Annotated in this window: 99 protein-coding genes, 8 tRNA genes and 3 pseudogenes; 72 read left to right on the top strand and 38 right to left on the bottom strand. The window is 40.4% G+C overall.

Annotated elements, in window-relative coordinates; all coding sequences use genetic code 11:
• Positions 1-109 precede the first annotated feature (109 nt).
• Positions 110-418 (top strand): hypothetical protein, encoded by a 309-nt coding sequence (locus tag FTV04_RS06780; protein WP_180089101.1) that lies wholly within the window; start codon positions 110-112, stop codon positions 416-418.
• A gap of 168 nt (positions 419-586) precedes the next feature.
• Here FTV04_RS06780 and metG read toward each other — a convergent pair whose 3' ends face one another.
• The gene (metG, locus tag FTV04_RS06785; RefSeq protein ID WP_180089102.1) at positions 587-2,644 is read right to left on the bottom strand and encodes a methionine--tRNA ligase; all 2,058 of its coding nucleotides are present in this window, start codon (positions 2,642-2,644) and stop codon (positions 587-589) included.
• 171 nt (positions 2,645-2,815) lie between these two features.
• Between metG and FTV04_RS06790 the strand changes: the two genes are divergently transcribed.
• Together FTV04_RS06790 and FTV04_RS06795 are read left to right on the top strand one after the other, a co-directional pair.
• Entirely contained in the window at positions 2,816-3,610 is a 795-nt protein-coding gene (locus tag FTV04_RS06790; RefSeq protein WP_180007599.1) for a hypothetical protein, read from the top strand.
• Between the two features lie 242 nt (positions 3,611-3,852).
• Complete coding sequence (locus FTV04_RS06795) at positions 3,853-4,263, top strand: hypothetical protein (RefSeq protein ID WP_180089103.1); 411 nt, start codon at positions 3,853-3,855, stop codon at positions 4,261-4,263.
• Positions 4,264-4,312: 49 nt separating this feature from the next.
• Here FTV04_RS06795 and FTV04_RS06800 read toward each other — a convergent pair whose 3' ends face one another.
• Positions 4,313-4,636: a hypothetical protein gene (locus tag FTV04_RS06800; protein ID WP_180039686.1), complete on the bottom strand. Its 324-nt coding sequence runs from the start codon at positions 4,634-4,636 to the stop codon at positions 4,313-4,315.
• 346 nt (positions 4,637-4,982) lie between these two features.
• Between FTV04_RS06800 and apbC the strand changes: the two genes are divergently transcribed.
• Positions 4,983-6,254, top strand: a complete 1,272-nt coding sequence (gene apbC, locus FTV04_RS06805; RefSeq protein WP_180089104.1) for an iron-sulfur cluster carrier protein ApbC — start codon at positions 4,983-4,985, stop codon at positions 6,252-6,254.
• A 501-nt stretch (positions 6,255-6,755) separates the two neighbouring features.
• Here the strand turns inward: apbC and FTV04_RS06810 are convergent.
• The 3 genes from FTV04_RS06810 to FTV04_RS06820 are packed head-to-tail and all read right to left on the bottom strand — an operon-like array spanning position 6,756 to position 10,244.
• Entirely contained in the window at positions 6,756-8,768 is a 2,013-nt protein-coding gene (locus tag FTV04_RS06810; protein WP_180034517.1) for a TRAP transporter permease, read from the bottom strand.
• Complete coding sequence (locus FTV04_RS06815; RefSeq protein ID WP_227591861.1) at positions 8,765-9,259, bottom strand: DUF1850 domain-containing protein; 495 nt, start codon at positions 9,257-9,259, stop codon at positions 8,765-8,767. The genes FTV04_RS06810 and FTV04_RS06815 overlap by 4 nt, the downstream gene beginning before the upstream one ends.
• Complete coding sequence (locus FTV04_RS06820) at positions 9,237-10,244, bottom strand: TAXI family TRAP transporter solute-binding subunit (RefSeq protein WP_168379308.1); 1,008 nt, start codon at positions 10,242-10,244, stop codon at positions 9,237-9,239. The genes FTV04_RS06815 and FTV04_RS06820 overlap by 23 nt, the downstream gene beginning before the upstream one ends.
• A 436-nt stretch (positions 10,245-10,680) precedes the next feature.
• Between FTV04_RS06820 and FTV04_RS06825 the strand changes: the two are divergent.
• From FTV04_RS06825 to FTV04_RS06850, 6 genes and pseudogenes are all read left to right on the top strand, one after another.
• Positions 10,681-11,273: pseudogene (locus FTV04_RS06825) on the top strand (LysE family translocator).
• Between the two features lie 112 nt (positions 11,274-11,385).
• Positions 11,386-11,955 (top strand): dCTP deaminase, encoded by a 570-nt coding sequence (dcd, locus tag FTV04_RS06830; RefSeq protein WP_005008040.1) that lies wholly within the window; start codon positions 11,386-11,388, stop codon positions 11,953-11,955.
• A gap of 245 nt (positions 11,956-12,200) precedes the next feature.
• On the top strand, positions 12,201-14,258 hold the full coding sequence (locus FTV04_RS06835) for a hypothetical protein (protein ID WP_180089105.1): 2,058 nt from the start codon (positions 12,201-12,203) through the stop codon (positions 14,256-14,258).
• A gap of 10 nt (positions 14,259-14,268) precedes the next feature.
• Positions 14,269-14,958 carry a hypothetical protein gene (locus FTV04_RS06840; RefSeq protein ID WP_180089106.1) on the top strand — a complete coding sequence of 230 codons (690 nt, stop codon included), beginning with the start codon at positions 14,269-14,271 and terminating at the stop codon, positions 14,956-14,958.
• Positions 14,959-14,988: 30 nt separating this feature from the next.
• Complete coding sequence (locus FTV04_RS06845; protein ID WP_180089107.1) at positions 14,989-17,169, top strand: DUF6160 family protein; 2,181 nt, start codon at positions 14,989-14,991, stop codon at positions 17,167-17,169.
• 50 nt (positions 17,170-17,219) lie between these two features.
• On the top strand, positions 17,220-18,527 hold the full coding sequence (locus FTV04_RS06850; protein ID WP_180009837.1) for a hypothetical protein: 1,308 nt from the start codon (positions 17,220-17,222) through the stop codon (positions 18,525-18,527).
• Between the two features lie 64 nt (positions 18,528-18,591).
• On the opposite strand, the gene FTV04_RS06855 is transcribed toward FTV04_RS06850, so the two are convergent.
• From FTV04_RS06855 to FTV04_RS06870, 4 genes are all read right to left on the bottom strand, one after another.
• Entirely contained in the window at positions 18,592-20,307 is a 1,716-nt protein-coding gene (locus FTV04_RS06855) for a proline--tRNA ligase (protein ID WP_180089108.1), read from the bottom strand.
• 96 nt (positions 20,308-20,403) lie between these two features.
• Entirely contained in the window at positions 20,404-23,508 is a 3,105-nt protein-coding gene (locus FTV04_RS06860; protein ID WP_180089109.1) for an efflux RND transporter permease subunit, read from the bottom strand.
• Positions 23,509-23,531: 23 nt separating this feature from the next.
• Positions 23,532-24,635 (bottom strand): efflux RND transporter periplasmic adaptor subunit, encoded by a 1,104-nt coding sequence (locus FTV04_RS06865; protein WP_180089110.1) that lies wholly within the window; start codon positions 24,633-24,635, stop codon positions 23,532-23,534.
• Between the two features lie 46 nt (positions 24,636-24,681).
• The gene (locus tag FTV04_RS06870; protein ID WP_373683064.1) at positions 24,682-25,275 is read right to left on the bottom strand and encodes a hypothetical protein; all 594 of its coding nucleotides are present in this window, start codon (positions 25,273-25,275) and stop codon (positions 24,682-24,684) included.
• A 343-nt stretch (positions 25,276-25,618) separates the two neighbouring features.
• Between FTV04_RS06870 and pilG the strand changes: the two genes are divergently transcribed.
• The 6 genes from pilG to FTV04_RS06900 all read left to right on the top strand — a co-directional run bounded on the left by pilG (position 25,619) and on the right by FTV04_RS06900 (position 34,211).
• Positions 25,619-26,002, top strand: a complete 384-nt coding sequence (gene pilG / locus FTV04_RS06875) for a twitching motility response regulator PilG (protein ID WP_078191060.1) — start codon at positions 25,619-25,621, stop codon at positions 26,000-26,002.
• A 29-nt stretch (positions 26,003-26,031) separates the two neighbouring features.
• Positions 26,032-26,400, top strand: a complete 369-nt coding sequence (locus FTV04_RS06880; RefSeq protein WP_078191059.1) for a response regulator — start codon at positions 26,032-26,034, stop codon at positions 26,398-26,400.
• Between the two features lie 6 nt (positions 26,401-26,406).
• Positions 26,407-26,943, top strand: coding sequence for a chemotaxis protein CheW (locus tag FTV04_RS06885; protein ID WP_078191058.1), 537 nt, complete (start codon positions 26,407-26,409; stop codon positions 26,941-26,943).
• 44 nt (positions 26,944-26,987) lie between these two features.
• The gene (locus tag FTV04_RS06890) at positions 26,988-29,063 is read left to right on the top strand and encodes a methyl-accepting chemotaxis protein (protein ID WP_180004985.1); all 2,076 of its coding nucleotides are present in this window, start codon (positions 26,988-26,990) and stop codon (positions 29,061-29,063) included.
• A 162-nt stretch (positions 29,064-29,225) separates the two neighbouring features.
• Entirely contained in the window at positions 29,226-33,740 is a 4,515-nt protein-coding gene (locus FTV04_RS06895) for an Hpt domain-containing protein (RefSeq protein ID WP_180089112.1), read from the top strand.
• A gap of 3 nt (positions 33,741-33,743) precedes the next feature.
• Complete coding sequence (locus tag FTV04_RS06900; protein ID WP_078191055.1) at positions 33,744-34,211, top strand: hypothetical protein; 468 nt, start codon at positions 33,744-33,746, stop codon at positions 34,209-34,211.
• A gap of 69 nt (positions 34,212-34,280) precedes the next feature.
• Here the strand turns inward: FTV04_RS06900 and dapE are convergent, their stop codons facing one another.
• The 3 genes from dapE to FTV04_RS06915 all read right to left on the bottom strand — a co-directional run bounded on the left by dapE (position 34,281) and on the right by FTV04_RS06915 (position 36,703).
• Positions 34,281-35,414, bottom strand: a complete 1,134-nt coding sequence (dapE, locus tag FTV04_RS06905; RefSeq protein ID WP_180089113.1) for a succinyl-diaminopimelate desuccinylase — start codon at positions 35,412-35,414, stop codon at positions 34,281-34,283.
• A gap of 121 nt (positions 35,415-35,535) precedes the next feature.
• Positions 35,536-35,685 (bottom strand): entericidin A/B family lipoprotein, encoded by a 150-nt coding sequence (locus tag FTV04_RS06910; protein ID WP_078191053.1) that lies wholly within the window; start codon positions 35,683-35,685, stop codon positions 35,536-35,538.
• Between the two features lie 154 nt (positions 35,686-35,839).
• A complete protein-coding gene (locus FTV04_RS06915; protein ID WP_180089114.1) occupies positions 35,840-36,703 on the bottom strand; it encodes a DUF1853 family protein in 864 nt (287 codons plus the stop codon).
• An 88-nt stretch (positions 36,704-36,791) separates the two neighbouring features.
• Between FTV04_RS06915 and FTV04_RS06920 the strand changes: the two genes are divergently transcribed.
• The 11 genes from FTV04_RS06920 (at position 36,792) to FTV04_RS06970 (ending at position 39,628) form a co-directional block, all read left to right on the top strand.
• Positions 36,792-37,226: a YbaN family protein gene (locus FTV04_RS06920; RefSeq protein ID WP_180089115.1), complete on the top strand. Its 435-nt coding sequence runs from the start codon at positions 36,792-36,794 to the stop codon at positions 37,224-37,226.
• Complete coding sequence (gene elsL / locus FTV04_RS06925) at positions 37,219-37,713, top strand: cell wall-recycling L,D-carboxypeptidase ElsL (protein WP_180089116.1); 495 nt, start codon at positions 37,219-37,221, stop codon at positions 37,711-37,713. Before FTV04_RS06920 ends, elsL begins: the two co-directional genes overlap by 8 nt.
• Positions 37,714-38,174: 461 nt before the next feature.
• Positions 38,175-38,250: transfer RNA gene (locus FTV04_RS06930), tRNA-Val, on the top strand.
• Between the two features lie 29 nt (positions 38,251-38,279).
• Positions 38,280-38,356, top strand: a tRNA-Asp gene (locus tag FTV04_RS06935).
• 47 nt (positions 38,357-38,403) lie between these two features.
• A tRNA-Asp gene (locus tag FTV04_RS06940) sits at positions 38,404-38,480 on the top strand.
• Positions 38,481-38,501: 21 nt separating this feature from the next.
• Positions 38,502-38,577: transfer RNA gene (locus tag FTV04_RS06945), tRNA-Val, on the top strand.
• Positions 38,578-38,590: 13 nt separating this feature from the next.
• Positions 38,591-38,667, top strand: a tRNA-Asp gene (locus FTV04_RS06950).
• A 31-nt stretch (positions 38,668-38,698) separates the two neighbouring features.
• A tRNA-Val gene (locus FTV04_RS06955) sits at positions 38,699-38,774 on the top strand.
• A 43-nt stretch (positions 38,775-38,817) separates the two neighbouring features.
• Positions 38,818-38,894, top strand: a tRNA-Asp gene (locus FTV04_RS06960).
• A gap of 99 nt (positions 38,895-38,993) precedes the next feature.
• A tRNA-Val gene (locus FTV04_RS06965) sits at positions 38,994-39,069 on the top strand.
• A 97-nt stretch (positions 39,070-39,166) separates the two neighbouring features.
• Positions 39,167-39,628: a DUF2750 domain-containing protein gene (locus FTV04_RS06970; RefSeq protein ID WP_078191441.1), complete on the top strand. Its 462-nt coding sequence runs from the start codon at positions 39,167-39,169 to the stop codon at positions 39,626-39,628.
• 55 nt (positions 39,629-39,683) lie between these two features.
• Here FTV04_RS06970 and FTV04_RS06975 read toward each other — a convergent pair whose 3' ends face one another.
• The 4 genes from FTV04_RS06975 to yccS form a co-directional block, all read right to left on the bottom strand.
• Complete coding sequence (locus FTV04_RS06975; protein WP_180089117.1) at positions 39,684-40,454, bottom strand: YdcF family protein; 771 nt, start codon at positions 40,452-40,454, stop codon at positions 39,684-39,686.
• Between the two features lie 104 nt (positions 40,455-40,558).
• Positions 40,559-43,261, bottom strand: coding sequence for a sulfite reductase flavoprotein subunit alpha (locus tag FTV04_RS06980; RefSeq protein WP_180089118.1), 2,703 nt, complete (start codon positions 43,259-43,261; stop codon positions 40,559-40,561).
• 188 nt (positions 43,262-43,449) lie between these two features.
• Positions 43,450-44,010: a YcxB family protein gene (locus tag FTV04_RS06985; RefSeq protein WP_078191438.1), complete on the bottom strand. Its 561-nt coding sequence runs from the start codon at positions 44,008-44,010 to the stop codon at positions 43,450-43,452.
• 85 nt (positions 44,011-44,095) lie between these two features.
• A complete protein-coding gene (yccS, locus tag FTV04_RS06990) occupies positions 44,096-46,264 on the bottom strand; it encodes a YccS family putative transporter (RefSeq protein ID WP_180089119.1) in 2,169 nt (722 codons plus the stop codon).
• Between the two features lie 135 nt (positions 46,265-46,399).
• Between yccS and FTV04_RS06995 the strand changes: the two genes are divergently transcribed.
• The 10 genes from FTV04_RS06995 to FTV04_RS07040 all read left to right on the top strand — a co-directional run bounded on the left by FTV04_RS06995 (position 46,400) and on the right by FTV04_RS07040 (position 58,398).
• A complete protein-coding gene (locus FTV04_RS06995; RefSeq protein WP_180089120.1) occupies positions 46,400-47,602 on the top strand; it encodes a multidrug effflux MFS transporter in 1,203 nt (400 codons plus the stop codon).
• Positions 47,603-48,244: 642 nt separating this feature from the next.
• The gene (locus tag FTV04_RS07000) at positions 48,245-49,516 is read left to right on the top strand and encodes a DcaP family trimeric outer membrane transporter (protein ID WP_180064924.1); all 1,272 of its coding nucleotides are present in this window, start codon (positions 48,245-48,247) and stop codon (positions 49,514-49,516) included.
• 614 nt (positions 49,517-50,130) lie between these two features.
• Positions 50,131-51,372, top strand: coding sequence for a sodium/glutamate symporter (gene gltS / locus FTV04_RS07005; RefSeq protein ID WP_168379287.1), 1,242 nt, complete (start codon positions 50,131-50,133; stop codon positions 51,370-51,372).
• 59 nt (positions 51,373-51,431) lie between these two features.
• A complete protein-coding gene (locus FTV04_RS07010) occupies positions 51,432-52,907 on the top strand; it encodes a sodium:alanine symporter family protein (protein ID WP_180089121.1) in 1,476 nt (491 codons plus the stop codon).
• Between the two features lie 242 nt (positions 52,908-53,149).
• Positions 53,150-54,142, top strand: coding sequence for a patatin-like phospholipase family protein (locus FTV04_RS07015; RefSeq protein ID WP_180009823.1), 993 nt, complete (start codon positions 53,150-53,152; stop codon positions 54,140-54,142).
• A gap of 386 nt (positions 54,143-54,528) precedes the next feature.
• Positions 54,529-54,705 (top strand): hypothetical protein, encoded by a 177-nt coding sequence (locus FTV04_RS07020; RefSeq protein ID WP_168379284.1) that lies wholly within the window; start codon positions 54,529-54,531, stop codon positions 54,703-54,705.
• Positions 54,706-54,987: 282 nt separating this feature from the next.
• Entirely contained in the window at positions 54,988-55,509 is a 522-nt protein-coding gene (locus FTV04_RS07025) for an acyl-CoA thioesterase (protein ID WP_078191431.1), read from the top strand.
• Positions 55,510-55,706: 197 nt separating this feature from the next.
• Positions 55,707-56,303, top strand: a complete 597-nt coding sequence (locus tag FTV04_RS07030) for a TetR/AcrR family transcriptional regulator (protein WP_180021243.1) — start codon at positions 55,707-55,709, stop codon at positions 56,301-56,303.
• Positions 56,300-57,505, top strand: coding sequence for an MFS transporter (locus tag FTV04_RS07035; RefSeq protein WP_180089122.1), 1,206 nt, complete (start codon positions 56,300-56,302; stop codon positions 57,503-57,505). The genes FTV04_RS07030 and FTV04_RS07035 overlap by 4 nt, the downstream gene beginning before the upstream one ends.
• Positions 57,505-58,398, top strand: a complete 894-nt coding sequence (locus FTV04_RS07040) for a LysR substrate-binding domain-containing protein (protein WP_078191428.1) — start codon at positions 57,505-57,507, stop codon at positions 58,396-58,398. Before FTV04_RS07035 ends, FTV04_RS07040 begins: the two co-directional genes overlap by 1 nt.
• Positions 58,399-58,518: 120 nt before the next feature.
• Here the strand turns inward: FTV04_RS07040 and FTV04_RS07045 are convergent, their stop codons facing one another.
• Positions 58,519-59,427, bottom strand: coding sequence for a DUF4349 domain-containing protein (locus FTV04_RS07045; protein WP_180089123.1), 909 nt, complete (start codon positions 59,425-59,427; stop codon positions 58,519-58,521).
• Between the two features lie 215 nt (positions 59,428-59,642).
• Between FTV04_RS07045 and FTV04_RS07050 the strand changes: the two are divergent.
• Positions 59,643-60,271, top strand: a pseudogene (locus tag FTV04_RS07050) (glutathione S-transferase family protein).
• A gap of 175 nt (positions 60,272-60,446) precedes the next feature.
• Here the strand turns inward: FTV04_RS07050 and FTV04_RS07055 are convergent.
• From FTV04_RS07055 to FTV04_RS07065, 3 genes are all read right to left on the bottom strand, one after another.
• The gene (locus tag FTV04_RS07055) at positions 60,447-61,127 is read right to left on the bottom strand and encodes a hypothetical protein (RefSeq protein WP_168379280.1); all 681 of its coding nucleotides are present in this window, start codon (positions 61,125-61,127) and stop codon (positions 60,447-60,449) included.
• Between the two features lie 121 nt (positions 61,128-61,248).
• The gene (locus tag FTV04_RS07060) at positions 61,249-62,853 is read right to left on the bottom strand and encodes a bifunctional 3-(3-hydroxy-phenyl)propionate/3-hydroxycinnamic acid hydroxylase (RefSeq protein ID WP_180089124.1); all 1,605 of its coding nucleotides are present in this window, start codon (positions 62,851-62,853) and stop codon (positions 61,249-61,251) included.
• Between the two features lie 343 nt (positions 62,854-63,196).
• Complete coding sequence (locus FTV04_RS07065; RefSeq protein ID WP_078191424.1) at positions 63,197-63,418, bottom strand: hypothetical protein; 222 nt, start codon at positions 63,416-63,418, stop codon at positions 63,197-63,199.
• Positions 63,419-63,985: 567 nt separating this feature from the next.
• Between FTV04_RS07065 and FTV04_RS07070 the strand changes: the two genes are divergently transcribed.
• The 5 genes from FTV04_RS07070 to FTV04_RS07090 all read left to right on the top strand — a co-directional run bounded on the left by FTV04_RS07070 (position 63,986) and on the right by FTV04_RS07090 (position 68,736).
• Entirely contained in the window at positions 63,986-64,999 is a 1,014-nt protein-coding gene (locus FTV04_RS07070; protein ID WP_168379278.1) for a GTP-binding protein, read from the top strand.
• A gap of 65 nt (positions 65,000-65,064) precedes the next feature.
• Positions 65,065-65,595 carry a YaeQ family protein gene (locus tag FTV04_RS07075; RefSeq protein ID WP_078191423.1) on the top strand — a complete coding sequence of 177 codons (531 nt, stop codon included), beginning with the start codon at positions 65,065-65,067 and terminating at the stop codon, positions 65,593-65,595.
• Positions 65,596-65,709: 114 nt separating this feature from the next.
• Positions 65,710-66,333 (top strand): MgtC/SapB family protein, encoded by a 624-nt coding sequence (locus tag FTV04_RS07080; protein ID WP_180005309.1) that lies wholly within the window; start codon positions 65,710-65,712, stop codon positions 66,331-66,333.
• Positions 66,334-66,413: 80 nt separating this feature from the next.
• Complete coding sequence (locus FTV04_RS07085) at positions 66,414-66,752, top strand: FKBP-type peptidyl-prolyl cis-trans isomerase (protein WP_180005310.1); 339 nt, start codon at positions 66,414-66,416, stop codon at positions 66,750-66,752.
• A gap of 127 nt (positions 66,753-66,879) precedes the next feature.
• On the top strand, positions 66,880-68,736 hold the full coding sequence (locus FTV04_RS07090; protein ID WP_373688123.1) for a diguanylate cyclase domain-containing protein: 1,857 nt from the start codon (positions 66,880-66,882) through the stop codon (positions 68,734-68,736).
• A gap of 126 nt (positions 68,737-68,862) precedes the next feature.
• Here the strand turns inward: FTV04_RS07090 and FTV04_RS07095 are convergent, their stop codons facing one another.
• A complete protein-coding gene (locus FTV04_RS07095) occupies positions 68,863-69,309 on the bottom strand; it encodes a GNAT family N-acetyltransferase (RefSeq protein WP_180005311.1) in 447 nt (148 codons plus the stop codon).
• A gap of 436 nt (positions 69,310-69,745) precedes the next feature.
• Here FTV04_RS07095 and FTV04_RS07100 point away from each other — a divergent pair, with 436 nt between their 5' ends.
• Positions 69,746-70,234, top strand: coding sequence for a hypothetical protein (locus tag FTV04_RS07100; protein WP_180089125.1), 489 nt, complete (start codon positions 69,746-69,748; stop codon positions 70,232-70,234).
• Here FTV04_RS07100 and FTV04_RS07105 read toward each other — a convergent pair.
• From FTV04_RS07105 to FTV04_RS07115, 3 genes are read right to left on the bottom strand one after another with little or no spacing between them, the layout of a single operon-like run.
• A complete protein-coding gene (locus FTV04_RS07105) occupies positions 70,216-70,779 on the bottom strand; it encodes a TetR/AcrR family transcriptional regulator (RefSeq protein WP_180089126.1) in 564 nt (187 codons plus the stop codon). The genes FTV04_RS07100 and FTV04_RS07105 overlap by 19 nt on opposite strands.
• A gap of 50 nt (positions 70,780-70,829) precedes the next feature.
• The gene (locus FTV04_RS07110) at positions 70,830-71,720 is read right to left on the bottom strand and encodes an alpha/beta fold hydrolase (RefSeq protein WP_180089127.1); all 891 of its coding nucleotides are present in this window, start codon (positions 71,718-71,720) and stop codon (positions 70,830-70,832) included.
• A gap of 54 nt (positions 71,721-71,774) precedes the next feature.
• On the bottom strand, positions 71,775-72,560 hold the full coding sequence (locus tag FTV04_RS07115; protein ID WP_180007551.1) for a crotonase/enoyl-CoA hydratase family protein: 786 nt from the start codon (positions 72,558-72,560) through the stop codon (positions 71,775-71,777).
• Between the two features lie 222 nt (positions 72,561-72,782).
• Between FTV04_RS07115 and pnuC the strand changes: the two genes are divergently transcribed.
• The 4 genes from pnuC to FTV04_RS07135 all read left to right on the top strand — a co-directional run bounded on the left by pnuC (position 72,783) and on the right by FTV04_RS07135 (position 75,003).
• Positions 72,783-73,373, top strand: coding sequence for a nicotinamide riboside transporter PnuC (pnuC, locus tag FTV04_RS07120; RefSeq protein ID WP_180089128.1), 591 nt, complete (start codon positions 72,783-72,785; stop codon positions 73,371-73,373).
• 263 nt (positions 73,374-73,636) lie between these two features.
• Positions 73,637-73,936, top strand: coding sequence for a hypothetical protein (locus FTV04_RS07125; protein ID WP_180089129.1), 300 nt, complete (start codon positions 73,637-73,639; stop codon positions 73,934-73,936).
• A 109-nt stretch (positions 73,937-74,045) separates the two neighbouring features.
• Positions 74,046-74,339 (top strand): hypothetical protein, encoded by a 294-nt coding sequence (locus FTV04_RS07130; protein WP_180089130.1) that lies wholly within the window; start codon positions 74,046-74,048, stop codon positions 74,337-74,339.
• A 166-nt stretch (positions 74,340-74,505) separates the two neighbouring features.
• A complete protein-coding gene (locus FTV04_RS07135) occupies positions 74,506-75,003 on the top strand; it encodes a DUF2505 family protein (protein WP_180005318.1) in 498 nt (165 codons plus the stop codon).
• Positions 75,004-75,056: 53 nt separating this feature from the next.
• Here the strand turns inward: FTV04_RS07135 and FTV04_RS07140 are convergent, their stop codons facing one another.
• Positions 75,057-76,337: an MFS transporter gene (locus FTV04_RS07140; RefSeq protein WP_180055499.1), complete on the bottom strand. Its 1,281-nt coding sequence runs from the start codon at positions 76,335-76,337 to the stop codon at positions 75,057-75,059.
• A 741-nt stretch (positions 76,338-77,078) separates the two neighbouring features.
• Here FTV04_RS07140 and def point away from each other — a divergent pair.
• The 6 genes and pseudogenes from def to FTV04_RS07170 all read left to right on the top strand — a co-directional run bounded on the left by def (position 77,079) and on the right by FTV04_RS07170 (position 82,476).
• Complete coding sequence (gene def / locus FTV04_RS07145) at positions 77,079-77,561, top strand: peptide deformylase (RefSeq protein WP_180089131.1); 483 nt, start codon at positions 77,079-77,081, stop codon at positions 77,559-77,561.
• Between the two features lie 191 nt (positions 77,562-77,752).
• On the top strand, positions 77,753-78,964 hold the full coding sequence (locus FTV04_RS07150; RefSeq protein WP_180089132.1) for a GGDEF domain-containing protein: 1,212 nt from the start codon (positions 77,753-77,755) through the stop codon (positions 78,962-78,964).
• Positions 78,965-78,982: 18 nt separating this feature from the next.
• A complete protein-coding gene (locus FTV04_RS07155) occupies positions 78,983-79,435 on the top strand; it encodes a hypothetical protein (RefSeq protein ID WP_180063234.1) in 453 nt (150 codons plus the stop codon).
• 64 nt (positions 79,436-79,499) lie between these two features.
• Positions 79,500-80,777 (top strand): annotated as a pseudogene (locus tag FTV04_RS07160) (glutaminase).
• 90 nt (positions 80,778-80,867) lie between these two features.
• Positions 80,868-81,908, top strand: coding sequence for a molecular chaperone DnaJ (locus tag FTV04_RS07165; RefSeq protein ID WP_180089133.1), 1,041 nt, complete (start codon positions 80,868-80,870; stop codon positions 81,906-81,908).
• A 196-nt stretch (positions 81,909-82,104) separates the two neighbouring features.
• Positions 82,105-82,476 carry an endonuclease domain-containing protein gene (locus FTV04_RS07170; RefSeq protein WP_180089134.1) on the top strand — a complete coding sequence of 124 codons (372 nt, stop codon included), beginning with the start codon at positions 82,105-82,107 and terminating at the stop codon, positions 82,474-82,476.
• Between the two features lie 170 nt (positions 82,477-82,646).
• Here the strand turns inward: FTV04_RS07170 and FTV04_RS07175 are convergent, their stop codons facing one another.
• From FTV04_RS07175 to FTV04_RS07185, 3 genes are all read right to left on the bottom strand, one after another.
• On the bottom strand, positions 82,647-83,318 hold the full coding sequence (locus FTV04_RS07175; protein ID WP_180089135.1) for an HNH endonuclease: 672 nt from the start codon (positions 83,316-83,318) through the stop codon (positions 82,647-82,649).
• 3 nt (positions 83,319-83,321) lie between these two features.
• Positions 83,322-84,551, bottom strand: a complete 1,230-nt coding sequence (locus tag FTV04_RS07180) for an AAA family ATPase (RefSeq protein WP_180089136.1) — start codon at positions 84,549-84,551, stop codon at positions 83,322-83,324.
• Positions 84,552-84,630: 79 nt separating this feature from the next.
• Positions 84,631-87,525, bottom strand: coding sequence for a valine--tRNA ligase (locus tag FTV04_RS07185; protein WP_179996903.1), 2,895 nt, complete (start codon positions 87,523-87,525; stop codon positions 84,631-84,633).
• Positions 87,526-87,709: 184 nt separating this feature from the next.
• Between FTV04_RS07185 and FTV04_RS07190 the strand changes: the two genes are divergently transcribed.
• The 3 genes from FTV04_RS07190 to FTV04_RS07200 all read left to right on the top strand — a co-directional run bounded on the left by FTV04_RS07190 (position 87,710) and on the right by FTV04_RS07200 (position 90,322).
• On the top strand, positions 87,710-88,381 hold the full coding sequence (locus tag FTV04_RS07190) for a hypothetical protein (protein WP_180089137.1): 672 nt from the start codon (positions 87,710-87,712) through the stop codon (positions 88,379-88,381).
• A 44-nt stretch (positions 88,382-88,425) separates the two neighbouring features.
• Positions 88,426-89,232: an SDR family oxidoreductase gene (locus tag FTV04_RS07195; protein WP_180089138.1), complete on the top strand. Its 807-nt coding sequence runs from the start codon at positions 88,426-88,428 to the stop codon at positions 89,230-89,232.
• 298 nt (positions 89,233-89,530) lie between these two features.
• Positions 89,531-90,322, top strand: coding sequence for a hypothetical protein (locus FTV04_RS07200; protein ID WP_180089139.1), 792 nt, complete (start codon positions 89,531-89,533; stop codon positions 90,320-90,322).
• A gap of 33 nt (positions 90,323-90,355) precedes the next feature.
• On the opposite strand, the gene FTV04_RS07205 is transcribed toward FTV04_RS07200, so the two are convergent.
• The 8 genes from FTV04_RS07205 to sdsA all read right to left on the bottom strand — a co-directional run bounded on the left by FTV04_RS07205 (position 90,356) and on the right by sdsA (position 101,073).
• Complete coding sequence (locus tag FTV04_RS07205) at positions 90,356-90,799, bottom strand: YbjQ family protein (RefSeq protein WP_111885285.1); 444 nt, start codon at positions 90,797-90,799, stop codon at positions 90,356-90,358.
• A gap of 3 nt (positions 90,800-90,802) precedes the next feature.
• On the bottom strand, positions 90,803-91,159 hold the full coding sequence (locus tag FTV04_RS07210) for a YbjQ family protein (protein WP_078192212.1): 357 nt from the start codon (positions 91,157-91,159) through the stop codon (positions 90,803-90,805).
• A 150-nt stretch (positions 91,160-91,309) separates the two neighbouring features.
• Positions 91,310-92,764 (bottom strand): multidrug efflux RND transporter AdeIJK outer membrane channel subunit AdeK, encoded by a 1,455-nt coding sequence (adeK, locus tag FTV04_RS07215; RefSeq protein WP_180021981.1) that lies wholly within the window; start codon positions 92,762-92,764, stop codon positions 91,310-91,312.
• Entirely contained in the window at positions 92,764-95,943 is a 3,180-nt protein-coding gene (locus FTV04_RS07220; protein ID WP_180007567.1) for an efflux RND transporter permease subunit, read from the bottom strand. The genes adeK and FTV04_RS07220 overlap by 1 nt, the downstream gene beginning before the upstream one ends.
• A gap of 12 nt (positions 95,944-95,955) precedes the next feature.
• Positions 95,956-97,221 (bottom strand): efflux RND transporter periplasmic adaptor subunit, encoded by a 1,266-nt coding sequence (locus FTV04_RS07225; RefSeq protein ID WP_180089140.1) that lies wholly within the window; start codon positions 97,219-97,221, stop codon positions 95,956-95,958.
• 42 nt (positions 97,222-97,263) lie between these two features.
• On the bottom strand, positions 97,264-97,860 hold the full coding sequence (locus FTV04_RS07230; RefSeq protein WP_180007568.1) for a phosphatase PAP2 family protein: 597 nt from the start codon (positions 97,858-97,860) through the stop codon (positions 97,264-97,266).
• A 152-nt stretch (positions 97,861-98,012) separates the two neighbouring features.
• On the bottom strand, positions 98,013-100,064 hold the full coding sequence (locus tag FTV04_RS07235; protein ID WP_180007603.1) for a site-specific recombinase: 2,052 nt from the start codon (positions 100,062-100,064) through the stop codon (positions 98,013-98,015).
• Positions 100,065-100,095: 31 nt separating this feature from the next.
• Positions 100,096-101,073, bottom strand: a complete 978-nt coding sequence (sdsA, locus tag FTV04_RS07240) for an All-trans-nonaprenyl-diphosphate synthase (protein ID WP_180089141.1) — start codon at positions 101,071-101,073, stop codon at positions 100,096-100,098.
• A gap of 459 nt (positions 101,074-101,532) precedes the next feature.
• Here sdsA and rplU point away from each other — a divergent pair, with 459 nt between their 5' ends.
• The 12 genes from rplU to FTV04_RS07300 all read left to right on the top strand — a co-directional run bounded on the left by rplU (position 101,533) and on the right by FTV04_RS07300 (position 110,309).
• Positions 101,533-101,844 (top strand): 50S ribosomal protein L21, encoded by a 312-nt coding sequence (rplU, locus tag FTV04_RS07245; RefSeq protein ID WP_078191390.1) that lies wholly within the window; start codon positions 101,533-101,535, stop codon positions 101,842-101,844.
• 19 nt (positions 101,845-101,863) lie between these two features.
• Positions 101,864-102,118: a 50S ribosomal protein L27 gene (gene rpmA, locus FTV04_RS07250; protein WP_067764378.1), complete on the top strand. Its 255-nt coding sequence runs from the start codon at positions 101,864-101,866 to the stop codon at positions 102,116-102,118.
• A 181-nt stretch (positions 102,119-102,299) separates the two neighbouring features.
• A complete protein-coding gene (locus FTV04_RS07255) occupies positions 102,300-102,470 on the top strand; it encodes a hypothetical protein (RefSeq protein WP_180034466.1) in 171 nt (56 codons plus the stop codon).
• Between the two features lie 92 nt (positions 102,471-102,562).
• Positions 102,563-103,123 (top strand): hypothetical protein, encoded by a 561-nt coding sequence (locus FTV04_RS16950; RefSeq protein WP_180007570.1) that lies wholly within the window; start codon positions 102,563-102,565, stop codon positions 103,121-103,123.
• Positions 103,124-103,133: 10 nt separating this feature from the next.
• Positions 103,134-103,676 (top strand): YadA-like family protein, encoded by a 543-nt coding sequence (locus FTV04_RS16990; RefSeq protein WP_180007571.1) that lies wholly within the window; start codon positions 103,134-103,136, stop codon positions 103,674-103,676.
• A 232-nt stretch (positions 103,677-103,908) separates the two neighbouring features.
• Positions 103,909-104,604, top strand: coding sequence for an outer membrane lipoprotein chaperone LolA (gene lolA / locus FTV04_RS07270; RefSeq protein WP_111885313.1), 696 nt, complete (start codon positions 103,909-103,911; stop codon positions 104,602-104,604).
• 161 nt (positions 104,605-104,765) lie between these two features.
• Positions 104,766-105,557 carry an RsiV family protein gene (locus FTV04_RS07275; protein ID WP_180007572.1) on the top strand — a complete coding sequence of 264 codons (792 nt, stop codon included), beginning with the start codon at positions 104,766-104,768 and terminating at the stop codon, positions 105,555-105,557.
• A gap of 117 nt (positions 105,558-105,674) precedes the next feature.
• The gene (gene serS, locus FTV04_RS07280; RefSeq protein ID WP_180007573.1) at positions 105,675-106,946 is read left to right on the top strand and encodes a serine--tRNA ligase; all 1,272 of its coding nucleotides are present in this window, start codon (positions 105,675-105,677) and stop codon (positions 106,944-106,946) included.
• A 73-nt stretch (positions 106,947-107,019) separates the two neighbouring features.
• Positions 107,020-108,414 carry a siroheme synthase CysG gene (cysG, locus tag FTV04_RS07285; RefSeq protein WP_180007574.1) on the top strand — a complete coding sequence of 465 codons (1,395 nt, stop codon included), beginning with the start codon at positions 107,020-107,022 and terminating at the stop codon, positions 108,412-108,414.
• Positions 108,415-108,417: 3 nt separating this feature from the next.
• The gene (locus FTV04_RS07290) at positions 108,418-109,122 is read left to right on the top strand and encodes a hypothetical protein (RefSeq protein WP_180007575.1); all 705 of its coding nucleotides are present in this window, start codon (positions 108,418-108,420) and stop codon (positions 109,120-109,122) included.
• A gap of 38 nt (positions 109,123-109,160) precedes the next feature.
• Positions 109,161-109,640, top strand: coding sequence for a tRNA (cytidine(34)-2'-O)-methyltransferase (locus FTV04_RS07295; RefSeq protein ID WP_111885295.1), 480 nt, complete (start codon positions 109,161-109,163; stop codon positions 109,638-109,640).
• 168 nt (positions 109,641-109,808) lie between these two features.
• Complete coding sequence (locus FTV04_RS07300) at positions 109,809-110,309, top strand: hypothetical protein (protein ID WP_218946185.1); 501 nt, start codon at positions 109,809-109,811, stop codon at positions 110,307-110,309.
• A 111-nt stretch (positions 110,310-110,420) separates the two neighbouring features.
• Here the strand turns inward: FTV04_RS07300 and FTV04_RS07305 are convergent, their stop codons facing one another.
• Positions 110,421-112,010, bottom strand: a complete 1,590-nt coding sequence (locus tag FTV04_RS07305; protein ID WP_180089142.1) for a PT dipeptide repeat lipoprotein — start codon at positions 112,008-112,010, stop codon at positions 110,421-110,423.
• 70 nt (positions 112,011-112,080) lie between these two features.
• A complete protein-coding gene (locus FTV04_RS07310; protein WP_180007577.1) occupies positions 112,081-112,476 on the bottom strand; it encodes a hypothetical protein in 396 nt (131 codons plus the stop codon).
• A 152-nt stretch (positions 112,477-112,628) separates the two neighbouring features.
• Between FTV04_RS07310 and FTV04_RS07315 the strand changes: the two genes are divergently transcribed.
• The 3 genes from FTV04_RS07315 (at position 112,629) to FTV04_RS07325 (ending at position 115,320) form a co-directional block, all read left to right on the top strand.
• Entirely contained in the window at positions 112,629-113,825 is a 1,197-nt protein-coding gene (locus FTV04_RS07315) for a cupin-like domain-containing protein (RefSeq protein ID WP_180007578.1), read from the top strand.
• 66 nt (positions 113,826-113,891) lie between these two features.
• On the top strand, positions 113,892-114,704 hold the full coding sequence (locus tag FTV04_RS07320; protein WP_180007579.1) for a DUF6502 family protein: 813 nt from the start codon (positions 113,892-113,894) through the stop codon (positions 114,702-114,704).
• Positions 114,682-115,320, top strand: coding sequence for a hypothetical protein (locus FTV04_RS07325; RefSeq protein ID WP_180007580.1), 639 nt, complete (start codon positions 114,682-114,684; stop codon positions 115,318-115,320). Before FTV04_RS07320 ends, FTV04_RS07325 begins: the two co-directional genes overlap by 23 nt.
• Positions 115,321-115,343: the final 23 nt, after the last annotated feature.

The following is a 115,343-nucleotide window of genomic DNA, read 5'->3' on the forward strand; positions in this document are numbered from 1 at the left end:
CAAGTAACTTGGACCAGTGTTGATCATTTAGCATTGTTCGAGGCATAGCGAGTGTAAAATTGGGTTTGGCGATTTAATTTTACTATCTCGCTATTTTTTTAATCAACAAATGTCAACAGACCCTAATGAAATCGATTATGAAGAATGTATTCAATCAGCAGTAGCTAGCTATGTTGATGAACAACAACAAAGATATAATTCTATGTTTGCAAGTCCCTTTAAAGAAATTTTTTGTACATGTCCAGAATGTTGGAAAAATACGTATTCTATAGATGAACGCGTCTGCTTTAATTGCGAGCATCACGCAAAACATACGTGCGAAGTATGTGAAGTAAATCTAATCGGCGATGAAATTAGTTTTGGGCATAAATTTTGTAGTGGATGCCGCAATAGATTAGAAAAAATAATGAGTGAATAATTTATATAAACCTCTCCCTAACCCTCTCCTAAAAGGAGAGGGAATATTCCGATATTAATTTAATAATGGATTCTCCCTCTCCCTTTGGGAGAGGGTCGGGGTGAGGGTAATAAAGGCATAAAAAAAGCCCCTACAACGTAGAGGCTTTTTCCAATCTTAATCTAAAAATTAAGACACTTTATCACCAGCTTTAGCACCCGTTTCAGGTGAAATCACCCAAACACCGTCGCCATTACCCGCAGCTAAAACCATCCCGTTTGAAATACCAAAACGCATCTTACGTGGTGCAAGGTTTGCCACCATGACTACTAATTTGCCTTTTAAGTCTTCAGGTTGGTAGAACTCACGAATACCGCTAAACACGTTGCGCGGCTCAGCTTCGCCGACATTTAAAGTCAATTGAAGAAGTTTATCCGAACCTTCAACGTGAGCTGCTTCTAAAACTTCAGCCACACGCAGGTCAACTTTCATAAAGTCTTCAATGCCAATGATTTCAGCTTCGCCGACTTTAGGCTCAGGTTTCTTTTCAGCTTTCTTCTCTTTTTTCTTTTCCGCTTTTGGCGCTTCAGCAGGAGCAGCTAAAGAGTCTTTAGATGCATCGACCATTGCAGCCACTGCTTTTGGATCTACACGCTGCATCAATGGTTGGAATTGAGCAATTTCATGATCCACCAAAATCGTTTTGCCTGAAGCAAAGTCGAAAGATTCAAGTTTTAAGAAGCTCTGAACTTCTGCTGCCAATGTAGGAAGTACTGGTGCAAGGTACACAGCCAATTGACGGAACAAGTTGATGCCGACAGAACATACATCATGTACTTGTTGTTCTTCGCCTTCAATTTTCGCAAGTGCCCAAGGCTTTTTCTCGTCGATGTATTGGTTGGCTTTGTCAGCAAGTGCCATGATTTCACGGATCGCCGCAGAGAACTCACGTGCTTCATATTGAGCTGCGATTGACGCACCTGCATCAATAAAGCTTTGCACCAACTCAGGCTCTGCACAAGTCGCAGAAAGTTTGTTATCAAACTTAGTATTGATGAACTTGGCACAACGGCTTGCGATGTTCACCACTTTACCAACAAGGTCGGAGTTTACTTTCTGAACGAAATCATCAAGGTTCAAGTCAGAATCTTCAACTTTGTCAGAAAGCTTCGACGCGAAGTAGTAACGTAAGTATTCAGGGTTTAAATGCTCAAGATACGTTTCCGCTTTAATGAACGTACCGCGAGATTTAGACATCTTCTGACCATTTACAGTCAAGAAACCGTTGACGAATAAGCTTGTTGGGGTGCGGTAGTTTGCCCCTTCAAGCATTGCAGGCCAGAACAACGCGTGGAAGTAAACGATGTCTTTACCAATGAAGTGATACACCTCATTTTTAGAATCTTTTTTCCAGTAGTCTTCAAAGCTTAGGTCAGGACGTTTAGTCTTGATGTAGTTTTCAAAGCTAGACATATAACCGATTGGTGCATCGACCCAAACGTAGAAGTATTTGTTTGGCGCATCAGGAATTTCAAAACCGAAATAAGGCGCATCACGTGAGATGTCCCAATCAGACAGACCTGCTTCAAACCATTCATCAAGTTTGTTGGCAATTGACACAGGCAGACGGCCTTCGTCTCTTGTCCATTTTTGCAGGTATTCACCAAAGTTTGGCAGTTTAAAGAAGTAGTGATCTGAAGATTTTTCTACAGGTGTCGCACCGCTCAAAGTCGATTTTGGATTGAGTAACTCAGTTGCGTTGTAGGTTGTACCGCACACTTCACATGAGTCGCCGTATTGGTCTTCCGCTTTACATTTCGGGCATGTACCTTTAATGAAACGATCCGACAAGAACATTGCTTTTTCAGGGTCAAACAATTGCGTCACAGGGCGTACAGCAATGTTGTCCGCTTCACGGTTCTTAATGTAAATCTCTGAAGCGCGTGCTTGGTTTTCAGGGCTATTAGTTGAGTCGTAATGGTCAAAGTCAACTCTAAAGCCAGCAAAGTCACGTTCATGTTCTTTTTGCACATTGGCAATTTGCTGTTCAGGCGAAATACCATTGGCTTCCGCACGTAGCATAATCGCTGTGCCGTGAGCATCATCCGCACATACATAAGTCACGTTATGACCCATTGCACGCATGGCACGAACCCAAATATCAGCTTGGATATAACCGAGTAAATGACCCATATGAATTGGGCCATTCGCGTATGGAAGGGCGTTAGTAACTAAAATATTACGCACGGATATGACTCTCTCATTCGTATTTATGCAATGGGCTGTAATTTTACATGAGATAGCCAGTACTTGCACAAGGGAATAGGTGAAATCTTTGCAAAAGTAAAAAAATCTATATTGCTGACACAATTACAGTGATAATAGGGCATAACTGTGATGCCTAAGAGTAACAAGCCCATGTATGAAGATGACTATGAAGACGATCAGCCAATCACTCGTATTCCTCAAAATGAACAGCGTCATAAATTGGGGCATCACATTATCAAAGATGCGCAGCAATATTTAGAACAGATTTCTGCAGATGAGCATGCCTTACTGATTCAAACCCTGCGTCATTTGGCACAAGATGAGCCTTACTTCGATATTTTGGCCGATGAATTAGATCAGCCGGTAGAAATGAAAGTAGCGAATGATGCTTTAAATTTATTGTATTTTTGGCAACTGCTTCATCAACATGAAAATGATGCAGACTTTGATTTTCTGAATGTCATCAATAGCGAGTTTTTCCAAACTGAAATGTTGAAAGCCTTTGATGCTTTGAATATTGGTGAACATAAAGCAGCGCGCCGTCAGGTACTTTTAGATGCGTTTAAACTGTATAAATTAGACATTCATGCAGGCTGTATCCCAGTGTTATATGCACAGCTTGAAGGCATCTTGACAGACGTGCTGATTCAAACGGGTTTCTTAAGTCAAAATGGCACTAAATTTGTCGATGTCTATAAAATTGTACCGGGGCTTAAAGGCAGTGAAATTAAAAGCCTTTGGCACAAATCTAAAATTGCCAATGAGTTAAATCCGTATTTTGCCGAATTGGCGGCCTATCAAATGGATAACAGCTCTACCGTAGCGATGACCCGTCATAATATTTTGCATGGTACCGATGTCGCGCATTTTAATCAGGGACGGAGTTTTATCCTGTTTATTTGGCTGTTTTCCGCAGTGAGCTTTATGAGTACGGTCAGCAAATAAGTTTCATTTCAAGAGATCAATGCATCAGAATGGTGTTGGTCTCTTTGCATTACATCACCCTTTAAAATTAAAAGCTTAGAGTAAAATCGACCATGCATATTTGCATCAAACCATTGTAAAAATAGGCAATCACATGGCGTTTTCCTGTGGTTGATTTGTTTCTAAATGCGTCTATTTCAGGTATCTGCTTCAAATCGCGTTATAACTATTGTTAGACAATAACTGAGAACAGGGTGAGCGATATGACAACAGAAAGCACATTAAATGATTTAAAAAATAAAGCATCAGAACTCGGTGATGATTTACAACTCAAAGCCAAAGAGGCGCAACTTGAAGGCGAAAAAGCACTCGATGGTGCAAAGCATAAAGTTGAAGAGCTCAAGCTTGAGGGTGAAAAAGCCTTAAATGAGGCCAAACATGAACATGCAGAACAGCATGCAGAACAGCATGCAGAAACCAAAGACCGTCTAGAGCAGTTAAAAGCAGAAGCGAGTCATAAATTTGATGAAGCCAAAGTCAAAGCAGCTGAACTTAAACATGAGGCTGTCGAAAAATTTGATGAACTGAAGGTGCAGGCGACAGAGAAATTTGACGAGTTAAAAAAGAAAGCCTCTGACACACTGCATAAGTTTAAAAAAGATGACCAAGCTTAATTGGGTCTAATGAAAAAAGCCGCTCTATCTTGAGCGGCTTTTTTAGGTTTCATTGCTTTAATCCATCTAAATTTTCAGTCTTAATATTTTTGACTTGATCATCGACTACGGTAATCACGTAGCGCATATTGGCAATTTCATAGGTGTAATCTACCGCCAATTTTGCAGGCTGATTTTTCTCTTGCAGCGGATAAGACACCATTTTCATCGGAGAAGCTTGCATACGCGAGCGCATGAGATCGAGGCTATCACCAATCGCCACAGTTTGTCGGTCAGGTGTTTGAATGGCTTCAGTCGCAATTTCTGCATAGGCTGCTGAAGTCAGGAGCATCAAGGCGCATAAAGTCGTTTTATACACAGACTTCTTATACATAGTCTTCCCCATTTTTAAAATTAAAAGTACAAAATGTGCCTTTAGATTGCACATCCATCGCTTTGATTATTCTGTTGAAACGACTGAAATATAAACTGAAATTACGCTGAAAATGTATGGTTGATATGTAATCAATTCAAATTTAAAGGCTTTGGTTTAGCCGCAAAAATCAGTTGCAGGTGCATTTTTAAGCGTCACACGTTAGAAAAATTGTTTGAAAGCTGACTAAATTACTCAACTTTATAAGCTTATAGGGATAAGTCATTCATCTCCCTCTTACTCTGGGGCAGATGAACAGGTAAACTATCGCTATTATCTTTTGATGTTCCTGTTTGGAGACAACATAATGTCGTGGCTTTCTTCTCTAAAATCTGTGTTTTCACCCTCCCAAGAGGTGAAAGAGGAGGAAATCCAACAGGTTTTACAAAACTATGTACTTCCCAATTCGAATAATGCCTTAAAAGACCGTATTACTCAGGTGAATGTGCAAGGTCAGATCTTACAGATCACGATTAATACCTTTCCTTCAGAAGCCGATGACTTGCAAAAAATCCATGATGATTTGGCTGATGCGTTAGAAAAATGCGGTATTAACGAGCTGAATATGCATGTGATTCAACAAAAAACAGGGCATAAATCTGAAGGTGGTTGTGGTCATCATCATGCAGAAGGCGAAATTTGTTCTAGCCAAGAAAAAGCTGAAAGTTCAGCTGCAAAAAGTCAGTTACCTCCAGTTGTGGATGCGTCTGCGAAAACACCTGAAGCACCTGCCGAAGTTGATCCGAATAATCCACCGATTCAAAAAGCGGCTCCACAACAGCGTGATGTACCGAAACATCCACGCATTAAAAATGTCATTTTGGTGTCATCTGGTAAAGGTGGTGTGGGTAAATCGACCACCACTGTGAATTTGGCGCTCGCATTACAACAGCTGGGTTTAAAGGTTGGGGTATTAGATGCAGACATCTATGGTCCAAGTATTCCAACGATGCTCGGCAATGCAGGCCGCACGCCGATGATTGAAGCTGAGCAATTTGTTCCTATTGAAGCATATGGTATGGCTGTGCTTTCAATTGGTCACTTAACTGGGGATCACAATACGCCAGTGGCTTGGCGTGGGCCGAAAGCGACAGGGGCGTTAATGCAGCTCTTTAACCAAACTTTATGGCCTGATCTGGATGTATTGGTCATTGATATGCCACCAGGCACAGGTGATATTCAGTTGACGCTTGCACAGCGTATACCGGTGACAGGTGCTGTGATTGTGACGACACCACAAAACGTTGCATTAATGGATGCGACCAAAGGCATTGAATTGTTTAACCGTGTACACATTCCCGTGATGGGTGTGGTTGAAAATATGTCGACTCACATCTGTTCAAACTGCGGGCATGAAGAGCAAATCTTTGGCACAGGTGGTGGCGACCAACTTTCAGCCCAATACGACATTCCACTCTTAGGTCGTTTACCGTTGAACGTACAAATTCGCGAAAATGCCGATGCAGGGAAACCGTCGGTAATTGCTGGTGATGATGCTGCTGAAAGCTACATGGCGATTGCACAAAAAGTTGCAGATGCATTACCTCAGGCTGAAAAAGATAAAAACCGTATTTTCTAAGGGTGAACTGAAATTTAAGTTGATCGTATTAAAATCTGGCCTCGTGCCAGATTTTTTATAACGTGGTATTGGGAGTGTTTGAAAATTATGAGTACTGAACTTTAGACATTCAACGATGTCTATGAATTACACATCTAAAAAACGATTTGCACAATTTCTTATTTTTCCTGCGATTATAAGCCGTCTGCCAAGGATAAAATTCTTGAGGCATATCAAAGGATGTCGCGTTTGTACTTAGTTTTTACAAAATAGCTTTCACGATATTTCTATTATTTTGGCTAGGATCAATTCTTTGAACGGCAGTAACTGTACAAACGCATTGTGTCTTAGATTTTTTGCCAAATGTCCTCTGTTACAAGGGGCTTAGCATTGAAAAAATATAGAGGAACAAATAATTTTAAATATTATTTGAAGTCATTAAAACCCACCCATCAAATGAGGGTACGCCTTAGTCTAAGAAATTAAAAAGCCCGGTAATTACCGGGCTTTTTAATTGGTTTTTTAGGAGGAAAGAGACGGGTTTGCTTTACGTTTAGCAGTGATAATATTCACCGTAATTGCGATGATGACCATGATAATGCCTACAATATCTGTAATGGTTTCTGGAATAATCATACACAGCGCACCCACACCTAAAAAAATACGCCAGAACCAGTTGAGATAAGTCTTGAAATAACCTTCAACTGCGGAGCCTAAAGCGAGAATTCCTATCACTGAAGTGACAGTAATACTCACTATAGTTGTCCATGCAGGAAAAGCAAATTCTCGAGCATTGACTGCAACATTGGTGGTATCAATCATCAGCATGGCAGGGTTATAAACGAATAAAAATGGAACAATAAAACCAGCAAGAGATAGTTTTAAGGCCTGAAACCCAGTGCGCATTGGATCACCGCCTGCAATTCCTGCGCCCGCAAAGGCGGCAAGGGCAACTGGTGGGGTGATGTTTGCAAATAAACCAAAATAGAACACAAACATATGCGCGACTAATACAGGGATATCAAAGTTTGCGAGTGCTGGTGCTGCCATGGTGGCAGTAATGATATAGGCCGGAATAGATGGAAGCCCCATGCCTAAAATCATCGATGCAATCATGGTTAAAAATAAAGTGAGAAAGAGACTACCTGCACCTAAACTCATAATTGAAGAAGTCATTACTGAACCAAAACTTGTCAGACTTACTACGCCGATAATAATACCAACGACAGCACAAGCAGCCATCACAGATAATGATTGTTTGGCTCCATCAACGAGCGCATCTAAAATATCTTTTACGCCCATTCGTGTTGATTTTCTTAAAGCTGCTACAAAGATGGTCAGGACGATGGTGTAGACAGCAGCATAGCTCACAGGAATATTTTGAAATAAGAAAAAGACCAGTGCCAAAATTGGAATAAGTAAATGTCCACGCTCTTTTAGAACTTCTTTTACTTTTGGTAAATCAGCTTTAGGTACGCCTTTCAGATCATCTTTACCCGCACGGAAATGAACTTGAGCCATGACGCCAAGGTAATACAATAAAGCAGGTAATAAGGCGGCTAGTGCAATTGTGCCATAACTCACGCCAGTTGTTTCGGCCATAATGAAGGCACTCGCACCCATGACTGGTGGCAAAATTTGTCCACCAACGGATGCACTGGCTTCAACGGCACCAGCAAAATTCTTGTGATAACCAATCTTTTTCATCAATGGAATAGTAAATGAGCCTGTACCAACAACATTGGCAACAGCAGTGCCATTAATACTGCCCATAAATCCACTTGAAATTACAGCAACTTTGGCAGGCCCACCTTGTTTATGTCCAGCCAGCGCCATGGCAAGATCATTGAATAATTTCCCCATACCTGATTTTGCAAGAAAAGCACCAAAAAGGATAAATAAGAAAATAAAGGTGACGGATGCACCAATTGCCGAAGAATATAAGCCTTCTGTTTTTAAATACATATGTCCGAAAATGTCGCTGATTGTATAAGGGCGAGTAAGTAATCGATCTGGCATCCAATCAAAGTGACTGATAAATGTATAGGTCAGGAAAATTAAACTTAAAATGGGCAACATCCACCCCATGACCCGGCGAGTTGCTTCTATGACTAATACCACACTCATAATTGCAAACGCGATATCTAAGGTATTTGGAATACCACCTCGAGTGGTCATAATAGATTGATATTCTTTCCATAAATATAAAAAACTGAAGATGGAAAGCAAAGCCAAGAACCAATCGAGAAGTGAAATATGCTGTCGGGAGCTTGTTTGACGAGCTGGATAGAGTAAAAAAATGAGTGCTAGGCCAATAGCGACATGGGCTGCACGCTGTATTAACTCAGGTAAAGGATTAAACGTAATAAATAAATGAAATAATGAATAAAAGATCGCTACAAATGCAACAAAGTAGGTAACAGATTTGCTCATATTGATTCGAGTAACAGATTCCCGATCAAATTTTTCTAATATGGCTTGTTGTTGTTTCTCATCGAGTTGTTCTAATACAACTTTATCTTCTTTGGAATTCATAGGCATTCTCCAATCCACCAAGACTTCCATTTGGGTTGATATTGAACCGAGATGTTGACCAAACTATAGTCTGGGTAACTTTGAAAAATAGACCAAATTTTTTGGTCAGCGAGGATCGTGCCTTGCATATTTCTAGAAATCACCCAGTTGATTTCATCTATATTTTGATTGACCCGCATTCTAATCACACCATTTTTTTGAAACTCAATGGGATAATTTGAGGGTGTACCTGCACCAAATGAAATCAAATCGGTGTGGCGCAGTAAAAACTTATTCTTTTGACGCTGATATTGTTCAGACCAAGCCGTCTTTTCTACTGAATGCTTCCACTGTAAATCAAATTGATCAGTTGAAATTTTGCATATATCAGTTTCAACTCTAACCTGCGTATACAGTGTTGGATAGCTAGCATAGATTAAGAAGAACAATATAAAAAATGCAGTATAAACTGCATTTTTTTGAAGCTTATTATTTTTTAGCCACTTCATCATAGTAGCGTTTCGCGCCTGGATGTAGAGGCGCTACAAGGCCTTGTTGAGCACCTTCAAGCGTGATTTCTGTTGCTGCTTGGTGTGAAGTTGCCAATTGAGGCAAACTGTCAAAGAAAGTTTTTGTTAGTTTGTAGACATCATCATCCGATATATCTGTGCGAACAACTAATGCATTTTTAATTGCGGCAGTTTGAATGTCCGCAGTATTGCCATATGTGCCTTTTGGAATAATCATCGGTAAGAAATAACTTTGATCTTTAGCTATTTCTTTGACTTTATCTGCATTGATTGAAACCAACTGTAGATCAAAGCTTTGTTGAAGTTCCATGAGTGATGAATTTGGAATGCCACTAGTCAGGAATGCTGCATCAAGCTTGCCACCTTTTAAAGCATCAGCGGCTTCAGCATAGCCTAAATAATCAACTTTAATATCTTTATAGGTGATTCCAAAACCATTCAACAGTGTACGTGCATTTACTTCTACACCTGAATTTTGTGCACCTACAGCGATACGTTTACCTTTCAAATCTTCGATATTTTTGATCCCTGATTTTTTAGAGGTTACGATTTGTACGTAGTTGGGATAAAGCGCTGCGACTTGGCTGACATTCTCAACTTTACCATTTGCGAAACTTCCTGTTCCGTTCAGTGCTTCTGTTAAGCTGTCACTCATAACAAATGCCATTTCAACTTTATTCTGTTTCAGAAGGTTTAAGTTTTCGACGGATGCACCTGTAGTTTGAGTCTTAGAATTTACACCAAAGGTTTTGTTATAAATTTCTGCAAGACTTGTCCCAATCACATTGTAAGGTCCTGATGCCCCACCAGTTGCAATGGTTACGAACTTGGTTTGAAGTTTGTCAGATGTAGCAGTTTCTGCGCTTTTTCCTTCCGTGGTATTTTTTGAAGTAGATTGATCATTTGAGCAAGCAGTAATACACGCCAAAGTAACCGAGAGTAACGTGAGTTTTGTCCATTGGTTCATAGAAACGTCCTTTTACACATAAATTTTGAATATTGATTTGATGAGTTTTAATTTTAATTTCCACTACTCAATTGAACATAACTTAATCAATTATTTTTGAAAAGTATTTTTTTTTGATTTTTTAGTCTCCAATAAATAATGGTTATGCGTAAGAATGGCATGGAGCTATATCGTTTATTTTAATAATATTTTGTTACGTGTAAAAACTGTAGGGTATACATGGAATCATGTGAAATTTCTTTTATAAATATAAGTTCAAGATATTTCTTTGAATTGTAAGGTGCTCTGAATGACTGTTCAGCTAAGGTTTTGTTTTTCTATTTAAGTTACTGAATTTATAATTAAATAAGGAGTTTTTTATAAGCATTTCTATTTTTTATTTTGCTAATACGAAACAACTGAATTAATCTTCGCGGATTAAGTTTGAGGTCAAAGTATGATTTCATGGTTTTTTATTGGTCTAGTTATCAGTATTTTGTTAACGCCGGGACCAACCAATACGCTACTCGCATCTTCGGGTATTCAAGTTGGGCTACGTAAATCATTCCGACTCATTCCAGCGGAAGCCTTTGGTTATCTTATTTCGATTAGCCTATGGGGTTTTCTCATTGGTAAAATTTCCGTACATCTGCCTTTACTGCCGACCATTTTAAAACTGTTTAGTGCTGGCTATATTCTATTTTTGGCTATGCGATTATGGCGTACAGCAACTGTTGCTGAAAATTTTAATCAAAAGGGCATTCGTGCACGCGAACTCTTTGTTGCGACGTTATTAAACCCCAAAGCATTATTATTCGCATCTGCGATTTTTCCTGCATTGGCTTGGCAAAATGCGCAGTATTATGTAGCTCACATGCTGATCTTTTTGTTGTTGATCGTTCCTATTGCATTTTTTGGACCTTCCTTGGTTCAGTTTTGGCATCGAATAAAATTAGTTGGCTCAATCAAGCCAATTTACAACGAACAGCATCGCTAGTCTTGGTTAGTTTTTCGATACCACTGAGTTATTCTGCGATTTTAAAACTTTAAATTGATTTGAAAATGACTAAATCCGCTTAGTTCGGCAAAGCTTATTTTCATTAAGTTGGATTTCAGTTAAAGTACCACGCAATAATTGATTTAAGTTTTTGGATAGAGATAAATGGCTATTAAGTCTGATCGTTGGATTCGCGAAATGAGCGAAAAACACGGCATGATTGAACCGTATGCAGAAAACCAAGTCCGTTATGATGAAAATGGCGAAAAGCTTATTTCGTATGGCGTGTCGAGCTATGGTTATGACGTGCGCTGTGCTCGTGAATTTAAAGTCTTTACCAATGTTCATTCAGCAATTGTTGACCCTAAAAACTTTGACGATAAAAGCTTTATTGATATCGAATCAGACGTTTGTATCATTCCGCCAAACTCGTTTGCACTAGCACGTACAGTCGAATATTTCCGTATTCCACGTAATGTGTTAACCGTTTGTTTGGGTAAATCAACCTATGCTCGCTGCGGTATTATTGTCAATGTGACGCCTCTTGAACCAGAGTGGGAAGGTCACGTGACTTTAGAATTTTCGAATACAACCAACTTGCCTGCACGTATTTACGCGGGTGAAGGTGTCGCACAAATGTTGTTCTTTGAATCAGACGAAGTGTGTGAAACCTCTTATAAAGACCGTGGTGGTAAATACCAAGGTCAAACCGGTGTGACTTTACCGAAAGCTTAATCCTTCGGATTTAGTTTAAAAAAAGCGGGCGAATTAGCCCGCTTTTTTGTTGGGTCATTCATCGGAAAATAGACCATTCGGTGGGGAAGTTTTTGCAATTGAGTAATTATTCAGCATAATAAAAAGTTAAGTGACTGGTCTATCACAAGTCTCCATTTAAGGAATAAATGGACAATAACATCAAAGCCAGTTCTCAGGAATAAATATAAGAGAGATGCAGAGCATCTGATAAAAGGAAGGTCGAGATGACTCAATTCACCCAGGCTAAGTTATTCCGCCAGAGTTGCTTAGCAGCCGCAGTCAGCATGTTTGCTGCACCAACTGTTTATGCGCTTCAAGATTTATCAGATGAAGCACTTTCAGCCACAACAGGTGAAGGTGTTGCACTCACTTTAGAAAATTTCAAAATGGTCTTTCAAGGGCCAAATGACCGTTCTACGGCTTCTAGTTATGCGTCTGGTATGGTTGATCCAGGGAAAAACGATACAGGTTTTATTCGGATTATTCCTACTGGTGAAAACTATGAACAATTAGGGCAGCGCGCTTACGATAAAATCTACAAAGCAGCCTATGTTGATGCCTATCAGCAAGGCCGAGTTACAGGCTATAACGGTGTTTATGACTCAACTTTTACAAGTTCAAAAAGCACCTATGAGACCAATAATGCTACACGTATAACCAATGAAACCATCGCAACATATTCAACAGAATATCGTGGCCGATTAGTACAGTCTTATCTTGAATCGCCAACGATGCAGGCATATTACAATCAGCGTTATGCAGATTATAAAGATGGTACTATTATTTCGGGCTTAGAAACTGATGGAACAACAAAGAATACGTTGACAGCAGGTCAGGATAATAAATCTAAAGAATATGCACTGCAAAATACGTATGAGATGATTGAGTTACTATACGGAAGTAATAGTACGGGTAACTTACCGACCTCTTCGACTTTTTATAAAAATTATGTCTCAGGAAAAATTACACGTTCAAATATTATTGATACAACAAAAGATGCTCAGTTAAATGCCAAAGCGGCAGAAACCCTCAATCAGTTGGCAACTGACTATGCCAAGCTTGAAGCTCAAAAGGCAAGCGATGCAGCATTAGCAACGGTGAAAAAAAATGCTGAGATTACAGCCAAACAAATTGCATCTACTGCAACCGTATCGAGCCTCAGATCGAAAGCAGATGTTTTTATTTATGGTTTAGCATTATCCAATAGCAAAGACAAAAATGGAAAAAGTTCATTAGCGACGCGCTATACAGACCAAGGGTTTAATTGGGGTACAGCAGAAAACCCGTGGCTTTTTCATGCAGGAAATCAAGATGTTGAACAATTTGCGAAAGATAATAAGGGGAATGTTGGTTACTTAGCGATTGAGGCACCATTAAAAAAAATTGCAGCAGATGATGCATCCAATAACATCAAACTTGGTTTGTGGATGGATGTATTTTCACGGTCTTTGAATTCAAGCAATGTTGTTGATGCGATTACCGGTGCGCCGACCAGTGGCTTGGATAAAGACTATCGTTTACGTACTCAAATTGTTGCGAATGGTTTGAGCTTCAATGGTTCACAAGTTCGAATTTTTCAAACCCTAAAATCAACCAATACCAATTACAACCAAACCTTGGGTTTAGCCAGTCTAATTCGTATTAACACCAACGATCGTGCTGAATCACTCAGTATTAATGATAGTGATTTGGATGCACGTGGCATACGTATTAGTACAGCTGCACGCTCTGAATTGGATGATGGTACTGCAGCGACACCAGCTATGGATCGGTCTGTCGCTCCGATCTTCCATGAAACGGAAGGTCTATACTTATATAGCCCAAACATCAATTTAGTTTTAGGAAATATGTATCAGCCCTTTATTGTGGGGTCGGAAGGTCGAAATATTATTTTGGAAGTAACACGTATTCCTAACGTGCCTTCAATTTACAGTAAAATTTATACCTACTATACAGATATCGCTGGCAATACCACAGGTACATCAGGCTTAACTGCTGCAGACTTTAAAGGATCAACCTGTAACGTCTATAGTTGTGGCACGGAGTTAAAAGCAAACTCTTCAGATGCGACAGCACTATATCAAGGACGTAATGCAACACACAGTAGCATTGCGATCGGTACAGTAGAGCGCTTGCCTGGTAATCTGTTGAATGCAAAAAGTACGGATACTGCGACAGGTGTAGTTTTTAAAGGTGTCAATGGACAAAGCACGAACTTAGGATCTGTTGCCATAGATGGCGTCTTGATTCAGCACTTAAAAATAAGAACAACAGGGCTGTAGGAGAAATTACATGTATAAAATTTTATGCGCTGTTGTTTGTGCTGCACTGACACAAACTCATGCAGGTTTAGTGTCGATGGATAATAGCGAACTTACTGCTGCAACCGGTCAAGGGGGAGCAGATTTGAGTTGGACGCTTTCATTAAACCATCAATACGCCAATGATATGTCGAAAAACAACATTTCTATCATGGATGCGAATGGTAAAACGACTCAAGCTTTTTATGGATATCAATGTTCATCCAATGAGTTTTGTCGCTTAGCACTTGCACCCAATAATCATGTGGATGCAAATGGTAATAAGAAATGGTTGGTGTTTAAACAGTTTCAAGGAACGTTACAGATCGATCAATTTTCACTAGATGGTGTGACGATTATCAATCGTGAAGGTAATCCGCAAACGGCTATGCAGTTAACATTTTATGATGACAAGCCATTAAAAATCAGGAATTTAGGCTTTTCTACGTTGGCGGTGGAAACAGGTACGACAGGTAAGGAAGGTTATGAGAATACCAGTACTTATACGACCTATACCGAAAAGAAAGCTGATGGAACAACTTCAACTTTAGCTGTGCCTGATTTTGATCGTGGTTCAGAACAAGGATTTATGGGTGTTAATGTGCATGGCAACATGCACATGAGTGGAAAGTTAAACATCTTCAGTTTTAACTGCACTGGAAATGGTGCAGGTCGCTGTTAATCAGCTGTGACTGAATATAAGGATATAGTGATGAAAAAAATAACAACTTTGACGGCACTCGCAACCAGTATTTTACTTGCTCAACACACCTATGCTTTTGAAGCAATGACCGACGAAAGCTTGGGTGCAGTTACTGGCCAAGATGGTATTTCGATTACCCATGAAGTTTCTAGAGTCAAAGTCGATCAATTAAATTGGGTTGACCCAACCGACCAAAATAAGATGAAAATGGGTTTGCACAATGTACAAATAGATGGCGTTGGACAAAGTACCATTAGATCAAAATTAGATTTTGATGTGGGGATGACGGATGCAGGTGTAGGTATGCGTATTGCAGCCAGTGTCAGCCCATTTACGGCTGTTGCACAAAATATTATGCTGCTCTGTCAAGGTACGACGTGCCAAACGCCTGCGCAAAACTTAGGTTCGCTTACGATTGCAACAACTTCACCTTTAAAAGTATTACTTGAAACCAGCAATGGTCTATTTAACCGTAATGATGCGGCTTATATGGAATTTCAATTGCAAAATGCCAGTATTAGTCATGGGATGAATGGACATAGCGTAACGTTAAAGGATTTTAACTTTAACTTTGCGGGTTCAGGTTATATGTATATCGCAGCAGATGAAGGTATTGTCCTCACCACAAAATCAACGGGAAGCAAAGACCATACGATTAACCTTGGACGAGTAAAAGATACATCAGATGTTCATAGTTCACGTAGTGATGCAACAAACCCTGGAGTGAATATTGATCTACGCTATGGTACTGATGGTGGTGCGCAGCGGAATTTAATTCGTATGGGAGCATCGGGTGCTGTCACCAATGCACGAGTTGCCTTAAATGCTAATCAAGACGGAATTAAAGATTTTGGTCTAGCAACGAAAGCTTCAGGATATGAGTCCGTTGGCTCAGGTGGTTTACATTTAGGTGTGCGCGCAGATTTCACTTCAAAGGATGATCCTAGCCTTGTTGCAGGTCAAGCACCGACAACCTTAGAAATTGGCCATACGGGCATAGGTAGTTATGCCATTGAGTTTTCTAACTTAACGTCTTTAGTCGCTGATAAAAATGCCTATATTGATTTTGGCGATATTTATATCAATACCATTCAAGCAAAAAGCCTTGATTTTCTGGTAAATGAGAAATTAAAAGCGACATTAGGTTTAACCAATAATGTTTTAACCCAAAACTTGTCAAATCAAACGGCGGGCGGAAATTTTGCACTAGTGGCGATTCGTGGTATGGATTTTCAGTCCATCGCGCGTACCGCACGATTTATTTCTGATAACTCAATTGCTGCAATTGCAAGTAATGACAATAGTTGGGGGATTGGTATCCCGATTTATAATATGAATGCCAATGTTGCATTATCAGAGAAAAAATACAGTTATAAAAATGCGGCTGAAAAATCAGGTATTGGCTATAACCTTGTAATGAGCACAGATGGTTATGGTGTTGATAAAAAAACAGGAACACCAAGTACAACTTCCATTATTTTGATTGATGGTAAAAAAGGTATTAATGGTCAAGAAGTCAATTATTATGCAGGCTTACGAAACATCAATGCCCTTATTCAATCTGATGGTGTGATTGGTTATGAAAATGATGGCATCTATGTACGTGCAGATAATTTATTGATTGCAGCTAATGCCGAGTTAGCGATTGGTCAACTTCCGGGTTCAACCTATAACTGTGCGACTACAGCTTCTGCCAAATGTGGGACTACAGTACCTTTAGATAATTTCTCTAAACGTGATGATGTGTTGACGAATATTGCGTTTAAACTTGATGGTAAAGGTGAGCTATTTATAGTACCGGGCCTAAATGACAGTGCAGAAAATAATTATTTATCTTTTCGTGGAAGCTTTGAATTTAAAGCATTAACAGATGCTGAAAAGAAAGATCAAAAAGTTATGGGAAGCTATTTAAGTTTGATGAATGAAGATGTAAATGCCAGCGGTGTCGTTTCAGCTTCAAGTATCAATATTAATAAAATGCAGGGCGATCTAGGTTTTGATGCTCGAATTAAAATGAAACAAGATTCGGTAGAGTTTGATAATCAGGTGAAATTCAATCCAACCAATAATATGTCTAAAGCGTTTCGTGCAGAAGTATCGATGTTAACAAATGGCAATATGCAAAAGATGGCGGATATAGCCCTAACCGGTGGAACAATGCGAAGCACCATGGGGATTACTCCACGCTAATAATATTAAATCAATAACAAATAAATAAAATAACGAACAGGGAATTTGTTATGAAAAAGAAGTTAATCAGAGGTTTGATCTTCTCGACATTTGCGATGAGTAGCTTATCTCATGCAATGATGGCTTTAGATGATGAAAGCTTATCAAAAGTTGATGGTCAAGCATTACTCTCCATGGAATATACGCAGGGGTATAATTCTGTGGATGAGAGTGGACAAGCCGTAGACCAATCCAATGTCGGCTTTTATAAGCTTGGTTTAGAAGCTGAAATGGAGCTCAATGCCAATATTAAAAAGCTGCAATTGGGTTGTGGTGGTGCAAATGGCTCAGGTGCTTGTGATATTGATATCGATCATATTTCATTGAGTGGATTGCCTGTAAATAGCAATTATACGTCTGATGAACGTGCGGCAACTTCTGCTTTGTTGACCAATCCTTTTATCGAAATTGCAATTAAAGATCCCAAATCAGCTGCAACTCGTGAAGTGATGGGCTTTCGTCTGAGCGCTGAAAAAATTTCTGGGTTAATGACATTAGGTACAGAAAATAGTAATACACCCAATGGTATCAACACCTTTAGTGGGTATATGAAAACCAAAGCGTCTGCGGGTGTTGCAACAACTGCCGAGCGTGTGATGGACTATGCTTCTACGCAGCAATACATTGAAGGGGCAGTTAAGGGGACATTATTTGGTGCTGAAGTTGATCTACCGCTTCACTACAAATCAGATAATTATTCCTTTAATTTAAAATCAACCACAGCACCTTTTACAATTCCAGCCACTGTCGTGAGCGGGAATAGAATTAAGGATAATATTGCGGTATTAAAAGGCACAGGTACAGTTGATCGTCTAGATTTTAGTGGTCCATTAGAAGCTCAGATCTCTCTACTTGGGTTAAATATTAATTTGAATAAAGACGTAACAGGCTATCTTACTGGACTACAAACCGATATTACGGTAAATCAAAGTTTAGGTTTGATCCATGCACTTTATCTAAATAACCCTGCTTCGTTATCCTTACAAGCTCAAAAAATACTCTGGCCTGGTGCTGCAGTTGCAGCAGAAAGAGGTTGGTGGTTGGCGATGGAAGATGAGGTCGATTTGGGGAGTATTACACCTTCAGATAAAGTGGCGATTACGGATGAAGTGTTGAAACAAACGATCGCTGGAATTAACCATGACTTAAGTACCAATGTTCGTAATTGTGGAGATTTAATCTTTGGTTGTGTTGCAGGTTCGGCTTTAGATGTTAAAGAAATTAAAAACCCGTCATTAATTGATTTCCCATTAAACAATTTAAAACTTTCTGGACAGGAGTTTCGTTCTAACTGCTTCGGCGGGCTGAAATTCTGTTAAGGCTTAAAGTATTTAATATAAAAAAATCCCGCACTTAGCGGGATTTTTTTATATTTAGCGCAAATTATTTTGCAATTTTCGCTAAAAGGTCTTCTTTACTGAGGTTGCTTGATTCTTCATCACGGCGACCTTTGTACTCAAATGTACCAGCATCCAAACCTTTCTCACCAATAACGATACGGTGTGGAATACCTGTTAACTCGATATCAGAGAATTTAACACCTGGACGTTCATTACGATCATCTAGAAGAACATCATAACCAGCAGCAGTTAATTCTGCATACAGTGCTTCAGCTGCTTCTAACGTGCGCGGTGATTTATGCGCATTCATTGGCACAATAGCAACTTCGAAAGGAGCAATTGCAGACGGCCAAATAATCCCTTTGTCATCGAAGTTTTGTTCAATTGCAGAAGCAACAACACGGGTTACACCAATACCATAGCAACCCATAGTCACAACGAGAGGTTTGCCGTCTTCACCTAAGACTTTACAGCCAAGTGCTTCAGAGTATTTTTGACCCAACTGGAAGATATGACCAACTTCGATACCACGTTTAATCAAGATTGTACCTTGACCGTCTGGAGAAGGGTCACCTTCAACAACATTACGAAGGTCATAAACTTCGGTGTATTGTGCATCACGTTCCCAGTTTACACCTACAGCATGTTTATCGACTTGGTTTGCACCAGCAACAAAGTCTGAAAGTACAGACGCTGCACGGTCAACAATAACTGTAATGCCTTTTTCGGTTAAGCCTTGAGGGCCACAGAAACCAGCCGTTAAACCTAAGTCAGCCAATTGTGCTTCAGTTGCAAAGGCCAATGGAGCAGCAATTAATGGGTGTTTTTCAGCTTTAATTTCATTCAGTTCATGGTCGCCACGTAGGAATAAGGCAACCACTGGCGCAGCTTTACCTTCTTCAGCAACACCTTGAACCAACAATGCTTTTACAGATTGAGCAGGGTTTGATTTAAGGAATTCAGAAACATCAGCTATGGTTTTTTGATTTGGTGTATCAATAATTTCAAGTGCTTTAGTCGGAGCAGCACGTTCACCAACTAGTACGGCTTCAGCCATTTCTACGTTAGCAGCATAATCTGACTCTGTAGAGAATGCGATGTCATCTTCACCGCTAGAAGCAAGTACGTGGAATTCATGAGAACCCGAACCACCAATTGAACCTGTATCCGCTTGAACTGGACGGAAATTTAAACCTAAACGCGTGAAAATCTTGCAGTAAGCTGCATACATATTGTCATAGGTTTCTTGTAAAGAGGCTTGGTCAACATGGAAAGAATAGGCATCTTTCATGATGAATTCACGTGAACGCATCACACCAAAACGAGGGCGGATTTCGTCACGGAATTTGGTTTGTACTTGGTAGAAGTTTGCAGGCAATTGCTTATAGCTTTTCAACTCATTGCGAGCAAGATCTGTAATCACTTCTTCATGTGTAGGGCCAAGTACAAAGTCATTGTTATGACGGTCTTTAAAACGTAAAAGTTCTGGACCATATTGTACGAAACGACCTGATTCTTCCCATAAAGATGCAGGTTGAGTGACAGGCATCAGGACTTGAAGTGAACCAGCACGATCCATCTCTTCGCGGATAATCGCTTCAACTTTATTTAATACGCGAACGCCCATCGGCAGCCAAGTGTATAAACCTGAAGCCAATTTACGAATCATCCCGGCACGAAGCATCAGCTGATGTGAAATAACTTCAGCATCGTTTGGGGTTTCTCTTAACGTTGCAAATAAAAAGCGACTCGCGCGCATGGAAACTGTCCTAAAAAATTAAGCGTTAAAGTGGAGAGTATACAATAAAAAATGAGGTGAACATTTTCCAAAGTCACCTCATTTTAGATTTTGTCATTATGACATGATTTTTTTTGCCTGACGTGCAAGGAAGTTTCGGAAATCATCCAAATAAGTAAAAATCACTGGGACTACCACGAGTGTCAGTAGGGTAGAGGTAATCACCCCGCCAATTACAGCGTGTGCCATTGGCGCGCTTTGTTCACCGCCTTCACCCAGACCAAGTGCAAGCGGAACCATACCCATCACCATTGCGCTGGTAGTCATTAAAATGGGGCGTAAACGGGTTTTACCTGCTTCAATAATTGCGTCATAACGATCTACACCATGATCCATAGCTTTTTTAATAAAGTCGATGAGTAGAATTGCGTTCTTAGTTACCAAACCCATGAGCATAATAATCCCGATAATGGAAAAGAGGTTCATGGTTGAATTAAATAAGAATAGGGCCAAGAACACCCCAATCAATGATAGGGGTAATGACGCCATAATGGCTGCAGGGTGAATGAAGCTATTAAATTGTGAACCCAAAACAATATAAATAAACACAATAGAGAGGGTAATTGCCGTCATTGCATAACCAGCAGATTCAGCCATATCTTTATTGGCACCTTGCGTGACAAAACTATAACCCGGTGGCAAGTCGAAATTTTTCTCGATCTCATTGATTTCGGCACCAATATCACCCGCAGGACGACCTGCCGTATTGGCTTCAACCATCACTTCACGTGCTAGATCACGACGGTTAATTTGTGAAGCACCCAATGTTTCTTCAAAGCTAGCCACACTTGCCAATGGAACCAAGATAGGTAAGCCTGTGGCATCGGTTTTTTGTGATGTGATGTACATGCTTTGAATGTCTGTTGGCAGTCGACGCTGATCTTCAGTGAGTCGTAAATTTACATCATAGGTTTCGCCTTTATCATCCTTCCACGTTGTTACATTATCCCCCGCAAGAAGAGGGCGTAATACATTGGCGATTTGATTGACGGATAAACCTAAATCACTGGCTAAAACGCGATTGATATGTACACCTAAGGTCGGTTTAGGTTCTTTGAGTGAGCTTTCTAAGTCGACAATACCGTCGACTTTCGAAATTTCTTTCATGAAGCGGTCAGAAATGCGTTGTAACTCATCTAAGTCTGGTCCTTTAATCGAGATCATAACCGGCTTTTGGCCGCCCGATACTGTTTCATCAGCTGAGGCAATCGAGGTAATGGTAATACCTGCTACATGTTTTAAGCGGGTACGGAATTCATTGTTGAGATCCGTTAATGTTTGACTACGCTCCGTACGTGGTGAAACAGTGACACGAATGCTAGCATGGTTTTTACCCCGATCAGTGGCACTATTAATTGCACCATAAGTGGCTTTGACTTCTGGATGCTGGCGAATGATACGATCGACTTGCTTAAGCTTCGCCTGTGAATATTCAAGGGTTGCATCAACGGGTGTTTCAAATTTGATCCGAATTTCACCTTTGTCTGGTACGGGTACAAATTCAGTTCCGATCAGTTTGGATAAGCCCAATGCACCAAATAATGATGCAACGGCGATTAAAAGGGTAATGAGCCTAAATTTTAAAGCAAGCTTGAGTAATTTTTCATAATGATGGCTTAGGTTGTCGAGCTTGCCCGAAATCCAGTTAAAAAAACGTTTGATTTTACCCGGCTTTTTATTTAGATCTTGGCGCTCTGCCCAGTGAGCAGACAACATGGGGTCAAGGGTGAAACTCACAAACATCGAAATCAGTACAGCGGTACTAACGGTTACACCAAATTGATAGAAGAAACGCCCAATAATACCGCCCATAAATGCCACAGGTAAAAATACCGCGACAATGGTCAAGGTCGTGGCCAATACAGCTAAACCAATTTCTTTCGTGCCGTCGAGTGCGGCGGTGACATGGTCTTTGCCCATATCGGCATGGCGGACAATATTTTCACGAACCACAATGGCATCATCAATGAGTAGACCGATACTCAGCGAGAGAGCCAGTAGGGTCATCATGTTGATGGTAAAACCAAAAATCCAAACAAAGGTGAGGGTGCCCAGTAGCGAAATCGGTAGGGTTAAACCTGTAATAGCTGTCGAACGAAATGAACCGAGAAATAGCAAAACAATGAAGACTGCAAGTACAGCACCTTCAATAATGGTACGTGCCACATCTTTAATGCTGCCACGAATACCTTTAGATGAATCAACCACAATTTCTGCCGTCGTGCCTTGTGGTAATTGCTGTTGAATTTTACTTAAAGTTTTACGGGTATTATCAACCACCTCAATCACATTAGAGTCCGAACTTCGCAGAATGTCGACAGCAACGGCTGTTTTACCATTCAGATAGGCACTCGACTCCATTTCGGCTTGGCTATCTTCTATCTCGGCAATTTGTTTGAGATAAATCGGCGCGCCATTTTTATTGGCAACCACTAAATCTCCGAAAGAATTTGGGTGAATAACTCGAGATTTAATTTCGACCACCAATTCTGAATTCTTTTGTTTTAAGGTTCCTCCCGGAACTTCAATATTTTCAGATTTTAAGGTGTTTATAACTTGATCGATCCCAATCCCGAAACTTTGTAATTTTTGTGGATTTACTTGTATTCGAATTTGTCGCTGCGCATCGCCCAATAAATTGACCGTACCGACACCAGGAACTGTTCTAAGTTGTGGCACAATCCGTTGATTCAGATAGGAACTCAAATCACGTAAAGACATGTCCTTCGATTCAAAAACAATCGACATAATCGCACTGGCAGTAGGGTCGTAGCGTTCTACAATCGGGTCATCAATTTCATCACGAAATTGTGCGGTTACTGGTGCAATTTTATCTCGAATATCTTGTGCAGCTACCGAGGATGAGACATCTAGATTAAATTCGACAATGACCGTGGATAAACCTTCACTGGACTGTGAAATCACTTGCTTGAGGCCAGAAATGGTATTGATCTGATCTTCAAGTTTCTTAGTGATTTCAGATTCGACAGACTCAGGAGAAGCACCTGGATAGTTGGTGTAGACCACAACAAAAGGGAAGTCGACATCAGGAAATTCCTCAACGCCCATACGTTGCCAAGAAGCGAGTCCTAGCACCATCAGACAGAACATCATCATGATGGTGAAAACAGGATATTTCACACTAATTCGGGTTAACCACATAACAACTGTCCTGCCTTATTCTTTTAATTTTGGCTGATACTTACATCTTGTTTGATATCTGAATCATTAAATTTAATTCGGCTGATCAGATCACTATTTTGTAAGCCCTGAACAATCGCGGTGTTATTGCTATAATTCTGATTCAAAATTTGTACAGGCACTTTGGCAATTTTATTTTGACGAATGACCCAGACATAAGGTTGGTCTTTTAGACTTTGAATGGTATCGAGTGGAATTTTTTGGCCTGAAATATTATCGGTACCTAAAATGTAACCTTCGACAAAAGCACCAATACTTAATGATGTAATGGTTTCATTTGGGGCTGCAAAAAATTCAATTTGACGACTAGCCTGATCGGCAATTGGTGAAATCCGACTGATTTGTGCTGTGAGTAAATTGCTATTGCCTTGGATGTTATATTCAATCTTTTGTCCAATTTTCAGCGCTGCTTGCTGATCACTTGGTAATTTGGCTTGAATTTCTAATTGGTCTGGATTGACGATTTCAAAAAGGGTTTGTCCGGCAGCAACCGTTTGTCCCGGTTCAACATCACGCTTGGTAATCACGCCTTGGATAGGGCTATAAATGGTGCCGTCTTGATTGGCTTTACGTGCAATATCGACATTGGCTTGTTGGGCGCGAACATTTTCCATTTGAGCTTGGTAATCGACACGACTTTGTTCAAACTCTACTTTGGAAATAAAGCCTTGATTTAGCAAGCGCTGTTTGCGCTCCATCATCAGTTTGGCTTGATTGGCTTGAGCTTGTGTGGATGCGAGGTTCGCTTGTGATTGAGCAAGACGTGCTGCGTTGTCTTGATTATTTAAATGCACCAACACTTGGCCTTTGCTGACACGTTGTCCGACCTCTGCATTCACATTGGTTGCAGTCGCAGTGACTTGGGCTTGAATACTGCTCTGATTGACTGCCCGAATGGTGCCTGTAAAGGCTGTTTTTGAAATGGCGTTGCCTTGTTCGATCGTCACCAGATCTTGTTGAATCAATTCAATCTTATTTTCTGGTTTTACACTTTGCTGCGGATCTTCTTTTTGACATGCAGCCAAAGTCAGGCTTATGCAAAGCAGGCTAAGCTTTAAAAAAGGGGATGATTGCTGTGCAGATTGCATAATGGTCCTTATATCAGCGGTCTACAAAAGCAATTGAATAACAAGTTTATTCCATCGCTTTTAAACGCGTAATAATTCTGTCGTATTCAGCTTCTGTATTTCGATAGCGAGTTTGTAACGATTGAATGTATTCTTTTTTCGCTACCATATTTTTTTGATTATTATCCAACATTGTTTTTAATTTTGCCGGAACGGTTTCACCTTTTCGAAAATGTTCACGTTCTTGGCGAACAAATAATACACGATCATTTTGTAATTGTTTTAATTGTTCTTGTTCAAACACGATCTGTTTACGTATACCAGTCAGTGCATCACGCTTTTTAATGGCCGCAGTTCGGCTATTGGTATAGGCTTTTTTAAGTTTGATATCTGAAGCTTGCTGACGTGCTTGGGCAGCACGCTGAGGAGCTTGTCTAACGTCCGCTTCAGCATTGTAGGGGCGGTTACGTTTAATCACTTGCATATTTTGATCAAGTGCTTCATAACCATAGCGGATGTGATTTGGTGTCACATTGGTACTGATGTTTGCTATGCCTTTACTGTCATAGTAACGATACCAAGTCGCCTTTTGTGGTTGCTGCGTATTGGTTGGTGCAGCAAATAAAAGCGGGGTATAAGCCAGTAAACATGTCGTCAGAATGACTTTTTTTGAGAAATGTTTAAGGCCAATCAAGTGAATTTTTTTTGTAAACGAACTCAACCTTGTACTCCCCAGTTTAAAGTTGACTAAATTACTTATTTTAAAGTAATAATCTTGCTATAATATGCTTAATTAAGACAATTAAATACTATTCCAAGTTAAAAAAAAATCGTTGGTCATCGGAAAGTGTGAAGCAGTTAATAAAAACAAGAAATCTTGTGTGTTTGCGCAGAAAATGTTCATTGAAAACGCAAGTAAAGATATGTTAAAAATGTTCACAACTTGTAAATAATAATGCTGCTAACTTAATTGTTTGTACATCCTCAATGGGTAGGGTCAATAAATGGACGATAAATTCCAAAATCTAAAAGTCATGGTAATTGATGATTCAAAAACCATTCGTCGTACGGCCGAAACGCTGCTTCAGCGTGAAGGATGTGAAGTAGTCACTGCTGTAGATGGTTTTGAAGCACTTTCAAAAATTGCAGATGCGAATCCAGATATCGTATTTGTCGATATAATGATGCCACGTCTAGATGGCTATCAAACTTGTGCCCTGATTAAAAACTCTCAAAATTATCAAAATATTCCTGTGATTATGCTTTCAAGTAAAGACGGTTTATTTGATCAGGCGAAGGGTCGTGTTGTGGGTTCGGATGAATACTTAACGAAGCCATTCAGTAAAGATGAATTGCTGAATGCAATCCGTAATCACGTTACAGCTTAATTAGATTTTTTATTTTTTGGGGAAAAAGCATGGCACGTATCCTAATCGTTGATGATTCACCAACAGAAACATTCCGTTTTAAAGAAATTTTAGGTAAACACGGTTTTGAAGTGATTGAAGCTTCAAATGGGGCAGATGGTGTGACAATGGCTCAAGCAGAGTTACCTGATTTGGTCTTAATGGATGTGGTAATGCCGGGTGTGAATGGATTCCAAGCAACACGTCAAATTGCACGTGGTGCGACCACCAAACATATCCCGATTGTCATTGTAAGTACCAAAGATCAGGCAACTGACCGTGTTTGGGGTAAACGCCAAGGTGCTTCTGATTATCTAACTAAACCTGTAGACGAAAAACAATTAATTGATGTGATTAAGCAACACCTCAATGCAGGATAAAGCTCTATGGCAGCAAATGGATTTATCGAATTACTTCGAATCGCAAAACGAGGAAACAAAAACTACGTTTCCACTGAAAATGAAGTAAACCGATGGTCAGGCATTGCTTTTGAGATGATGGGGCAATATTACGTTGCTCCTTTAGGTGAAGTAGCTGAAGTGATCTACCCACCAAAATATACGCCAGTTCCCAACACCCAACCTTGGGTGATGGGACTAGCCAATATTCGGGGACGCTTACTTTCTTTGTCTGACCTAGCACAATATATAACCGGTCATCGAAGTAGTTTTTCACCCACTCAAAAAGTTTTATGTATTAGTCATAATGACCATTATGTCGGTTTGGTAGTCGATCAAGTTTTGGGTATTCAACACTTTAATAAGAAAAGTTATTTTTCTAAACATAATGAGTTGGATCGAAATTTACAGGAATATTGTCAGGGGTATTTCCACCAGCATAACCAGCAGTGGAATGTATTTCTCTTCAGTCGTTTACTGCAAAATCCAAAATACATGAACGCATCTATAAAATTTATAAATTAATTGTCGCGCACGAACGAAAGAAGGCGTAATCGGGGAGAAGCTGAATGGGCTTTAAACTTAAAAAGAAAAATACGGGTGAAAGCACCAGTGGTCGTAAAGGCGGTAATGCTTTTCTGGCAAAACTGCAATCACAGACAGATCAATTATCTCGAGTTTTTGGTGATAGTGAAAAATCCAAACCATTTATTTATGGTGCGATTGGTTCATTAGTACTGGCAACGATCATTTTATTATACCTATTCTATAGCGTTCCTCGCGGTAACCAATTAACGCAAAGTTTGGGTGAACTCCGTCTTCTTTCGCAAACAATTTCGCGTCAAGCAACTGAGGCAACTGCTTCAGGTACTGAAGATGCAATGAAAAAATTAATTGCCTCTCAAGATTCGTTCAAAGAAAACTTAGAAACAGTAAAAGATATTCATGCGAATACCGATGCGCTGAAATCTGTAGATACGCAGTGGGCTGAAGTTTCAAAAAGTATTGACTTGATTACTTCGCAACAAAAAATCATTAACAAGTTATATGACACGAACATCGCGATTGGTGAAACCATTCCGGGGATTCAGGCGGAATATAACCTGATGGTCGATCAAATGGCGCGTCAAGACATGCCTTCGAACCAGGTGGTTATTGCGAAAAACCAAGTATTCATTGCGGAACGTATTTTACGTTCGATCAGTTCGGTGCTTTCAGGTTCTGATAGCTCACGTGAGTCTGCGGATGACTTCAGTGCCGATACGGAAACCTTCGGTTTGTACTTAAATGCTCAATTGGACGGTAGTGCAGAGCTCGGTGTACAGCGTATTGAAAGCCCTGAATTACGTGAATCACTTGAAGGTATTAAAGCCGAATATGACGACGTATTAAAATCAGCTTCAGCGACGATTTTGAAAAACTCAACACAAATTGTGAACGTACGTAAAGCATCTTCACAAATTTTTGCTGAGTCAGACAATTTGTTGGGTAATTTAAATCAATTGTCTTCTAACACTGGTCTGAAAACCATTTTACCTGCGGTACTGTTGATTCTTGCATTAACAGCCTTCTTGATCTGTGTATTCAAACTTCTTTCTTTACGTGGTCAATCTGATAAATTCCGTGTAACCCGTCTTCAAGAAGAATATGACCGTAACCAGAACGCGATTTTACGTTTACTCGATGAAATTGCCGATCTTGCAGACGGTGACTTGCGTTCGTATGCGACGGTATCTGAAGACTTTACCGGTGCGATTGCCGACTCGATTAACTTCGCAATCGACCAATTACGTGACCTTGTATCGCGTATTACAGAAACTTCTCAAGAAGTTGCACAGTATACGGCGAATACGCAGGGTATTACCAACCAGCTTGCAGAAGCATCTGAGCATCAGGCGCAAGAGATTGCTGGTGCATCTGCCGCGATTAACGAAATGGCAATGTCGATTGACCAAGTATCTTCGAACGCTGAAGAATCAGCTGTCGTAGCAGAACGTTCAGTACAAATTGCTGCAAACGGTGCAGATGTTGTAAACCGTTCAATTGAAGGTATGGACACGATTCGTGAGCAGATTCAGGAAACTTCAAAACGTATTAAACGTTTGGGTGAGTCTTCTCAAGAGATTGGTAACATTGTCGCATTGATTAACGATATTGCCGACCAAACGAACATCTTGGCATTAAACGCAGCAATTCAGGCATCGATGGCAGGTGAGGCAGGTCGTGGTTTCGCCGTGGTAGCGGATGAGGTACAGCGTCTTGCGGAACGTTCAGCGTCTGCAACCAAACAGATTGAAGGCTTGGTAAAAACCATTCAAACGGATACTAACGAAGCCGTAATTTCAATGGAACAAACGACTTCGGAAGTTGTACGTGGTGCGAACTTGTCTAAGGATGCCGGCGTAGCACTGGATGAAATTCAGTCTGTATCGGGTAACTTGGCGAAACTGATTGCAAACATTTCGGATGCTGCAAAACTTCAGTCTGCTTCAGCAGGTCATATTGCGACAACGATGAACGTTGTACAAGAAATTACCTCGCAAACCACCAGTGCAACATTTGATACTGCACGTTCGGTATCTGAATTGGCGAACATGGCTGAATCATTACGTGAATCTGTATCTGACTTTAAACTCCCAGAGTAAGTCAGGCGCAAACCTGCAGTACCTTAGCTACGGTTAGGGTACTGCACCGATTACAGATAACACATCGATAAGGTGAACTTAACGTCACAGTTAAGTCTTAGGTGATGGTTACAATTAAGTTTGAGCAACCTTCTTGGTGGCAAAACATAAGAAGCCTTAGCTATGAAAGAAATATTAAAAAATTTAGTTGAAACAACTACGCTTCCTGAAGATAGTTATCTTGATCAAGATGCAGAAATTTTAGAGATTTTTGTTGAAGAAATAGAAGAAATCTTTGAAGAGCTGGCGGGTTTATTTACAACTTGGTTGGAAAATCCACAAGATAAAGACACTTTAACGACGATTCGTCGTCATTTCCATACCCTGAAAGGTTCAGGTCGTATGGTCGGGGCAAAATCGGCGGGTGAAACTGCATGGGCAGTGGAAGATACGCTGAATCGTGTTATTGCAGGTTCAGTACAGTTAACGCCAACCGTTCAAAAGTTTGCACAAACAGTTTTAAATGTTTATCAATATAAGCTCTATCCACGGTTTAAAAATGTTGCCGAATTGGATGTTGACTTACGTCCATTGGTTTTAATGGGGCAACAATTACAACAAAATATTAGCCTTGAGCCTGCACTCGAAGAATTATTAAAACTGGCAGATCAATTAAAATCTGAAGATGCTGTCACTGGTTTAGAGCTGACTGAAGTTGAAACTACAGAACATGTGGAAGTAGTTGAAAGCACGATCGATGCAGTGGCCGAATCAGAAACAACTCTTGAGCAAGTGGATGCAGATGCATCACTGGTCGAAGAGACTGTGAGCATTTTTATTGAAGAAGCTGAAGAACATCTACAAACGATTGATCAGTTCCTCCAATCTGATGATAGTAAATCACAAGACTATAATGGCTTGATTCGCGCGCTACACACCTTACGTGGTAGTTCGTCGATGGCACAAATCGAAGAGATTTTTGAAGCCAGTTCAAAAGTTGAAAATTTATTCAAAACCTTATTGCAAGACGAAATCGTATCGAGCTCGAAAGAAACTGCTTTATTGATTCAATATGCTGAATTTGTTCGTGATTATTTACACGTGCTGCGTTCAGGAGATAAGGCAAATCTTGCATCTATTTATGAAACCTTCAAAGCCGCTTGGGATGATTATGGTTTTGCTAGCCAAGATCAATTGGCGCCTGAAGATAATCCACAAGGTTTGGTTTCTAAACTAATCGAATTAAATATTGATCAGTTATTGGATGCTGAATTTGAGTTTGATAAACGTGCCCTTGCTGAATTCCCAGACTATATTCAACAGCTCAGTCAACAAGCTTTAGAGTTGATTGAACATACGGATAATCGTGCGTCTGTTGGAATCCATGATTTCACAACTCAACTGCGTGCAGCATATCAGTCTTTAGTTGAAAAGCGTGAATTACTCCATGCTGATTATGGCTATGAGTTATTTGCGCAAGCACATCAAGAGTTTATTCACTTATTTGACACTTTAGCTGCGGGTCAGCGTGTGGTGTTAAGTGAAGAGGTTCAGCGTTTCTTAAATGAGCTGACTGCATTTGTTCAACAAGACATTGAAGCAGTTGCAGCGACGACAACACCAGAAGCCCATGTAGTTGCTGAACCTGTTGCCACTGTAGAAGATAAAGCCGCTGTTCCAAATACAACAGCAGTAGACTTTGCACAATTAAGTCAGCGTATTCAACTTGATCATCAACAGATGCAAGCGGCGGATGCGAATAATGACTTTGATGAAGATCTTTTAGGGATCTTTATTGAAGAGGCAGAAGAATTATTGGTGGGGATTGATCAAGACCTCAGTACTTGGACACGTGATCAGACCAATACTTCAGCTTTGAATAATTTAATGCGTTATTTGCATACCCTAAAAGGTGGTGCAAATATGATTGCCGCATCTCATGTGGGTTTAATTTCGCATGAATTAGAATCGATTTATGAGCGCATTATTCGTCAGCAAATTTCGATTACGCCTGCGTTAATTCAAATTATTCGTTTAGTGCAGGATGATATTTCAGATCGTATTCAAACCATTCGTGACCAAGGGATCGACTACCCAGCGAATAATGTGATCGATATTCTCAAGAATATTCAGTCAATTGTGGCAGGAGAGCGTTCAGAAGCTGTTGCATTGGCTTCGGCCCCTATTTCTGCTGAAACTGAACAAACAGCAGTAGAACCAGATGTATCGGTGTCAGAGCCGATGGATGTTGCTGAAGACACTGCAGAAGCAGTGGTTGAAGCTCAAACGACTGCTCACACTGAGTCTGCTGTTGAACATCTTGAACATGCGGTTGCTGAACATGTTGAGCATCCAGATGACGATCTACGTTCTGTCATGGAAGAAACCTTCCTTGAAGAGTCTGAGGAAATTCTTGAACAAGCCGTTCAATTATTAAATCAATGGACTGAACAACGTAGTGACCGTAACGTATTGCTTCAATTACAACGTGCTGCCCACAGTATTAAGGGTGGTGCGCGTATGGTTGAAAATGAACCTGTTGCTGCAATTGCGTATCAACTTGAGACGACATTTGAGCATTTCGCTGTTCATCATTTCAACTCAAATGTATATGACGGCTTGCTCAAAACGACGTTAGCATGGTTAAAAGAAGCGATCTTCAACCACGACTATAGTAATTTTGACAGCATTAAATTGAGCTTAGAGTCTATTCAATATGTGGATGTTACGGTTCAATTACCAAACCGTGTTGCAGAATTAGAACAAGGTATTGTTAGCAAAGGCTTTGAATTTATTCAAGGTGATGGTGTTGAACCGCCATCGATGTTGGGTGAGTGGTCAGAAGCCAATTCGTCTGATAACAGTAATGAGATGATTCGTATCTCGGCTGATCTCGTCGAGAAGATGATTGACTTGTCAGGCGAAAACTCGATTAACCGTTCGCGTATTGAGATGGACTTAGGTCAGCTAGGCAATACATTGAATGAAATGGAGTTGGCGATTAAGCGACTTGCTGACCAGTTACGTCGAATGGATGGTGAGCTTGAGTCACAAATTATTGCCAAACATGGTTCTGAAAATTCACGCTATGCGGATTTCGACCCATTGGAGATGGACCAATATTCATCGATTAACCAATTGTCAAAATCTTTAGCTGAATCTGCGTCGGATTTGGTCGACTTCAAGAGCACCTTGGCAGAAAAAATCCGTGATGCGGAAGGTCTGTTATTACAACAATCACGTATTCAGTCAGAAATTCAAGAAAGTCTGATGCGTACCCGTTTGGTGCCATTTGATCGTTTGTTACCACGTTTACAACGTATTGTGCGTCAAACCTCTTCGACCTTGAACCGTCCTGCAGAATTGATTGTTCAAAATACAGAAGGTGAATTGGACCGTACGATCTTAGAGCGTTTGGTGACACCATTTGAACATATGCTGCGTAATGCGGTCGACCATGGTTTAGAAGATCCTGCTGACCGTTTGGCTTTGAAAAAGCCAGAAGTGGGTAGCATTGTCTTGAATATTAGTCGTCAGGGTACTGATGTACTGGTGTCTTTCAGTGATGATGGTAAAGGGATTGATGAAACCAAAATTAAAGACAAAGCCTTAAAACTTGGTTTAATCAAAGCGGATCAGTTCCTCGATAAACAAGAAATCTTGCAATTGATCTTCCATCCAGGTTTCTCAACGGCACAAGCGGTAACGCAAATTTCGGGTCGTGGTGTTGGTCTGGATGTGGTGCAAAGTGAAATTAAAGCCTTGGGTGGTCATGTTTCCGTTGAGTCTGAGTTAGGTAAAGGGACGACCTTTACCATTCGTGTACCAACCACAGTAGCGGTCAGCGATGCCTTGATGGTGAAAGCGGGCGATCAGCAATATGCGATTTCATTAGCGCAAATTGAACGTATTGTCCGTATTGCACCTACGGCACTTGAAACTTACTTCAATAGTAAGGATGACGTGTTTAAAATTGACAACACCAATTACAAACTACGTTATCTATCAGAGTTTGTGGGTAATCAGCCAATTCCACGTTTAAATAATGTCGGCCATTCATTGCCTGTATTGCTAATAAAAGGCAACAGTGGTCAAACCATTGCTTTATTGGTAGATCAGCTGGTGGGTTCACGTTCTCAAATCGTGGTGAAACCAATTGGTCAACAATTTACCAGTGTGGCCGCGATTGCAGGTGCCACGATTCTAGGTGATGGTCATGTATGTTTGATTTTGGATGGGCAAAATATTGCACGTCAAATTCAAACTACGCAGCGTGTTAAACATTCAGCTGAACAGCGTGATTTGGGCCGTCAAGCCAATGCGCGTCGTTTAGTGATGATTGTCGATGACTCGGTAACTGTACGTAAGGTGACTTCGCGCTTACTTGAACGTCAGGGTTATGACATCGTGACTGCGAAAGATGGTGTGGATGCAATTGAGCAGCTTGAAAATGTCCGTCCAGACTTGATGTTACTCGATATTGAAATGCCACGTATGGATGGTTTCGAAGTGACAAACTTAGTCCGTCACCATGACATTCACCGTGACTTGCCAATCATTATGATTACATCGCGTACTGGTGAAAAACATCGTGAGCGTGCATTTAGCTTAGGTGTGACTCACTATATGGGTAAACCATTCCAAGAAGCTGAATTGCTTGCCAATATTGAAGCTTTAATTGCAGAAAAGCAGGGGTAATCTATGAGCCAAAATACTGTTTCTCAGGTTGTCAGCGATAAAATTGATCAGCAGGAACTGCAACATCTCATTACGGTTTCTACCGGTTTTATCGATGCGTATATCATTGATTGTCATGGTAAAGAGCCAATGTTGTTGCCACAAAATATTGTGCTTTCAGCGCTCGATAGTGCAACCAAGGTTCCTTTTGTTGAATGGCATGAATTGAAATTGCCAGTTTTCTCGGTCAATGATCCTGCCAAAAATCAGGGCGTGGCTTTGGTGATTGAAGGCGATGATGTTGGACAGCGTTTTGCACTGATGTGTAATGAAATGCCGAAAACCATTCGTCTGCGTATTTCTGAAGTGGTTGATGAAGAAAAAGCCGTGAAAGATGCCAATATTTTCCAATATGTACGCATGGCCGATCAGGTATTTCATATTCCAAATTTAGCCAATATTCAAAACAGCATCGGGCTTCAAGCGGCTTAATATTTGCAAAAACGAGATATAAAAAAAGGAACTCAATGGAGTTCCTTTTTTTGACTATGCAGGGAATACTTAAGCCAATAGGTTTTCTAAAATCTTTTCGTAAATTTCAGAAAGTGGCTCCAATTCTTCCACATTGACGTGTTCATTGATTTGGTGAATCGTGGCATTTAAAACACCCAATTCAAGCACCTGCGCACCTGTAGGTGCAATGAATCGACCATCAGAAGTACCACCACTGGTCGAAAGTTCTGTTTCAGTCCCTGTAACTTCTCGAATGGCATCACGTGCGGCATTCACTAACTCACCTACAGGGGTTAGGAATGGCAAACCAGATAAGGTCCAAGAGATGTCATATTCAACGCCATGACGATCTAGAATTTCCAAGGTACGTGCTTTGAGTTCATCTGCCGTTACTTCAGTTGAATAACGGAAGTTAAACAGTAGATTCATCGTGCCCGGAACAACGTTGGTTGCACCTGTACCGGCATTGATATTGGAAATTTGGAACGACGTTGCAGGGAAGTATTCGTTGCCATTGTCCCACACGGTATCGCAAAGCTCGGCCAATGCTTTTGAAGCTGTATGGATTGGGTTGATTGCTAGATGTGGGTAAGCAACGTGACCTTGTTTACCTTTAACGGTTAAATTGGCATTTAGCGAACCACGACGACCATTTTTAACAATATCGCCAAGTGTGTTGGTGCTTGAAGGTTCACCCACCAAACACCACGTCATTTTTTCATTACGCGCTTCTAAAGTTTCAACAACTTTGACTGTCCCATTGATCGAAGGACCTTCTTCGTCAGAAGTAATGAGAAAGGCAATAGAACCTTTATGGTTTGGATGTTTCGCAACAAAACGTTCGGAAGCAACAACCATAGCTGCCAACGCGGTTTTCATATCTGCGCTGCCACGACCATATAGTTTTCCGTCGCGAATTTCAGGAAGAAATGGGTCAGAACCCCATGCATCCAAGTTACCCGTAGGTACTACATCCGTATGACCTGCAAAGCAAAATACTGGTGCTTCAGTCCCTTTACGTGCCCAAAGATTATCTACATCATCAAAACGCATATTTTCAATGTTAAAGCCAATTTTGGCTAAACGATCCGCCATAATGTTCTGGCAGGTATGGTCAATCGGTGTCACCGACGGTTGGCGAAGTAGTTCTAGGCTGAGATCAAGAGTTGCTGTTGAGGTCATGCTAAATACAGAAGTCAAAAATGTCGCAATATAATAGGCGAATCAACAAGCGAAGGGAAATTTAGACGTAAAAAACCCTATTAAAAAAATAGGGCTCTTTTATAAATTCTTGGGAAAGAAATTAATTGCGGCGAATTTCTTCCGAAGTTTTCTCAGCAGTATTGGTTACAGCATCTCCAGCTTTAGATACGTCTTTACCAACACCTTTTACTGTATTACAACCTGTCAGTACGAAAGCAACCATAAGTGATGCAGCTAAAATTTTTTTCATTGAATGTAATCTCCATTATGAAAGAATAATTTTTAGAAGACTAAATTATTCTGTTGTGAGATTTAGATTAAAAAATAGCCGTATCAAACAGTAGGTGGTTTTTACGGTGGTTGAGTAAATAAATGTAAATTTCTACTAAATGGTGCATTGAGTCTTAAATTGTTTGCGGCAAAACCAAGCGTGGCTGTCTATACATATAATAGCTTTCATCACTGTCTTTTTTATATAAACCATCTGTCCACCAATGTGCGGTTGCACTCGTCGGTTGCTGCTGCACGCAGATCCATTCATGTCGTTGTAGGCGATAATAGCCTTGACTCGTAGATGGAATGACATGTCCCCATTGACCTATTCTACGCGCAGGATTGACCCAGTTTGGCAATGCGTTGGTACGCTGAATAGGTAAATATAATTGGCCCTTTAAAACGCAATAGCGCTGTTGAATCTGCTGCCCAAGTGCTTCATCAAATTGGAATTGTTTTTGGGTAAAATGATTAAGCTTACGAGCCAAAGTATCACTACGATTTAAGCCATACCAATAGGGTAATTGAAAATCGCGCTCGGCTAGATAATATTTTAAAGCCACTTCCCAATGTTCAACTTTACCACTTTCGGTATTTTTTAAAACAAAATCCAGTTCACCAACTGTACGAGGGCCGTCAATTTTTTGAATGCTATGTCCGAGTAACTGGTATGGATGGTATGGGTGATCGAGCAGCCAAAACCATATAAACATTTCGAAACGTAAACCAAGGCGAGTACTTTTTAATTTTTGTAAAAATTCTACTAATTCACTTGGGTGTTGTTCGAGTTGTTTTAAACGGGAAAGATAGGCTTCAAAATATTTATGCCAAAGCTCGTTTGGATGAAAATGAAAGGGATAGCGGATTTCGAGTTCATTGGGAATTTGCTGCAGAATATTTGGGCTAGCAATACAGAAAGCCAATTGGCGAACTAAGGGCTGTTTAAATTGCAACCATGGCTCAAAATAAGACGACATTGTCGGGGCTACAGCCATATTGAAACCTTTTGAATAATGCAGAATAACAACGGATATTTGTTAAAAACATCTTATACTACCTGAATTGAAAGTTCAGGGTAGCGGTATGAAGACGTTGTTTTGGCGAAGCTTAGTGGTTGTCTTTGTCATTTTAGGCTTTATAGGGGCTTTATTGCCGGGAATGCCCACGACAGTCTTCTTAATATTAGCGGCATGGGCGGCTTCAAAAGGTTGGCCTCAAATGGATGCGTGGTTGTTGAATCATCCTAAATATGGGCCAACCTTGCGTGCTTGGCGCGAAAATGGCACCGTCCCCCGCAAAGCAAAATGGTTCGCATCAATCATGATGTTGGTGAGTGGTCTGATTATGCTTTTTACTTCTGCACCGATTGCCGTCAAGATATTCACTGACTTAACCATGTTGATCGTTGGCATTTGGTTATGGACACGACCTGAGCCAAATCAGATGCGGACTATTGAACAATCGAAGCAGACACAACCAGTAGATAAAGATAAGCAGAAAGAGCAAGAGCATGTCTGAATATACCCAAGATCAAGCTGATATCCTGATTAACTTGAAAGATCAAACCTTAACTTTGCCGAAGCTGAATAAGTTTTACCTCATTTCATCGGGTAAAAATGGCATTGGTGAGCAGGAAAATAGTGGTAAGACGCCACGAGGCTGGCATCAAGTGGCTGAAAAGTTTGGTGGACAACAACCTCAAAATGCTGTTTTTAAAGCACGTCAGTGGACCGGAGAGGTTTACGACGAGCAACTTGCCGCATTACATCCTGAGCGGGATTGGATTTTATCTCGAATATTGTGGCTCAGTGGTTTGGAACCCGGCTTTAATGTGGGTGAGGGCTGTGATACTTATCAGCGTTATATTTATATTCATGGCACACCAGATACTGAACCAATGGGTATACCTATGTCACATGGTTGTATTCGCATGCGAAACAGCGATGTTGTAGAACTTTATCAATTGATTCCATTAAATGCGCTGGTTTACATCACTGAACATTGAACACGTCGTTAAAAGCACAAGCCATGAAAACCGAAGTTCATGGCATCAAAACAAAGATTTGAAAAATTAAAGTGAGTTTGAAAGGCGTTTTTTTGTCAGGACTTTTGTCAGGACTAATGCTCGCAAACCAACAGAAAGTCGTGTTTGAATGTATTTTGTACACTAGGGTGTTTTAGAATGCAGTGTGTGTGGTGAATTAATCGTCGGTTCGCTGAATGATTAGTTATGAGTCCACGCGAAAAACTGTTTTTATGTGAATGATGCAGAATATAAGTCATATTTTTAGTAATAAATTTACAGGTTTATAGCTAAAAAATGTTCAAAAATACTGATTTTTCCGCAATATAACTTATTTTTTAATCACTCAAACAGAAAAAGTGGAAAAGAGTTAGAAAAGCGTTTGACAGACCGTGAGGATTCTCTATAATGCACCTCATCAAACGATGAACATGTTTTGAAAAGGGCGCTTAGCTCAGTTGGTAGAGCGTCTGCCTTACAAGCAGAATGTCGGCGGTTCGATCCCGTCAGCGCCCACCAAACCTTTTCAGCGTTAAGATATTTAGAGTGCAGCGGTAGTTCAGTTGGTTAGAATACCGGCCTGTCACGCCGGGGGTCGCGGGTTCGAGTCCCGTCCGCTGCGCCACTTTAAATCTTAATTCGTTTGAACCACAATAGCGACATTGTGTAAGTGCAGCGGTAGTTCAGTTGGTTAGAATACCGGCCTGTCACGCCGGGGGTCGCGGGTTCGAGTCCCGTCCGCTGCGCCATTTACATGATAGACCTTTTGAGGGCGCTTAGCTCAGTTGGTAGAGCGTCTGCCTTACAAGCAGAATGTCGGCGGTTCGATCCCGTCAGCGCCCACCATATTTTTTGCGATGCAGCGGTAGTTCAGTTGGTTAGAATACCGGCCTGTCACGCCGGGGGTCGCGGGTTCGAGTCCCGTCCGCTGCGCCATTTCAAAGAATATAATTGTTGTACCCTTTAAGGGCGCTTAGCTCAGTTGGTAGAGCGTCTGCCTTACAAGCAGAATGTCGGCGGTTCGATCCCGTCAGCGCCCACCATATCTTTATGATATTGGTTGTGTTTCGAAAGAAACTACGTGATGCAGCGGTAGTTCAGTTGGTTAGAATACCGGCCTGTCACGCCGGGGGTCGCGGGTTCGAGTCCCGTCCGCTGCGCCATTTATCTTAAAAATCTCTGTTCAAGAGAATGCCTTTAGAAAAAATCTTCGATTTTTCTCTTGCGCTCAGACAAAGCTTCGCTTTGTTACTCTTCGCTCAGGGCGCTTAGCTCAGTTGGTAGAGCGTCTGCCTTACAAGCAGAATGTCGGCGGTTCGATCCCGTCAGCGCCCACCATATTCTTCTATAGAAACTTCTTTCTCCAAAAGCTTGCCTAAATTTTCTGATTTACATAGAATCCGCTCTATAATAATTTTAATATTGTATGTGATCTATGAGAAATCCATATCAGCGCAAGGCAGCGTCTAAAACTCAAACTACAAATTACAATCCTCAAGAAACCTATAAGCAATTTATTGAAAATATGGTCGCTCAAGGTGGCGTGATTGCGTTATATCAAGATGGTTGGGCACTTTGTGCGACACCTACAGGTCAACGTTCCTTCGCCATTTGGCAAAATCGTGGCTTAGCGCGTTTATTAATTAAAGACAATTGGTCCAATTATGAAATTCAGGAAATTTCATTAAAAGACTTTATCGAAAAAGTCATTCCGTTTTTACGTAGCGAGAGCACTACAGTATCTTTAGATTTGACCCCAGAAGGGCAAAATATTTTGGTTGCACCTGAAAAGATGCTGTTAGATATTAAAAATTATTTATATCAAGTCTACCAGCAGCGCCCAGAAATTTTTGAAAACCTTAAAATTCCTTTGCCACGTAGCATTCGTTTAAATTAATGGTTTATTTACAACATAAAAAAGCCCTTGTTTACTGATTAAACAAGGGCTTTTTTTAATATTCGTTAAGTACAAAACCGCTCAAAAAGGCAAAATATTCACGTAGCCAAGAGTTGTAGCGGATGTACAGCGGTGTAGGCGCTGCAATGGTATACACCTGTGTATAGCCTAGCTTTTGTGCAATTGCTTTTGCACGTGGGAGATGAAAATCACTACTGGCAATCGCAATGGGGGCATCAAGCGAAATCTGATGTCGTTTTAAAATCATTTTACTGTTGATCAGGTTGAGTTCTGTACTGGTACTTTTACTTTCTTCATATATGCCTGCCGCTGAAATGTCATAGTGTTGAAGTAAATAGCGTTTCATGACGGAAGATTCGGTCATTTTTTCATTAAAGCCTAAACCACCGGTCATGATCACAATAGTATTGGGTTGTTGCAAGGCATACGGTGCTGCGGCATCGAGACGCGCCTTTAAGGTCGGAGAGGGTTGACCATTTTCAATACCACTACCCAAAACGATGATGGCTTGGACGGAAGTAAATGGCTTGGATTGCTGGCTATTGAAGTGTAAATACGCAAAAAACAGTAAAAGGCTCAATAGCCAAAGCCAAAACAACCACCATGTAGCACGCCAGAGCCTTTTGAGTTTAGGGTATTGATCTAAAATATTGTGGATTTGGGTTGAAAATAGTCCGGATAAAATAAAAATACACCCAATGACTAAGGGTAAAAGGATGCCTAAATGAATTTTATCTAATGTAAGTAACCAAATGGCATCTACGCAGAGCAGCAAGCCTACACAAAGCAGTAGTATTCTTTTCATGCAAAAAATTAAAGCAGTATTCGTATTTGGCCTAAGTATAGCGTGAAAAAAACCAGACACGAGGTCTGGTTTTTAGTTGGGACTATTTATGAGTAAACATCTTATTAGTAAACATCACGACGGTAACGCCCAGCTTGACGCAGTTCAGCAACAACATCTTCACCTAGTATATCAATCAATGCGTGGTCAACGTCCGTTGCCATACCATTGATACTACCACAGACGTAAATCACGGCACCTTGTTCTACCCATGATTTTAATAAGGCCGCTTGATCACGTAGCTCATGATGCACATAGCGTTTCTCCGTTTGATCACGAGAGAAGGTGAGGTCTATGCGTTGAACTAAACCGGTGTTTTGCCATGCTTCAATGACGTCTTGATAAAAGAAATCATGTGCGCGTTGGCGCTCACCAAAAATCAGCCAGTTTTGCGTATAGTCTTGACGAACTCGTGTATGTAACAGGCTGAGTAAACCAGCAATACCTGTACCGTTACCAATACAAATCACAGGACGATTATCTGCAATCAGGTGGAATGATTCATTGGTGCGAATACGCAGTTGTAGTGTGCTATTGATCGCAGCATGTTGTGTTAACCACCCTGAGCCTAAGCCGAGCTCACCATCCGCATTGGATTGCTGACGCACCACTAAGCGTAATACTTGCTGACTTGGAATACTGGCAATCGAGTATTCACGAGTTGGAAGCGGTGGAAGCTGTTCAAGCAAATGATCAAGGTTGGCAAATGGTTCAACATCCGTATTTAGGTTACGATCCCATAATGCATCTTCAATACGTTGCTGAGTAGAATCAACCACTTGCTGACTTTGTATTTGGTACTTTTGCATGAAGTTTGCAATACGTTCAGCACTATTACCTGGTTGAATCTCTGCAATATCACCCGCTTGCCAATTGGCTTCATGTTGCGGTTTTAACTCAATATTAAATGCAGGTGCACCTAAACTGTTCGGGTTGAGTAAATCACGTTTGGTCAATGTCCATGCATCAAAAGTTTTTTCAATTTGCATGTGCTGAAGTTCAAGTTTAGTCGCTTTGGCTAAAGCGCTATTCCATGCTTGAATGGCTTGGGTGTCGCCATTATTGACTTCAATCGTGTTAAACAGGGGCTTCGCAGCATTACTCTGCATCCAACGATGAATCGCATGACCAAAGCTACAGAAAGTATCCGGATATTCTTCTGAACCTAAAGCTAATACGGCAAACTGAACATGACTCAAATCGAGGCCTTGTGCCATCAGTTTACGTTCAAAGCTTGAAGCAAGGTCAGGTGCTTCCCCAGTGCCATAGGTACTTGCAACAAATAAAACCTGAGCGGCTTGCGTTAAGTCATCTGCTGAAAGTTGCTGAACAGCTTTCACTGTGACAGGCTGACGAGCCTCTTGTAAGCTTGTTGCTGTACGCCATGCCAATTGTTCAGACTGACCTGTTTGTGATGCATAGCAAATTAACCAAGGCTGTGCATTTGGGTCGATGGTAACTGGTGCTAAGCTTTGACGGGCTTGCTGTGTCAGTTTTTTCTGTTTACGACGTTTGAGATAGAGCATCCATCCTGTGACAAAGAACAGCGGCATCATGAGGGATGCAATAACCACAAAGAACTGATAAATCGGTCCGAAGAAACTACCGCGATGTACAGGCAACATGCTGGTCATGATTTTTTCATTTAGCTTTTTATCTTCGTATAACTCGATATCGGTAAGAGCATCCGTTTTGTAGTTATAAGTCGCTTTGTTGCGCGCACGCTCATGTTGAGGGACGGCATCCACAAAGTTAATTTCTAATTCACCATTGGCTTTTTTCGGAATATTAAAAGTGACACTTGAGTATTCACGACCAATATTTTGATTAAAGCCATTCCAACTTTGCGTAAGGGCAATATTCACTTGTTCTGGTTTTAGACCACGTTTTTCTCCGTGACCTTCAGCACCATGTTTATTTTCTTGAGCGCCGTGTTCAGAGGGACTCGACGTTGCAGGATTTCTTTCAGAACGTGCTTGGTGTTCGCCATGAGTTTGTTTTGCCTCAGTGGCTTGTTTTTCACCACCTTGCTTTGCACCCGCTTGTTCAGCAGGTTGTCCATTCGGTTTTGGACCTTCTTGTAACTGGGGCTGTGGACGTTCAACGCCCATGACTTTAAACATGCCATTACGCCACCAATCATAAGACCAGTACAGACCTGTACATGCCAAAATGAGATAAAAAACAATCACCCATGTGCCGATGACTGCATGTAAATCCCATAGGAAATTACGTCCTTTGAGTTTCGGTTTTACTGCAAGCCATTGTTTTACAGAATGTCTTTTTGGCCAACGCAGATACAAACCACTCAATACAAAATAAATCAGCATCAGTGTACATGCGCCGGTAATTTGTTTACCTACAGGGCCAACAGTTAAATTACGGTGTAGTTGCTGTACAAACTGGAAGAATTTTTGACCTTTGATTTCAGGTAAAACTTCGGCTGTATAGGGGTTAACCATCATGTTATAGCCACGACGAGCACCTTCTTTGACAATATTCACGGTACTTGAGGCGGTAGCATCTGAGGCAATAGAGATGCTGTTAATTTTCATGTCAGGATCAGACTGACTAAAGTGCTGATAAAGCTCAGCAGGGGTTAGTTTGGGCTGCTGTTGAGCCTGAACCACATAGCTGTCCTGATTGATTGCTTTAAGTATTTGCTGTTCATAGGAATAAATGGCACCTGTAACCCCCATGAGCGAGAGTATTAAGCCGGCACTAATCCCCAAGAACCAGTGAATCTGGAAAAGGGTTTTCTTAAACATGATGGATTTAATATTGATAAAAGGTTGCTGAATTGCGACGAATTATAAACGATGATGTAGTAGAGAATGTGGAAAAAGTAAGTAATATTCATTCTCATTATTGTAATTATCAATGATCATTTGAAAATTAAACAGATAAAAAAACCTCCAAAAAACGGAGGTTTTTTATACACAAATGTCTGTTTGGCTTAAATAGCTTTAGCAGGGCCTACAGTTTCATTTAAGTGCTTACGAATGGTTGAAAATGGAAACTTCTTACTATCCATACGTTTAGGCAAGATGTATGCACCGTCTTGACCCTTCACTTTAAAGTTTAAAAGGATGAAGTCTTTGGTGTCATACCATTCATGAATGTCTTTCCAACCGACAGTCATCGTACCCATGTTTGCGCCCATACGTTGCTGCATAGAGATCCCATGCGGCTGAACACCCATACGAATGCCTTTAATTTCTTGTACAGGGACTTCGTTCAGTTTGCGTTTCGCATACCACTCGATACCGAATTTACGCACAAGGAAGTAAATCACAACACAGACAATAGCTACCCAGCAAAATACTGTTGAATAGTTCTTAATAAAGATGAGGCCCAAGAGTGCCAGTGCAAGAATTGCACCCATAATTAGCCATGCTTTTTTGCCAATTTTGAAGTTACTGCGAGACAGAACAAGTTGAGCATAACGTTGTTCTTCTTCAGAAATTTCATAAGCCACTGGCTCTAGCGTGTAGGCATATAAATTTTTTGCGGTCATAGTGAAAGTAACAGATTTAAAACTGTAAAAAGTTTAGCATTATTTATACCAATTCAGTGAGTATATTGTTCCAAAATCATCCAAATTATAGCGAAGCCAGTTCAGTCGATGCCTGATCATGCTCATGACTTAGATTTTGTTTCAATTGGCTAAATTGGTTCAACACGTTAAACATTAAGGATAGCTGTTGTAACACAATTAAGGATTTTTGATCTTCCTCACTATTTTGTGACAATCGCTGACGGATTTCTTGCAACATATTTTGCGCAGATAAGTCTGGAACTTCGTCACGCAGCAATGCACCTTGAATGTCATCCGTGGCTTTATCCAGTAAATTTAAGACCTGTTGGTCTTGAATTTTTTCACGATGCGCACCTAAGGCCGCGATATAACTAATAAAGGTGTGATTGAGACACAAAAACTCAAAGGCCAAAGCTTTTTGAGTCGGATCGGTATCGGGTTCGGTGGCTAAGGTGGAAATCAGTGATGCTACTTCTGCATCGGTATTATGGGCTGCACGTCGTACAACACGATAATTCAAGCCGTTATTACGACCAGATTTGTATTGTTCAACCACTTCGGCCAAATAATCACACTGCGCTTGAATCGAACGGCTGATGGTTCGAGGCAGGCGACGGAATTTCCAATCTGGGAAAATGAAACTCACACCAAACCATGCCAAGGCACAACCAATCAGTGTATCAATCATACGCGGCATTGCTGCGGCAAAACCCATTCCATCTAAGTTAAAGTTAATCAGCGCCAAAATGGTAATAAACGCAGTGGCTTGTGCATATTGCTTACTACGTAGTTCAAAAAACAATACGCCACTTAAAATGAGTAGCAATAACTGACCTTCGACAGAAGGGACAAAGTATAAAATTGCATAACCTAAAATAATCCCGACCAAGGTGCCAATGATACGTAAATAGAGGCGGCGCTTGGTGGCGTTAAAGTTCGGCTGGCTGACAAACAGGGCAGTCAATAAAATCCAATAGCCATAACTGATATTGGTCACTTGGACAAAAATATAACCAATAAATAACACGGTCGATAAACGCACAGCATGACGGAACAGCACCGATTCAGGGCTCAAATGTTGTTTGAATCGAATGACGATGTCGTCCCAACCTTTTAAATCATCATCTTTTAAACGATTTTCAATCAGGGCTTGTCGGTCAATATAACGCTCGGTTTCGACATTACGTAATTGCGCATCGATGCCTTTTAGGTTTTGGTATAAAGCAAATAAAGAGTTGATCCAGACCTCATCGTATTTTTGCTCTTCACGCAGCTTTTCGAGTGACAGTTTTAGATTATGAAATGCATGCTTAAAACGTTGATTATGATGATAGGGTTTTCGCTGTAAGATGCTGATACTTAAATCTTTACAGGCTTTGCCTTGAATCGAAAGCACACGTTGAAAGCGAAATAAAATATCACTATGTTCAAAAATACGGGTCAATTTTTGATAATCAATATGCGCGGAATCGGCACGTTCATGAATGTCTTGCGCGACAAAATAATATTGTAGGCTACGACGTGTATCTTTTTGTCCACGGTCGCCTTTTAAACGCGTTAATAAGGCCGTTTTCATATCGTTGAAAATGCCAATTAATTTGCCATTTTCGAGCGACAGCTCAATCAAACTTTGCTGGTAACTTTCCGGTGTCATATCGACATCAAACAAGTTAGATTTTGCAAATAAGAAGTCACCTAGAGACGAATAGCTTTGGGCCAATTTGTCCTGAACTTGACGCACAGGAAACAGCAGAAAGCTCAAAGTCGAAAGCAGTCCGTACCACATCGCACCGATGACCAATAAACCTGCTTGTGTATACCAATTTTCAAAAAGTTCAACCCCAAGCATGGAATACACGGAGATCACCAAACAGCCATAAGAAATGGTGGCGTAGCGACGACCCAATGAACCCAAAAGAATCCAACCGATACAAGACACAATCAGGCCCAATGCAAATAAGATCGGATGCGGGAACAACAGATAAATGGATACCGCAGTAACAAAGAACCCAATATAAGTATAAATTTGATTGAGCACGCGGACTGAAAAGCGGTCATCGATATCACTTAGACCAGCGGCAACCACACCCAAGGTGAGGGGAATGGTCATCAATTGCTGATCTAAAAAATATGGGACAAAGGCTGTTCCTGCGAAGGCAATGACCATGCGCAAGTTATACATAAAGGTCGTGTTATAGGTTGCTTGTTTCAGTCGTGCGAGCCAGGCGTTCAAAATTTTTCCTTTGCTAAAGCGATGGGGCAGTAAGCAATGTGTATCGTGTGAATTTTCACATTGAAGCCAAGAAATAATACTATGTGCAGTGTAAACTTGTCTGCAAAACTTGCTTGCGATAAATGAATTATTCTTATGAAAAGCGTCGAATCACAAAAGGAATTTTCTCAACGCTGGATCGTCTTATTGGCGTTACTGACTGCTTTGGGGCCACTTTCAATCGATATGTATTTGCCTGCTTTGCCTCAAATGGCTGACGATTTTGGTGTCACGACACAACAAGTGGCCAATAGTCTTCCTGCGTATTTCTTGGGTTTGGCGATTGGGCAGTTAATTTATGGGCCAGTCAGCGACCGTATTGGGCGTAAAACACCGCTATATTTCGGTTTGGTTTTATATATTTGTGCCAGTTTTCTGTGTGTCTTTGCCAATAGTGAATGGAGCTTGATCGCAGCTCGCGTTCTGCAAGCCTTGGGTGGTTGTGTCGGTGTGGTGATTGCCCGTGCGGCAATTCGTGATCGCTTAAGTATGCAAGCTTCTGCTCAAGCCTTTGCCAGTATGATGATCGTGACAACAATTGCACCAATCATTGCACCTACTTTAGGCGCATGGGTTTTGCAGGTGTTTGAATGGCAATACATATTTGCGGTATTGGTACTTGTCGGTATTTTTTGTCTTTTCTGCGTACATTTTTTCTTTCAAGAAACCCTGCCTGTTGAGCGACGCTTAAAATTAAGTTTGAAACAAGTCTTAGGTTTATATGGTGCAATTTTACAGGACGAAACTTTCCGTAAACCGATGCTCACAGGCTGTTTCTCTGGCGCGATTTTATTTTGTTATATCAGTGGCTCATCTGCCATTTTGATGGATGGTTATGGTCTGAGCCAACAGCAATTTGCTTATGTATTTGGGGCGAATGCTTTAGGGATTATGGTGTTTTCAACCCTCAATAAGAAACTTGCAAATCGACTGGATGTTCGCCATCGTTTGCAATTGGGTAATGCACTTCAATTGTGTGGTGTGCTGATCTTATTGGCGGCAGGATTATTTCATCTTTCCTCTATCTTTGTTGTAATGTTTGGCATGTTCTTATGTGTTGCTTCAATCGGCTTCACTGGGCCAAATGCCATGGCATTGGCGATGTCTGAACAAGGCTCACGAGCTGGCACAGCCAGTGCAATCATGGGAAGTATGCAATTTGCGTGTGGTCTATTGGCCGGAGTGTTTTTGAACTTTTTAGTATGGTCAGCGCTGATCAATATGGCCCTGATTATGTTGCTATTTGTGGTTGTTGCAATGTTCACCATGCGTAGTTTAAAAGCTTCAGCCATGGGTTGAACTAAATGCAGGTGATGACTATAGCTGGTTTGACTTAAACGTCAGTCATCAATGTCCATATATTTTTGATGAAATATGTGTGTCATTCATTATAAATGTTCCTCATCCATAACTTTAGAAGAGGGCGCTATTTTCCCATTGTGAGGTCAGTTTCTATTTTCTAGAAACTTATATCTAAGCAATCATCCACTTGAAAATAATTAATGAAACTACGCATCATTGTTGTCCTAATCTAATGAAATAGAATAATTGTTAAATAAGTATTATTTGCATTAAATACATTACATTATGCTGGATAAATACATTGTGAATGTCTCTATCGGTAATATGTCGGATTTTATAGTTTTTATTTCATACCTACAGGGTATGGATTTTTACCTTTAAGGTATGAATATTGAGATTTTTTGCCATCTGAATCGGCTAAGTCCGAATTTTAACTAAATATTTCAGTCTATTTTCAGTAATGGATTCAGCGTTTTTGCTTTTTGCTTTCAAGTATTTCGTTATTGGGGGCTACAAGTTAAGGTTCTAATGCGACTAAAGCACGGATAGGCAGCATGAAATTTGTCCGCTCAAATAGCTGAATAACAAAGCACCCGGATTTAGGGTATACAACAATGACAGGACAATAGAGAGCTTAGGATGAAAACTCAAACTGTATTCCACCCAATGAAAACCCTTGTTGTTGCAATGAGTTTGGCAACGGTCTCAATGGCTCATGCAGGCAGCAATACTTCTGAAATTGAACAATTACGTGCTGAAGTCGCAGAACTAAAAAGTTTGATTAAAGCGCAGCAGCAAGTTCAACAACAGCAACAAACAGAGATTCAGCAAGTTAAAGCGCGTCCTGTTGCACCACCACCGCCACCAGCTTCTCCAGCTGCAAGCTTGAAATCTAAAACTGGTGCAGATGTAAGTCTTTATGGTTTTGTTCGTGGTGATGCAAACTACATCATTGAAGGTGCTGATGATGACTTCAACAAAATTGCGTCTACAGATGGAAATACAAAAGATAAATTACGTGCGACAGCAAAAACCACACGTTTTGGTTTAGATTTTACAGCACCGGTCGGTGGTGATGATAAAGTGGGCGGTAAAATCGAGGTCGATTTCAATGGAAGTGGCGAAACTATTCGTCTACGTCATGGTTATTTAACCTTTAACAACTGGTTATTTGGTCAAACGACATCAAACTTCTTGTCTAGTCATGCGCCAGAAATGATTGACTTTAATACAAACGTCGGTGGTGGTACTACACGTACTCCTCAAGTTCGTTACAACTACAAGTTAGCTCCAGATACTCAATTATTCGTTTCTGCAGAAGAAGGGGATAGTAAAGGGACTGTTGCTACAGATCCGACTTACCGCATTCCAAATTTAACTGCAAAATTGACTCAAGGTTTTGCGGCAGGTAAAGGTAACGCGTCAGCTCGTGCATTGGTTGAAAACTACAAATCTAAGGCAGCAGATGACACAGAAACAGCTTGGGGTGTAGCAGCGGGTGCATCTTATGCAGTCACTGATCAATTGAAATTGAATGGTGATGTTTCTTATACAGAAGGTAATAGTAACTATTTATATGGTTCTAACTCGGCTTACTCTGTAGTCGATGGCAACATCGAGCAAAATAAATTCACTGCTGTACAAGTGGGTGCAACCTATAAGTTTAATGAAAAACTACGTTCAACTTTAGCTTATGGCGCGCTATTTGCGGATGATGGCAGCGCGTATGCGAAAGATGCATCTAACTCAAATGCGAATGAAGAAGCACAGCAAGCTTGGATTAACTTTATTTATGCACCTGTAAAACCAGTTGAACTTGGCTTGGAATATGTAAACGGTAAACGCAAAAACTTTGCGGGTGAATCTTATAACGATGACCGCGTTGGTTTAATGGCTAAATATAGCTTCTAAGCTCAACGACCGATTCTAATCGCACAAAAAAAGCCTGACTCAGTTCAGGCTTTTTTTGTTTAAACAGGGAATGTAACAAAGCAGATGAACAAATATGTCTGAGCAATTAAAGTCACCGAATAGCCTAGTCATGATGTCGTTGAACCACGTACAGTATATGGATTACGCTTAAATCTTTAATATTTTATATAGATTAAAAATGCGAATGTATTTAAATAAAAACAATTAGATATAACTTTAAATTATAGGAAAATTAACTTTTTGTAATAAAAAATACTGAAATTTTATTGTTCAGGCTGCATAATGTGCGACTTTTCAGAAATAGTGCGAAACAGTACAGACATGCACAATGTTCTGTCATTGAATTTGCTTCATTTGAGGCTGTTTCTCAATTTAAAACTTTTAGCGATTTGTTAGTCATTTTGAGTTAATTTTTAAAGCTCAGACTTACTTATTTGAATCAGATGATGAATATTTTTCAAACTCTTTAGCTTGAGTCGTTGAATTGCATTATTGATTTGAAATTACAAAATGTAGTTGTATTTCAGACCATAAAGGCAGCTAATGCTGATAGAAGAGCTTTAAAAATATTCAAATAATTTTGGACAAATTATATGGAATTTAGTTTTAACGCGTTTTATACCTTAATCGCAGCGGTAATTGTGCTTTTGTTGGGACGATTTCTTGTTAATCGTATTGGATTTTTAGGTCGATACAACATTCCAGAGCCTGTTGCCGGTGGTTTAGTTGCCGCAATTATTTCTTTGGTGGTGCACAGTCTTTGGGGCTATAGCATTACAACGAGTAGTGAATTACAAACGAGTTTCATGCTGATTTTCTTCGCTTCTATTGGCTTAAGTGCAAACTTTGCCAAATTAAAAGAGGGAGGAATCGGCTTGGTCATCTTTATAGTCGCTGTTGCTTCATTCATCATGGTGCAGAACCTCGTAGGTATCAGTCTTGCGACGGTGCTAGGTATTGACCCTCTGATTGGCTTGATTGCAGGTTCTATTACCCTTACTGGTGGTCATGGTACTGCAGGCGCATGGGGTGAAATTTTAGAAGTTCAACATGGCATTCAAGGTGCATTAGCCTTAGGTATGGCAAGTGCGACATTTGGTTTGATTATTGGCGGCATTATCGGTGGTCCACTGGCTAAGCTATTAATTAACCGCTATCAACTTGCAACGCCACGTACTCATGAACAAATTGAAAAAAGTGATAACACTCCTTTAGCAGATATTAATTCAACAGAATATGTGCCGTTTGAATATCCGCATCGAGTTCGTCTCATTACAGCAGATAATGCGATTACCACATTAGGTTTATTTGCAGGGTGTTTAGCATTTGCGGACTTCATGACCGATTTTAGTAAAGGTACTGTATTTGAATTACCGACATTTGTTTGGGCACTGGCTGGTGGTGTAATTTTACGAAATGTACTGGAAGGTATTTTCCGTGTACAAATTTTCGACCGCGCTATCGATGTATTTGGTAATGCATCTCTATCTTTGTATTTGGCGATGGCATTGTTGTCATTAAAGTTATGGCAATTGTCTGATCTCGCTGGCCCACTTGTAGTCATTTTGGGTGCACAAACGCTGACGATGGCTTTGTATGCTGCTTTTGTTACTTTCCGTGTCATGGGTAAAAACTACGATGCTGCTGTTTTATCAGCAGGTCACTGTGGTTTTGGTATGGGTGCAACCCCGACGGCTGTGGCAAATATGCAAGCGATTACAAATATGTATGGCCCTTCACATAAGGCATTCTTAATTGTGCCGCTATGTGGTGCATTCTTTGTTGACTTAATTAATGCGACGGTTATTCAATTAATTCTCAAATTTTTCGCTTAATTCTACAAAGGCTCTAATTTAGAGCCTTTGTTTTTGTATTCGCATTTTAGGTATTGATTATGGATGAACAATTAAATGCAACTCTCATGGGCTGGGTCAAAGTTTTTAATGATCCGCTTTGGGATTTCTTAGTCGTATTCTTAGTGGCGGTTGGTATTTTCTATACCTTAATCACTGGCGCAGTTCAGATTCGTCTATTTTTTCATAGTATTAAAGTGATGAAATCTAGCCGTAAAGAAGGCGATGATGAACATGGGATTACACCATTCCAAGCCTTTGTGACGGGACTGGCCAGTCGTGTCGGCGTAGGTAATGTCGCAGGTGTTGCAATTGCGATTGCAATTGGTGGGCCAGGTGCAGTGTTTTGGATGTGGTTTACCGCATTTTTAGGCATGAGTTCAGCATTTGTGGAATCTTCACTTGCACAGCTCTTCAAAGTGCGTGATACGCAAAATCAGCAATTTCGTGGTGGTCCAGCGTACTACATCACGCAAGGCTTGAAGCAAAAGTGGTTGGGTGTGGTTTTTGCCATCGCGCTGATTTCAACTTACGGTTTTGTCTTTAATGCGGTGCAAGCCAATGCGATTACAGGTGCGACCTCACATGCGTGGGGCTGGGATAAAGCCAATATCATTTTAGACTTAGGTGGTTTCGGTTTTGAAATCTCTTGGGTGGGCTTGTTCTTGGTGTTCATTACTGCGCTGATTATTTTTGGCGGGATTAAACGAATCGCCAAAGTTGCAGAAAGATTTGTACCCTTTATGGCGTTGCTTTATCTCGCAGTTGCTTTCTATGTTGCATTTGCTAACTTTGCGATGCTCCCAGATATTTTCCAGTTAATATTCAGCAAAGCCTTTGAATTTGATGCTGCGGCAGGTGGTTTTTTCGGTGCCATGGTTTCTATGGCAATGATGCAAGGGATTAAACGTGGTTTATTCTCCAATGAAGCCGGTATGGGTTCTGCACCCAATGCTGCGGCAGCATCAGACGTTAAACACCCCGTCAATCAAGGCTTAGTTCAAATGCTCGGTGTATTTGTCGACACATTTGTGGTGTGTACCTGTACGGCGATCATTATTTTGGCATCTGGCTTGTATGAAAATGCAGGCTTTGAAGGCGTTGCTTTGACGCAAATGGCGCTTGAAAGCCAGATTGGCGCATGGGGAGATGACTTCCTTGCCATAATCTTGTTCTTATTCGCTTATTCTTCAGTAATCGGTAACTATGCTTATGCTGAAGGTAATGTGCAGTTTATCAATAACAATCCTAAGGTCATGTTTGTATTCCGCGTATTCGTCCTCATGATGGTGTACTTTGGTTCAATCATGAGTGTGCCACTGATTTGGAACTTAGCGGATCTCTTCATGGGCGTAATGGCGAGTATTAACCTCTTTGCGATTTTATTGCTGACGCCATTCTTATTGATGCTGATGAAAGACTACACCTCACAGTTAAAACGTGGTGTAAAAGAGCCAGTATTTAAAATGGATGAACATCCAAAATATAAGGATCGCGTTAATTCCGATATTTGGTAAAGTCAAAAATTAACTTTAAAAAGCTCCGTTATCGGGGCTTTTTTTGCTAGACAATGTTTTGGATCTTGATGTGGAAATTCTGCTAGACACTGAAATTTTGACAGCCAATGACTTTCTAGGTTGTATGTCAATATAATGTGCATCGGTCAGAGGCATTAACGAATAATAACAGTGACGTGAATGTGGACTGATTAGACTACTTTTTCTCTTCAAATCTCGAGTTGCATTTGGAATATCTCTCAATGAAAAGCATAACTGTTTTGATGACTGCATTCGCAATCAGCCTTGTAGGTTGTCAAAGTGTGGGCTCAAAAAAGGTCAGCGCTGAAACAACATCACAAATTCGAACTTATACAGCAGCACCTGCTCAAGTGGCGAATAACCGCATTGACTTTAAAAAAGTGAAAAAGCAGGAAAAGCGTCCGATTGTTGCTTTGGTTTTAGGGAGTGGTGGGGCACGTGGTTATGCGCACATTGGCGCCATTCAGATACTTGAACAGCAGGGAATACACCCTGATTTTATTGTCGGAACCAGTGCGGGCAGTATTGTGGGTTCAATCTATGCATCAGGTAAAAGTGCCAATGAGTTAAGAGATATCGCTTTGAATATGAAAGCCAATGATGTTCGAGAAATACGTTTGGACAAAAAAGGCTTTTTTGACGGTAAAAAAGTTGAAGATTATATCAATGAGCAAGTTGATGACGTGCCTTTAGAGTTGCTAAAAACCCCAATGTATGTTGTGGCAACCGAGTTAAAGGATGGCAAAAAAGTCGTGTTCAACTATGGCAATACGGGACAGGCCGTTCGTGCTTCGGTGTCGATTCCGAGCATGTTTATTCCAACGATTATTGAAGACACAGAATATGTCGATGGTGGCTTGGTCAGCCCTGTTCCTGTGGACGTTGCACGCGATTTAGGGGCGGATATTATTATTGCGGTGGATATTTTGGCACGACCGATTCATACCGAAACGTCGAATGTTTGGGGCTTGTTTAACCAAAATATCAATATTATGCAAAATCGTTTAGCTCAAGAAGAGCTCAAGCGAGCAGACATTGTGATTCAACCTGATTTACGTGAAAAAGCACATATATTTGATGTGAAAGGGCGTGAAGCGACGATGCTTGCAGGTGAAGAGGCGACCTTAGAAAAACTTGGAGAGATTTCTCGGGTTTATGCTGAACATCAATACAGCAAGGGGCATCATATTCCTTATTTAGCAGCCAAAGATTAGGCAGGTACGATCAGCAAATTGATATGCATCCTGTTCACCTCTCAGGGTGCATTTTTATTTCAGCAAAGCATTTTAATTTTTGCTCTCAGCTTTTCCCATGCTCAATAGTATCCAGTAATCATTAATATATTGGATGTTGATTGGTTTTAGGTCTTAATCACAAGATTTGCCAAATATAAAAATCGTAATAATAAGAAAATATACAGTTAATTATTTGAAATTAATTAAGAAAATCATATTAATTGGTTTTACGTAGATTTTAAGAGTATATACCTATATTAGCGTTTTTATTCATGTGCTTACGTTTACCAATACTGTTGAAGTGTTTAGAATATCATCAGGTTATTAATACTTAAAACCAATAAATATTTTAAAGGTGGCTGTAGATGAAAACGCTTGATGTGGGGCAAAAAGTAAAGCTTGCGATGATGGAAGATAGCGTATTTATTGTCACTCATGTACATGTCGATAATTCTTATACGCTAGAAAGCACTAATGATGGTGAACAAAAAACCAGCTATGATAACGTCTCTTTCGAGATGTTAAAAGTCTTAGAAGATTAAGTTTAATGCAGTGCTGTGTTGAATCGATGGAGCAACGCGTTTTAATGAATATGTTTTAAATATAAAACACAGCGTAGCTTTGCTTAAAAAAACTGATAGTAAGCGCGATAACTACTTGTTTATCGGGTGTATATCGTTATCGATATATATTTTACTGAATGATGGTATGATCACTATAAATAATAATGATGGTTTTTTTGCCGATTTGAACATTTAATTTTGATTAAAATCTATATAATAATCACATTAATCATTGTTATATCACGAGTCTAGAGAAACAAGATGTCCCCATTAGATCAAATTGCGAATGCACTAGACGACCAGTCAGAATTATCGATGTCAGTTTTAATGACTCCTGACATGGCGAATTTTTCGGGTAATGTGCATGGTGGAACGATTCTAAAATTGTTAGACCAAGTCGCGTATGCTTGTGCAAGTCGCTATTCTGGTAGCTACGTGGTGACACTATCAGTCGATAAAGTGAATTTTAAAGAACCAATTCACGTGGGTGAGTTAGTGACTTTCCTTGCAAGTGTGAACCATGTTGGTCGTACTTCAATGGAAATTGGTATTCGTGTTGAAGCGCAGAACATTCAAAAGCGTACAGTGCGTCATACCAATAGTTGCTATTTCACAATGGTCGCTGTTGATGATCAAGGTAAACCAAAACAAATTCCGGCATTAAATCTAGATAATGACTGGAAACGTTGTCGCTTCGAAGCTGCGGAACATCGTAAAGTGGCGCGTTTACAGGAAAATCATCATCCTTCTTGCAGTATTTATAAAAAGTCGACACAAAGCTAATCGCTTTGGTGGCTGAATATTTGAAAAGATCGCTTAAGCGATCTTTTTTTATGCTGAAATTCGTCTGGAGAGTGCAGTAGGGATTTGAATTCCGAGTGTGCGACTAAAGTTTTTTTCTTCAAAGCTTAGTTAAAGATAGTCATTCAGTCCAATACCGTTTAATATAAAACGATACGTAGCGTTTCGTTTTTTGAATTATGAGTGAAACTGAAAAAACTTCTCGGCGTAAGCAATGTATCTTACAAGCGGTCACAGATGCTTTGGCGGAAAGTGATTATCGAAGCATGACCATTGAAGATATTGCCGCTCGCGCAGGCGTTGGAAAATCGACGATTTACCGTTGGTGGAAGCATAAGTCCGATCTGGTTTTCGATGCTTTTAAAGCGCACACCGCCTCGGTGTTTGAACTCGATTTATCACAAAGTTTAGAGTTCAATCTAAATCAACAATTGCTCAAATTATCACGGGCTTTAAATCAGCACGTGGGTCGAGCATTGCTAGTGGTTTTGGCAGAGCATCGTGAAGCAGCAGGTGAGTTTTTTAAACAGTATTTGTTACCTCGACGTGAAGCGACACGTGAGCTGATCCAATTGGCCATTCAACGAGGCGAAATTCGCGCGGATTATCCTTTCGAACTCATGTTGGATATGTTGTATGGCCCGATTCATTATCAGATCATTTTCTTTAACACTCAGCCAGATGAAGACTATATCAAGCGACTGGTGCAGTTGGCGCTAAACCCGATTTTTACGCAGTCCCAAGCCACGCGTAGCAGCGAGGCAATGACCTCATGACTACTCAACATCAGGCATCGTTATGGAACAAGTCTTTTGTTTTTTGTCTGTGTAATAACTTGTTTTTATTTAGCTATTACTTTGCACTGCTGACCATATTACCCATTTATATTATGAAAGAATTGGGTGGTTCGATTCAGCAAGCGGGTATGGCTTTAACGCTGTTTTTGGTGTCATCCATTGCGATTCGTCCCTTTTCCGGCATGATCATTGAGCGTTTTGGTAAAGCCAATTCTGTACGTATTTCAGGCTTTATCTTTGTCGTTTTTGCGCTGAGTTATTTGTGGATTGACAGCATGTGGTCGTTGTTGGTCATTCGTTTTTTACATGGTTTTTGGTTCAGTATATTAACCACGGTCAATGTTCCCATCGTAAATGATTACATCCCAGATCATCGAAAGGGCGAAGGCATGGGCTACTTTGTCATGTCGACCAACTTAGGCGTGGTGATCGGGCCATTTTTAGCGCTGAGTATGATTCAATTCAGCAGTTTTAGTACCTTATTTGCAGTATTAGCCTTCTTGGTTGCAGTGGGCTATATTTTTACGTGGTTAGTTCAAATACAAGAATACGTACAGCATAAATCAAGTGATCAAGCGAGCCAATCCGCAGCCATCCAATGGTGTGATGTGATTGAAACACGAGTACTTGCCATCAGTTTTGTGGCACTACTAACTGCGTTTGCATATTCAAGTGTGATGAGTTTTATCACCGCTTATGCAGAGTTGAAGCATTTACTCGCTTATACCAGTATCTTTTTTATTGTCTTTGCTGTGTCGATGTTGATCGTCCGTCCTTGGGTTGGCAAAGTTTATGATCGCAAAGGCCCGAGTGCAGTCATCTATCCATCCTTTATTTGCTTTGCCATTGGTTTGGTGATTGTGAGTTTTCTCACGAATCAATGGGTGCTTTGGATATCGGCCGTTTTTATGGGCATCGGCTACGGTTCAGTGTTCCCATGCCTGCAAACGGTCGCGATTCAAACGGTAGAAAAAGCCCGAATGGGACATGCGATATCCACCTTTTTTGCCTTGTTTGATATTGGCCTTGCTGTCGGTTCGGTCATTATGGGTGTGCTGATTGCATACTTTGGATTTCAGGCAACCTATTTATTTTGTGCGGTGATGGTGCTGTTCACTTTGTGGATGTATCGTTTATTCGTGGCAAACCAATTTAAACGCAGTGCTTTAGGAGCTGAATAATGGAATTACGACATCTACGATATTTTGTTGCGGTTGCCGAAGAGCTAAATTTTACCAAGGCTGCGCAGCGAATGTGTACTGTGCAACCTTCTTTAAGTCAGCAAATTAAAGACTTAGAACAGGAAGTTGGGGTGCAATTATTGATGCGAACCAACCGAAAAGTTGAGTTGACTGCAGAAGGTCAGGCCTTTTTAAAAGAAGCGCGTTTGAGTTTAGAACATGCTGAAAAAGCCATGATAGATGCGCGTCAAATTGCGCAGCTCAGTAAAGAACAACTGAATATCGGCTTTGTTCCTGTGGCTGAAATGAAAGTCTTTCCATATATCATGCCAAATATTCGTGCTCAGTTTCCTGAGTTAAAAATTCATTTTCATAGCTTAATGGATGTCGATCAGATCAGTGCAGTACGTAAAGGGGAGATTGATATTGCCTTTACTCGTTATGTCGAAGAAAGCCCTGATATAGAATCTGTTCAGATTTTTACTGAGCCTTTGGCGTTGATTGTACCGAAAAATTCGCCTGTTGCAGAACAGCGGCACATTAGCATTAAAAACATGAATAATCAGGATTTTATTATTAGCGATGAACACTCATCACCTGAGCTATACCGAATTATTCAAGATTTCTTTAAGCAAAATAAACTGAATGTGAACTTGGTACAGCACTCGACCAATATTTTGTTAAATGTCAATTTGGTCGGTATGGGCGTGGGATGGAGTTTGGTGCCGTCTTATGTCATTCCATTGCTCGGTGATAAAATATTGGTTAAAAGTACAGTTGAACCCTTGCCGACCATTGGTCTGTATGCGAGCTATCGAAAAGATCGTAAAAATGATGCGATCGAGTTGATTTTAAAAGTATTAAAAGAGCAGTTCTATATGGGCTTTTTCTAAGCCTTTAAATATTGCCCTAAGATTTAAATGAAAAAATCCCGAATTAAGCGCTTCGGGATTTTTTTATTTATCGTATTTTTAATCAAAGACTCAATGATACATAGCCTTTGTCACTCTGATTTATTTAAACCATTTTTGTAAATAGGGTTTCATCACGCGGTAGGCAATCAAACCGATGAGTATAATCAGATAGAGTGGCCAAATCGTAATGAGAACAACCAACAGGCTCAACACAAATTGCCACCCTTTTTGTATACCGTACCATGCTCTTTGCCAGAAACTATCGCCATTTAATTGCGCTACAGCATCAAGGTTAATATCGATATGTTCACGGACAGTGGCAGGTTGAGTAAATCCAATCACAATCGTGCTATAGCGGACACGATCTTGAACTTCTAAGCGAGTCAGGCGTGAGATTTCATTGATTTGTGCTGCTGCAACATGGTCGGGCACGACCTGTGTTTGCGACATTTTTTCTTCGAGTAGTTTTAGCTCATAGCGTTTTGCTGAATATTGCTGACGGTTCAAAAAATGCATTAGTGGCAACAGTTGATTGACGAAATGTGCAGCTTTTTCACTTGGCACACGAATGATCATTTCCGCTTGCGGATTTACTTTTTCAAAGATTTTAATTTTGCCGTCAGCAATCGGGTAGGATTGACTCTCTTGCACCACAAAGTCGATATTTTTCTGTTCAATAAAGCCGCCTAAACTTAGCGTCAGTTTTTCAATTTCTAAGGCCGTTTTAACGACATCTTTCGACTCAAAACTGACATTGGCTTCTCGTACCATTTTACGAGAGGCTTCGGCTGGGTTGACCTGCTCATTTAAAATAGTTTCAGGTTTCTGTGTTGTTGCAGGCGTGGTAGACGGCTCATTGGATGTGATTTCCGCTGCTTGATCTTGCTGTGTACTGACTTGAGCAGGTTGTGCATCTGCGCTGGCTTCAGTTGCCATTTCTTCGGTTTTCTTGGAACAGCCTGAAATTAAAATCACCGTTAACATGGCAATTAAATATTTATTTTTCATAGATGTAGAGCTCAATTGTTGGATTATCAGAAAGTCGGAGTAAATACTTTTTGCTTTAAATATAGATTCAAATTTAGCGTAATTATTAGTCGGGCGTATTGTATCGGAAAGTGTTTAAAGCAGGGATGAACGCAACATAATTCTACATAGAGCCGCGTATAGTCATAGATAGAACAACAAGGAAGAAAATAAGGATATCTACAATGAACCCAACAATGAAACTCTACAGCAATCCACGCTCACGCAGTAATACCATTCTGCCTTTATTGAAAGAATTAAATATTTATTGAAAGAATTAAATATCGAGTCAGAAGTTGAGATTATTGAAGTGCCATATGAAGAGATGTATCAAGCGGCATATCTCAAGATAAATCCCATGGGCAAAGTTCCCTGCTTGGTCGATGGCACTGTCGTGATTAGTGAGACCGCTGCCATCTTTAGTTATTTAGCCGATAAATTCAGTGACAAAGGTTTAGCACCCGCATTGGATGATCCAAAACGGGGTGAATATTTGAAATGGATGTTTTTTTGTCATGGTCCGCTGACTGAATATATGGACATGAAAAATGTCGGCATTAGTACTGAGTTGATGGATGAAAAACGTGGCAGTTTGAGTTTTGGTAATGAAAAAATACTTTTAGATTTTATTAAAACAGGGCTTGCGCAGGCACAGCCATATCTGTTGGGGGATAAAATTAGCGCAGCAGATTTGTATTTAGCTTATTGGATGGTGTATGCAATTTCATTCAAAATATTGCCATATTTAGATGAATTTAAAACTTTTATTCAGCAGATTCAGCAACGTGAATCGGTAAAAGATGTGCATTGGTTTCAGTCGGTTTAACTTGGATGCTTATTTGATTGTTGGCTGAACGTGGTATTGCTATATGTCTATTCATATAACTCTTTCTTTGAGAATTAAAAAGAAAGAGTTTTAAATATCAATCACTAAGATGATAAAGCGATTTTAATTATTGCCTAGATAATGTATGGCAAATGTTGAGCTAAATTAAATAGACTCAATCATTGTTGGTTCTATTTAAAAAATCATGGGCTTCATCATCAGATAGAGGTGGGCCTAAATCTCTTTCAAGTTTGGCATATATTTCAAGCAGTCTTTTTTGATGTGGGTCCATATCTAAGGCACGATGCTGCTGATATGTTAATTGATCATCAATCCAATCATAATCCTGTATCGTAGACCCGGCGAAACTGGTTTTCAAATGGAGTTTGTAATAACCATAAAAGTTGTGTTTCTTGGTATCTAGACAGAGATAGGCGAAGGTAGACCAACCACTTTCGGGAAATTTAAGGCGAGTTCGGCAGGGCTTCTTTTCTAGTGTAAATGTGGGTGAATAGACTTGGCCTTTTAGAATGATATTTTTGTCTTGACCAAAATATTGAGTTTGTAATGCAAATAAAGCAAGAATCACTGTGGTGAGAAAAAAGCTGGCAATGACTGCATAAAAAAATGAAATGTATAAATGGAAGGACAAAAAATTAGATTCTTCGTTTTTGTTCACATCTTTTTCTAAGCGTAATAAATAGCAATTCAAAGAAATAAGAAAACAGAGGCAAAAAACGAAAATAGCTAACCAACTATTGGCATGAAAATGATGTATCTCTACGAAAATGAGTGAACAGATAAAAATAAAGCCCAACAAACTATAAATGAATAATTTCTGAAATCTTTTTTGCATTTTGCGAAGCTTATAATTATGTATTGAACGATTATAGCATGCGATGTTTATAGTGATTATAGAAAAAATCACCATGCTTTATGCATGGTGATTTTTAATTCTTGCAGATCTATTTAGATTATTAAGCATGCAATTTTGCAAACAATTGTTGGCTCACGCTGTCTAAAGTTTGTGGAATTGCAATCGCTGCAACAAAACGGTCTGGGCGAAGAATCGTAACAGATTCAGTGGTTTTACCAAACCAACCACGAATATCGGTACCAATATCACCAATCGTAATCACATTGTCGTACTTGGTGCGATTTTCATTGCTAAGCTGAACAGCAGGCAATACTTGGATAAATTTAACGCCCAATTTTTGCCATTTTTTCATGGTCGCATCTGACAGACCCCATTTCGGATCAACGCCCCAAGCAATGATTGCAAAGTCGTTACCGATGACTTCATCAAGTAGGACTTTTTCACCAGATTCAAGTTGAACATATGGTTGAATGAACATTTTACCCACAGGTGAATCTTTAACACCGTTATTGATCAATGCACCATCGTTGTACTTCGGCATTGGCTTGAAGCGCATTTCCAATAGATATTGTTTGATCGGTTTGATGTAATTGAGCGCATAGGCGATACCATCACGCACGAAACCTTGCCATTTTTTTGGTGGCGCAAGGACATGACCCGCCATTACAGAAAGATCAATCATCGCTTTGGCATGATCTTTACGTTCAACTTGGTATGTATCTAAAAGCGCTGGGCCAGCTTTGCCTTGTACAACCATAGCAACTTTCCACGCAAGGTTGAATGCATCACGCATACCACTGTTATACCCTTGACCTTGCCATACTGGCATGATGTGCGCAGCATCGCCTGCAAGTAAAATACGGTCTACACGGAATTTATCTGCAATACGGGCATTGTGGGTATAAACACGCTGACGAATCACTTCAATACCATCGGTCGTTGGAAGTACTTTCGACAATAATTTGGCAATGTTTTCAGGTTTGCTTAATTCTTCTTGAGTTTCACCAGGCATCACCATAAATTCGAAACGACGAATACCGTGTGGAAGTGCAGCAGATACATAAGGACGCACAGGGTCACAGCATAGGTAAATGTGTGGCGTTGCAAGTGGGTCATTATTGATGTCGATCACGATCCATTGGTTCGGTGCAGTTTTACCATCGAAGCCGATGTTGAGGGTACGACGTACCACAGAGTTACCACCATCACAAGCAATCAAATACTGCGCTTGAATTATTTCAGCTTCACCGTCTTTATTTTGAATATTGAGCGTTACACCATTGGCATCTTGGCTAAAATCAGACAATTGACGAGAGAATAAAACATTTGTGGTTTCGTACTGTTTTAAACCTTGTAGCAGTACATTATCGACTTGCGGTTGAATAAAGGCATTACGACGTGAGAAACCAAATTCACGAGTGAGCGGTTGAATGTCTGCGAAACAACGACCTTTAGGGGTTAAGAAACGCATCGCGTGGTTCGGTGTCGTATGCGGTAACACTTGGTCCACTAAACCTAATGATTGGATGGTACGTAATGATTCATCATCAATACCAATCGCACGTGGGTAGTCAATCAGGCTGTCCAGTTGTTCAATCACAGTGACATTGACGCCTTGCTTACTTAAGTAGTTTGCAATGGTTAAGCCGACAGGACCTGCGCCCAGAATGGCAACTTCCGTTGTGTAATTTGCTTTATTGCTCATGCGTAAACATCCAATCACTTCACATATGCCACTATTAAGTTCTAAACAGAGACTTTCAACAAGCTAGGCATAAGTCGAAACGATGAATCGAATTGTCGTGTTTTTTGCAGGGTTTTATTTTAAGTGGATGATATATATTTATTTATATGAAAATCATCAATCATTTTGAATGATTTATCTATCATTAAAATCTATCAATTAGTAGCTTTGAGCATAAAAAAGCCGAACCATTTTTCAATGATCCGGCGACTTTAATTCATTTAGCACAACATTCTATTAGTGAGGGATAAATGTTGAGCAGCAGACTAAATGAATTTAGCGTGTGGAGTACGCTATCCGTCTATTACTGAGCAGGTTGAGCTGGTGCAGAACCTTCGGCATTGGCTTCTGAAGCAGGTTGAGCAGCAGTACCTTCAGCAGCAGTTGTTTCAGTCGCTGGCTGTTCTTGAGTGCTAACCACTACTTTTTCTTGTTCAGGTGCTTCTTGTTTATCTTTGCTTGCAGCAAAACTTGTTGCAGCTGCAGCAGCTAGAGTAGAAGCAAGTAAAATTTGAGTTAATTTCATTTTGAGCATCCTTATATATTTTAGTAAGTCCTGAAAAGATCATCACGTCCATCAGGAGAGAACTCATGCTAAATCGAGAAAACCGAGTGATCAATGCGAGCAACAAAGTGAAACAGACTGGTTAACTGGATGAATACATAACCGTCCATCCTGTGTTTTAAATGTAAAAAAATATCGGAATCTTCATTTAACTTTGCAAGAAAAAATGACCAAATCGACTTCATGATTCATTCATTGTTTACATGATGATTACATCGATGTCGTAAATAAGCAGAACCCAGAAATTTCGATAAAATCCAAATGTAAGGATTCTTTTCGATATGACCATTTTTTTTAATATAAGGGTTAACTTTGCCAATAAAGTGTGGCCAGATATGTCATGCATTCATGCAAATGGAATAACAGGCTGTTTAACAGCCAGATCATCATTCAATGCCTCGGATACTAGGCTGATCTATGCTTTAGGAAAATGAAGACGGAGAAATGAAGACTAGGCTTGCAGCATTTTTTTGAAATCATTATGGTAAAGGCCATCAATCATTGGCTATTTATTTGAGTGACTCACTTTTGAAATTAGTTTCTACCCACGGTGCGATTCCGGTTCATATTATTTCTGGCTTTTTAGGTGCGGGTAAAACCACAGTTTTACAGCAGTTATTAAAGCAAAAGCCAGCGGGCGAAACTTGGGCCGTACTGATGAATGAGTTTGGGCAAATCGGGGTCGATCAACAGATGTTGCCGCAAGATCAGGGCTTTGCGGTGAAGGAATTATTGGGTGGATGTCTATGTTGTAGCAGCCAACTGCCGATGCAAATTGCGTTGTCACGGTTATTGTCAGAGGTGAAACCCGACCGACTGTTTATTGAGCCGACAGGTTTGGGGCATCCGGGACAACTTTTGGAGCAATTGACTGAGCCACATTGGCATCCGCATTTAGCCATGCGAGCATTGGTGACCGTGGTCGATGGCTCACGCTTACATGATCAAGATTGGACTTCGCAAAACCTGTATGCCGATCAACTCAAAGTGGCACAAATCGTTGTGGTGTCTCATGTCGATTGTATGAGTGATGCCGATCAAGCTGGTTTGGAACGACTCAAACAAGCGTATTTACCGTATCAGCAGCAATGGATCAATGTTGTCAAAGGTGAATTAAAACTGGCAAATATTGATCTCGCCTATGTGGGAAGTCCGCGTAAAATTCAGCCTTTATTGGCGATGCAAAAGCAAACGTTGGTCGATGTACCCACAGAAATTAAACAGTTGCCTTATCATTATGTTGAATCCGCTCAGGGCTATAGTGTCGCAGGTTGGAAACTCCCAAAACGATGGATTTTCGACTTTTTTGAGCTGTTAGATTTACTCTGTGAGCAGCAAGATTGGCTACGGATCAAAGGTATTTTTCAGACAGACCAAGGTTGGAAAACCTTTAACTTTAATCCTGATCAGTTTAATTATCAGTCGAGCGAGGAAAGTATCGATAATCGTGTCGAAATTATTTACCAAACTGAACGTGAATGGCTCGAATTTGAAGATCGTTTAATGCAGTGTCGTATCGATGCCGATAAAGCGGAGAAATAAGTAAATCAACGCAGCAAAAGCTTGCTAAATCTTATATGCTAAGCGCCAAATTTGAGGACTTTCACATGGCGCTAAAAGCTACAATTTATAAAGCAGATTTGAACATTGCCAATATGGATGTACACCAATATGGTGATTATCAATTGACGATGGCTTTGCATCCTTCTGAAACGATTGAACGTTTGATGGTACGTGTCTTGGCGTATGCACGCTATGCAGATGAAGCCTTAGAATTTACCAAAGATCTTTTCGAAACAGACGAACCAGCGCTGTGGGAAAAAGATTTAACAGGTCAATTGGTGAAATGGATTGAAGTCGGTTGCCCTGACGAAGACAAAGTCAAAAAAGCCAGTGCTCGTTGCCCACACGTTGCTGTGATTACCTATGGTTCTTCAGTAGACGAATGGTATAAACGCAACAGCAAACTGAAAACCCTGAAGAATGTTGAAATTTGGCAATTATCTGAAGCGAGTACAGCTGCCATTCAAGAGTTATGCGAACGAACCATGTCTTTACAATTAAATGTAATGGATGGCGAATGGACTTTGATTGGTGATAAAGCTCAAGCGGTGATTGAATGGACACAATTGCAATAAGCATTTGATGTGATTTAACTCATCACGATGGATGTGAGTTCAGGCTTGCATCCTGACTATAAAATTCGGTATATCTACAAACAATGAGAAAATTTTAAAGATGGGGAGCAGCCGATGTACCCTGATTTTTATTTGTTATTTGTGGCGCTTATGATTGGCGCTGTCATTGGTGCGGAACGTGAGTACCGAAGTAAGTCGGCAGGTCTGCGCACCATGATTATGGTCAGTTTAAGTTCATGTTTATTTACTATCTTATCGTTACGTATCGGCGTTGATAGTCATGATCGAATTGCGGCCAATATTTTGACTGGCCTCGGCTTTTTGGGTGCGGGGGTAATTTTTAAAGATGAAAATCGAATTTCAGGCATTACCACAGCAACTACCATTTGGATGACCGCTGCCTTAGGCATGGCTGCGGGAGCGGGCTATGTCATGCTGAGCTTGATTGGTACGGTGATTGTGCTGATCGTTTTAATTGTTTTGATTTATATTCAAGCGTGGATTGAAGCGAAAAACCAAGCACGGAGTTATCGTATCGTTTGTCACTTTCGACAACAAACGCTGGATGACTATGAAGAGCTGTTTAAAACCTATCAAATGCAAGTGGTTCGTAGTGTGCGACATAAAACTGAACATAAAATCAGTGGGCGTTGGATCTTAATTGGCTCTGCGACAAACCATAGAAAATTAACTCAAGATCTAATGAATGATCAGGATATTCTGGAGCTCAATTTTTAACAGCGTATTTACTACGGCATCCAAAGTAATCCTGTTTATAATAGGGTTTTATTTTGATTGCGGCATTTGAGGTTGAGAGCATGAGCAAAGAATTAGAAATTATTGACTTAGTGGTAGGCGAAGGTAAAGAAGCGGTTAAAGGCGCTTTGATTACAACACACTATACAGGCTGGTTAGAAGACGGCACTAAATTCGATTCATCATTGGATCGTGGTAATTATTTTGAAACGGTGATTGGTACAGGCCGTGTAATTAAAGGTTGGGATCAGGGCATCATGGGGATGAAAGTCGGTGGTAAACGTAAGTTAATCGTACCATCACATTTGGCTTATGGTGAGCGTAAAATGGGTAATGTAATTCCTGCCAATTCAAATCTTATTTTTGAGATTGAATTGTATGACGTAAAAACTCGCGATTAATAGATCAATAGTTTTAGATCAATGACATGGACGTTATTGATCAATTGGATAAAATAGATGTTGTTATTTTTGTCTTTTACCGTAGATTAGAATAATTACTCGAGTATAAACGCAGGAATCAAAGCCATTGTATTTACAGTTGCCTTGTACCAGATTGTTCTGGGTTTTTACCTTTATTATTTTTACACTGGCATTTACTGTATCGACTGCTCAAGCACAGTATGAAACTGCTCCTAAATCGTTTTATTTAAAATATCAAAACGAAGTTAACCAAATCTACTTCACGGAAGACACCAGTAGCCTCTTACAAGGCAAATGGTTGTTTTATCCAAATCAATTTTTAACGTCTCCGAGTTCGGTTCTAGTCGGTCAAACGGTCTATCTGCCTGCATCATTTAAAGACATCACAGGGGACAGTAAAGGTTTTGGGACATTTACTGGACATTTCCAAATCCCTAAACAATTTATTGGTCGACGTATCGCGGTATTGATTCCAAATCAGTACGGTGCGTATCGGGTATTTTTAAATGGTGATGTGATCGTTCGTTTGGGCGAGGTGGGGCGTACTGAAGCAGAACAAAAAACGGAGAATGCACCGCGAATTGCCTATTTTGTGGCACAAGATGAATATTTCACTTTAACCATTCAAGCTTCGAGTTTTAACAGTATGCACGGCGGGTTTGAAAACCCGATGCGTATTGGTATTGCTAAGACAGTAAACCGCCAATTCCAACAACAAATGATGAGTATTGGAATGGTGTCGGGCGCCGTCTTGGGTGTGGGACTATTTACGATCCTATTTTCTGTTTTCCGAGGTTTACGCGGTCGCAATAGCCGAAGTAATTTGGTGTTTGGCTTATTTATTGTCTTTTTAGCATTCCATAATTTATTTTCAGCACCTTATGCCTATACCACTTTTACCGATATTAATTGGTTGTGGGGCACGCGATTAGAATATTTATTTACTTATTTGGCGTCGATTTTCTTTTTAAGTTATATCCACTTGCTCAGTCGTCGCTATTTATTTACCTTAAATTATCAGATAGCGATGTTGCTGTTGTCTTTGAATATTTCAGTGACTTTTGTTTCGACGCCTGAGATTTTTCAGCCTTTGGCAACCTACAGCTTTGCCTATGTGATCGTTGTTCTGAGTAATTTTGCGTATGGTTTTTACCTAACACTGAAAAAGAAAGAACCTTATTCAAAATTAAATTTAATCGCGGTTATTTTCCTGTGCATTACTTTTTTAAACGACTTTTTGCTGATGATGAATTTGATTGATTCAGTCAATTTATCGTTCATTTCAACCAGTTTGTATGCCTTGTTGATCATGTTTCAGCAATCGCACCATTATGCACAGCAATCTATGCATACTGAACAGTTAAATAATAGTCTGCTTGAGCTAAACAGTTCACTCGATCAGAAAGTCAAAGAGCGTACCTTACAGCTGCATGAGCTGAATAAAAAGTTAGAGCTACAAATTCGTATTGATGCATTAACGGGGGCATTTAACCGCCGTGCACTGAATGCTGAAATTCAACGCTTATATTCGGAAGTCCGTTTTCATAGTCATCGAACGTTGGTCTTTGCCATGTTAGATGTCGATTATTTTAAAAATTATAATGATCATTATGGGCATCTCAAAGGCGATGCGGTGTTACAGCAGATCGTGAAAACCATGCAAAATACCCTGCCAAGTTCAGCCTATGTGGCTCGCTACGGTGGAGAGGAGTTTGCCATCTTGATGCATGATGTTCCGTATGCGATTGCCCAAGAGCAATTGCAATTGGTACTCGAAGCCATGCGTAATGAACAGCTTGAACATGTTAATCGGGGTGATGACAAAAATTACGTCACACTGAGTTTGGGGATGGCATGGATGGATAAGCAGAATGACTTCGACAGTATCGAAGCCTTAATGAAGCATGCAGACCATTATTTATATATGGCCAAACAGGCAGGACGCGATCAACTTAAGCCTTGATACTCCGTTGTAAACGGTGAAAACTTTGCGGTGCTATTGTTAGTACCATTGCCAATACTCATTTAAATTCATCTCTCAAATTCATGCTGTTTGAAAATCTATCCCTCTACGAACTTTATCTCTCTACTAGCAGAGTTGTTTGACTAATTTAAGCGGAACATCAGCAGGCTCAAAATCCTGATGTGCGACAAAGCCATATTTTTGGTAAAAGGCGAGTGCCGTATGGGTACTTTCTAGACTGATCTCGGTAATATTCTTTTTCCGGACGCAGTGCATCATGTTTAATAATAACGCCTTACCAATGCCTTGGTACTGACGTTCAGGGCAAATATAGTTCAGTAAAATTTGTCCCTGATCACTGACTAAAATAAAGCCGACCACTCGATTGTCACTGACGTAGACCCAACTATCGTTGTAAAGCATCCACATTAAGATATTTGATTGATTTGCCTCCTCAAGCCAAGTTTGAATCACACTTTCATTACGTTGATGGTCCTGGATACATGAACGAATGCTGTTGTGAATCACGTTAATAATTTCGGGTATGTCCTGGATTTGTGCTTCGCGTATCATAATTTTTTCTTTTTATAAAAAAACTCCAACAGCCTGCCATTTCAGAAGATATCGCCCTGTGCTTAAAGAGGCTTATTGTTGCGTTTTATGTTTTTTTGCTGCCATTGCGCCGTTGGGTTGGGTTTTTATTTCAAAATTGTTGCAAAATTTACAAATGTATATTTATAAATTAATCATTAAATATGGATAAATAACCACATAAATGCATCTAACTATACTGTTTTTAAAGTAATAATAGATCTTTTAGAAATGTATACATACTCAATGATTTCAGCAGGTGTAATAGTTTGAAATAAATTAGCAAAGAAAATAGGCCAAATTTCAGCTTTAAAATAATTTTGTATGAATTTTAAACGTTATTGTGCGTTATATTAGTCCATAAAAATATTCGATGATTCAAGATGTGCATGCGCGTCATCGGCAGTAGGTTGTTATTATGGTTAATTTTCTCATTGTGATATGTATTCTGATCGCGTTGTCTGCAGCGGGCATTGTGGTCAAAAAAATCCTAAAAACAGAAAAATATCGTAAAAAATATACACGCTATCAGGCACCTGAAAAGTCAAACAGCATCACGTTAGCATCAGATGATGATGCTACGCGTCAAGTTGATCAAGTCATAGAAGTCGATGAATATGAACAGCAACTTTTTGATGACATTGCGGAAATCTTTTTTCAACAACAATACAAATTAGATTCGCTACAGGCAGCCGAGCAGTTACAAGAAGTCTTTTTACGTCGCATGCCGGTCAATTGTAAAACCCAAATTCGCCAATTAGATCTGAATGAATGGTCAATTTATTGGAATTTTTACAATCAATCACTGGAGTATTATTTAGGTCGATACGGCGAGTTTTATACACATGTCGACCGTTTTGGTGAAGAACATAAAATTGAATATCGCTATCAAGACTCTGCAAGTTGAAGCAAAATGCGGTCTCGGACTAAATCGAGATAACTCAAATCATCGCTGATTCGAGCCATTAAAATTGCGCCTTCATAATCCGCCAAGCTGATTTTGGCAAGTTGCGCGGCATGTTCGATGCTCATACATCGCTGAAAAAACACTTCAAAGGCCAGTTGCCACTCGTGAAAGATGGATTGTAATTTTGCAAAAATCTCAGTTGGTAAATGTTGCCGCTCCATACTTAAGATCCCGACCAAACAGCCTAAACCGCCTTGGCTAAAAAACTGGATGGCGAGTTGATGGATGTGCGAGAAAGCCTGTTGATGAGATGCAGTAGTTTGCTGTAATTGCTGAAAAATACTGTGTTGTAACTTTACATGCGTCAGGTTTAAAATTTCCATCAGTAAAGCGTCTTTATTCGGATAGTCATAATAAAACGCAGCTTTTGAAAGTCCACAGGCTTCGGCCAATTTCCCCATGCTACAGCCCATATAGCCATAGCGTTTAAAGGCGTGTGCTGACTGTAGTAATAGATGTTCTGAGGTGTTTTTCCGTGGACGCATGTATCTCTCTATCCGAATAAATCAATGTGATGTGTATAAAGTAAATTGGTCTAGGCGACTAATAGTTCGTCAAACCTTCCTATCACTTCCTGCCATAAGGGTTCAGCACCTTTGCGGAAATATCCCATATGACCAATCTGTTTTAGGCCGTAATCTTGCGCTTCAATATTGATATAGTGCATTGACGCTTGCGCATAATGTTGCATAAAAGCATGTCGTGAATTGGGTAATGCCCAGTCATCATCAAGTGCAGCGACCGCATAAATCGGCGTTTGAACTGCAGCATATTGTTGAGTTAACTCACTCAGCTCAGGGTCGGCAAAGAAATAGGTTGGGTTTTTACACCAACGGCGCCATTGTTTATAGACATCGACAGGAAGGTCAGCGCCCATATTGAGTTTGCTCCAAGGCAAATACCCTTTGATGGCAACCATTGGCGGAAAAACGATATTCCACATCACATGAACCTTCATTTTTTCTTTAAAGGGCATATAGCCATGCCAACCTGCGCCCGTGCCAAAACAATACATGGCACGTATCTGATCATGATTTGAGGTGAGGCCTAGTGCTTGACCGCCATAGGAGTGTCCCACTAGAAAAGTTTGCAGGCCGTGTTGTTGCATATAAGCTATGGCACCAGAAAGGTCATAACGTCCCCAGTCGAGGTAGGATATCTTAAAGCCTTTAAGTTTTGACGGTGCAGAACGTCCAATACCACGATAATCAAAAGTCAGTACTTGATAACCGAGTCCTGCGGCATACTCGGCAAACCGACGGTAAAATTGTTGAGGGACGCCTGTTGCACTTGAAATAATAATATTGGCTTTAGCGGCAGAATTAGGCCGATATTCAACGCCTGAAAGCGTATAGCCATCGGTCGCAGGGAACTTAACCTGTGTACTATATATTTCTTGCGTTGCTGGTTCTAAATCCGGTGACATAATTTTTCTCTTGATAGGCAGGACGTAAAGGGTTTACTCAGTTTAAATAAAGGCTTACTTGCCCTGAAAATTGGCTGCGCGACGTTGTAGCATGGCCATCACGCCTTCTTGTACATCTTGTGTTTTTAGTAATGGTTGTAAGTGCTGATCCAATTGAGCAAAGGCAGCATCGGCTCCCAAATGCACCCCTTGCTGTGCTGCAGCGAGTGTTGCCTGAACCGCCAGTGGTGCAGCCTGTGCAATTTGTTCTGCAAGTTCTATTGCACGAGATAAGGGCGCTTGGTCGGTGATTTCAGTCACCAAGTTCATGTCATATGCTGTTTGCGCATTGAAACGTTCACCTGTGAGTAAATAGCGCATGGCTTTATTCCAACCCGCTGCTTGCACAAAGCGAACAGTTGCGCCACCAAAGGGAAGAATGCCACGTTGCACTTCCATTTGAGCAAACTCCGTGTGACGCTGTGCGATCACGATATCGGCATTCAGCATGAGTTCAATACCCGCTGTAAAACAGAACCCTTGTACCGCGACCACAACTGGTTTTTTTCGTTGTCGTGAGTTGGTTCCCCACGGATTAATTTGCTGATCAGGAAAATTAAACAGTCCACTGCCAAGTTTTGGTTGTAGTTCGACCAGATCTAGACCTGCAGTAAAATGATCACCATGTGCAAAAATCACTGCACAGCGTAAATTTGGATCATCTTCATATTCAGTGAGTGCCAGTGAAAGGTCATGAATTAAATGACTGTCAAACGCATTTCGTTTATCTGCACGGTCCAAACCGATCAAATAAAGATGACCACGGATTTCTCGACTTACACGACCTTGTTGTTCTGACATTTGGATGATTCCTTCTGATTATTCTTTAGGCATGGCTAAGTTTTTAAACGATTGTTAGAAAACTGTCAAAACTGATGCGTTCAATATATCAAAATCAAAGTAAGTTGGATGAATGGTTTGATTTAAAATTTACAGAGTTGATATGAAATAGTGCGGGATAGAGCTTGCCTTTGGGCCGATTTTTTCCATAATAGCAGCAGCTTTTTTTAGGCCCAATCAACCATGGCAAACTTAGAAATTTTTGCAGTCATTATTAGCTTAATTGGCGTGACTTTAACCATTAAGCGAAATATGTGGTGTTGGTGGTTTAACTTTGCAGCATTTCTACAGTATGCCTACCTGTTTTATACCTACAAACTTTATGGCGAAACCATTTTGCAGTTTTTCTTTGTAGTGGTGAACTTCTATGGTTTTTATCATTGGTTGAAGGGCAAACAACAAGACCACGACATTCGTATTGAACCGATTGCGACCAAAATTGTGATCTTTCAAATGCTCTTAGCTGCGGTGGGCGGTTTGATTTTTGGTTTAAGCCTGCACTATTTTACCGATGCAGCCGTACCAATTTTGGATGCACAATTGGCCGCGTTTAGCTTACTCGCAACGTATTGGACCAGCCGGAAACATATTGCTACTTGGGTGCTTTGGGTATTTGTCGATATTATCTATGTGGGTATGTTTATATACAAAGACCTGTATCTCACTGCGGCGTTGTATGCAGGTTTTGTGGGCTTGGCGGCATTTGGTTGGTGGCAATGGACACAAGTCAAAAATAAACAGCAGCAACAGGCGATGAAAGCTTTATCCATTTAGCCCACAGATGTTTTTTTCATTCCCAATTTGACAATTTATAAAAATATATTTACTTTGTAACCATAAAGGGCATTTCATAATCGGGCTTCACCCCGATGAGAAGTGCCTTTTTTATGCCTTAAGAAATGTGGCTGTGTTCATTTGAGTCTAAGACATGTCATAAAATCCTCTGTGAATTTATAAGCAAAATTGGGTGTCTGCGAAGCTTGATTTTAATAGCCGATGATCCGATCCCGATGAATAAGTAAAGAGCGTGCAGAGTCATGATTATCGACTTTCAACTTGAGCAGCAACTGCGTTTTGACCGACAAGCTACGGTTCTACTGCAGCAAAAGGCGAGCTTTTTTCAGTTTGAGCAAATAGCAGATGTGTATAACGCTGAATGGCTCAAGGCATTTCCACAAGGGACGCAATGTAGCATCAGCGGTTTGGATGATGGTGCAGATGAATACGGCATCCAAATCAGTTATAAACACCAAAGCATCTTGATCGATTATTCACAACTGATCAAATTGGTACACCGTGATCGGGATGGTGTAGTGCATAGCATGCTGTTAAATTAACAACTTAAATTAAACTGAGATTTATAAAAGCAGTACCACAAAGATTTGTTATAGAAATATAAAAATAAGCGCAAGAAGAAATGAAAAGATATGGGAAGCTATTAAAGCAATGACGCAACTTGATCCCAAAGATTCAACATTTGAAATTTTTAATCAGCTATGTATTGAACTTTTTCATCATTATGGCTCGCACTGCACGTCTTATGAACCTAGCGCTTTGATACATGCAAAACCAATACAACAGCTTCCTGAACAAGCCAGCTCTGATATTTGTAGCCTCGACTTTGGTCATTGGTGCGCAAAGTTGTCTTATGCAGGGATGTATTTAAAAATCGATGCGGGCTGGGAATTTCAGCTCGAGTTTAAAGATCAGCATGGGCAAATCTATCAAAAAGTCCTTTAAGTCAAAGCCAGATTTACCTGCAGTATGGCAATTCTGATTTTCTAGCTTGGTTTCAGGTCAATGACAGCCACAGCGCTTTCCGATTTAATCCAAAGCACAGTTTTAGCAACTGTAGACTGGGCGAAATAAAACAATAAAACCAATATTGACCTGAAGGATTACGAGAATGGCACATCAATTTACCGTCAATGCCACAATTCATGGCGTTTCAATTGAAGATTTTAAACGACTAGCCGCAGATATCAGCCTGCATGAAGCGGTGTGCAAACGCATACCGGGTGAAAATCTAGAAATTTTAGAATCAAAAAAAACAGGTGATATGTATACCTTAAAACGTGCCTATAACTTGGATGTAAATATTCCAGATATTGCCAAGAAGTTTTTAAAAGATGCGTTTCGTCTGAAACGTACGGATATTAGTAATTTGGCGGCATTAACCTCTGACGTCAAACTAGATCCGAACCTACCGCTCGAAGCCAGTTGTAAACGAAGTGTCAGTGGTGATGCAACACAAGTGAGTTTCAATTTGGACTGGACGGTGAAAGTCAAAGTTCCACTTATTGGTGGATTACTTGAAAAACATGCAGAAGGTGAAATTCGTCGTTTTAGTCAGCTTGAGATTGAAATTGTAGAAGATGAATTGCGTAAAAATTTAAAAGCCTGAATTGATTTGAAAGAGATTTAAAAAAAGCGGTCATTGACCGCTTTTTTATTATTTTAATGAGATGTTTTTTCAAAACGTTGACGATAGAGCATCGCAGTAAAGAAGGTCACCAAACAGACGGTCCAAATATAATACATGGCGCCAATGTTGCTGTATAAACTCAACCATTGAACCAATGGCAAAGTGATACCACCCGCGATGGCATAGGCCAAATTGTATGAAAATGAAATGCCCGAGAAACGAATCTGTGCAGGGAACATTTTCACCATACTATAAGACACCATACCAACCGTGCCTGATGCCAAACCGAGCAGCATATAGAGCGCAAACACGGTCGATGCTGCCACATGGCCCAAGCTGTTATAGAACACGCCCGCGATTATTGCGACAAGGAGTGAACCGAACAGCATCACTTTACCCGCACCGAAGCGATCTGCCAAAAGACCTGCCAAGATACAACCGACCATTTGCATCACAATAGCGGCACTTTGCATTTTAAAGGCATCGGCACGTTCAAAACCAAAGGCGCCCGTGAGTAAATTTGGCATCGCTAAAATCAGCACAACAACACAGCCAGTTAAGAACCATGTAAACAACATACCAATCACAACGCCTGTTTTGTGCTGTTGCAGTACTTGTTTCACTGGAAGCTCTTTAGCCAATTGTTTCTTTTCTTGCATGGCTTTAAATACAGGCGTTTCTTTTAAATAACTACGGAGATAGAGCGCAACAAAACCAAAGATCCCGCCTAGAATGAATGGAATCCGCCATGCCCAGTCATGGATTTCTGACTCTGTAAATTGTAATGAAATAAACAAAGACATCAGTGCGCCCAATAGGATACCCAAAGATAAGCCGGCAGTGAGTAGGCCGTTGGCGATCCCAATTTTTTGCTCTGGCACATGCTCTGAAACAAAAGTCCATGCCGCAGGGATTTCACCACCAATCGCGATGCCTTGAATCACGCGCATCAGTAGGAGCAGAAGCGGTGCTGCATAGCCAATACTTTCAAAAGTCGGCATCACACCAATCATCAGTGTAGGCAGAGCCATGAGTAAAATAGACAAACTAAATAAACGCTTACGACCAATCAAATCGCCAAAATGCGCCATTACGACACCACCCAATGGGCGGAAAAAATATCCTGCTGCAAAAATACCGTAAGTATTTAGCATCGCCCAAAATGGACTGAGTCCAGTGGGGAAAAACAGTTCCGAAATAATTTTGGCGTAAAACACATAAATGACAAAGTCATAAAACTCAAGTGCGCCACCGAGGGATGACAGTCCGAGGGTGCGTTTATCTTGACGAGTCAGGCGTGGCTGAGCTTCCATGCAAATATTTTCCAGCAGCAAATAGCATTTGAGGATTTTAGTGATTCAAATTTTTATTGAATAATCAAACTTTTTTGTCTTATTAAAAACTTATAGTTATGAAAAATTTATTAATTAAGAACAAAATAATATAGATAAAGTCGTATTAACTTAAAGAAAGATTGGTAATAGATAATGGCACACCTTGATATATAAATGATAAATATCAATGGTATAGGTTGGAATGATCTGTCATTTTACTTTGTGCTCTATATAAACCATAAAAGATTCAAAGCCATAGCATGCTGTTGTTTTATACTCAGAACCAATAATAATGCATATTGCATGGTTGTTTTTTTTTAAATAACTGATGTTACGCAGTAACATCAGAAGCGTAATTTGATTCAAATGAAAGAATGATAAGCGGTAACGTCATCCGCAAGTGTTTGAGACAGGACTCCTTCTAATCAAAAATGTTTTTGCGATACTTTGAATAATTTGATACTAGTGAACGAGTTTTGCGGTGAGGTGCATTGCACCGCAAGATGGTTTCCTTGCGAAGCTTCGCTTCTCATTTTGCCGAATGAGAAACAACGTTTCGTAAGAGTACCTCCAGCCGAAGGCTAATCCCTTTATTTAAATCCTAGATGTAAGAATTCGTCGAATAAACTTAAATATCATTTTAAAAATGAGTAATTACTTTTACGTGCGTAACATCAGTTAAATAATTTAAGCTTGCTAGACTTAAAAAAGGATAAAAACATGAGTAATGTTGCTGCTGTTGCACAGGGTGGTGAAGCAATTTTGACGCTCACTGCCGCAGAGGTGCAAACATCTGAAATAGGTTCTGAATGGTTAATTGCACTGAGCGAAACACTGCATGCCACCATGCTTGAGCGTCAAGGCGTAGGTATTGCGGCACCGCAAATTTATGTTTCAAAGCGGGTGATTATCGTGGCTTCACGTGCAAATTTACGCTATCCCGATGCGCCTGAAATGGAGGAGATCGTGATGGTCAATCCAGTGATTACATCTCGATCTACGACCACGGTTTGGGGTGAAGAAGGCTGCTTAAGTGTGCCGAATGCACGAGGACAAGTCCCGAGAGCCGAGCAAATTCACGTGCGATATCTGACCCTTCAAGGTGAAGTCAAAGAGAAAACCCTGAATGGCTTTCCTGCACGGATCGTACAACATGAGGTCGATCATCTGAACGGGATCTTATTCACCGAGCGTTTAGAATAATAAACTGTACTATTTCAAAAAGATAAAAGTGACCAATTGAGCTAAAAAAATAGCGGAAAAGTAATTTGAATAGTGGTGTAAGTGAAGTTTAAAGGCTTCAAAGGTTGCACTTTTAACTGTGAAAATAGGCTTTCTTTTTGAAGTTAAAACCTTGTATAACTAGCGAAATAATAAAATAAAAAAGAAGATTAATGGGGAAAAATTGGGGCAATGCTGTCTGTACGAAATGGGGCGTACAATGGCGTAAATTGAAGCATCTTTTGTTTGAGTCAGACTATCTCATCATCAATTGGTCTGACTACGATAAAGGGCGTTTACTCCTCATCTTTGGCATGCTGAGTCAAGTTAGCGTGTTGAAGTGGTGCATCATGAATTTTTATTATTCGACCAATCGGATTTGGTTTAATCCGAGTGAACTCAAGTTCAGGATCATCGTCGCTTGTATAGTCCTACTCAGTTATGGCGTATTGGCAGTACTCAGTCTTTATTTCAAAAAATATTTAAATTTTAGACTGTTTTTTAGCTATTTTGCGCCCGTCCTGTTTGGGATCGGCATGATCTATGGTGGCTATATGATCGGGATCTATAGTCCTGCCACTATGGCGGGGACGGTCAATCTGCTGATGGTCGGTTTGGTTTTTTATCGTCCTGCGATTATGCTCAGTATTACATTTCCGATCACACTGTTTATTGGCTACATTTGCTATCAAACTTCGATTGACCATCTAGAATATGCACCGATTTTCAGCCCAGCTTTAAAACAGAGTGAGTTTTACGACAACGCCTTTTGGCTCATGAGTATGGCGGAGTTGTATTTGCCCATATTGATCGTCAGTGCAGTATTTTTTCAGATTTTGCTTTTACAGTGGCGACACCGTGAACAAAAGATGGAAGTCCTCAGCCGTGTTGATGGCCTGACCAATGTGTTTAACCGTCGTTATGTCAGTCATGAACTTGATACGCTCAGCAAACAGACACGGCCTGAATTTGCAGTGGTTTTGCTTGATCTCGACCATTTTAAATTGATCAATGACCAATATGGACATGATGCAGGAGATGCCGTTTTACAACGTGTTGCTCAAATTTTAAATGACAATACTCGTGTACAAGATGTGGTTGGGCGTTATGGCGGTGAAGAATTCATTTTAATTCTAAAAAATCAGAGTTTAGAGCAGGCGATAGAGGTCGCTGAACGTTGTCGATTGGCCATTTCTGACGCTGAAACCATGATAGCCAACCAACATATGTTGAAGATTAGTGCAAGTTTTGGTGTAGCAACTGCGATCGAGGGGACACCGTCTGCTATGGTCACGCGTATGGCCGATCAAGCGCTGTATATGGCAAAGCAACAAGGTCGTAACCAAGTACGCAGCTTTCGTGAGTTAAAATTGGCAGAAGATTAAATAATTTAAACGATAGTTATGCAGCAATTACAATTTCAGCTCGGATTAGCGCAGCTCGACTTTCAGACCGAGCAACAGAATATTCATTTTGATCATGGCTTAGTAGCTTTGGTGCAAAAATGTGTCCGACATCAGCGCTTCGATGCTTTAGCGATTGAATATTTGATCTATGAAATTGAAGAAATTTTAGAACTATTACAGCTCGATTATCAGACGCAGCGCTATGCTCAGTCGAATGATGCGATGCTGCATCTATTGGCGCAGAGCTTTTTTGAACATGCGACCCACATTGACCGACAAAGCCTAGAACATGGCTTTAATGAAATGATTGAACATACCGAATATTATCAAAATCTATTTGGTGAGCAGGCAATCATTCAACTCAGTTATTTCGTTTTTATTCGAGAAATGATGCACCATTTAAACCTACAGCACATACAAGTTTTAGCTCAGAATGCGTCTTCACCATAAGGACTTATACAGATGCAGCTCAATTTGTTATAAATAAAAAAGCACACAACAAAAAATAGACCTTATGAAAACGCCTGTTCCAGATTATTTACAGCATGTCTTTAATGCCTGCGATGCCAATCAGCACGGAGATTTAGCAGATTATATTCCTGAGTTAGCCCATGCCAATCCGAATAGACTGGCTTTGGCACTGTCTACCGTAGATGGCACGATTTATTCCACAGGTGATGACGAAGTCGAGTTCACCATACAGTCGATGTCTAAACCCTTTGCTTATGCCTTAGCGATTCGTCATCTTGGCTTGGATAGCGTTTTACAAAAGGTCGGTGTCGAGCCATCGGGAGAGGCGTTTAATCAAATTGCGCTCGATCCACAAAGCAATACCCCGAAAAACCCGATGATCAATTCGGGGGCAATCACCACACATTCACTTTTACCACATGACAAGCACAGTACCCGAGCTGACAAACTCCGTGAATTTTTAAGTGAACTGGCAGGGCGTGAGCTGAGTTTTGATGACGCGGTTTAACAGTCTGAAGTGAAGACGGCTTTTCGAAATTTGTCGATCGGTTACATGCTGCGCACAGTCGGTGTACTTGAAGAAGACCCTGAAGATGTGGTGAATGGTTACATTCGTCAGTGTGCAATATTAGTGACGGTTAAAGATTTGGCGAAAATGGCCAGTGTGCTTGCCAATGGTGGTGTGCAAGCAGCCACAGGTAAACGGTTGCTGTCACGTTCGGTGGTGCGCCAAGTGTTGAGTGTGATGATGACTTGCGGCATGTATGATGCTGCGGGTGATTGGCTGACAACGGTCGGTATTCCTGCCAAAAGTGGTGTGGCCGGTGGCATCATGGGGGCTTTGCCGGGTCAGGTTGGGCTGGCTGTCTTTAGTCCGAAACTGGATACACATGGGAATAGTGTTCGAGGTGTAGAAATATTTGAACGACTGTCTAAGGACATGGGACTACATGTGATGGAGGGAACACCTTCAGCGCAAACGATCGTCCAAAGTCGCTATACCTGCGGGATAGATTATTCGGTGGTGGTGTATGAACTGCGCGGCGTATTGCAATTTACTGAGTCGGAAATGTTGCTGCGAATATTAGAGGATGAACCTGTTGCGAATAACCATATCGTTTTAGATCTGACCAATATTTCTTTGATACACGATGTTGGAGTTCGAATGCTTTTTGAAGGTGTAGACCGTTTAATTGCGGATGGTCATCGCGTGGCAGTGATCGACTCTGAGCATCTTTTGGAACAAAGTCGAAGTCATGCAGGACATGAGGTGGTTGTTCGAGAAGAGTTGAGTCAATATTTACAACGGTTTGAGCGTTAATGGATAAAAGTCCATTGTTGATTCATATAAGGTGCTCATAAGTTTAGTGCTTAGATCGGCTATAATTTTCTTTTTGCGTTAAATTTGCTTATGTCTTTTGAGTTAAAAGTCAGTTTACTCCCGAGTGCTGAAGCTTTATCCCCACAGCATAAAAAGCTGAACAAACTGATTGAGCAAATCGAACAGCAAAAGCAAGACTTACAGCTTTGGCAAAATGCCAAAAGTGAGATTCAGAGTTATATCCAACTGAAACTTGTGCCGATATATCGTGATTTGCATGCGGTGTACTACCGTCAGCTTGCACAGCTTTGGTTGCACATACAGCAAGAAGACTTTGCCAAAGCGGATTTAGCTCAGCTCGATGCCAAGCTTGCGAAATTGGCAAAGCAGTTGAAAAAATCCAATTACTTAAATACTGCCGAACTTGAAAAGGTTGCTGAGGTGGATGTTTTTTATCAGCAGCATCATGCACATAATCAAAAGCCGAATAAAAAAGCTAAGTTGACCCAAACTGAACAGAGCAAAGTAGAAGGTCATTTTGATGTTGAACAAGAAGCTACAGAACAACATGAGTCTTATGAAGAATGGGACAGTGAGCAATATCAACGTGAAAAAGAAGAGCATCAGCGTAAACGGTTAGAGCAAAAACGTGAGCAAACTGAAAAGTTAGTGAATCAATCACTGAAAACCGTGTATTTAAAAATCACCGCTATGATTCACCCAGACCGTGAACCTGATGAAGCTAAAAAAGCGGAAAAAACCGAGTTGCAGCAAGTGGTGAATCAAGCTCATGAAGCACAGGATTTGTTTTATTTATTAAAGCTGCAATTACAGCTTGAAACCAATAAAGGCAAAAGCCCTAAAGCTTTAACTGATGAACATTTAAAGTTTTATAAAACGGCTTTAGAGGCTCAAAGCCAACGCCTAGCCAGTCAGATAGATGACATTACGGATAGTTTTCACTGGAGCGAAAAGCCGAAGCCGAAAAATATGCAGGTGAAAGATGTGTATAAGGTGATTGATGGCGATGTTGCAGTGCTGAAAGAGCAAGTGAAGTGGGAAAAAGAACGGCTGAAATATATGGAGAAGGTGAAAGGGTTGGAAGTGTTGTTGGGGAATGGGGTGCTTTGATACTTTTTTCATTAAAAGCATGTTTCCCTCATCCCCCTTGCGAAGCAGTGCTTCTCATCCCATAGGGAGAAGGAGCTGCATCTAATTAAATACCGTCTATTGGCTTAATAATGAATATTCCCTCTCCTTATAGGAGAGGGCTAGGGAGAGGTTATAAAATTTGATAATCTGATTAAAATAATAAAAACAAAACGTAATGAACAATAAACTCGACCCCCAACTTTTAATATTCGCCAAAACCATGCGTCACACAGCCACCGATGCTGAACATCTCATGTGGCAAATACTCCGTGCCAAGCGATTTATGAATCTTAAATTCCGCCGTCAGCATGTGATCCAATTTTATATTGTGGATTTTTACTGTCATGAAATTGGTTTAGTGATTGAGTTGGATGGTAGTCAGCATGGAACGAATGATGCGATTGAATATGATGCTGAGCGAACTAAGTTTTTAGAGGCTTTGGGTTTAACTGTTGTGCGATATTGGAATTATGATGTGTTGGGGAGGACGGATGTGGTGTTGGAGGATTTGTGGAATATATGTCTTGAGCTGAAAGTAAATCAATAATGAAAAATTCCCTCTCCCTCGGGGTGAGGGTTGAATTAATAACGAAATTTAAAAACACCTCTCCCTAACCCTCTCCTAAAAGGAGAGGGAACTGCATTGTGAAATGTATGCAGGTATTAAATCAAATGATGCTCCTTCTCCCTATGGGAGAGGGTTGGGGTGAGGGTAAACTAAAAAACATTACCTACAATTTTTGATAGATCATCATCACGTGTAATTGCCCATTTCCAAAATGCAGAAAATGGAAATTCACGATCACACATAACTTTTAATTTCTCAATTAATAGATTTTTTTCCGTCGCTGTAAGTAATAAAGAATCATCTAAAAGCTGATCTTTTATCATTAATAGTTTTACTTGATACTTTTGAATTTCTTTAATTTGTGAGTGTCTACTTATACCTCTTAATGCAGTATTTGTTTCATTAAAGCATCTTTCGAGAAGTTTTATTGTTGAAGTGATTTCTAAGCTATTTGGTAAATTGCCAATTTTCACAGTTACTTTATGTTCATTATTATTAACAATTGGGCAATGAAGTTCGATAGCTTGAGCAACATCAATAGATTCACAACAATCTAAGATATTTATATGAGTATCACCTTTTATATTGTTACATCTTACACAAGCATAAAAAAGATTATGCCAATCATATTTTTTTACCTCATCTTTTAAATGAGGGTCTCTATGTTCGATATTAACATCTGGAAACCCTTTTCTTTCACAAAGATAACATTTAGCGAAAAAAATGGTTTGAAGCTCATCAACAACGTCAGCAGCTCTATATTCTTTTGTGGATTTAGTTAAACTTTTTGGAAAAGTGCTAGGTCTTACAACTGAAAACATGAATTATTTACCCTCATGTTTTAATTTAATAAGTTTATTCTTAGCAACCATGTATTGAAGCTGGAGTTCTACTGAAAGCTTATCGAAATTTTTATTAATTTCGTTTAACAAATTTTGTATAATTTCTAAATCATGAGATGGTGTTTCTACTTCAATGAAATGAACAAGCTGATCTGAAAGAGCTTTTAAATTTTCATTTCCATCTTGAACATGAAAAAGTTCTTTTATGATTGATTCATGTGAATAGTGGCTTAGATCTTCTTCAAAAAACTCACAACTAGAAATATCATAAACTACAGTATCATTATTTTTTGAAGTAATAACAAAAGGTGAATGCGTGCTTACAATAAATTGAATATTTGGAAAAGATTCAGCAAAGAAAGGAAGTATTAATTTTTGAAGTGAAATATGTAAGTGTGCATCAATTTCATCAATCAAAACAATGCCTTGAAGTTCTGATGGGGTAATTTCAAAAAACTCAGTTCTTAATAGTAAGTCAGCATAAATATCAAAAATAGCTTTATAACCAGATGATAAATCTTGAAAAGATGAAATACGCTTTCCATCCGTTATTCGAAACTTTCTTTCTTCATTTGAAAATACTAATTCAGCATTATTATTTTCAAATAATTTTTTTAAAGATGTATTGAAAAGAATGAACCATTCTTCAAATTTTTTACCTTTAATTTCATCTCTTTCAATTCCTTTTGCAAAAGCCTCAGATGTTTTTATATTTATAAGATGTTGTTCGAGTTTGGATCCTAAATTTTGCTTGAAATTTTGTTTAGCAATAGTTTTTTCTTCAATGATGGAGGTGGTTTGTGTTGCATGATTTATAGAAGAAATACGCATAGCAGGAAAACTTCTAAAAATTGCTTTAAAATTATCGTAATTTGATTGTAATTCATCAAAGTTATTAAAATTTAGTTGAAAACCACTGTTTAATAGTTGAATTTTTTTTTGTTCATTTTCAATTTGTGCAGATATACCTATATATTGTTCAGACATTTTAGCAAGTGTATTGCGATAATTTGTCCAACTTTCGATATTGCGCTGATATTGTAATAATTGCTGATCAATTTTTTCAAGTTTATTTAAGATATTCCTTTCTAGTATTGTTAATAAACTTGTTTTTCCACTTCCATTTCTACCAGTAATAATTAAATTTTTTCCACATAAAGGAATATTAATATTTCTAATATCTGCATGTGGAATATCTCCACTAATGTTCATTAAATATTTCATATATAAAAGTATAAAGGGCTGAATAATCAGCCCTTTATACTACGAATTTGGTTAAATTAACAACACATTAAAGCGCTGCAATCTGCTCCATATTCGCTTTAATTTTCGCTAACTGATCTGCAAATTCAGCAAGTTTCACTTTCTCGCCTTCAACCACAGCCGCAGGGGCTTTCGCCACAAAACCTTCATTTGCAAGTTTAGTTGCAATTTGGTCATGCTGCTTTTGAACCTTGTCTAAGTCTTTTTGTAGACGACCCAATTCTGCTTTCGGGTCAATCAAACCCTTCATTGGAACGAATACAGACACGTGACCGACTACAGAAGAAGAAGACAATGGTGGTTGTTCACCATCTGCCAAGAAGGTAATGCTTTCAACTTTCGCCAATGCTTTAAACAACGGTTCAATACGAGAAATTTGTGCTTTTTCTGCTTCAGTCGTGTTCTGTAAAAGTACAGGCAATAAACGTGCATTACCTAGACCCATTTCACCACGAATGTTACGCACCGCACCAATCAAACCTTGTAGCCATTGCATATCTGCTTCGGCTTGTTCGTTGATTTTGGCTTCATCTGCAACAGGGTAGTTTGCCAACATAATGGTTTCGCCACCCAAGCCAATCATTGGCGCAAGGGTTTGCCAAATTTCTTCAGTTAAGTACGGCATGATTGGATGAGCAAGACGTAAAGAAGCTTCCATCACCGCAAGCAATACACGACGAACTTCGGCTTTGCGTTCTTCAGAAACAGACTCATCATTCAGAACAGGTTTGGTTAGCTCTACATACCAGTCGCAGTATTCATTCCAGATAAAGTCATAAATCGCTTGCGCAGCCAAGTCTAAACGGTAAGTTGCAAACGCTTGATGAACAGCTTGCTCTGCCTTTTGTAAACGGCTCACAATCCACTGTTCAGGCAATTCCCAAAGGTCTTGACGTGCCTCTTGACCAACCGTTTGACCTTCAACATTCATCAATACAAAACGGGTAGCATTCCAAATTTTGTTGGCAAAGTTACGATAACCTTCCACACGTTTCATATCAAACTTGATGTCACGACCTGTATTTGCCAATGCGCAGAAGGTAAAACGAACCGCGTCTGTGCCATAAGCCTGAATCCCTTCTGGGAATTCTTTGCGGGTCGATTTTTCAATTTTCGCTGCTTGTTTCGGGTTCATCAAACCCGTCGTACGTTTCTGTACTAAAGTTTCAAGATCAACACCATCAATCAAGTCTAATGGGTCAAGCACGTTGCCCTTAGACTTCGACATTTTTTGACCTTCGCTGTCACGTACCAAACCGTGAACGTAAACTGTTTTGAACGGTACTTGTGGCGTGCCATCTTCATTCTTCATGAAGTGCATGGTCATCATGATCATACGCGCCACCCAGAAGAAGATGATGTCAAAACCTGTCACCAATACATCAGTGGAGTGGAAGGTATTTAAGAAGTAGTTTTCTGCATCTTTCTTGGCATCACCCGTCCAACCTAAGGTCGAGAATGTCCAAAGTGCAGAGGAGAACCATGTATCCAGTACGTCTTCGTCTTGGTTTAATTGAACATCGGCAGGGATATTATTTTTCGTACGAACTTCTTCTTCGTTACGACCTACATAAACATTGCCTTCAGCATCGTACCAAGCAGGAATACGGTGACCCCACCACAATTGACGCGAGATACACCAGTCTTGAATGTTGTTCATCCACGCCATATACATATTGCTGTATTGCTCAGGCACGAACTTGATGCGACCATCTTTCACTGCTTCAATTGCAGGCTGCGCCAACGGTGCAATTTTGACATACCATTGGTCGGTCAATAATGGCTCAACAATTACGCCCGAACGGTCACCGCGAGGTGGTTTCAAGGTGTACGGTTGGATTTGATCTAACCAACCTTCGCTTTCCGCTTGTTCAACTAATTTTTTACGTGCTTCAAAACGCTCTAAACCAATGTAGTCTGCAGGTGCAGGAATGGTTTTAGAAATTTGTTCGCCTGCTTTCGCAATATATTCAAACTCAGCCAATACTTCAGCATTTTTGTTGAAGATATTGATGATTGGCAATTCGCAGCGTTTACCCACTTCATAGTCATTGAAGTCGTGTGCAGGGGTAATTTTTACACAACCTGTACCGAATTCTTTATCGACATACTCATCTTTTACGATTGGAACGGCACGACCTGTAATTGGGAGGATGATGTTTTGACCAACAAGGTGCGAGTAACGCTCATCATCAAGGGCAACCGCAACCGCAGTATCACCCAGCAATGTTTCAGGACGAGTGGTTGCCACTACAATGTGATCTTTACCATCGTGAGTGCGTAGTGATTTATCTTCAAAGAAATATTTGAAGTGCCACAATGAACCTTGTTCTTCTTTATCCGACTCAACTTCTAAGTCAGAAAGGGCAGTTTGTAATTTTGGATCCCAGTTTACAAGGCGTTTGCCGCGGTAAATTAAACCTTCTTCGTGTAGTTTCACGAAAACTTCTTTCACCGCATTCGATAAGCCTTCGTCCATAGTGAAGCGTTCACGTGACCAATCTACCGAAGAACCTAAACGGCGGATTTGACGGGTAATGTTACCGCCAGATTGTTCTTTCCATTCCCAGACTTTTTCGATGAATTTTTCACGACCTAAGTCATGGCGGCTGATATTTTGCGCGCCCAATTGACGCTCTACTACCATTTGTGTGGCAATACCCGCGTGGTCTGTACCCGGTTGCCATAAGGTATTTTTACCCGACATACGGTTAAAGCGCGTGAGGGCATCCATAATGGCGTTGTTAAAACCATGACCCATGTGCAAGCTACCTGTGACGTTTGGCGGCGGAATCATGATACAGAATGATTCGCCTTTTTCAGACGGCTTAAAGTAGCCGTTTTCTTCCCAAGTCTTGTACCATTTTTTCTCGATCTCGGTAGGATCGTAGGTTGTAGCAATATTTTGCGCTGAATCAGTCATAGTCTAAACAGATCAAAAGTGGATAAAAAATTAGATCTATTGTAGCAAAAAAAATGGTGAATTAGGGATGTTGGGCGAATGTTAACTTTTAGGATTTGGCAGTAAATAAAAGAGTCCGTATGATAGGACCTAAGATAAGAAGTATCCATTGATCCCAAAACTAAGATAAAAGGAGCAATATCAAATGACTTATTCAATTTCTTTAAAGATTCAACCTACGACATATCAACGTTTTGAGACGATTCATCAAAAACTCAACGCGGGTGAAACAGAAAGTCAGTCCAAAGCCTTAGGGGATAATCTAGCGGATATTGCGTGTGAAATTTTAGATCAAGTTTTTGGTCAAATGGCGCGCATGAATAAGTCTGGAGACAATGAATCCGAAAAAATTATTCAGCAAATACGTGAAACGACCCGTAAATATATGCCGTGGTCGGTGTCTTTTTTCGGCAATGACCGCCTTGTACCGATGGTGAATTATTTATATGGACGTTTTTATAGCGAAGATGGTCAGCATTTTATGCATTACCCGATCGATGCCTCTTTAGCCACCGACTTGCTTGCCTATGTCAATCAAATGAAAGAAGGGCAGAATCAATATGTGCCGCTCGCGTTGAAGGCATTTACACAAGTGGTCGATGCCGGGGTGACGCATTTGGTGCGAGAACCGAAAAAAATGCTGAAATTTAACATGGTGGTGGATAAAACTTTAACCGGTGTCATCAATCTCACCACGCAACTCGGTTATAAACGTTTTGATAAACTCGGCAAAATTTATGATGCACAATCGATGAGTCAGTACTTTGACCATTTTATGGTGTTTTTGAGCAATGAGCCTGTACTACATAAAGCATAAAACACATATAAATGAATAAATTAGTTATTTAAAAGGATGTCAAAATGGCAAAACGAGATGATTTGAACGGAAAAGTGGTGTGGATTACTGGGGCATCTTCAGGTTTGGGAGAAGCTTTAGCAAAAGAATGTGCTCTGCAAGGGGCGCAGGTCATTTTGACCGCACGTCGATTTGAAGAGTTGGAAAAAGTCCGTGTTTCATTATTACATCCAGATCAGCATCTTTCAGTGTATGCAGACATTACCAATGAAGAACAAGTTCGCCATGCTTATGAACAAGTCCTTGCGCATAAAGGCCGAATTGATTGGCTAATCAATAATGCGGGATTGAGTCAGCGTGCATTGATCACGGATACGACCATGCAGACTGAACGTGCCATCATGGAAGTAGATTATTTTTCTCAAGTCTATTTAACCAAAACCGTTCTACCGACTTTTTTAGCACAAAAGTCTGGTCGAATTGCTTTTGTTTCAAGTGTTGCAGGCTTATTAGGGACACAGTACCGCGCGACCTATTCTGCTGCAAAAGCTGCCATTCATATGTGGGCGAACAGTCTACGTGCGGAAGTTGCGGATCAAGGGGTGGGCGTATCGGTGATATTCCCCGGATTTGTCAAAACCAATGTTTCATTTAATGCACTCAATGGTGCCGGCAAGCCACAAGGGCATCAGGATGAAGCCATTGAAAATGGTCTAGAAGCCAATGAGTTTGCCGAAACGGTGGTGCAATCTTTGCAACGTGGGGAAGAATACATCGTGGTGGGTGGTTCTAAAGAAAAGCTCGGTGTTTGGGTATCTCGATTATCACCGACAACGTTATATAAAATGATTCGTAAAACCAAAGTGAAGTAAATTTTATCAAGTTTAAATAGTTTAAAAGTCACTCTTAACAGTGACTTTTTTAATGAGTAACGAGATTATAAGAAATGAAAAAGAATAATTTTAACAAATGGGGAATAGCCATCATTTTGTGCGCAATCATTGGTGCAAACGGTACAGTGGCATATTTTTATTTTAAACAGAAAACTCAAAAATTGAGCAGAAGTCAACGCTCGAAAAGCCTGAAAAAGAAATAGGAACTGTATCAGAACCAGTTATTGAATCTGTTGAGATTGAACCTAAAGTTGAAGCGGCGAGTGCAGAAGTTGTTATGCGAGGACCAAATGAGGGGTGGTTACCGATCGAAGCACTGTTTGATGAAAAAGGATTATTGAAGTCTGAGTATTACAGTCAAAATCCTCAAGATTCAGATGTTGATAAATTACCTTATAGCTCGAATAAAATTGGTGATTTTAAATGGCGAGCTGAATTTCATCCTGTTGATGATTTTAAAGGCGATCAGGCTAGATTCAAAGATCAATGTTTTGGATATTGTGTTTTAGTGAAAGGTAAGTTGCTGACCAGTGTTGAATCGACTGTATTTACGGGCGCATTTATTGCGAAAGATCATTTGATCGAAGTGATTGCACATAAGGGGAGTGGCGCATATATGCCTGTCAACTATAGCTTTATCAAAATCGACAAAGCTGGTAATGCAGAGTTAATCTCAGATGATCATAATTCTTACAAAGATCAATTGGCTCGTATCAATCATTCGGGACTCGAGATTGACTTAAAACCATTTAGAAAACTTCAATATTTTCTTCTAATGAATGAAAATGGTTTAAATGTGTCGATGCAAAAACCCAATAAGGTGGATGTCGAAGCGACTCAGTGTAAAGAGTATTACGAAGGAACATTAGAGGCATGTCCAACTTTATATGGATGTAAAGCTGACATTGTGGTGCAAGATCTGGCACGTGCTTATGCTGGAGATGTTGCATTTAGTTATCATGATCCAAATATTGATGAAAAGAAATTTAATGAAGTTTGTTTTAAAGTTTGTCGCAATGAAAATGTGAGTTATGAAGAGTTTGAAAACACATTGTGTAAAGTAAATTAAATAGTAAAAATGAATTGGGGAGAAGTAGAGAGATCAGATGTCTCTCTTTTGAATTGCTGTTCCATACGCAAAGACTTCGACCATGCCACCTTGCATACCCAACTCAGTGGTGCTTAAACGCAGACCCATAATTTGCGTTGCGCCCATCTTTTCAGCTTCTTGCTTTAAACGCACCACGGCTTCACGACGCGCCCGATCGACAATGCTTTCATAGCTGGTTAAACGTCCGCCAAAGAAGTTCTGAATATTGGCAATCACATATTTAAAATAATCATGTGAAATCACTACATTACTCGAAATAAGTTGTCCGAAATGTTCAGTAGTTTTAAAGCGGTTGTTGTCTATGCGAATATGCGCCAATCGCTTTTCTTGAGCTTCGAGTTCTTTGAGATGTTTTTGTTCGATATGTCGACCGAAGCCCCAACCAATACAAAAGAGCACCACAAAGATCAGGACTTTAAAAATAAAGGCATCCATGACTTAGTCCTGAGTTGGAAATGGGTCTGGTAGTTTTGCTGAGTTGGCTTCTACGCGAACTGCCGTGCCATACACAAATAATTCAGAGGCGCCTTGAGCAATATTTGAGGTTGAAAAACGGATGCCGACGACCGCATTCGCCCCTAAGGCACGTGCTTTATCAATCATACGGCTCATAGCTTCTTGACGGGATTCTTCGAGTAGTTCTGTATAACCTTTGAGTTCACCACCCACGATATTTTTTAGGCCAGCCATAAAGTCACGACCAACATGTTTACTGCGGACAGTACTGCCATAAACGACATCAAGTTGTTGTGTAATGGTATGACCTGGAACAGATTCAAGATTACTTAAAAGCATTTTTAGTTATCAATATAAAAAGTTGAATTGAAGATAGGAAACTCTTCAGCAAAAAGCAATATCTTCATTTTTATTTTGTAGCTCCGATCTAAAAATGAAAAAGCCCACCGAAGTGAGCTTTTCAAATATTACGGGCTAGGCTAAATCAAATTATTGTTTTGATGCAGCTTTACGCTCAGCAGTAGAAGGTTGGTATTGCACAGCATCAGAAGTGTTGGCTTTGATACCACCACCAAGTGTTTTATACAATTCAACTTGATTGTTGAGATTTGCTTGTTCAAGCAACAACAAACCTTGCTCAGCTGCATAAGATGCACGCTGCGCATCAAGTACAGTTAAGTAGCTATCAATACCAGCACGGAAGCGAGCATTTGACAGTTTGTAGGTTGTATTGGTTGCATCAACTAAACGGCGCTGTGCTGCAATACGGTCACCAATGTTTTGGCGAACTGCAAGCGCATCATTTACTTCACGGAAAGCTGACTGAACTGATTTTTCATAATCAGACAATGCAATTTTCTGGTCAGTTTCAGAAACTTTAATATTGGCCTGACGTGTACCCCAGTCGAAGATTGGAATATCTAGGCTAGGGCCAGCAGACCATACAAAGTTGCCTGATTTAAATAGATCACCTAAGTCCGTTGAAGCATAACCCGCTGAACCTGTCAGACTAATCGTAGGGAACAGACGTGCTTTAGCTGCACCAATGTTCGCACCAGCAGCAGACAGTTTATATTCAGCTGCACGGACATCTGGACGGTTGTTCAACAAGTCACTTGGAATACCTGAACCAATGGTATTGGTAGAAGTAATGCGATTGACACGTTGGTTCGGCAGCAAGTTCGCAGGTACTTGTTGACCCACTAATAGATTCAATAAGTTTTGTGCTTGAGCAATTTGAGTCTTGTAGTTCGCAACATCATTACGTGCAGTTTCTACAGAAATTTGAGCCTGACGAACAGGAACTTCACTGTCAATACCGACATCAAAACGCTTTTTGTTCAGATTGTAAGATTCAAGCTGAGCCTTTAAGGTTTGATCCGCAAGCTTCAAGTTTGAGTTAGCGTATGCATAGTTTAACCATGCTTGAGCCACTTGACCGATCAACGCAATTTGTGTTGCATCACGGGCACTTGCAGTTGCAAGGTAACTGTCTAAAGCATTGTCTTTTAAGCTACGTACACGACCCCAAAAATCAAGTTCATAGGCAGTGACACCTAAACCGACATTATAAGAGGTGATAGGCTTTTGTGTATTCAACGTGTCTTGACGAAGTACGCTACCACTGGCACCAATGGTTGGTAATTGACCATTGGCAGTGATTTGATACTGTTGCTGTGCACGTTCAATATTTAAAGCAGCCGTACGTAGGTCACGGTTATTGGCTAAAGCTAAGTCAAGAACTTGTACCAGACGTTGGTCAGCAAAGAAATCTTTATATCCTTGTTCAGCAACAGAAGTACCAGAAGCACTTGCTGTGTAGCTTTCGGGGATATTGGTCTGAACAACCGGCTCTGGACCACGCATGCTTTGGCAGGCAGCCAAAGCAAGCGCAAGTGAAGAAACCGCAATGCTACGACCTGCAATAGACCATACATTTTGCATCACGATAAATGCTCCTGATTATTTTGTTGTTTTGGTTTGTACTTAAAGATACTTCGGATCCATACATAGAACACAGGAATAAAGAAGATACCAAGTAGGGTAGAACTGATTACGCCACCCAATACACCATAACCTACGGAGTGCTGACTACCTGCACCTGCACCCGAAGAAAGGGCAAGCGGAAGTACACCAAAACCAAAGGCTAAAGTGGTCATGATAATTGGACGTAGACGCATTTTAGCGGCATGCAATGTTGCGTCAAACAGATCTTCACCTTTTTCTTGAAGTTCTTTCGCGAATTCTACGATCAAGATCGCATTCTTCGCAGACAAACCAATGACGGCAATAATAGCCACCTGGAAGTAAATGTTATTCGCCAAGTTTGGATTTTTGAAGAACACCATTCCAAGGAAAGTCAGTAATAACGCACCCAATACACCTAATGGTACAACCAGTAATACTGAGAACGGAATAGACCAGCTTTCATACAAGGCAGCAAGACATAGGAAGACGATTAACAATGAAAGTGCGTATAGGAATGGTGCTTGTGCGCCAGACTCACGTTCTTCTAGAGATAAACCAGTCCATTCATAGTCAAAGCCTTGAACGCCCATCGAAGGAAGTTTTTGTACAATTTCTTCCATCGCTTTCATCGCGTCGCCCGAACTTACACCCACACCCGGTGAACCTTGAATGTTCACAGATGCGATACCGTTATAACGTTCAAGACGTGGTGAGCCATAAGTCCATTCGCCAGTAGCGAAGGTCGAGAATGGAACCATTGTGCCTTGGTTGTTACGAACATACCACTGGCTCAGGTCTTCAGGCATCATACGTGCCGCAGCTTCACCCTGTACATAGACTTTCTTCACACGACCACGGTCAACGAAGTCGTTGATGTAAGAACCACCCCATGCCATACCCATTGTGGTATTGATTTCAGAGATGCTGACACCCATAGCACCGGCTTGAGCTTGGTCAATCGTGATTTTGTACTGTGGCGTATCTTCTTGACCGTTAGGACGAACACCCATGAGGCGTTTATCTTGAGCAGCCATACCGAGCACCATATTACGGGCATCGATAAGTTGTTGATGGGTTTGACCTGCAGAAGCTTTTAACTGCAAGTTGAAGCCAGCAGTTACACCCAATTCTGGCATTGCTGGTAATTGGATTGGCATGATGTATGAAGCATCCTTCACGATCATGTTCAATGCCATACCACGTTGAATAATCGCACCTACTTGAGATTCAGGTGATGTACGGTCTTCCCAATCTTTTAACTTGACGAAAGCAAGACCTGCGTTTTGACCCACACCTGTGAACGAGAAGCCGGCAACACTGAATACAGACTCGACATATTTTTCTTCGTTTTTCAGGAAGTAATCGGTCATTGCAGTGACAGTTTTATCCGTACGCTCAAGTGAGGCATTCGGTGGTAACTGTACCAGTGTCATTACAACACCTTGGTCTTCTTCAGGTAAGAATGATGATGGTAACTTTTGGAATAAAAGCACTAATAAGCCGATTACAACTGCATAAATCACACCAGAGAAAATCTTGTGGTGTGTCATGAAGTTCACGCCGCCTTGGTATTTATGCGCAACTTTATCAAAAGAGCTGTTAAACCAACGGAAGAAACGGGCAAAGATATTGTTGCTTTCAGGTTTGTTTGGATCATGTTGTTTCAACATGGTCGCACATAGGGCAGGGGTAAAGGTCAATGCCACAATCAATGACAGAATCATTGCTGTTACCAGCGTGATTGAGAACTGACGATAAATTACACCTGTCGTACCACCGAAGAATGCCATCGGCACGAATACAGCGGTTAACACAGAGGTAATACCGATGAGGGCACCCGAGATCTGTTTCATTGAGATTTCAGTTGCAGTCACTGGGTCAAGATGATCTTCAACCATGACACGTTCAACGTTCTCTACGACAACAATTGCATCATCCACGAGGAGACCAATCGCCAGTACCATCGCGAACATGGTGAGAGTGTTGATAGAGAAACCAAACATGTTAATGACAGCAAAAGTACCCAATACCACTACAGGTACAGCCAATGTCGGAATAATCGTTGCGCGCCAGTTCTGTAAGAACAAGAACATCACAAAGAATACGAGAATCACGGCTTCTACAAGGGTATGTACAACACTTTCAATCGATAACTTAATGAATGGAGTCGTATCAAATGCAAGCGTGTCTTCTAAACCTTCAGGGTAGTTTGGACGTAGTTCTTTTAAACGTGCTTCAACAGCTTCGGCTGTGTCTAATGCGTTTGCACCAGTTGCTAGTTTGATCGCTACACCACCAGCAGGTTTGTTGTTGAACTTAGAGTCAAACTGATAGTTGTCTGCACCTAATTCAACACGTGCAACATCACCTAAACGTACTTGAGCACCATTGATACTATTACGCAGGAAAATATTTTTGAATTGATCAGGCGTTTGCAACAAACTTTGTGCTGTAACTGTCGCGTTCAGCACTTGACCTTCAGTTGCAGGCGCACCACCTAACTGACCAACAGCAACCTGAGCATTCTGTGTACGGATAGCCGCAGCCACATCACTCGGTGTAACTTGTAGGTTTGCCATTTTGGCTGGATCTAGCCAAATACGCATCGCATAAGAGCCACCAAATACTTGGACTTCACCTACACCTGCCACACGGCTGAGAGGTTCAGAAATATTCGAGTTTACATAGTCCTTAATGTCGTCCGCAGTCAACTTACCCGATGGTGAGTGGAATGCTACAACTTGTAGGAAGCTTGCGCCAGATTTGGTGACTTTTACACCTTGACGCTGTACATCTTCAGGTAATAACGCTGTCGCAGACTGGAGTTTGTTTTGGACTTGAACTTGGGCGATATCTGGATCGATCCCTTGTTCAAAGTTCAATGTAATAGATGCCTGACCGTTACCCGCACTGTTTGACGAAATATAACGTAAGCCATCCAAACCATTCATTTGTTGTTCAATGATTTGGGTTACGGTGTTTTCAACTGTTTCTGCAGACGCACCAGGGTAAGTCGCAGAGATTGAAACCGTTGGCGGCGCAATGGTCGGATACTGTGCAATTGGCATATTAGATAGCGTGAGTACACCCGCCAACATAATCACCAATGCAATCACCCACGCAAAAATGGGGCGATGAATAAAGAATTGAGCCATTCAGTCTACTCCCTATGCGTTTGAAGTAGCTTTTTGTTCAGATTTAGGTGCTGCTTGTTCTGCAACTTTAGCATCTGGCTTTGCTGCAGCAGGTTGTTGAGCACCTTGAGGTGCAGCAGCCTGAGGTTGATACGGTTTGGCTACAACTTGTTGCTCTGGCTTAACTTTCGCAATACCGTCAACAATCACTTTATCGCCAGTGTTTAAGCCTTGAGTAACGATCCAGTTTGCACCTTGAGTACCGACTGTTGTTACAGGACGAGATTCAACAGCACCTTTTGCATTCACAATCATTGCAATCGCTTGACCAGTAGGGGTACGCGTAATGGCAGCTTGTGGAATCAGGTAAGCATTTGGAATCACACCCTGAACGATGCGAGCATTGGCAAACATACCCGGAAGTAATAAATGGTTCGGGTTAGAAAAAACAGCACGAAGTGTAACCGTACCTGTATCAGGGTTCACACTTGCATCAGAGAATGCAAGACGACCTTCAATTGGGTATTCGCTACCATCTTCAAGACGTAATTTCACTTTGGTGTTATTACTGCTGTCCAAGTTGCCTTTGCTTAACTGTTGGCGTAAGCGAAGAAGTTCAGCACTTGATTGGTTAATGTCAACGTACATTGGATCAAGACGTTGAATTGTGACTAATGGATCAGCTTGAGATGCAGTAACTAATGCACCAGCAGTCACAGTTGAACGGTTGGTTTGACCCGAAATTGGCGCACGTACAGTTGAATAACCTAAGTTAATTTCAGCATTTTTAAGTTCTGCCTGAGATGCAGCAACGTCTGCTTCAGCCAGTTTAACTTGCGCAACAATATCGTCGTATTCTTGTTTTGAAATCGCATTTGACCCAACAAGCTGACGGTAACGACCTTCTTTAACACGTAACACGTTTAGGTTTGCTTGTTGACGTGTTAAAGCAGCACGAGCACTGTCAGCTGAAGCACGGTTTGTACGCGAGTCGATCTCGTACAAGGCTTGTCCTTCGCGAACATAACTGCCTTCTGCAAATAGACGTTTCAGTACTACACCACTGGTTTGTGGACGTACTTCTGAAATTTCATAGGCAGATGTACGGCCGGAAAGTTCAACAGATTGTTCAACGCTTTGCGGTTGGGCAACAATGACACCGACTTCAGTTGGTGGCATTTGCTGTGCAGCAGCAGCTTGCTGTGCATCTTTAGGATCTTTGCTACAACCAACAAGTGCAATACTTGTTACCAATGCGCAAGCAGTCAGGGCGGGAGCCCAAAGCTTTGCAGACATCATTGTTCCACCTCAATTAGATATTTATCTAAATTATTCATTTGTTTACGCTTTACTGATTTTGATGTAACTCAAATAAAGTAGCGCGATCCAAATAAAACTTATGCTCCAACCGGATAAGACATCTGTCGGAAAATGAACCCCAACATATACTCGCGAAACACCCATACACAGCATCCATAACAATGCCAAAATGGTGATCAAGCGATGTTGAGCATGTTGTCGGTAAATCAAGATCATCAGACACGCAAGCGATGCAGCATAACAACTGTGTGCGCTTGGGAATGAACTCCCGTAAGACGCTACAAGATGGTACATTTCTGGGGGACGCGGTCTGGTAAACGTAAATTTAAGCAACCATGCAAGGCCGATACTTCCAAAGATCCCTATACTGATAAAAACAATTTCTGTATATTTTTTATACCACGCAAAGTGTAAACACCATAGCGTGGTGAAAAATAATACAAAAGGCATGCCGCCTAGCGCCGAAAGTCCGATGGTAATTTGATTAAAAACAGCAATACGGTGCTGACTCATCCATTCCACGATATTTAAATCTAATAGATTTAAATAGCTAGAATAAAGCGACAACACACTGATAATTAATGCAAAAAAACCAACAAACAGTAGCGTTCGTGGCATATTTTATTCCTTGTCATTTTAACCGGTTTGAGCTCGGTTAATTAATGGACTAAAGTGTACTCATCAGTACACTTTATTTCAAGTATGTGTAAATCATACTGATTTTATTTTTTGTGTTCATTTACATCTTACTAAAATAAAACACAAATCTGCTAATGATTGTTCTTACTGGCTTGTGTGCCATCTTCAACTTCAAGTGGGGTTTTCGGTGGCCAGAAAAAGTCACTTGGTCGCGTTAGAAAATGAGTCATCACCAATTTAGCCAGTGGTTTCCATTGTTCAAATCTTACGCGACGTGCCCGTAGTGCCACAATAATGGTTAACGTGAAACTGACGAATAAGTTAGTCAGACCGATCAGAATAACTCCTAAGAATGACACAATGATTAAGCCAATGTCTGGTGAACCATTAATATTGATGAGGCCTTGAATGAAGTTGGCCGAGGCGAAGGCGATATGGCGAATATCTAAAGGTAAACCAAAAATAAATCCAATCGTTCCCATACTGCCCAGCATGATCCCGAATAAGAAGTTACCTGCTAAAGCACCTAAGTTTCGCTCAATGTAAGCGGCAAGCTTATCCAGTCTCTCTTGACCCATGATGCGTTTTAACTTTGGATGTGCTTGAATCCGTGGTCCAACTTTGCGATAGATCGCCATGTTGTCAAAGTACCCAGCAAGCAAACCTGATAAAAACAAACATACTCCAGCTATCGCAGCATGTGGCACAGCCAGTGAGGTAAATGGATTGAGGTCGTGTAAGGTTTTAGCTGCTTTTGCATGATTCATTAATGGCTCATGTAAAGCCATGTCCCAACTTAATGCGATCAATGCTGCAACAGGAATCGCAATACTGATGTTGCCTAAGATTGCAATAAACTGGGTTCGAATGATGTTAATAATTAGCGCGGCAAGTTCGGCAATCTGCGCCATTTTCGAGCCTTTACGATGCTGAACCGTCGAGGCAAGGGCGGCAGCTGTCATCGCAGGCTGTTTAGTGGCAACAGTAAAATGTAAGACATGAATCAGCATAAAGCCGAAAGAGTAGTTCAGACTATATGAAATGGCTTGCATGAGCGGTGCCATGCTGACACGGGCCATCAGCACTTTTAAAGTTGCCATACATGCAATGATCACACCGGCACCTGCCGCAGATCGGTACATGCTCATAAAGCCTTGTTTGTCCGTACTTACATAGTGTTCGCCAGTTTTACTTGCGTTTTCGGTGACTTGTAGGGCAACCAATTCACTATTGGTGGCGAGCAAATCGCGCACACTGCGCTCGCTATAAATCGCTGACGTCACATCACTGAGTAAACTACCCATAGACACATAGCGGACATCATCTTCTTCAACAATCAGGTTGAGTAAGATTTCTAAGCGATCTAAACACTGTTCTAAAAGCGACAATAAGTAAGTCAGGCTGACACTTACGCCAATTCGTTTGGTCGCACGCCGAATCTTCAGCACCACATCACGACATTGTTCCAGCATTACCAACGCTTGAGAAGCATCTGGCGGTAGCACAGCACTCATTTCTTCAGCACTTTGATGGAGCTTTTTATACTGCTGAATAAAATCATTTATTTCACGGTTTTGCACCAAAAAAGGTGATTCATATTCGGTCAGTTCAGGCTGTGCATTAATAAATTCAGGATATAAGCCAATACCACTTACCCGATAGGACAAAACGGTAATGGCTTTAATTAACTCACGGCGAATTTTCTTTTTTTCTTCCTGATTGCTATGGCCTTGGTTAAACAATCGAAAGAGCTGCATCCATTGCTGATCATCAATATTGTCCAGCCAATATTTGTCGCTATGACGATAAAAAACTCGACGGACTAAATCTTGTAATTGAGTTTCGTCATTGATCAGAGGAAGAAAATGTGCGCCAAGCCGTTGGAACAGTTGTCCCCAAAAACCATCGAGAGACAAAATACCTGTGTCCGCATATAAACTGGTTTGTTTATATCGGCTAATGAGTTTCAGGACAAAACTTTGCAAGGTAGAGGCTGCATCTGGCGTGATGAGTAAAGCTTGGATGAAAGCCTGAAATTTTTTCTTAATTTCGTCAGTATTTTTTGTATCTTCTGGTCGAATTCGGTTGACCAATTCGATCAGCAAGTTTTCATCCAGCACAGCCCGAGGGGTATCGAGCTGTTGCTGCATGGTCAAAAAGATATCATTGAGTTTTATATGCATAGGCAAGGGGAATTACGATGAATATTGTTAATTATTGAATTCGGTGTAATGCCAAGTTTGCGAGGTTGATTAAAGCTTGACGATATTCAGTATCTGGTAGTGCTGCTAAAGCGGCAAGTGCTGCCTCAGTTTCTTCAGTCGCTCGTTGGCTACAATAATCAAGTGCCCCAGAGCTTTGTACAATCTGAATAACACGCTCTAAATCTGCCGTACCACCTGTGGCAATACTGCGGCGAATAATGTCATGTTCTTCGCCAGTTGTATTCTTTAAGGCAGAGATTAAAGGTAAAGTTGGTTTACCTTCCATCAAATCATCACCAATATTTTTACCTAATGTTTCAGCATCTGAGGTGTAATCTAAAATATCGTCAATAATTTGAAAGGCATTTCCAAAGTGTCCGGCAAATTTTCTAAGCGGTTTACGGTACTCTGGTGTACCAGTCAGAATCGCTGCACCTTCGGTAGCGAGCTCAAATAAACGTGATGTTTTGCCGTGAATAATATCTAAGTAGGTCTGTTCCGTGGTTTCTGGTTGATGCTGTGATTGAAGTTGTAAAACTTCACCTTCAGCAATTTCACAGGTACCCGTTGAAAAGTCTTTGAGTAATACTTTGCTGTCTAGATCCACCAATAAATCAAAAGCGCGAGAAATCAAAAAATCACCCACAAGTACGGCAGTTTGATTATTCCATGTCGCATTTGCTGTTGGGCGGCCACGGCGTAAACCCGATTCATCGACTACGTCGTCATGTACCAAGGTCGCGGTATGCAGCATTTCAATAATTGCTGCAAGTTTACGGTGTTTTTCTAAATCTTCTGCGCCACAAGCCTTTGCTGCAAGTAAGCACATAATGGGACGCATGCGTTTACCGCCTGCTTCAACCACATGTTTACTGACTGCCATGACCAAGGCAACTTTAGACGTGATCCCTTCATTAATAAATTTGTCCATCGCAGCAAAGTCAGTAGCAACAGGCGCGAGAATATCTTGCTTAAAGTCGATGGTCATATGAAGAGAAACCTCAATAATTTTTGAATTACAGACGTAGTGTAGCAATTTGTTATATGAATAACAGATAAGAACTTACTCAATTGACTTAATCTTAAGTGATTTTTTTCATCAAGCGGAAGTATTGTACTTATTTTTTAACAGACTTTTATCTTTAGCATGTTGTTTGAACAGCATGTTGTTGATGTCAGTCCAGTGTATATTAGCGAATTGTTGCTAAAAATCTATGTCAAACCTTGTCAAAAGCATGATAAGTGAAATAGAGCACTCATTTTAATACTTTTAATGACACTGTTTATATAATAAACGCATACTCATCTAATATTTTACGGAAATGACTTGTTGTTTTTCGGGTTATCCCTTAAAATCTTTGCCTTTGCGAAACCCCAGTGACGATCGTTTTAAGATCGGTATATCCCTTTACCGGCACGACAACACGGGCATGTTTGGAGTACTTAAATGTACGCAGTAATCCAAAGCGGTGGTAAACAACACCGTGTAGTTGAGGGTGAAACCCTTAAAGTAGAATTATTGAAAGCTGAAACTGGCTCAACTGTTACTTTTGATGACGTGTTGATGCTTGTTAACGGTGACAGCATTCAAATTGGTGCACCAGTAGTAGCTGGCGCTAAAGTAACTGCTGAAGTAGTTAGCCATGGTCGTCACGACAAAATCCGCATCATCAAAATGCGTCGTCGTAAACACTATCGTAAACAACAAGGTCACCGTCAATGGTTCACTGAGTTGAAAATTACAGCTATTTCAGGCTAATTACGAGGAGTAAGTAGACATGGCAACTAAAAAAGCCGGTGGTTCGACTAAAAACGGTCGTGACTCGAACCCAAAAATGTTGGGTGTTAAAATCTACGGCGGTCAATCTGTGACTGCTGGTAACATCATCGTTCGTCAACGTGGTACTGAATTCCACGCTGGTGTAAATGTAGGTATGGGCCGTGACCATACTTTATTTGCAACTGCTGACGGCGTTGTGAAATTCGAAGTGAAAGGCCAATTCGGTCGTCGCTACGTATCTGTTGAAGCGTAAGCTTTAATAGAAAAAAACCCGCATTTTTGCGGGTTTTTTTTCGTCTGAATAAAATGTGAGGTATTTTTTAGATTGTTACAAATGATGTACAAATCAATAAATTCACCATAAATAGTGATTTAAATCACAAAAAAATAAAGAGCGTAATAGAGGAGTACAAATACAAAAAAAGGATAAGGACATGAATAAAATATTGAATACAGTTTTTATCGGTGCTGACTATCAGAAAAGGAATTGTCCTGATAAAAGCCAACAAATTGCATTTGAAAAGACACTAGGACTTGGTGAAATAACTTCAATCGCTATTAAAGCTGTACCAAAATTACTAGCTGTGAGTATTTTATTTTCTTAGGTTCAATTGCATGGGCTGGTGGGAGTGGCTCGTCATATCCTGAGCATACTTGTAATCGTTGCAATAGTGGAATTCCTGGCCCAGAAGGGCCAATGGGACCTCAAGGTCCTGCTGGTGAAAAAGGCGATACAGGAGCAACAGGTGCAACCGGAGCTAAAGGTGACAAAGGCGATACAGGAGCAACAGGCGCTACTGGTAAAGATGGACTCAATGGCCGAGACGGCATCGATGGTAAGGATGGGTTGAACGGTCTGAATGGCAGCAATGGTCTAGATGGTGCAAGTGCTTATCAAGTTGCGGTGAGCAATGGTTATGAAGGCAATGAAGACCAATGGTTAGAAAGTCTACGTGGTGCAGTTGGCGCACAAGGACTAACTGGTGAAAATGGTTTCAGTGCGTATGAACTTGCGATAAAAAATGGATTTGTCGGTACTGAAGTTGAATGGTTGTTGAGCTTAAAAGAAACAGATCCGTACATTAAAATTCAATCAAACGTTGCCAATACAGCACCTAAACCAACTGCGAATGGACAAGATGCGATTGCAGTCGGTGCAGGTAATAAAGCTGATGGTAATCAGTCTATTGCCCTCGGTGTAAACAATACAGTCAGTGGTGATGGATCTGGTGCTGTAGGTTCAAACAGTCACAGGTAATAATACCTATGTGGTTGGTAACAATATCAACACCTCTGCAAATAATGCTGTTGTACTTGGCAATGGTTCAAGCTCTGACCGCAATAATACGGTTTCCGTTGGCTCGGCTGGTGCAGAGCGGCAAATTATCCATGTGGCAGCTGGTACGGCAGACACCGATGCGGTAAACGTGAAACAAATACGTCAAGCAGATCTAGTAGTGTTAAATAGTTCAAAAGCATATACAGATCAGCATGGGGCAAATGTACTTAATCAAGCCAATAGTTATACCAATCAACGTGTGAATGAATTGAACCATAATTTCAATAAATTTAAAGATAATGTTTACGGTGCTGTTGCTTCAAGTATTGCAATCGCCTCCTTACCTCAACCCACAGATGCTGGATATAACATGTTCAGTGTAGGTATGGGGACTTGGGAAGGTTCACAAGGCTATGCAGTAGGTTTTAGTGGAGTAACTGAGAGCAATAAATATGTGTATAAATTGGCTGCAACAGGGAACTCTGAAGGTGACTTTGGCGCTGGTGCATCGATCGGTTGGCAATGGAAGTAACTTAATATTGGATTATTAAAATTGCTAAATCGTTGTTTAACTATTTGAAAGGCATTTGAATCAAATCAAGTGCCTTTTTATTTTATATTTCTCCATCATGATGAATAAAAAACAGCAATTTGCATTAATAACCATACAAAACTTCTTATTTTCTCTAAATTTAGTCAATGAAAGTGGTTTAAGATGGAGCCATCTAACAAATTGCGTTGATGCAAATATAAAAGGTGAATCTATGAAAATGCTTCGTAAAACCATCTGTGCTATGGCATTAGGTGCAGCGACACTGGCACCGGTTATGAGTACGACAGTATTCGCGGCACCAGTTGCAGCGTCGGAGCAGCAGGCAACTGCAAATTTGGTGAAACAATTATCGGGTATTAAAAGTTTTACAGCTAACTTTCAGCAAACTACAAAAGTGACTAACCCCAAAGCAACTCAAAAGAAAGGTTTAAGTGCGCAGCATATGAACCAGACTTTTACTGGGGTCATGAAAGTTCAGCGCCCGGGTAAATTCTATTGGGAAACAACCAGCCCATCTAAGCAAACCATTGCGACTACAGGTAAAACAGTTTGGATCTATGATCCAGACCTACAACAAGCGGTACGCCAAAGCTTAGATGACCAAGTTGCGAATACGCCTGCATTATTATTGTCGGGTAATACGGCTCAAATTATGAAGTCTTATCGTATTACACAGCCGAATAAGACGAAAACTTATTACACTTTATATCCAAAAAGTGATGATGGTGTGTTTCAAAGCTTAACCATTAGTTTTGGTGCGAAAAATGCGCCGACTTTAATGATTCTCCAAGACTCATTAGGTCAAACAACCCATGTACGTTTCAATAATGTGAAGGTGAATGCGTCTATTCCAGCGTCAACCTTTAATTTTGTACCTCCAAAAGGTACGGACATTATTGATCAATAATTCTCATAATCGAAAAAAAGCAGACATCCGTCTGCTTTTTTTATGGAGAAATGTAAAGCCAGCAAGCTGAATATAAGAGAAATTTAGTAGTATGCTGATATTCACAGTTTGCTTAAATGAAGTGACTTGTGGTTTTGACTGTTGCTATAGGGAATTTTGGGATGAAAAAAAATCATATGAATAATATAGCTTGGGCTGTTTCAGCTGTGGTTTTAGTCGGGTCATTAACGGCCTGCCATCCTCGAAATGAACCTGTTGAAGGTGAAACAACGGAACAGAAGCCAGCGGTCGTCGCTGATGCGATTCCACTTATTCAATCTAAATCTGTTGAGATGCAATTACCAAAAGCTCAAGCTTGCGATGCGGAAGGTTGTACCCAATATAGGATTCAAACAGTTGAAACCAATGTTGATTGGATTAATCAATATTTTACTGATCGGATTAAAAAAGCAGACCCGATTGCATTTTCAACTGAGCCGAATCAAAAAATCGATTTATCAGACAAGACGGATGCAGGCCTAAGTCAAAGTACCACTTCTGTTCGATATATTAGTCAGTGGGGACATATCGCAACTTTTGCAATCGAAAGCTATACCTACGCAGCGCATGCGGCTCATGGCATGTCGCATGTTGAATATGTCAATTTTGATTTAAAAGCCAAAAAACGTTTGGCTTTACAAGATGTCTTGGTCAAAGGTGCAGACGCGAAAGTGATTAGCGCACTTTTTGATGCCAACTATATGTGGTTGGATAGTCACGATATTGAACGTTCAAAACTACAGTTAAGCGATAATTTTTATTATGGCGCGAACGGGATCGTATTTGCTTATCCATTGTATGAATTGGCGAGCTACGCAGAGGGCATGCCTGAGCTAAAACTTCCATATTTTATGGCTAAAGAGCTATTTAAACCTGAATATTTACCAAGTTTGCCAAATTACGAAACCAAATAAGACAATTTGAAGCAAGATTATTGGTCTAATAAGGGGCACCTGTAAGCTCGGTCACTGTATTTTTAAGTGTTAAGAGCTTACACTATAGCCAGTTTTTTTCTTTACTTAAGATTGGCTATGATCGACCCGAAATTACTCAGAAATAATATTGAGGCTGTAAACTTAGCCTTAGCAAAACGTGGTGTTCAACTTAACGTAGCAGAGTGGGCAGACCTTGAAGCTCGCCGTAAGGAAATTCAGTCTAAAACTGAGTCGTTACAAGCTGAACGTAATGCTGGTGCAAAACAAGTTGGTCAAATTAAAAAAGCTGGCGGTGATGCATCTGAAATCATGGCACGTATGTCTGCTATTGGTGATGAAATTAAAGCCGCAGAAGTTGCACTTTCTGAGCTTCAGGCTGAACTTGAAGCCAAATCTTTATCGATTCCAAATTTACCTCATGAGTCTGTGCCAGAAGGCAAAGACGAAAATGACAATGTTGAAGTTCTAAAGTGGGGTACACCACGTCAGTTTGATTTTGAGATCAAAGACCATACTGACTTGGGTGAAATGATGGGCGGTTTAGAATTTGAAACCGCAACCAAATTGACAGGTACTCGTTTTAGCGTACTCAAAGGCCCATTGGCGCGTTTACAGCGTGCAATTACCCAATTTATGTTAAATACACATACCTTGGAAAATGGCTATACAGAAGCGTATGTACCTTATTTAGTTAATGCAGATTCTTTACGTGGTACAGGCCAATTGCCTAAATTTGAAGAGGATTTATTCAAACTTCAAGGCGAAAAAGAATACTACCTGATCCCGACTGCAGAAGTGCCTGTAACCAACTTCGTGCGTGATGAAATCATTGACCCAGAACGTCTACCTTTAAAATATGCAGCACATACGCCATGTTTCCGTAGCGAAGCGGGTTCGTATGGCCGTGATACACGTGGTTTGATCCGTCAACACCAATTTGACAAAGTAGAAATGGTTCAGATTGTAAAACCTGAAACTTCGATGGATGCTTTGGAAGAATTAACGGGTCATGCCGAAGGTATTCTTCAAGCATTAGGCTTACCATACCGTAAAGTCGTTCTGTGTGGCGGAGACATGGGCTTTGGTGCAATCAAAACTTATGATTTAGAAGTTTGGGTGCCAAGTCAAAATACCTACCGTGAAATTTCATCTTGCTCATGCATGGGTGACTTCCAAGCACGCCGTATGAAAGCGCGTTACCGTGCTGACCAAAAGAAAACTGAGTTTGTACACACGCTGAATGGTTCAGGTTTGGCAGTTGGTCGTACTTTACTTGCCGTGATGGAAAACTATCAACGTGCAGACGGTTCAATTGAAATTCCAGCAGTACTTCGTCCATATATGGGCGGTGCTGAATTTATCGATTAATAGTCGATAAAGTGCATACATTTGTGCACAAAAATTGCTTAAGACAATCAGATTTAAACTATTGAGGTCGTGTGTGGATATCTTTCCAATCTCTTTGAAGTTGCAGCAGCAACCTTGTCTGATTGTTGGTGGTGGTCGAATTGCATATAGAAAGGCTGTGCTGCTTGCAAAAGCGGGCGCTCAGCTGACAGTTTGCTCACCCGAAATTGAAGATGATTTATTGACCTTGGTTAATAAAACCCAAGGTCAATATCTCAACTCGATTTATCACGAATCGGTTTATCAAGAAAATGCCATTGCGCTGCGTCAGTTTCGTTTAGTGATTGCAGCAACCAATGACAAAGCGGTCAATCAGGCGGTTTTTGAAGCCTGCGAAGCTGAAAATGTCTTGGTCAATAGTGTTGATGATCCGCCGCATTGCCGTTTTATGGTTCCTGCGATTATTAACCGTTCTCCGCTGGTCATCTCCGTAGCATCCAATGGCACATCGCCAGTACTCTCGCGTCAAATACGCACCCAGTTAGAAAGCTCAATACCGCATGGCATGGGCAAACTGGCTGAGTTCTCAGGTAAGTGGCGCGCAGCCGTTAAATCCAAAATCGTCAATCCAGATGAACGCCGTATTTTTTGGGAAGACTTGTATGCAAGTCCGCTCAAAGAGCAGGTATTTAATGACAATTTGACCGAAGCCAATCGTTTGATTGAACAGGCCATATTGGAATGGAAACAGCCGAAAGGCGAGGTGTATTTGGTGGGTGCAGGGCCGGGTGATCCTGAACTGCTGACCTTAAAAGCCCTGCGTTTAATGCAGCAAGCGGATGTGGTGATCTATGACCGTTTGGTTTCTCAGCCGATTATGGACCTCTGCCGCCGTGACGCTGAAAAAATTTACGTAGGTAAAGCACGATCTAATCATGCTGTTCCGCAAGAAGGCATCAATGCCTTACTGGTGAAATATGCAAGTGAAGGCAAACGTGTCTGCCGTTTAAAAGGCGGAGATCCATTCATCTTTGGCCGCGGCGGTGAAGAAATTCAGGAACTTTTTGCGGCAGGCGTTGCCTTCCAAGTCGTTCCAGGGATTACTGCTGCATCTGGTTGTTCGGCTTATGCAGGGATTCCTTTAACGCATCGTGATTATGCGCAAAGTGTACGCTTCCTGACAGGCCATCTGAAAGAAGGTTCGCCTGAGCTGCCTTGGAATGAGTTGGTTTATCAAAATCAAACGCTTGTGCTGTATATGGGCTTGGTCGGTCTAGAAAAAATTTGTGAGAAACTCATCGCGCATGGGCAGCGTTCAGACATGCCTGTCGCATTGGTTTCTAAAGGGACGACACCTGAACAAACAGTCGTGGTCGGGACATTGGCAGATATTGCATCTAAAGTCAGTGAATACCAAATTCAGGCGCCTACATTGACGATTATTGGTGATGTGGTGAGTCTGCGTGAACAGCTTCAATGGCTGGATTGATGGATGGCCTATTATTTTGCTGGCTATTATTTGTTGCGGCTTAAACAGCATGCATTATTGAACAGGGCTAATCAATTTATTCGTACTTGCAGTTCTTGCATTAATGATCATTTGATTAGCGATTGGTCTTATTCATGCGTTAAAAATGCACATTTTAAAATAGAAGATGTACAAAGCCAGTTTAATTTGTCTAATTTGCAATTGAGTAACTTGCGGAAGTGGGCTGATCAACATAGTTTGCAAGATCAGGTTGGTTGGATCAGCCTCTTTTACGATATTGAAACTGCTTTAGAATATAAGCATAAATTCTTTGAGCATTGTCAAAATGTTCACTTATTATCAATGTATATTGATGAAGAATATAGACAGGATATTCTTGAAATTTATAAACCTGCTTTTCCTAATATAGGAGAGGTCGGCCTTTATGCATGTTTGAAGAAGGTAATTGTTGAACCTGAAGATACAAATGAATTACTTTTAGGCTATGACTATATTGGCATAGAACCTTGTGGAGATTTTCACAGTTTTCATTGTCACCATCTTGCAGATAGGCTTTGTGAGAAATTCAATTTAGAACTTAATTACAATAATTTATTTGATGATTCTTCAAGACAGTCTGAAATTGAAGATTTTCTAAATGATGAATCGTCAGGACTTGAAGCAGTCCCATGGGGGATTGCAAAAGTGAAGTTGGTCAAATCTTGGTAAATATGTATTTATCAAACAATTTAATATAGAGAAAATACGTGATACATGTTGTTTTATACGAGCCAGAAATTCCTGCAAATACAGGGAATATCATTCGTTTATGTGCCAATACTGGAGCGCAGTTGCATTTGGTCAAGCCATTAGGCTTTGAGCTGGATGATAAAAAACTTCGCCGCGCCGGTTTGGATTATCATGAATGGGCGCACATGAAAGTGTGGGAAAACTTTGAAGAATGCCTTGCGGGCTTAAAAGCGCAAGGTATTGAGATGGATGCCATTTATCCATTAACCACCAAAGGATTTGAAACACCGCATACCTCTAATCTAAATCGCCCTGTAGCATTGTTGATGGGGCCAGAAACACGTGGTTTGCCAGAAGATGTCCGTATGATGTTCCCGAAAGAACATTGGATTCGCCTGCCGATGGCACCAAATTCACGCAGTTTAAACTTGTCCAATGCTACTGCTGTGATTTTATATGAAGCTTGGCGTCAGCAAGACTTTAAAGAATTGGTCTAAGTGTGATCTGTTCAAAAAGCCGCTCTATCGAGCGGTTTTTTATTGGGAGTGAACACAGTGAACCGTTTACAGCAATGAAGTTTTGTAAAATAAGGGCTTAAAAACTTCAGCATCAATATAAAAATGTGTATAAGAACACTGTGAAGAAATAAAACGGGTACTTAAAACTTGAAATCTATAAATTTAAAAGCTTTTGGTGTCGTGATTGCGACCGGATTCATTTCATCAATGAGTTGGGCTAATCCAACCGTATCGAACACAACAGAACAGACACCAGTGACCGTCACTGCAACTACAGAAAATGTTCCAGTTGTACCGAAGGTTGAGGTGATCAAGCCTTTTACTAAGGCTGAAATCCAGCAGGGCATGCTGGAAATGCAGCAAAGGCAAAATCAGCGTATTGAGGAATGGGGAAAAACACTAAAAGCCGACGATTTTGAGCGTTCTTGGTATGGTGGTCGCCAATTGAAAAAAGCAAAGCGTCAGGAAGTATGTGGGCTATATCAAGACTTAGTCAATGAAACATACAGCTTGGCTCAAAAAAATAAAGCGCGTCTTAGCCCTGCCGATCAGCAGTTAGTAGCAGATCGAAATCAATTTATTCAAAGTTTAGGTTATGAAAAAAATATAGTAGATACCAAGATGGGTTTTAACTGCCGCTTAAAATAATCGGTGTGTATTATTGCTTTGATCCATTTCAATAATTAATGTCCTTGATGTCGAAACAACAAGGACATAGAAAAGCTTAAGTACTTTTAAAAGCTCAAATTACCTCGTGAATTAATCAATTAGATTAAAGTCACTCAGCTCTGTTTGCAGATGTTTTGGATTATTTGCAAACAGCAGTTGACCGCTGGTGTATAACCAACCCAATTGACCTTGCTGCTGAAGACGTTTCAGTAAGACGTCGTTAAATGTCGACGTTGCAAAGACAGTTTCGCTAAAGACTTTAAACTCACCGACATTGGTGTTTTCACTGTCTTTCATAAACAGCATACCGTTTTTGGTGGTTGAACTCATATCTAAAGCACGGCTGACTAAGCGGTAACCGTCTTTAGCTTGCTCATCGATCATCTCCTGTAATTTTATGCTGCGTTCTACACTATTGCTGCCGGTTGGGTAAGTTTTATAGCGATAGCTGTAAGTGCCATGGTGTGCGCTGCTATTTATACAGGTTGCAACTTTAGGACTATTTTGTTTGCCGTTCAGAACTTCAGGTCGTAAACCTGTGAAATAGTTTTTGAACTGAATAATACGGCAGCCTTGGGCACCCAGTGTATTAAGTATGGTTTCCAGTTGCACTGGGTCGACGAGTGGGGAAACATAGCCGCTGTCATAGGTGTATGTTGCGGTATCATTTTCCTTCTTAATAAAATAATCTTTGAAATTCAGGGCATTGGTTGGTCTGACGCTATGCAGGTATTGATAGCCTGATTTGCCTTTTTCGTTTAACTGATTACGCCATGTAAAATAAATGTCAGCGGTAGAGGGTGCTGTACGATCTGCCACAATATGATTGAAACGCGTATTTTTATTGGCAAGTTTCATGTAGCTATTAACATTGCCATTGTCCAAAGTTTTAGAATCATAGCCAATTAACTTATAACCACTTTGTCCCATTGTATTGAGCTGAGCCAAGAAGTTCACAGTGTCGGTGGTATTAATAAAGCTCTCAGTCTTGAAGTCTGCAGTTGTGATTTTGGTTTTCGGTTTTAAATTGGTGAAGAATTCATTGGAATTTTTTGTATAGCAGCGGCTGTCCTTGAGTGGGTCAGTAATTAGACCACGTTGCATGATGATATAGCTTGGATTTGAAATCGTCGCATTAATTACGCAGAAAGAATGATTATTTAAAAAAGTTAAGACACGGTTGGTAGTCGCGCCACCCCTGACTGGTTGAAACTTAATCGCATGATATTCAAAGTTATTTAGTGTTGCAGCCGGCTGTATTTCACTTATAACCATGTCATGAAGTAATTGATAGCGTTTGGAAATAAATTCGCCGCTGCAGGTTTTGCTTGAACTATTGTGTACCGCATATTTAAGTTCTTCGTTCAGTGCACTGACTGAATTTTCACTGGTTTTATGAATTGAAATTTGTGGTAAATCGCAATTACTGTTACCGAGAGCAGAGTTCCCTTGAATCCATTCACCTGTGAATTTATCCGCTACAGTTGTTGGCGTTGGCGTTGGCGTTGGCGTTGGCGTTGGCGTTGGCGTAGGTGTAGGTGTAGGTGTAGGTGTAGGTGTAGGTGTAGGTGTAGGTGTAGGTGTAGGTGTCGCGCCACCATCATTGGAGCTTGATCCACCACAGCCCACCAATGTCGTAAATACAGCAGCGATAATGCTGATTTTGTGATTATTATTCATGACTAGTGCTCAATAGAGTAAAGTTGTTATGTACGGCTGATGCGGTTGTATAAACATTTAAAATCAAGATTTATTGAACAAGGTGTGATTCAATCCAGCCATTGCCATGTTCTGTAGTGACTTCTATCAAACCTGTTTTAGTCATGTTTCCCGCAAAAATAATATCTGCATTTTTTGACAGTTTATTAATGACTTGGCTCGATTTATCGGCAGTTTTATAAAGCGGTAGATTATTAATTTTAGGTCTAAGTTGCTGTCCCATACTGAAACCATTTGCAGCATAATTTGAATTAGTCGTGGCCTGACTGCCTGTCCATTCTTTTGCGGTATTCGATACTTCTTTGGATGTTTCATTAAATTGATTCAGCGTATTTCTTAAATCACGCATGGTATCGGCAAAACCTGCATATACCGGTATTGAAGCTAAAGACAGACTGCTAACGATGACTAAATGACGAATTTTCATGAACTTTCTCCTTTACTTTGTTATGTCATTCCGCGTGATATTTGACGGATTCATAACATTCGCGGTGTTTAAATAATTATAAAATGCGAAAATTTAGCATTTTAAAAATAGATCATTTATACTTCACTTGTAAAGAGGGTGGAGTGGTGAAAATGAATGTAGAAAGCCAGAGTGAACATCTAAAGCAAAGTAAAAATTGGTATCAGTCCTTACCGACGGAATGGCAAAATTGGTTGAATGAAAATATTGAAAATGGTTGCGATGTACAGAAAATAAGTCTAATTTTACAATCACATGGATTAAGCCCAAGGGTGGATCAATACTTATTTTCTGAAGATGAACAACTTTCAGAACAGCTGCAAAATGAACTTTTGGACTACAGTCTTGAGAGCTTAGAGACAGTTGAAATTTTAGAAAAAATTAAGCAAAAAAATATTTCAAATCATTTGATCATTCAGTTTTTAAAGCATGTAAACAATAACGTAATTTTAAAAAAACTGAAGCAACTACAGCAACAGCAGAATAAACAGCGCTGGTTATTACAGGTGATGGGTCAATTGAATCAATTGAACGACCACAGTCCATCCACAATCGATTGCATAGAAACACCTGATTTTGCAACATTTCTAGAGCAGTATTATAGCCAGATGCGGCCGGTCATTTTAAAAGGTGGGATACAACATTGGCCTGCATTGCATAAATGGAGTCCTAAATATTTTGCACAGCATTTTGAAAATGAGTTGGTTGAAGTCCAGATGCATCGTGAGCAGTATCAAGATTTTGAAAAAAAATCGGTACAGTTGAAACGCATTATTTTGATGCAAGATTTTGTCGCACAAATCAAAGCCACTAAGCGTAGCAATGACATTTATTTAACTGCGAATAACGCCGCTCAAAATAAGCAGTTCATGCAAAAGATAAGTGAGGATCTAGGTGACTTCGCCAAAGGTTATTGTCAAAACGAGATCAAAGATCGACATTTTTTATGGTTTGGCCCTGCAGGCACATTTACACCACTGCATTATGACTTAACCAATAATATGTTGGCACAAATCTATGGACGTAAAAAAGTGACTTTGATTCCTGCATGGCAAATGCCGTATATGTATAACGATCATTGGGTATTCAGTCAGGTTTCAGACGTCGCAAAGGCTGATCTAGTAGCCTATCCACTGTTAGAAAATGTGACACCGTTCGAGTGCATTTTGCAACCAGGGGAAACCTTATTTATCCCAATTGGTTGGTGGCATAGTGTTGAAAGTTTAGATATCTCGATCAGTGTTTCTTTTACGCATTTTAATGTAAATAATCATTTTTTTACTGAATATCCTCAAGATCTCATCAGATAAAAATTGTGAAGTAGATTAAACAATGCGAAAATTTCACTTATGCAGTCTAATTTTCATGGCAATTCAATGAGCAAACTTCTCACTAATGAGGCAGATCAAAATTTACAGCAAGTATTGGTGCTGATGAATGAGCTGAGCCAATGGCTGATTCGCTCAGGTGTGGGATATACCGAGTTTACTGCTGCATTGAAACCGGTTTTTTTCCAACAAGCTGTACAAGAGTTAGAGCGTATCGATCAAAAACCGACGATTTCCGCGATCAGTTTACTTTCTGGCCTGCACCGTAAAGACGTGACTGCTTATAAAGAAGTGATTTCTGAGGGTAAGGATCTGACTGAAGCAACTGTTTCGGAGCCAATTAGTGTGCCATCACGTGTGATTGGTTTGTGGCTTGCAGAAGGCTGGGGGGATTCATTGCCCTTTAGTAGTGAGTCGGAAAATAGTTTTGAAATGTTAGTGAAACGTATCTCCACCGAGCGCCATCCACGTTCGGTACTCAATGAGCTTGTTCGTTTGGAAATTGCCACTGAAAAAGATGGACAGGTGTATTTACAACAACGTCGTTTTATTCCAGATCCTTCGCAGTTAGAAGCACGTAAAATTTTAACACGAAATGTTCAAGCGCATTTAGAAGCGGGTTTGCATAATTTATTGAATCCTGATGAAATACCTTACTTAGAACAAGCCATTTGTGCTGACGAATTAACAGAAGAATCGATTAATAAATTACATGAAATGAGCTTAGAGCTTTGGCAGAAATACTCACTACAACTTTTAAAACTTGCCGCGGAGCGTTGCGCAATGGATGACGGGAATCCTGAAGCAAATCGTGCATTTCGCTTTGGAGTTTATCAACATGATGCGAAAATTAAATTTTAAGACTTTAACCCTTTGTGGCTTGATCAGCGTTTTAGCGGGTTGTGACATAGAGTTTTTTCGAAGTGGTGGGGTTACAATTGAAGGTACAGGTGATCCAATCATTGATATCGGTCATGCAGGGGATGGCCGCGGAACAATTATCTTGGGGACACGATATTTAGAGTTTTCAGCTTCCGTGCAGGATTCTTGTTATGGCGTGGAACGTAAATTAGCCTTCCTCAATCCATTTGATCGTCAGTCGATTGACACAAAAACGTATGTAGAAATACCTGCTGCCCAAGCGGATCTTAATTCGCAAAATGTTCAATTGATCTTAAAAAATACCAATAGCGTACCAGTCACCATTCATTTGCAATGTGATATGCCATTAACCATGCAATTATTCGAGCAGGTTAGACCATATTTTCCAAAACAAGTATGTGATACACCTATAGATATCAAACTCTATCCACAACAACAGCATATATTTGAAGCAGCTGTAAATTTAGAGACTGTTGAAGATGGTATATGGTCACACGGTGATGGAGCATCGGTTGAATTAAAAGGCAATACACCAGACAAGTGTGAAGAAATTTCAATTCAATTTCAGCAATCTAGAAAATTCATACAACCTTAATTGGTATATTTAAAACAAAAAAG

Source organism: Acinetobacter sp. YH12219 (assembly GCF_013417875.1).
GTDB classification, from domain to species: domain Bacteria; phylum Pseudomonadota; class Gammaproteobacteria; order Pseudomonadales; family Moraxellaceae; genus Acinetobacter; species Acinetobacter amyesii.

Coding starts and splice junctions, on each gene's coding strand:
- FTV04_RS06780 (WP_180089101.1), top strand. CDS start 110: ATGTCAACAGACCCTAATGAAATCGATTATGAAGAATGTATTCAATCA.
- FTV04_RS06790 (WP_180007599.1), top strand. CDS start 2,816: ATGTATGAAGATGACTATGAAGACGATCAGCCAATCACTCGTATTCCT.
- FTV04_RS06795 (WP_180089103.1), top strand. CDS start 3,853: ATGACAACAGAAAGCACATTAAATGATTTAAAAAATAAAGCATCAGAA.
- FTV04_RS06800 (WP_180039686.1), bottom strand. CDS start 4,636: ATGTATAAGAAGTCTGTGTATAAAACGACTTTATGCGCCTTGATGCTC.
- apbC (WP_180089104.1), top strand. CDS start 4,983: ATGTCGTGGCTTTCTTCTCTAAAATCTGTGTTTTCACCCTCCCAAGAG.
- FTV04_RS06810 (WP_180034517.1), bottom strand. CDS start 8,768: ATGAATTCCAAAGAAGATAAAGTTGTATTAGAACAACTCGATGAGAAA.
- FTV04_RS06815 (WP_227591861.1), bottom strand. CDS start 9,259: ATGATGAAGTGGCTAAAAAATAATAAGCTTCAAAAAAATGCAGTTTAT.
- FTV04_RS06820 (WP_168379308.1), bottom strand. CDS start 10,244: ATGAACCAATGGACAAAACTCACGTTACTCTCGGTTACTTTGGCGTGT.
- dcd (WP_005008040.1), top strand. CDS start 11,386: ATGGCTATTAAGTCTGATCGTTGGATTCGCGAAATGAGCGAAAAACAC.
- FTV04_RS06835 (WP_180089105.1), top strand. CDS start 12,201: ATGACTCAATTCACCCAGGCTAAGTTATTCCGCCAGAGTTGCTTAGCA.
- FTV04_RS06840 (WP_180089106.1), top strand. CDS start 14,269: ATGTATAAAATTTTATGCGCTGTTGTTTGTGCTGCACTGACACAAACT.
- FTV04_RS06845 (WP_180089107.1), top strand. CDS start 14,989: ATGAAAAAAATAACAACTTTGACGGCACTCGCAACCAGTATTTTACTT.
- FTV04_RS06850 (WP_180009837.1), top strand. CDS start 17,220: ATGAAAAAGAAGTTAATCAGAGGTTTGATCTTCTCGACATTTGCGATG.
- FTV04_RS06855 (WP_180089108.1), bottom strand. CDS start 20,307: ATGCGCGCGAGTCGCTTTTTATTTGCAACGTTAAGAGAAACCCCAAAC.
- FTV04_RS06860 (WP_180089109.1), bottom strand. CDS start 23,508: ATGTGGTTAACCCGAATTAGTGTGAAATATCCTGTTTTCACCATCATG.
- FTV04_RS06865 (WP_180089110.1), bottom strand. CDS start 24,635: ATGCAATCTGCACAGCAATCATCCCCTTTTTTAAAGCTTAGCCTGCTT.
- pilG (WP_078191060.1), top strand. CDS start 25,619: ATGGACGATAAATTCCAAAATCTAAAAGTCATGGTAATTGATGATTCA.
- FTV04_RS06880 (WP_078191059.1), top strand. CDS start 26,032: ATGGCACGTATCCTAATCGTTGATGATTCACCAACAGAAACATTCCGT.
- FTV04_RS06885 (WP_078191058.1), top strand. CDS start 26,407: ATGGCAGCAAATGGATTTATCGAATTACTTCGAATCGCAAAACGAGGA.
- FTV04_RS06890 (WP_180004985.1), top strand. CDS start 26,988: ATGGGCTTTAAACTTAAAAAGAAAAATACGGGTGAAAGCACCAGTGGT.
- FTV04_RS06895 (WP_180089112.1), top strand. CDS start 29,226: ATGAAAGAAATATTAAAAAATTTAGTTGAAACAACTACGCTTCCTGAA.
- FTV04_RS06900 (WP_078191055.1), top strand. CDS start 33,744: ATGAGCCAAAATACTGTTTCTCAGGTTGTCAGCGATAAAATTGATCAG.
- dapE (WP_180089113.1), bottom strand. CDS start 35,414: ATGACCTCAACAGCAACTCTTGATCTCAGCCTAGAACTACTTCGCCAA.
- FTV04_RS06910 (WP_078191053.1), bottom strand. CDS start 35,685: ATGAAAAAAATTTTAGCTGCATCACTTATGGTTGCTTTCGTACTGACA.
- FTV04_RS06915 (WP_180089114.1), bottom strand. CDS start 36,703: ATGGCTGTAGCCCCGACAATGTCGTCTTATTTTGAGCCATGGTTGCAA.
- FTV04_RS06920 (WP_180089115.1), top strand. CDS start 36,792: ATGAAGACGTTGTTTTGGCGAAGCTTAGTGGTTGTCTTTGTCATTTTA.
- elsL (WP_180089116.1), top strand. CDS start 37,219: ATGTCTGAATATACCCAAGATCAAGCTGATATCCTGATTAACTTGAAA.
- FTV04_RS06970 (WP_078191441.1), top strand. CDS start 39,167: ATGAGAAATCCATATCAGCGCAAGGCAGCGTCTAAAACTCAAACTACA.
- FTV04_RS06975 (WP_180089117.1), bottom strand. CDS start 40,454: ATGAAAAGAATACTACTGCTTTGTGTAGGCTTGCTGCTCTGCGTAGAT.
- FTV04_RS06980 (WP_180089118.1), bottom strand. CDS start 43,261: ATGTTTAAGAAAACCCTTTTCCAGATTCACTGGTTCTTGGGGATTAGT.
- FTV04_RS06985 (WP_078191438.1), bottom strand. CDS start 44,010: ATGACCGCAAAAAATTTATATGCCTACACGCTAGAGCCAGTGGCTTAT.
- FTV04_RS06995 (WP_180089120.1), top strand. CDS start 46,400: ATGAAAAGCGTCGAATCACAAAAGGAATTTTCTCAACGCTGGATCGTC.
- FTV04_RS07000 (WP_180064924.1), top strand. CDS start 48,245: ATGAAAACTCAAACTGTATTCCACCCAATGAAAACCCTTGTTGTTGCA.
- gltS (WP_168379287.1), top strand. CDS start 50,131: ATGGAATTTAGTTTTAACGCGTTTTATACCTTAATCGCAGCGGTAATT.
- FTV04_RS07010 (WP_180089121.1), top strand. CDS start 51,432: ATGGATGAACAATTAAATGCAACTCTCATGGGCTGGGTCAAAGTTTTT.
- FTV04_RS07015 (WP_180009823.1), top strand. CDS start 53,150: ATGAAAAGCATAACTGTTTTGATGACTGCATTCGCAATCAGCCTTGTA.
- FTV04_RS07020 (WP_168379284.1), top strand. CDS start 54,529: ATGAAAACGCTTGATGTGGGGCAAAAAGTAAAGCTTGCGATGATGGAA.
- FTV04_RS07025 (WP_078191431.1), top strand. CDS start 54,988: ATGTCCCCATTAGATCAAATTGCGAATGCACTAGACGACCAGTCAGAA.
- FTV04_RS07030 (WP_180021243.1), top strand. CDS start 55,707: ATGAGTGAAACTGAAAAAACTTCTCGGCGTAAGCAATGTATCTTACAA.
- FTV04_RS07035 (WP_180089122.1), top strand. CDS start 56,300: ATGACTACTCAACATCAGGCATCGTTATGGAACAAGTCTTTTGTTTTT.
- FTV04_RS07040 (WP_078191428.1), top strand. CDS start 57,505: ATGGAATTACGACATCTACGATATTTTGTTGCGGTTGCCGAAGAGCTA.
- FTV04_RS07045 (WP_180089123.1), bottom strand. CDS start 59,427: ATGAAAAATAAATATTTAATTGCCATGTTAACGGTGATTTTAATTTCA.
- FTV04_RS07055 (WP_168379280.1), bottom strand. CDS start 61,127: ATGCAAAAAAGATTTCAGAAATTATTCATTTATAGTTTGTTGGGCTTT.
- FTV04_RS07060 (WP_180089124.1), bottom strand. CDS start 62,853: ATGAGCAATAAAGCAAATTACACAACGGAAGTTGCCATTCTGGGCGCA.
- FTV04_RS07065 (WP_078191424.1), bottom strand. CDS start 63,418: ATGAAATTAACTCAAATTTTACTTGCTTCTACTCTAGCTGCTGCAGCT.
- FTV04_RS07075 (WP_078191423.1), top strand. CDS start 65,065: ATGGCGCTAAAAGCTACAATTTATAAAGCAGATTTGAACATTGCCAAT.
- FTV04_RS07080 (WP_180005309.1), top strand. CDS start 65,710: ATGTACCCTGATTTTTATTTGTTATTTGTGGCGCTTATGATTGGCGCT.
- FTV04_RS07085 (WP_180005310.1), top strand. CDS start 66,414: ATGAGCAAAGAATTAGAAATTATTGACTTAGTGGTAGGCGAAGGTAAA.
- FTV04_RS07095 (WP_180005311.1), bottom strand. CDS start 69,309: ATGATACGCGAAGCACAAATCCAGGACATACCCGAAATTATTAACGTG.
- FTV04_RS07100 (WP_180089125.1), top strand. CDS start 69,746: ATGGTTAATTTTCTCATTGTGATATGTATTCTGATCGCGTTGTCTGCA.
- FTV04_RS07105 (WP_180089126.1), bottom strand. CDS start 70,779: ATGCGTCCACGGAAAAACACCTCAGAACATCTATTACTACAGTCAGCA.
- FTV04_RS07110 (WP_180089127.1), bottom strand. CDS start 71,720: ATGTCACCGGATTTAGAACCAGCAACGCAAGAAATATATAGTACACAG.
- FTV04_RS07115 (WP_180007551.1), bottom strand. CDS start 72,560: ATGTCAGAACAACAAGGTCGTGTAAGTCGAGAAATCCGTGGTCATCTT.
- pnuC (WP_180089128.1), top strand. CDS start 72,783: ATGGCAAACTTAGAAATTTTTGCAGTCATTATTAGCTTAATTGGCGTG.
- FTV04_RS07125 (WP_180089129.1), top strand. CDS start 73,637: ATGATTATCGACTTTCAACTTGAGCAGCAACTGCGTTTTGACCGACAA.
- FTV04_RS07130 (WP_180089130.1), top strand. CDS start 74,046: ATGACGCAACTTGATCCCAAAGATTCAACATTTGAAATTTTTAATCAG.
- FTV04_RS07135 (WP_180005318.1), top strand. CDS start 74,506: ATGGCACATCAATTTACCGTCAATGCCACAATTCATGGCGTTTCAATT.
- FTV04_RS07140 (WP_180055499.1), bottom strand. CDS start 76,337: ATGGAAGCTCAGCCACGCCTGACTCGTCAAGATAAACGCACCCTCGGA.
- def (WP_180089131.1), top strand. CDS start 77,079: ATGAGTAATGTTGCTGCTGTTGCACAGGGTGGTGAAGCAATTTTGACG.
- FTV04_RS07150 (WP_180089132.1), top strand. CDS start 77,753: ATGGGGAAAAATTGGGGCAATGCTGTCTGTACGAAATGGGGCGTACAA.
- FTV04_RS07155 (WP_180063234.1), top strand. CDS start 78,983: ATGCAGCAATTACAATTTCAGCTCGGATTAGCGCAGCTCGACTTTCAG.
- FTV04_RS07165 (WP_180089133.1), top strand. CDS start 80,868: ATGTCTTTTGAGTTAAAAGTCAGTTTACTCCCGAGTGCTGAAGCTTTA.
- FTV04_RS07170 (WP_180089134.1), top strand. CDS start 82,105: ATGAACAATAAACTCGACCCCCAACTTTTAATATTCGCCAAAACCATG.
- FTV04_RS07175 (WP_180089135.1), bottom strand. CDS start 83,318: ATGTTTTCAGTTGTAAGACCTAGCACTTTTCCAAAAAGTTTAACTAAA.
- FTV04_RS07180 (WP_180089136.1), bottom strand. CDS start 84,551: ATGAACATTAGTGGAGATATTCCACATGCAGATATTAGAAATATTAAT.
- FTV04_RS07185 (WP_179996903.1), bottom strand. CDS start 87,525: ATGACTGATTCAGCGCAAAATATTGCTACAACCTACGATCCTACCGAG.
- FTV04_RS07190 (WP_180089137.1), top strand. CDS start 87,710: ATGACTTATTCAATTTCTTTAAAGATTCAACCTACGACATATCAACGT.
- FTV04_RS07195 (WP_180089138.1), top strand. CDS start 88,426: ATGGCAAAACGAGATGATTTGAACGGAAAAGTGGTGTGGATTACTGGG.
- FTV04_RS07200 (WP_180089139.1), top strand. CDS start 89,531: ATGCGAGGACCAAATGAGGGGTGGTTACCGATCGAAGCACTGTTTGAT.
- FTV04_RS07205 (WP_111885285.1), bottom strand. CDS start 90,799: ATGGATGCCTTTATTTTTAAAGTCCTGATCTTTGTGGTGCTCTTTTGT.
- FTV04_RS07210 (WP_078192212.1), bottom strand. CDS start 91,159: ATGCTTTTAAGTAATCTTGAATCTGTTCCAGGTCATACCATTACACAA.
- adeK (WP_180021981.1), bottom strand. CDS start 92,764: ATGCAAAATGTATGGTCTATTGCAGGTCGTAGCATTGCGGTTTCTTCA.
- FTV04_RS07220 (WP_180007567.1), bottom strand. CDS start 95,943: ATGGCTCAATTCTTTATTCATCGCCCCATTTTTGCGTGGGTGATTGCA.
- FTV04_RS07225 (WP_180089140.1), bottom strand. CDS start 97,221: ATGATGTCTGCAAAGCTTTGGGCTCCCGCCCTGACTGCTTGCGCATTG.
- FTV04_RS07230 (WP_180007568.1), bottom strand. CDS start 97,860: ATGCCACGAACGCTACTGTTTGTTGGTTTTTTTGCATTAATTATCAGT.
- FTV04_RS07235 (WP_180007603.1), bottom strand. CDS start 100,064: ATGCATATAAAACTCAATGATATCTTTTTGACCATGCAGCAACAGCTC.
- sdsA (WP_180089141.1), bottom strand. CDS start 101,073: ATGACCATCGACTTTAAGCAAGATATTCTCGCGCCTGTTGCTACTGAC.
- rplU (WP_078191390.1), top strand. CDS start 101,533: ATGTACGCAGTAATCCAAAGCGGTGGTAAACAACACCGTGTAGTTGAG.
- rpmA (WP_067764378.1), top strand. CDS start 101,864: ATGGCAACTAAAAAAGCCGGTGGTTCGACTAAAAACGGTCGTGACTCG.
- FTV04_RS07255 (WP_180034466.1), top strand. CDS start 102,300: ATGAATAAAATATTGAATACAGTTTTTATCGGTGCTGACTATCAGAAA.
- FTV04_RS16950 (WP_180007570.1), top strand. CDS start 102,563: ATGGGACCTCAAGGTCCTGCTGGTGAAAAAGGCGATACAGGAGCAACA.
- lolA (WP_111885313.1), top strand. CDS start 103,909: ATGAAAATGCTTCGTAAAACCATCTGTGCTATGGCATTAGGTGCAGCG.
- FTV04_RS07275 (WP_180007572.1), top strand. CDS start 104,766: ATGAAAAAAAATCATATGAATAATATAGCTTGGGCTGTTTCAGCTGTG.
- serS (WP_180007573.1), top strand. CDS start 105,675: ATGATCGACCCGAAATTACTCAGAAATAATATTGAGGCTGTAAACTTA.
- FTV04_RS07290 (WP_180007575.1), top strand. CDS start 108,418: ATGGCCTATTATTTTGCTGGCTATTATTTGTTGCGGCTTAAACAGCAT.
- FTV04_RS07305 (WP_180089142.1), bottom strand. CDS start 112,010: ATGAATAATAATCACAAAATCAGCATTATCGCTGCTGTATTTACGACA.
- FTV04_RS07310 (WP_180007577.1), bottom strand. CDS start 112,476: ATGAAAATTCGTCATTTAGTCATCGTTAGCAGTCTGTCTTTAGCTTCA.
- FTV04_RS07315 (WP_180007578.1), top strand. CDS start 112,629: ATGAATGTAGAAAGCCAGAGTGAACATCTAAAGCAAAGTAAAAATTGG.
- FTV04_RS07320 (WP_180007579.1), top strand. CDS start 113,892: ATGAGCAAACTTCTCACTAATGAGGCAGATCAAAATTTACAGCAAGTA.
- FTV04_RS07325 (WP_180007580.1), top strand. CDS start 114,682: ATGATGCGAAAATTAAATTTTAAGACTTTAACCCTTTGTGGCTTGATC.